The organism is Streptomyces sp. NBC_00576 (genome assembly GCF_036345175.1).
Classification (GTDB): Bacteria; Actinomycetota; Actinomycetes; order Streptomycetales; family Streptomycetaceae; genus Streptomyces.
The window spans coordinates 10280508-10392835 of sequence record NZ_CP107780.1 but is presented as its reverse complement, the minus strand read 5'-3'; the positions used below and the strand labels follow the sequence as shown (position 1 = coordinate 10392835).

At 69.2% G+C, this 112328-nt stretch carries 105 protein-coding genes and 6 pseudogenes (2 of these 111 cut by a window edge); 52 read left to right on the top strand and 59 right to left on the bottom strand.

The window, feature by feature from the left end; all coding sequences use genetic code 11:
• The 3 genes from OG734_RS45265 to OG734_RS45255 form a co-directional block, all read left to right on the top strand.
• Positions 1–352, top strand: partial view of an SPW repeat protein gene (locus OG734_RS45265; RefSeq protein WP_330293201.1) — the 3' portion only. 89 nt of this gene lie to the left of the window's left edge; 352 of the gene's 441 nt are visible here — the last part of the coding sequence; the start codon falls outside the window, past its left edge; its stop codon occupies positions 350–352.
• A 122-nt stretch (positions 353–474) separates the two neighbouring features.
• A complete protein-coding gene (locus tag OG734_RS45260; protein WP_330293200.1) occupies positions 475–759 on the top strand; it encodes a GlsB/YeaQ/YmgE family stress response membrane protein in 285 nt (94 codons plus the stop codon).
• Between the two features lie 151 nt (positions 760–910).
• The gene (locus OG734_RS45255; RefSeq protein WP_330294022.1) at positions 911–1825 is read left to right on the top strand and encodes a GNAT family N-acetyltransferase; all 915 of its coding nucleotides are present in this window, start codon (positions 911–913) and stop codon (positions 1823–1825) included.
• A gap of 67 nt (positions 1826–1892) precedes the next feature.
• On the opposite strand, the gene OG734_RS45250 is transcribed toward OG734_RS45255, so the two are convergent.
• Positions 1893–2669 (bottom strand): GNAT family N-acetyltransferase, encoded by a 777-nt coding sequence (locus tag OG734_RS45250; RefSeq protein ID WP_330293199.1) that lies wholly within the window; start codon positions 2667–2669, stop codon positions 1893–1895.
• A 193-nt stretch (positions 2670–2862) separates the two neighbouring features.
• Here OG734_RS45250 and OG734_RS45245 point away from each other — a divergent pair, with 193 nt between their 5' ends.
• A complete protein-coding gene (locus OG734_RS45245) occupies positions 2863–3354 on the top strand; it encodes a nucleoside deaminase (protein ID WP_330293198.1) in 492 nt (163 codons plus the stop codon).
• Between the two features lie 19 nt (positions 3355–3373).
• Here the strand turns inward: OG734_RS45245 and OG734_RS45240 are convergent, their stop codons facing one another.
• Positions 3374–4276 (bottom strand): GNAT family N-acetyltransferase, encoded by a 903-nt coding sequence (locus OG734_RS45240; protein WP_330293197.1) that lies wholly within the window; start codon positions 4274–4276, stop codon positions 3374–3376.
• A 187-nt stretch (positions 4277–4463) separates the two neighbouring features.
• On the opposite strand from OG734_RS45240, the gene OG734_RS45235 reads away from it, so the two are divergent.
• Positions 4464–6050, top strand: a complete 1587-nt coding sequence (locus OG734_RS45235) for an alpha/beta hydrolase (protein WP_330293196.1) — start codon at positions 4464–4466, stop codon at positions 6048–6050.
• Positions 6051–6151: 101 nt separating this feature from the next.
• Positions 6152–7249: a baeRF3 domain-containing protein gene (locus OG734_RS45230; protein WP_330293195.1), complete on the top strand. Its 1098-nt coding sequence runs from the start codon at positions 6152–6154 to the stop codon at positions 7247–7249.
• Positions 7250–7304: 55 nt separating this feature from the next.
• Here the strand turns inward: OG734_RS45230 and OG734_RS45225 are convergent, their stop codons facing one another.
• Entirely contained in the window at positions 7305–7745 is a 441-nt protein-coding gene (locus tag OG734_RS45225; RefSeq protein WP_330293194.1) for an SsgA family sporulation/cell division regulator, read from the bottom strand.
• A gap of 485 nt (positions 7746–8230) precedes the next feature.
• Here OG734_RS45225 and OG734_RS45220 point away from each other — a divergent pair, with 485 nt between their 5' ends.
• Complete coding sequence (locus OG734_RS45220; RefSeq protein WP_330293193.1) at positions 8231–9670, top strand: PP2C family protein-serine/threonine phosphatase; 1440 nt, start codon at positions 8231–8233, stop codon at positions 9668–9670.
• Between the two features lie 54 nt (positions 9671–9724).
• Here OG734_RS45220 and OG734_RS45215 read toward each other — a convergent pair whose 3' ends face one another.
• Positions 9725–11230 carry a DNA-binding protein NsdB gene (locus OG734_RS45215; protein WP_330293192.1) on the bottom strand — a complete coding sequence of 502 codons (1506 nt, stop codon included), beginning with the start codon at positions 11228–11230 and terminating at the stop codon, positions 9725–9727.
• 233 nt (positions 11231–11463) lie between these two features.
• On the opposite strand from OG734_RS45215, the gene OG734_RS45210 reads away from it, so the two are divergent.
• Together OG734_RS45210 and OG734_RS45205 are read left to right on the top strand one after the other, a co-directional pair.
• A complete protein-coding gene (locus OG734_RS45210; RefSeq protein ID WP_330293191.1) occupies positions 11464–12615 on the top strand; it encodes an aminoglycoside phosphotransferase family protein in 1152 nt (383 codons plus the stop codon).
• Between the two features lie 224 nt (positions 12616–12839).
• The gene (locus OG734_RS45205; protein WP_330293190.1) at positions 12840–14819 is read left to right on the top strand and encodes an N-acetylmuramoyl-L-alanine amidase; all 1980 of its coding nucleotides are present in this window, start codon (positions 12840–12842) and stop codon (positions 14817–14819) included.
• A 72-nt stretch (positions 14820–14891) separates the two neighbouring features.
• On the opposite strand, the gene OG734_RS45200 is transcribed toward OG734_RS45205, so the two are convergent.
• From OG734_RS45200 to OG734_RS45170, 7 genes are all read right to left on the bottom strand, one after another.
• Positions 14892–15389 (bottom strand): hypothetical protein, encoded by a 498-nt coding sequence (locus OG734_RS45200; protein WP_330293189.1) that lies wholly within the window; start codon positions 15387–15389, stop codon positions 14892–14894.
• A 65-nt stretch (positions 15390–15454) separates the two neighbouring features.
• Positions 15455–16078 (bottom strand): CGNR zinc finger domain-containing protein, encoded by a 624-nt coding sequence (locus tag OG734_RS45195; protein ID WP_330293188.1) that lies wholly within the window; start codon positions 16076–16078, stop codon positions 15455–15457.
• Between the two features lie 103 nt (positions 16079–16181).
• Complete coding sequence (locus OG734_RS45190; protein WP_055523791.1) at positions 16182–16424, bottom strand: DUF397 domain-containing protein; 243 nt, start codon at positions 16422–16424, stop codon at positions 16182–16184.
• Between the two features lie 84 nt (positions 16425–16508).
• The gene (locus OG734_RS45185) at positions 16509–17675 is read right to left on the bottom strand and encodes a thiolase domain-containing protein (RefSeq protein WP_330293187.1); all 1167 of its coding nucleotides are present in this window, start codon (positions 17673–17675) and stop codon (positions 16509–16511) included.
• Positions 17665–18723 carry a thiolase domain-containing protein gene (locus OG734_RS45180; protein ID WP_330293186.1) on the bottom strand — a complete coding sequence of 353 codons (1059 nt, stop codon included), beginning with the start codon at positions 18721–18723 and terminating at the stop codon, positions 17665–17667. Before OG734_RS45180 ends, OG734_RS45185 begins: the two co-directional genes overlap by 11 nt.
• Positions 18720–19667 carry a Zn-ribbon domain-containing OB-fold protein gene (locus tag OG734_RS45175; RefSeq protein WP_330293185.1) on the bottom strand — a complete coding sequence of 316 codons (948 nt, stop codon included), beginning with the start codon at positions 19665–19667 and terminating at the stop codon, positions 18720–18722. Before OG734_RS45175 ends, OG734_RS45180 begins: the two co-directional genes overlap by 4 nt.
• A gap of 21 nt (positions 19668–19688) precedes the next feature.
• Complete coding sequence (locus tag OG734_RS45170) at positions 19689–20489, bottom strand: crotonase/enoyl-CoA hydratase family protein (RefSeq protein WP_330293184.1); 801 nt, start codon at positions 20487–20489, stop codon at positions 19689–19691.
• A 194-nt stretch (positions 20490–20683) separates the two neighbouring features.
• On the opposite strand from OG734_RS45170, the gene OG734_RS45165 reads away from it, so the two are divergent.
• The 3 genes from OG734_RS45165 (at position 20684) to OG734_RS45155 (ending at position 25215) form a co-directional block, all read left to right on the top strand.
• Positions 20684–22303, top strand: coding sequence for an acyl-CoA synthetase (locus tag OG734_RS45165; protein WP_330293183.1), 1620 nt, complete (start codon positions 20684–20686; stop codon positions 22301–22303).
• A 176-nt stretch (positions 22304–22479) separates the two neighbouring features.
• The gene (locus tag OG734_RS45160) at positions 22480–24543 is read left to right on the top strand and encodes a sulfatase (RefSeq protein WP_330293182.1); all 2064 of its coding nucleotides are present in this window, start codon (positions 22480–22482) and stop codon (positions 24541–24543) included.
• 105 nt (positions 24544–24648) lie between these two features.
• Positions 24649–25215, top strand: coding sequence for a cysteine hydrolase family protein (locus tag OG734_RS45155; protein WP_330293181.1), 567 nt, complete (start codon positions 24649–24651; stop codon positions 25213–25215).
• Between the two features lie 3 nt (positions 25216–25218).
• Here OG734_RS45155 and OG734_RS45150 read toward each other — a convergent pair whose 3' ends face one another.
• On the bottom strand, positions 25219–26718 hold the full coding sequence (locus tag OG734_RS45150; RefSeq protein WP_330293180.1) for an acyl-CoA synthetase: 1500 nt from the start codon (positions 26716–26718) through the stop codon (positions 25219–25221).
• 112 nt (positions 26719–26830) lie between these two features.
• Here OG734_RS45150 and OG734_RS45145 point away from each other — a divergent pair, with 112 nt between their 5' ends.
• Entirely contained in the window at positions 26831–29272 is a 2442-nt protein-coding gene (locus OG734_RS45145; protein ID WP_330293179.1) for a penicillin acylase family protein, read from the top strand.
• 84 nt (positions 29273–29356) lie between these two features.
• Here the strand turns inward: OG734_RS45145 and OG734_RS45140 are convergent, their stop codons facing one another.
• Complete coding sequence (locus OG734_RS45140) at positions 29357–30907, bottom strand: acyl-CoA synthetase (RefSeq protein WP_330294021.1); 1551 nt, start codon at positions 30905–30907, stop codon at positions 29357–29359.
• A 20-nt stretch (positions 30908–30927) separates the two neighbouring features.
• A complete protein-coding gene (locus OG734_RS45135; protein ID WP_330293178.1) occupies positions 30928–32055 on the bottom strand; it encodes an NAD(P)H-dependent flavin oxidoreductase in 1128 nt (375 codons plus the stop codon).
• Positions 32056–32237: 182 nt separating this feature from the next.
• On the opposite strand from OG734_RS45135, the gene OG734_RS45130 reads away from it, so the two are divergent.
• Positions 32238–34016 carry a serine hydrolase gene (locus tag OG734_RS45130; protein ID WP_330293177.1) on the top strand — a complete coding sequence of 593 codons (1779 nt, stop codon included), beginning with the start codon at positions 32238–32240 and terminating at the stop codon, positions 34014–34016.
• A gap of 32 nt (positions 34017–34048) precedes the next feature.
• On the opposite strand, the gene OG734_RS45125 is transcribed toward OG734_RS45130, so the two are convergent.
• The 6 genes from OG734_RS45125 to OG734_RS45100 all read right to left on the bottom strand — a co-directional run bounded on the left by OG734_RS45125 (position 34049) and on the right by OG734_RS45100 (position 42623).
• Positions 34049–35644, bottom strand: coding sequence for a phytoene desaturase family protein (locus tag OG734_RS45125; RefSeq protein ID WP_330293176.1), 1596 nt, complete (start codon positions 35642–35644; stop codon positions 34049–34051).
• A 249-nt stretch (positions 35645–35893) separates the two neighbouring features.
• Entirely contained in the window at positions 35894–38128 is a 2235-nt protein-coding gene (locus OG734_RS45120; RefSeq protein WP_330293175.1) for a serine/threonine-protein kinase, read from the bottom strand.
• Between the two features lie 57 nt (positions 38129–38185).
• The gene (locus OG734_RS45115) at positions 38186–39049 is read right to left on the bottom strand and encodes an oxygenase MpaB family protein (RefSeq protein WP_330293174.1); all 864 of its coding nucleotides are present in this window, start codon (positions 39047–39049) and stop codon (positions 38186–38188) included.
• Positions 39050–39075: 26 nt separating this feature from the next.
• Positions 39076–39774 (bottom strand): TetR/AcrR family transcriptional regulator, encoded by a 699-nt coding sequence (locus OG734_RS45110; RefSeq protein ID WP_330293173.1) that lies wholly within the window; start codon positions 39772–39774, stop codon positions 39076–39078.
• 174 nt (positions 39775–39948) lie between these two features.
• A complete protein-coding gene (gene lpdA / locus OG734_RS45105) occupies positions 39949–41361 on the bottom strand; it encodes a dihydrolipoyl dehydrogenase (RefSeq protein ID WP_330293172.1) in 1413 nt (470 codons plus the stop codon).
• A gap of 101 nt (positions 41362–41462) precedes the next feature.
• Positions 41463–42623: a saccharopine dehydrogenase NADP-binding domain-containing protein gene (locus tag OG734_RS45100; protein WP_330294020.1), complete on the bottom strand. Its 1161-nt coding sequence runs from the start codon at positions 42621–42623 to the stop codon at positions 41463–41465.
• A gap of 113 nt (positions 42624–42736) precedes the next feature.
• Between OG734_RS45100 and OG734_RS45095 the strand changes: the two genes are divergently transcribed.
• The gene (locus OG734_RS45095; RefSeq protein ID WP_330293171.1) at positions 42737–43366 is read left to right on the top strand and encodes a TetR/AcrR family transcriptional regulator; all 630 of its coding nucleotides are present in this window, start codon (positions 42737–42739) and stop codon (positions 43364–43366) included.
• Positions 43367–43475: 109 nt separating this feature from the next.
• Here the strand turns inward: OG734_RS45095 and OG734_RS45090 are convergent, their stop codons facing one another.
• The 3 genes from OG734_RS45090 to OG734_RS45080 form a co-directional block, all read right to left on the bottom strand.
• Positions 43476–44534, bottom strand: coding sequence for an LLM class flavin-dependent oxidoreductase (locus tag OG734_RS45090; protein ID WP_330293170.1), 1059 nt, complete (start codon positions 44532–44534; stop codon positions 43476–43478).
• A complete protein-coding gene (locus OG734_RS45085) occupies positions 44534–45067 on the bottom strand; it encodes an SRPBCC family protein (RefSeq protein WP_330293169.1) in 534 nt (177 codons plus the stop codon). The genes OG734_RS45090 and OG734_RS45085 overlap by 1 nt, the downstream gene beginning before the upstream one ends.
• A gap of 114 nt (positions 45068–45181) precedes the next feature.
• Positions 45182–45679 carry a winged helix-turn-helix transcriptional regulator gene (locus OG734_RS45080; RefSeq protein WP_330293168.1) on the bottom strand — a complete coding sequence of 166 codons (498 nt, stop codon included), beginning with the start codon at positions 45677–45679 and terminating at the stop codon, positions 45182–45184.
• Between the two features lie 308 nt (positions 45680–45987).
• Between OG734_RS45080 and OG734_RS45075 the strand changes: the two genes are divergently transcribed.
• From OG734_RS45075 to OG734_RS45065, 3 genes are all read left to right on the top strand, one after another.
• Positions 45988–46341 (top strand): zinc-binding dehydrogenase, encoded by a 354-nt coding sequence (locus OG734_RS45075; RefSeq protein WP_330294019.1) that lies wholly within the window; start codon positions 45988–45990, stop codon positions 46339–46341.
• A 185-nt stretch (positions 46342–46526) separates the two neighbouring features.
• A complete protein-coding gene (locus tag OG734_RS45070; RefSeq protein WP_330293167.1) occupies positions 46527–47225 on the top strand; it encodes an SDR family oxidoreductase in 699 nt (232 codons plus the stop codon).
• A 126-nt stretch (positions 47226–47351) separates the two neighbouring features.
• Positions 47352–48803, top strand: coding sequence for a DHA2 family efflux MFS transporter permease subunit (locus OG734_RS45065; RefSeq protein WP_330293166.1), 1452 nt, complete (start codon positions 47352–47354; stop codon positions 48801–48803).
• Between the two features lie 167 nt (positions 48804–48970).
• Here OG734_RS45065 and OG734_RS45060 read toward each other — a convergent pair whose 3' ends face one another.
• Complete coding sequence (locus OG734_RS45060) at positions 48971–49234, bottom strand: alpha/beta fold hydrolase (protein ID WP_330293165.1); 264 nt, start codon at positions 49232–49234, stop codon at positions 48971–48973.
• Between the two features lie 54 nt (positions 49235–49288).
• Complete coding sequence (locus OG734_RS45055) at positions 49289–49798, bottom strand: winged helix-turn-helix transcriptional regulator (RefSeq protein WP_330293164.1); 510 nt, start codon at positions 49796–49798, stop codon at positions 49289–49291.
• A 100-nt stretch (positions 49799–49898) separates the two neighbouring features.
• Between OG734_RS45055 and OG734_RS45050 the strand changes: the two genes are divergently transcribed.
• Positions 49899–50912, top strand: a complete 1014-nt coding sequence (locus tag OG734_RS45050; protein WP_330293163.1) for an NADP-dependent oxidoreductase — start codon at positions 49899–49901, stop codon at positions 50910–50912.
• 467 nt (positions 50913–51379) lie between these two features.
• Here the strand turns inward: OG734_RS45050 and OG734_RS45045 are convergent, their stop codons facing one another.
• The 4 genes from OG734_RS45045 to OG734_RS45030 all read right to left on the bottom strand — a co-directional run bounded on the left by OG734_RS45045 (position 51380) and on the right by OG734_RS45030 (position 54114).
• Positions 51380–52309, bottom strand: a complete 930-nt coding sequence (locus tag OG734_RS45045; protein WP_330293162.1) for an enoyl-CoA hydratase/isomerase family protein — start codon at positions 52307–52309, stop codon at positions 51380–51382.
• A gap of 11 nt (positions 52310–52320) precedes the next feature.
• Positions 52321–53553, bottom strand: a complete 1233-nt coding sequence (locus OG734_RS45040; RefSeq protein WP_330288851.1) for an IS110 family transposase — start codon at positions 53551–53553, stop codon at positions 52321–52323.
• Between the two features lie 184 nt (positions 53554–53737).
• Complete coding sequence (locus OG734_RS45035; RefSeq protein ID WP_330293161.1) at positions 53738–53881, bottom strand: hypothetical protein; 144 nt, start codon at positions 53879–53881, stop codon at positions 53738–53740.
• Positions 53882–53955: 74 nt separating this feature from the next.
• Complete coding sequence (locus tag OG734_RS45030; RefSeq protein WP_443065043.1) at positions 53956–54114, bottom strand: hypothetical protein; 159 nt, start codon at positions 54112–54114, stop codon at positions 53956–53958.
• Between OG734_RS45030 and OG734_RS45025 the strand changes: the two genes are divergently transcribed.
• Together OG734_RS45025 and OG734_RS45020 are read left to right on the top strand one after the other, a co-directional pair.
• Positions 54100–54513 carry an alpha/beta hydrolase gene (locus OG734_RS45025; RefSeq protein WP_330293159.1) on the top strand — a complete coding sequence of 138 codons (414 nt, stop codon included), beginning with the start codon at positions 54100–54102 and terminating at the stop codon, positions 54511–54513. The genes OG734_RS45030 and OG734_RS45025 overlap by 15 nt on opposite strands.
• A 182-nt stretch (positions 54514–54695) precedes the next feature.
• Positions 54696–56585, top strand: coding sequence for an AMP-binding protein (locus tag OG734_RS45020; RefSeq protein WP_330293158.1), 1890 nt, complete (start codon positions 54696–54698; stop codon positions 56583–56585).
• Between the two features lie 339 nt (positions 56586–56924).
• On the opposite strand, the gene OG734_RS45015 is transcribed toward OG734_RS45020, so the two are convergent.
• Positions 56925–57425, bottom strand: a complete 501-nt coding sequence (locus tag OG734_RS45015; RefSeq protein WP_330293157.1) for a PaaI family thioesterase — start codon at positions 57423–57425, stop codon at positions 56925–56927.
• A 92-nt stretch (positions 57426–57517) separates the two neighbouring features.
• Between OG734_RS45015 and OG734_RS45010 the strand changes: the two genes are divergently transcribed.
• Both OG734_RS45010 and OG734_RS45005 read left to right on the top strand, forming a co-directional pair.
• Positions 57518–57985: a winged helix-turn-helix transcriptional regulator gene (locus OG734_RS45010; RefSeq protein WP_330293156.1), complete on the top strand. Its 468-nt coding sequence runs from the start codon at positions 57518–57520 to the stop codon at positions 57983–57985.
• A 134-nt stretch (positions 57986–58119) separates the two neighbouring features.
• Positions 58120–58692: a TetR/AcrR family transcriptional regulator gene (locus tag OG734_RS45005; RefSeq protein WP_330293155.1), complete on the top strand. Its 573-nt coding sequence runs from the start codon at positions 58120–58122 to the stop codon at positions 58690–58692.
• A 96-nt stretch (positions 58693–58788) separates the two neighbouring features.
• Here OG734_RS45005 and OG734_RS45000 read toward each other — a convergent pair whose 3' ends face one another.
• From OG734_RS45000 to OG734_RS44990, 3 genes and pseudogenes are all read right to left on the bottom strand, one after another.
• Positions 58789–59655: an alpha/beta fold hydrolase gene (locus tag OG734_RS45000; RefSeq protein WP_330293154.1), complete on the bottom strand. Its 867-nt coding sequence runs from the start codon at positions 59653–59655 to the stop codon at positions 58789–58791.
• Between the two features lie 459 nt (positions 59656–60114).
• Positions 60115–60243 (bottom strand): annotated as a pseudogene (locus OG734_RS44995) (N-acyl homoserine lactonase family protein); the annotation flags it as partial.
• A 130-nt stretch (positions 60244–60373) separates the two neighbouring features.
• Positions 60374–61225 carry a class I SAM-dependent methyltransferase gene (locus OG734_RS44990; protein ID WP_330293153.1) on the bottom strand — a complete coding sequence of 284 codons (852 nt, stop codon included), beginning with the start codon at positions 61223–61225 and terminating at the stop codon, positions 60374–60376.
• A 384-nt stretch (positions 61226–61609) separates the two neighbouring features.
• Here OG734_RS44990 and OG734_RS44985 point away from each other — a divergent pair, with 384 nt between their 5' ends.
• From OG734_RS44985 to OG734_RS44975, 3 genes are all read left to right on the top strand, one after another.
• A complete protein-coding gene (locus OG734_RS44985; RefSeq protein ID WP_330293152.1) occupies positions 61610–62212 on the top strand; it encodes a TetR/AcrR family transcriptional regulator in 603 nt (200 codons plus the stop codon).
• Positions 62213–62542: 330 nt separating this feature from the next.
• Entirely contained in the window at positions 62543–63547 is a 1005-nt protein-coding gene (locus OG734_RS44980) for an NADP-dependent oxidoreductase (protein WP_330293151.1), read from the top strand.
• Positions 63548–63651: 104 nt separating this feature from the next.
• Positions 63652–64521: an alpha/beta fold hydrolase gene (locus tag OG734_RS44975; protein WP_330293150.1), complete on the top strand. Its 870-nt coding sequence runs from the start codon at positions 63652–63654 to the stop codon at positions 64519–64521.
• 226 nt (positions 64522–64747) lie between these two features.
• Here the strand turns inward: OG734_RS44975 and OG734_RS44970 are convergent, their stop codons facing one another.
• Both OG734_RS44970 and OG734_RS44965 read right to left on the bottom strand, forming a co-directional pair.
• On the bottom strand, positions 64748–65098 hold the full coding sequence (locus OG734_RS44970; RefSeq protein ID WP_330294018.1) for a nuclear transport factor 2 family protein: 351 nt from the start codon (positions 65096–65098) through the stop codon (positions 64748–64750).
• Positions 65099–66055 carry an NADP-dependent oxidoreductase gene (locus OG734_RS44965; RefSeq protein ID WP_330294017.1) on the bottom strand — a complete coding sequence of 319 codons (957 nt, stop codon included), beginning with the start codon at positions 66053–66055 and terminating at the stop codon, positions 65099–65101. It lies immediately after the preceding gene.
• A gap of 230 nt (positions 66056–66285) precedes the next feature.
• Here OG734_RS44965 and OG734_RS44960 point away from each other — a divergent pair, with 230 nt between their 5' ends.
• Positions 66286–67245, top strand: a complete 960-nt coding sequence (locus OG734_RS44960; RefSeq protein ID WP_330293149.1) for a GlxA family transcriptional regulator — start codon at positions 66286–66288, stop codon at positions 67243–67245.
• A 327-nt stretch (positions 67246–67572) separates the two neighbouring features.
• Entirely contained in the window at positions 67573–67743 is a 171-nt protein-coding gene (locus OG734_RS44955; protein ID WP_330293148.1) for a hypothetical protein, read from the top strand.
• A 262-nt stretch (positions 67744–68005) separates the two neighbouring features.
• Here OG734_RS44955 and OG734_RS44950 read toward each other — a convergent pair whose 3' ends face one another.
• A complete protein-coding gene (locus OG734_RS44950) occupies positions 68006–70777 on the bottom strand; it encodes a helix-turn-helix transcriptional regulator (protein ID WP_330293147.1) in 2772 nt (923 codons plus the stop codon).
• A 456-nt stretch (positions 70778–71233) separates the two neighbouring features.
• Here OG734_RS44950 and OG734_RS44945 point away from each other — a divergent pair, with 456 nt between their 5' ends.
• Positions 71234–71980, top strand: coding sequence for a response regulator transcription factor (locus OG734_RS44945; protein ID WP_330293146.1), 747 nt, complete (start codon positions 71234–71236; stop codon positions 71978–71980).
• Positions 71981–72312: 332 nt separating this feature from the next.
• Here OG734_RS44945 and OG734_RS44940 read toward each other — a convergent pair whose 3' ends face one another.
• Complete coding sequence (locus tag OG734_RS44940) at positions 72313–72897, bottom strand: hypothetical protein (protein ID WP_330293145.1); 585 nt, start codon at positions 72895–72897, stop codon at positions 72313–72315.
• A 345-nt stretch (positions 72898–73242) separates the two neighbouring features.
• Positions 73243–73466: pseudogene (locus OG734_RS48220) on the bottom strand (transposase); the annotation flags it as partial.
• Positions 73467–73631: 165 nt separating this feature from the next.
• On the opposite strand from OG734_RS48220, the gene OG734_RS44935 reads away from it, so the two are divergent.
• The gene (locus OG734_RS44935; protein WP_330293144.1) at positions 73632–74816 is read left to right on the top strand and encodes an ISL3 family transposase; all 1185 of its coding nucleotides are present in this window, start codon (positions 73632–73634) and stop codon (positions 74814–74816) included.
• Positions 74771–75139, top strand: a complete 369-nt coding sequence (locus OG734_RS44930) for a transposase (RefSeq protein ID WP_330293143.1) — start codon at positions 74771–74773, stop codon at positions 75137–75139. Before OG734_RS44935 ends, OG734_RS44930 begins: the two co-directional genes overlap by 46 nt.
• A 432-nt stretch (positions 75140–75571) precedes the next feature.
• Here OG734_RS44930 and OG734_RS44925 read toward each other — a convergent pair whose 3' ends face one another.
• From OG734_RS44925 to OG734_RS44915, 3 genes and pseudogenes are all read right to left on the bottom strand, one after another.
• Positions 75572–76366, bottom strand: coding sequence for a class I SAM-dependent methyltransferase (locus OG734_RS44925; RefSeq protein WP_330293142.1), 795 nt, complete (start codon positions 76364–76366; stop codon positions 75572–75574).
• A 26-nt stretch (positions 76367–76392) separates the two neighbouring features.
• Positions 76393–76659: pseudogene (locus tag OG734_RS44920) on the bottom strand (ATP-binding protein); the annotation flags it as partial.
• A 43-nt stretch (positions 76660–76702) separates the two neighbouring features.
• Positions 76703–77245 (bottom strand): phosphoribosyltransferase family protein, encoded by a 543-nt coding sequence (locus OG734_RS44915; protein ID WP_330293141.1) that lies wholly within the window; start codon positions 77243–77245, stop codon positions 76703–76705.
• A gap of 274 nt (positions 77246–77519) precedes the next feature.
• Here OG734_RS44915 and OG734_RS44910 point away from each other — a divergent pair, with 274 nt between their 5' ends.
• A complete protein-coding gene (locus tag OG734_RS44910) occupies positions 77520–78029 on the top strand; it encodes a DinB family protein (RefSeq protein WP_330293140.1) in 510 nt (169 codons plus the stop codon).
• 205 nt (positions 78030–78234) lie between these two features.
• Here OG734_RS44910 and OG734_RS44905 read toward each other — a convergent pair whose 3' ends face one another.
• The 3 genes from OG734_RS44905 to OG734_RS44895 are packed head-to-tail and all read right to left on the bottom strand — an operon-like array spanning position 78235 to position 79765.
• Positions 78235–79077 carry an IS5 family transposase gene (locus OG734_RS44905; protein WP_330293139.1) on the bottom strand — a complete coding sequence of 281 codons (843 nt, stop codon included), beginning with the start codon at positions 79075–79077 and terminating at the stop codon, positions 78235–78237.
• Positions 79078–79092: 15 nt separating this feature from the next.
• Positions 79093–79383, bottom strand: coding sequence for a hypothetical protein (locus tag OG734_RS44900; RefSeq protein ID WP_443065042.1), 291 nt, complete (start codon positions 79381–79383; stop codon positions 79093–79095).
• The gene (locus OG734_RS44895; RefSeq protein WP_330293138.1) at positions 79322–79765 is read right to left on the bottom strand and encodes a hypothetical protein; all 444 of its coding nucleotides are present in this window, start codon (positions 79763–79765) and stop codon (positions 79322–79324) included. Before OG734_RS44895 ends, OG734_RS44900 begins: the two co-directional genes overlap by 62 nt.
• A gap of 687 nt (positions 79766–80452) precedes the next feature.
• Here OG734_RS44895 and OG734_RS44890 point away from each other — a divergent pair.
• On the top strand, positions 80453–81322 hold the full coding sequence (locus OG734_RS44890) for an acyl-CoA thioester hydrolase/BAAT C-terminal domain-containing protein (RefSeq protein ID WP_330293137.1): 870 nt from the start codon (positions 80453–80455) through the stop codon (positions 81320–81322).
• Positions 81323–81328: 6 nt separating this feature from the next.
• Here OG734_RS44890 and OG734_RS44885 read toward each other — a convergent pair whose 3' ends face one another.
• From OG734_RS44885 to OG734_RS44875, 3 genes are read right to left on the bottom strand one after another with little or no spacing between them, the layout of a single operon-like run.
• Positions 81329–81694: a hypothetical protein gene (locus tag OG734_RS44885; RefSeq protein WP_330293136.1), complete on the bottom strand. Its 366-nt coding sequence runs from the start codon at positions 81692–81694 to the stop codon at positions 81329–81331.
• Positions 81681–81896 (bottom strand): hypothetical protein, encoded by a 216-nt coding sequence (locus OG734_RS44880; protein WP_330294049.1) that lies wholly within the window; start codon positions 81894–81896, stop codon positions 81681–81683. Before OG734_RS44880 ends, OG734_RS44885 begins: the two co-directional genes overlap by 14 nt.
• A gap of 6 nt (positions 81897–81902) precedes the next feature.
• The gene (locus tag OG734_RS44875) at positions 81903–82238 is read right to left on the bottom strand and encodes a hypothetical protein (RefSeq protein WP_330294048.1); all 336 of its coding nucleotides are present in this window, start codon (positions 82236–82238) and stop codon (positions 81903–81905) included.
• Between OG734_RS44875 and OG734_RS44870 the strand changes: the two are divergent.
• Positions 82209–82493 (top strand): annotated as a pseudogene (locus tag OG734_RS44870) (transposase); the annotation flags it as partial. The gene OG734_RS44875 and the pseudogene OG734_RS44870 overlap by 30 nt on opposite strands.
• 653 nt (positions 82494–83146) lie before the next feature.
• Entirely contained in the window at positions 83147–83980 is an 834-nt protein-coding gene (locus OG734_RS44865; protein ID WP_330293135.1) for an enoyl-CoA hydratase/isomerase family protein, read from the top strand.
• Positions 83981–84236: 256 nt separating this feature from the next.
• Here OG734_RS44865 and OG734_RS48215 read toward each other — a convergent pair whose 3' ends face one another.
• Positions 84237–84455, bottom strand: a complete 219-nt coding sequence (locus OG734_RS48215; RefSeq protein WP_443065041.1) for a hypothetical protein — start codon at positions 84453–84455, stop codon at positions 84237–84239.
• Positions 84456–84813: 358 nt separating this feature from the next.
• On the opposite strand from OG734_RS48215, the gene OG734_RS44855 reads away from it, so the two are divergent.
• A complete protein-coding gene (locus OG734_RS44855) occupies positions 84814–85164 on the top strand; it encodes a DoxX family protein (protein WP_330293134.1) in 351 nt (116 codons plus the stop codon).
• 685 nt (positions 85165–85849) lie between these two features.
• Here the strand turns inward: OG734_RS44855 and OG734_RS44850 are convergent.
• Positions 85850–86035, bottom strand: a complete 186-nt coding sequence (locus OG734_RS44850; RefSeq protein ID WP_330293133.1) for a hypothetical protein — start codon at positions 86033–86035, stop codon at positions 85850–85852.
• A 182-nt stretch (positions 86036–86217) separates the two neighbouring features.
• On the opposite strand from OG734_RS44850, the gene OG734_RS44845 reads away from it, so the two are divergent.
• Positions 86218–87507, top strand: a complete 1290-nt coding sequence (locus OG734_RS44845; protein ID WP_330293132.1) for an MFS transporter — start codon at positions 86218–86220, stop codon at positions 87505–87507.
• Here OG734_RS44845 and istB read toward each other — a convergent pair whose 3' ends face one another.
• Both istB and OG734_RS44835 read right to left on the bottom strand, forming a co-directional pair.
• A complete protein-coding gene (gene istB / locus OG734_RS44840; protein WP_330293131.1) occupies positions 87508–88305 on the bottom strand; it encodes an IS21-like element helper ATPase IstB in 798 nt (265 codons plus the stop codon).
• A gap of 4 nt (positions 88306–88309) precedes the next feature.
• Positions 88310–89101, bottom strand: coding sequence for a Mu transposase domain-containing protein (locus OG734_RS44835; RefSeq protein ID WP_330293130.1), 792 nt, complete (start codon positions 89099–89101; stop codon positions 88310–88312).
• A 137-nt stretch (positions 89102–89238) separates the two neighbouring features.
• On the opposite strand from OG734_RS44835, the gene OG734_RS44830 reads away from it, so the two are divergent.
• The 5 genes and pseudogenes from OG734_RS44830 to OG734_RS48210 all read left to right on the top strand — a co-directional run bounded on the left by OG734_RS44830 (position 89239) and on the right by OG734_RS48210 (position 92590).
• On the top strand, positions 89239–89514 hold the full coding sequence (locus OG734_RS44830; RefSeq protein WP_330293129.1) for a DUF5372 family protein: 276 nt from the start codon (positions 89239–89241) through the stop codon (positions 89512–89514).
• A 174-nt stretch (positions 89515–89688) separates the two neighbouring features.
• On the top strand, positions 89689–90180 hold the full coding sequence (locus OG734_RS44825) for a helix-turn-helix domain-containing protein (RefSeq protein ID WP_330293128.1): 492 nt from the start codon (positions 89689–89691) through the stop codon (positions 90178–90180).
• Between the two features lie 37 nt (positions 90181–90217).
• Positions 90218–90505 carry a hypothetical protein gene (locus tag OG734_RS44820; protein WP_330293127.1) on the top strand — a complete coding sequence of 96 codons (288 nt, stop codon included), beginning with the start codon at positions 90218–90220 and terminating at the stop codon, positions 90503–90505.
• A pseudogene (locus OG734_RS44815) lies at positions 90505–90963 on the top strand (recombinase family protein); the annotation flags it as partial. The gene OG734_RS44820 and the pseudogene OG734_RS44815, both read left to right, overlap by 1 nt.
• A gap of 97 nt (positions 90964–91060) precedes the next feature.
• Positions 91061–92590 carry a recombinase family protein gene (locus OG734_RS48210; protein ID WP_443065040.1) on the top strand — a complete coding sequence of 510 codons (1530 nt, stop codon included), beginning with the start codon at positions 91061–91063 and terminating at the stop codon, positions 92588–92590.
• A gap of 54 nt (positions 92591–92644) precedes the next feature.
• Here the strand turns inward: OG734_RS48210 and istA are convergent.
• The 4 genes and pseudogenes from istA to OG734_RS44790 form a co-directional block, all read right to left on the bottom strand.
• A pseudogene (istA, locus tag OG734_RS44805) lies at positions 92645–93325 on the bottom strand (IS21 family transposase); the annotation flags it as partial.
• Positions 93326–93485: 160 nt separating this feature from the next.
• Positions 93486–93956, bottom strand: a complete 471-nt coding sequence (locus OG734_RS44800; protein ID WP_330293125.1) for an alpha/beta hydrolase — start codon at positions 93954–93956, stop codon at positions 93486–93488.
• Between the two features lie 151 nt (positions 93957–94107).
• A complete protein-coding gene (locus tag OG734_RS44795) occupies positions 94108–95169 on the bottom strand; it encodes an alkene reductase (protein WP_330293124.1) in 1062 nt (353 codons plus the stop codon).
• Positions 95170–95414: 245 nt separating this feature from the next.
• Complete coding sequence (locus tag OG734_RS44790) at positions 95415–96206, bottom strand: SDR family NAD(P)-dependent oxidoreductase (RefSeq protein WP_330293123.1); 792 nt, start codon at positions 96204–96206, stop codon at positions 95415–95417.
• Between the two features lie 548 nt (positions 96207–96754).
• Here OG734_RS44790 and OG734_RS44785 point away from each other — a divergent pair.
• The 7 genes from OG734_RS44785 to OG734_RS44755 all read left to right on the top strand — a co-directional run bounded on the left by OG734_RS44785 (position 96755) and on the right by OG734_RS44755 (position 106391).
• On the top strand, positions 96755–97321 hold the full coding sequence (locus OG734_RS44785) for a TetR/AcrR family transcriptional regulator (protein WP_330293122.1): 567 nt from the start codon (positions 96755–96757) through the stop codon (positions 97319–97321).
• 532 nt (positions 97322–97853) lie between these two features.
• Positions 97854–100334, top strand: a complete 2481-nt coding sequence (locus OG734_RS44780) for an MMPL family transporter (protein ID WP_330293121.1) — start codon at positions 97854–97856, stop codon at positions 100332–100334.
• Positions 100335–100473: 139 nt separating this feature from the next.
• On the top strand, positions 100474–101772 hold the full coding sequence (locus OG734_RS44775; protein WP_330293120.1) for a sensor histidine kinase: 1299 nt from the start codon (positions 100474–100476) through the stop codon (positions 101770–101772).
• Positions 101773–102160: 388 nt separating this feature from the next.
• On the top strand, positions 102161–103099 hold the full coding sequence (locus OG734_RS44770) for an SGNH/GDSL hydrolase family protein (protein ID WP_330293119.1): 939 nt from the start codon (positions 102161–102163) through the stop codon (positions 103097–103099).
• A 109-nt stretch (positions 103100–103208) separates the two neighbouring features.
• Positions 103209–103955 carry a response regulator transcription factor gene (locus OG734_RS44765; protein WP_330293118.1) on the top strand — a complete coding sequence of 249 codons (747 nt, stop codon included), beginning with the start codon at positions 103209–103211 and terminating at the stop codon, positions 103953–103955.
• Positions 103956–104462: 507 nt separating this feature from the next.
• Positions 104463–105668 carry a sensor histidine kinase gene (locus tag OG734_RS44760; protein WP_330293117.1) on the top strand — a complete coding sequence of 402 codons (1206 nt, stop codon included), beginning with the start codon at positions 104463–104465 and terminating at the stop codon, positions 105666–105668.
• 66 nt (positions 105669–105734) lie between these two features.
• Positions 105735–106391, top strand: coding sequence for a response regulator transcription factor (locus tag OG734_RS44755; RefSeq protein ID WP_330293116.1), 657 nt, complete (start codon positions 105735–105737; stop codon positions 106389–106391).
• On the opposite strand, the gene OG734_RS44750 is transcribed toward OG734_RS44755, so the two are convergent.
• Positions 106361–107041, bottom strand: a complete 681-nt coding sequence (locus OG734_RS44750; protein ID WP_330293115.1) for a DedA family protein — start codon at positions 107039–107041, stop codon at positions 106361–106363. The genes OG734_RS44755 and OG734_RS44750 overlap by 31 nt on opposite strands.
• Positions 107038–107763, bottom strand: coding sequence for a class I SAM-dependent methyltransferase (locus tag OG734_RS44745; RefSeq protein WP_330293114.1), 726 nt, complete (start codon positions 107761–107763; stop codon positions 107038–107040). Before OG734_RS44745 ends, OG734_RS44750 begins: the two co-directional genes overlap by 4 nt.
• A 123-nt stretch (positions 107764–107886) precedes the next feature.
• Between OG734_RS44745 and OG734_RS44740 the strand changes: the two genes are divergently transcribed.
• The 3 genes from OG734_RS44740 (at position 107887) to OG734_RS44730 (ending at position 111449) form a co-directional block, all read left to right on the top strand.
• The gene (locus OG734_RS44740; protein ID WP_443065130.1) at positions 107887–109041 is read left to right on the top strand and encodes a sensor histidine kinase; all 1155 of its coding nucleotides are present in this window, start codon (positions 107887–107889) and stop codon (positions 109039–109041) included.
• Positions 109038–109688, top strand: a complete 651-nt coding sequence (locus OG734_RS44735; protein WP_330293112.1) for a response regulator transcription factor — start codon at positions 109038–109040, stop codon at positions 109686–109688. Before OG734_RS44740 ends, OG734_RS44735 begins: the two co-directional genes overlap by 4 nt.
• 405 nt (positions 109689–110093) lie before the next feature.
• The gene (locus OG734_RS44730; RefSeq protein WP_330293111.1) at positions 110094–111449 is read left to right on the top strand and encodes a thioredoxin family protein; all 1356 of its coding nucleotides are present in this window, start codon (positions 110094–110096) and stop codon (positions 111447–111449) included.
• Between the two features lie 465 nt (positions 111450–111914).
• On the opposite strand, the gene OG734_RS44725 is transcribed toward OG734_RS44730, so the two are convergent.
• On the bottom strand, positions 111915–112298 hold the full coding sequence (locus tag OG734_RS44725) for a hypothetical protein (protein ID WP_330293110.1): 384 nt from the start codon (positions 112296–112298) through the stop codon (positions 111915–111917).
• Positions 112295–112328 carry the end of a M16 family metallopeptidase gene (locus tag OG734_RS44720; protein ID WP_330293109.1) on the bottom strand. The gene runs 1325 nt beyond the window's last position, so 34 of the gene's 1359 nt are visible here — the last part of the coding sequence; its start codon lies off the right edge, out of view — the gene reads right to left on this strand; it ends in the stop codon at positions 112295–112297. The genes OG734_RS44725 and OG734_RS44720 overlap by 4 nt, the downstream gene beginning before the upstream one ends.

Here is a 112328-nt window from a genome sequence, read left to right as displayed (position 1 = left end):
TCGCGATGTGGCGCTCGTGGACGGACCGGTGTTCCTCGTCGGTCTCTACTGCGCGGCATCCCCCTGGATCCTCCACTACACGACAAGCCAGCCTCCGCTCGTGACCCACAACCTGATCATGGGCATCGCGATCGGCCTGCTGGCCCTCGGGTTCACCAACACCCCGGAACGCATGTACGGCCTCAGCGGGGCCCTGTGCGCGATGGGCATCTGGATGATCGTCTCGCCGTGGATCGTCGGCGACAGCCCTGATGCGGGTGTCGTGCTGAACAACGTCATCATCGGCGCCCTGGCCCTGTTCCTGGGGATGTTGAGTGCGGGCGCGACAGCGCGAAGCGCCCCCAGGGCATAGGTGGAAGCGGGTCCGGTCCTTGGAGGGGACCGGACCTGTTCATTCAGGGGTGGACCAGACTGTCCCGGTCCGCAGCGGGCACTAGAAGAGGAGGTAGGCAATACCGGCGAAGAGGGGCAGAAATGACGATCTCGAGCATCATCGGCGCCATCATCATCGGCACCGTCATCGGCGTACTGGGTCGGCTCTTCGTCCCGGGGCGCCAGCGCATCGGAATCCTCTGGACGATCGCCGTGGGCATCGTGGCCGCGCTCATCGGTTCGGCGATCGCCGCCGGACTCGACCTGTCCGACACGGACGGCATCGACTGGGTCGAGTGGCTCATCCAGATCGGGCTCGCCGCCCTCGGCGTGGCCGCGCTGGACCGGGCGAAGACACCGCGGCGCAGCCACAGCAGGCGCCGGTGAGAAGGCGGGCGCGACCAGCCCCCACCGGGCCCGCGCCGGACAGTCGTGCAAGGCGTTGAAACTCCGTTGCGAGCAGTGAGCCCCGGGGCTAGCTTCGGCGGGCCCACCGCACCGTGGCCGACGACCGGCACGGTGCGGCCTCAGTACTGCCCTGTACGGCCTTCTCACCGTCACGGAGACCTCTTGCCCCCCGCACCTCACCGCACTCACCGATCCCGAACCCGGCGCGTCGAGCCGGCGGCTCGCCTGGCTGGCCGCCGGCTCGGACGGCACACCGCTCGGTTCCGCCTTCCTGCGCCTGTTCACCAGGGAGGGCCAGGAGCATCTCGCCGAGCTGGAGATCTCGGTCCATCACACGGAGCGCCGGCAGGGGGTCGGCACCCGGCTCCTGGAGGCCGCTGTCGCCGCGGCCCGGAGTGACGGACGACGGTCGGTCGTAGCACAGGCCCAGGAGGGCTCCCCCGGCGACCGTTTCCTGGCGGACCGGGGTTTTCGCGAGGTGCTGGCACTGACGTACGCCCGGCTGGTCCTGGCCGACGCGGACCTCGCGGAGATCACCCACCTCGCCGAACTCCCGTACCCCGGCTACCGGTTGACGGCCTGGGACGGCACCGTGCCGCCGGGCCTGGCCCGCAGCTATGCCGACTCGCGCCGCGCCATGGACGACATGCCCATGGAGGGCACCGACTACGGCACGGTCGTGTGGGACGTCGACCGCGTCCTGGCGGCGGCGCAGGCGGTCGCCGCGCGCGGCGACCGCCTGCACACCGTGGCCGCGCTGGACACGGCGGACGGTTCGGTCGTCGGCTTCTCCGAGCTGGTGGTGCCGGGGGACGGCCAAGGCGACGGACAGCACTACGGTACGGCGGTACTGCCCGAGCATCGCGGACGCGGACTCGGCCGCTGGATGAAGGCCGAGTCGATCCGCCGCGCCCGCGAACGCCACCCCGGGCTCACGGGGCTGCTCACCGACATCGCGAACAGCAACACACCGATGCTCGGCATCAACGACGAGCTGGGGTATGTGCCCACGCACCGGGCGGTGGAGTTCCAGCTCGGGCTGTGAGGCAGGCGCCGCCCGGCGATCCGGCCGTCGTGAGCCGGCGTCATCGTGCGTCAGGGTCGGCCGTGGGTCAGGGTTCGTACATGTACGGCGTCGTCGTGGTGAGCGGTTCGAAGCCGAGGCGTTCCAGGACGGGCCTGCTCTGGTGGGAGGCGTCGACCTGGAGGTAGCGGTAGCCGCGCTTCACGGCGTCGCGGGCGCGGTGGGCGACCAGGGCGCGGTAGATGCCCTTGCCGCGCCAGGCCTCGACGGTGCCGCCGCCCCACAGCCCGGCGAACCGGGTACCGGGTACGAGCTCCATACGGGCCGCGCTCACCGGCTCGTCGCCGGCCAGCGCCACGACGGCCGTGACCGTGTCCGGGTCGTCGGTGAGCCGGGCGAGCAGCTGGTGCCGCATCCGGGAGCTGTCGGTGCCGAATGCCTTCTCGTGCACGTCCGCCACGAGCTCGACGCCGGCCCGGTCGGTCACCGGGACGAGGCGAATGCCCTCGGGCGGCTCGGTGTCGAAGGTCAGACCGGCGACCTCGCCGATCATCAGCGTCTCCTCGGGTTCGGGCGTGAACCCCGCCGTGCGCAGTCTCTGCCCCAGGTCGATGGGGAGGTCGTGGCCGTAGAGCTTCCACTCGAACTTGCGTCCGAGGTCGCTGTAGTAGCGGATCTGCTCGGCGATCGCCTCGTCGGCCCGCTCCGCGTCGAGGTCGGACCAGACGACCCCGTTCCATCCCTGGGCGTCGGCGACCTGGCGCACCACGCCCCCCACCCGTTCGATCCGGGCGCCTGGCCCGTCGGGCTGCGCCCCTTCGCGCATGTCCCGGTCGTAAAGGGCGAGCACCCCTGCATGATCCATGTTGTTACTCCAGCACCCCGATCGGGCAAGCGCAACGGTATTGGCACCTGCGATACGTCACGTCTCGGATCATTCGCACACGTGAAGCAGTGTTCGGCACCGCAAAGGGGCCGGCCTGTCCCTGCCCAGCCCTCCCGGCCGTACCGACGTAGCCTGCACCCTGACACCGCACCGCGAGGAGACCCGGTCAGCCATGGTGAAGAGCGACGAACTGCCCTACCTGCGCCGCTGTGTGGAGCTGGCCGCCGAGGCGCTGGCGGCCGGCGACGAGCCGTTCGGTTCCGTGCTGGTGGGCGGGGAGGGCGCCGTGCTGGCGGAGGACCACAACCGAGTGGCCTCCGGCGACCGCACCCGCCACCCCGAGTTCGAGCTGGCCCGCTGGTCCGCCGCCCATCTGACTCCGGAGCAGCGGGCGGCCGCCACCGTCTACACCTCCGGCGAGCACTGCCCGATGTGCGCCGCCGCGCACGCCTGGGTGGGCCTCGGACGGATCGTGTACGTCGCCTCCTCCGAACAACTGGCCGCCTGGCTGGGCGAGTTGGGCGTACCCGCACCCCCGGTACGGACCCTGCCGGTCAATGAGGTCGCGCCCGGTGTGACAGTCGAGGGGCCGGTGCCGGAACTGGCCGCACAAGTACGCGACCTGCACCGCCGATTCCACACCACCGCACCCCAACAGGACTGACCGCTACGGGCGTTCGCCGCTACCCGAGTTCGAGCGTGGTCACCCCGAAGACCCTCGCCCGCGCGAACTCCCGCACCGGGCCCGTGTACATGCGTGCCGTCTCGAAGGACGGCGCGAAGCCGGCCGCCTCCACCATCTCGACGGCGGCCGCGTTCGTCTCGGGGACGTCGATCGCGACCTCCGTCCCCGCCGCCTCCGCGGTCAGCGCGGCGAACAGCGCCCGGGCGTCGTCGGCGGTGTCGGCGAACAGCGGGCCGATGCGGGACGCGTCCCGGCCGGGGCGGACGACTCCGTAGCCGGTGATGGCGCGGTTTTCGGGGCCGCCCCCAGAGCCGTCGGCACCGGTTTCGCGCACGACGGCCCGATGGCCGGGGCCCGTCAGCCAGTACTCCAGGAAACGGGGCCGGTCGGCGGGGGTGCAGAGGGCGTCGTAGACCGTGATCGCCGCCAGGTCCTCCTGCCGTACAGGACGCACGCGCGCCGGGGTGTGGGCGGCAGGTGCGGTTCCGGTGAACCGGACGGTGCGGTGGGCGGGCTCGAAGCCGGAGCGGCGGTAGTTGTCCTGCTGGGCGACCACTCCGTCGAGGCCGACGGTACGGGTGCCGGCGTGGGCCAGCGCGGTCTTCCAGGTGGTGAGCCCGTAGCCACGGCCGCGCAGGTCGGGGCGGACGAGATAGAAACCCAAAAAGGCGTACGTCTCCCCGTAGTTGACGACCGAGATCGCCGAGACCGGTACCCCGCCGACCCTGCCGATGAAGAAGCCCTCGGGGTCCTGGGCGAAGAACCCGGCACTGTCCGACAGCCCCGGGTTCCAGCCTTCGTCGGCCGCCCAGCCGGTGACCACGGGCCAGTCCTCGGGCGTGGCCCGGGTGACGACGAGGTCTTCGGGAGCCGGGGAGGGCGGGCCGGCGGAGGGGGTCATGGGGGCGCTCCGTTCCGTTCAGTGGGGGGATGCCGCCCCATCCGACCATGGATCCGGCAGGGGCCGCGACCGTCCGGCGCCGGTGCGCACGCGGGTCCGCCCGCCGGGAGGCGAGGTTCCAGGGGCCCGCATATCGTGTTCGAGGGCGTCGTCCCGGTCCACAGCCGGGCCCGCCCATGGAGGCATCATGCGGTCCGCGTACCCACGCCGGGCGCTCGCCTCGGCCGCGACCCTCGCCCTGCTGGGGACGGGTGCGCCGATGGTGACCTCGGCGGACGACGAGCCCGGCCTGTCCCGCTTCTACCACCAGAAGATCAAGTGGTCGGCCTGCGCCGACGAGACGGCGATGGACGACCTGCCCACGGACGACCTCCAGTGCGGCAAGGTCACCGTCCCGCTCGACTACGCGAAGCCCGGCGGTGCCACCCTCGAACTGGCGATGGCCCGCTATCGGACGACCGGGAAGTCCCGCGGCTCGGTGCTGCTCAACTTCGGCGGTCCCGGTGGCGCAGGCGTCAGTCAACTCGCCTATGACGGCAAGGACTTCATGGGCCTGACGAACGGCTACGACGTCGTCACCTTCGACCCGCGCGGCGTCGGCAGGTCCTCCCCCGTCAGCTGCGGCGAGGACACGGCCACGGACGCCGAGGTGACCGGCGACAAAGCCTGGCGCAATCCGCGTGCCGTCCTCGAACAACTGCGCAGGGCAGCCCAGGCCTGCGTACGGCACTCCGGGCCCGTCCTGCGCCACATCGGCACCGTCGACGCCTCCCGCGACCTCGACGTGATGCGCCAGGCCCTGGGCGACAAGAAGCTCAACTACTTCGGCTTCTCGTACGGCACACGACTCGGCGCGGTGTACGCGGCCCAATTCCCCAAGAAGGTGGGCCGGTTCGTCCTCGACGGCGTCGACACCCTGACCGAGTCGCTCGCCGAGCAGGGCCTCGCGGGCGCCGCCGGGCAGCAGACCGCCCTGGAGGGCTTCCTCAACTGGTGTGTGAAGGACATCGCCTGCCCGTTCGGGCAGGACGCGCGCACCGCCCGACAGCGGGTCGTCGACCTGGTCGGCTCGCTCGACGAGGACCCGGTGCCGACCGGCTTCGGTGGCCGCTTCTCCGGTCAGGACCTCGTGGGCGCCATCGGCCAGGGGCTATACAGCAACCAGATGTGGCCGGCCCTGGAGCGGGCCCTCACCACGCTGGTCGAGGACGGGGACCCACGAGGGATCATGGGGTTCGGCACCTCAGGCGTCGCTGTCCCCGTCCTCCCGCGCCAGGACCCCTCCCCCGGCTCCGACGGCGGACTCGTCGACGATGTCGAGATACCCATCGACAACCTCCCCGCCGCGCTGATGGCGATCAACTGCGCGGACGACCCCGACCGGCCCACCGCGGCCCGGATCACCAAGGATCTCGCCGCCCTGCGCGCCACCTACGAGAAGGCCTCCCCGGTGTTCGGCCGCTACCGCCTCACCGAGGTCCTGACGTGCTACGGCCGCCCCAAGGGCACGGACTTCATCCGAACGGAGGTACGGGACGTCGACGCGCCGAAGATGCTTCTGGTGGGCACGCGCGGCGACCCGGCCACGCCGTACCGCTGGACCACGGAGACGGCCGAGCGGCTGGGCTCGTCGGCTGTCGTCCTCGACAACAAGGGCGAGGGCCACACCGGGTACGCGTCCTCGAAGTGCGTGCACCGCACGGTCGACGCGTTCCTGCTGTACGGCTCCCTCCCGGCCGACGGCAGCTCCTGCGGCGCGGACGACGAGGACTGAGGCCCGCTCACGGGTGCCGGGCGGACCTCCTCGGCTCCCCGCGCCCGCTCGCCCCGACTACTCCGAATGCCTGACGCCCGAATCCGCCCTACAGTGCACATATGGAGCACGCACTCAGTCCCGCGACGCTCACCGAACTGCGGCGCCCGCGCCCCTACCCCGCGGTCTCCGTACTGACGCCGACACACCGCCGCGAACCCGACAACGCACAGGATCCGGTTCGGCTGCGCAACGCCGTGGCCGAGGCCAAGAAGCGCCTGGAGGCCGATCCGGCCGTCACCCGCGAGCGGCGCGTCGACGTCGCCGACCAGCTCGACCGGGCCCTCGCCGAGGTGGATCTCGCGCACGCCGAGGACGGTCTGGTGATCTTCGCGGCGCCCGGGGAGCACCAGGTGTGGTCCCTGGCCAGGCCGGTGCCCGAGCGGGTGGTGCTCTCGGACACCTTCCTGACCCGGAACCTGGTCTCCGCGCACGCCGCCGAACGGCCGTTCTGGGTGCTGTCGGTCGCCGCCGACCGTGTTTCGCTGTGGAACGGCGGCACGGACCGCGTCGCCGAGGAGAAAACCGGCGGCTTTCCGCTGAGCCGGAGCCTGGTGGACCCGGACGCCGAGCGTCAGGAGCGTGTCGGCGATCTGCCGAGCACCTTCCGGGACGAGCACACGCGCCGGTTCCTCCGTGACGCGGACACCGCTCTGGGCCGCGTACTGCGTACCCACCCGCGTCCGCTGTACGTGAGCGGCGAGCCGGCCGCCCTGGCCGCTCTGGCCGAGGCCGGTACCGCCACCAGGGACGCGACGCACGTCCCGCACGGCGGCCTCGGACACGCCCGCGCCGAGACGGTGTGGCAGGCCGTCCAGGGTCTGGTCGCCGACCGGCAGCGGGCGGAGGCCGACGCGGTCCGGCGGGATCTCGAAACAGCCCGTGGCCGACGGGAGTTCGCCGCCGGCGTGGACGAGGTGTGGCACAGCGCCGCCGAGGGACGCGTCCGGTTGCTCGCCGTCGAGGAGAACTACCGCGTGACGGTACGGGACGCCGACGGCGACCATCTCGTGCCCGCCGCGAGCGGAGACCTCGACGCCCGCGAGGACATCGTGGACGAGATCGTGGAGCGGTGCCTGAGCACCGGGGCGGAGGTCCGCTTCGTACCGGACGGGGCGCTCGCCGAGGCGGCGGGGATCGCCGGGGTACTGCGTTACTGACCCCTGCCCCACCGACCCCCGCGTCCCCCGGCTCCAGAGGCAGGCGCCTCCACCCTCACTGTTCCCTGCCCTCGCTCCCCGCCGAAGGGGCGCCGAGGAGGTCGGACAGGCCGCGGTCCACGGCGTCGCCGAGATCCTCTCGCCCCGCCGCCACGACGGCGAACGTACGGAGCAGAAATCGGCTCAGAGCCGGTGTGTCGAACTGGAGCAGGGCCAGGCCGTGCGGCGAGTGGAGTTCCAGGACCGTGCGCGCGGGCCCGCACGGCCAGATGTGCACATCGCCGCCCCCGGCAGGCCGCCGTACACCCTCCTCCAGCAGGCTCCGGGCGAAGGTCCAGCTCACCCCCTCGCCGTCGAGGGCGACCTCCGCCGGAAAATCGATGTGCACGGCCAGCGGATCGGTCGAGGCGTAGCGGAGCGTGGCATGGATGGGGAGCTCCTGCTCCTCCGAGGTGATCAGACGTGCACGCGCGGGCTGTTCGAGGGTGACATCCATGGCAGTCTCCGCTCCGGTTCGGGCCGACGATGTTGAGGCCGACGCGTTGTGCCGACGTGGTGTTACGACCCCGAAATGGCCTCTCCGATTACGCGGAATCCGCAGCTTTTAATGTGAGCTGCATCACTAACACGCGCGGTTTTCCGCAGGGATCGCGAACCGCTGGGCGATTCAGGGGCAACCTGACGGTGCGCCCCGGCAACACACCGCCACGCATCGCACAAAAGGTCGTCGAACACGCGCCTGAATGAGTTGCCACTCATCCCCATCGATCCGCCAAGTCGCGTACCCCACCTACGACTTGATACACCGAACGCGTACCGTTCTCGCACCAGGAGAATCGGCCGAGAAGACTGTGGCATATGCCAGAAGCACCACCGCATCGTGTGTTGCCAAATCCCTTACAGGGCGTCGCAGGCTGTGCAACAGTCGTAACCGGTCCTTCCGTCAGCCTTGGTCGTACCGTCCCCTCATCGGAGTGCGTCATGCCGCCCCATCTCTCCGCGGACCATCCAGCCGCCCAGCCGCCCGCGCGCGGCTCGGTCGACGCGCTCATCACGCAGGCCCGACAGCTCAAGGGTGACGTGGATGCCGTACGCCGGGACGCACCTGCTGACGGATCGGGCCCACAGGAACGCTGGCAGCGCGCTCTGTACGACCTGGCGCTGCATCAACTCAGCGAACTCGACGACCACTTGGCGCAGTTGCGGGACGGCCCGCAGCCCCTGCCCGAGGTTCCCGGCGGCGTCGAGGCGGCGCCCTCCGTCCGTGCCGCGCAGACCGCTCCCCGGGAGGACTCGCTCCTCAGCCGGGTCGGCAGCGCCGAGTGGAATCTCCTTACGGACAAGGCCAGTTGGTCCGGTGAGCTGTACGAGATCCTCGGCCGGGACCCCGCCGCAGACCCGCTCACCCTCGACGAGCTGCCCTCCCTGGTCCTCGACGAGGACCGGCCGAGGCTCACCGTGATGGTTACGGACTGCCTGATCGACGCCAAGCCCATCGACGGCGAGTTCCGCATCCTGCGGCCCGACGGCGACGTACGGACCGTGCACATGATGGGCGAGCCCGTGCTCGACGACGACGGCAGCACCGCCTCCATGTGGGCCGTGCTGCGGGACGTCAGCGAACTGCGCCGCAACCAGCGGACGGTGAGCGAGAGCCGGGACTCGTTGCAGCGTCACCGGCACCACGCACAGTCCGAGCGCCGGCTCGCGGTCGAGCTGCAAGAGTCTGTGCTACCGCCGTGGCGCGGCTCCCTGCGGCTCCCGCACCAGGGACCCGAGGCCCTGGATCTGGCCGCCCACTACCTCCCCTCCTCGACGAGCGCGCTGATCGGCGGCGACTGGTACGACGCCCTCGAACTGTCCGACGGCGACACCCTGTTGAGCGTCGGCGACCTCACGGGACACGGGGTGACCGTGACCTCGGGCATGGCGATGCTGCTGGGCGCACTGCGTGGCATGGCCGTGGCGGGCACCCAACCGGGTCAACTCATGTCCTGGCTCAACCAGTTACTCGACGCGTCCGTCCAGCCGGCCCTGGCCGGCGCGGTCTGCTGCCGCTACCGGCCAGAAACCCGCACCCTCACCTGGGCCCAGGCAGGACACCCCGCCCCGCTGCTGTTCCGCGACGGGACGGGGCGCGTACTGAACCCACCGGACGGCGTCCTGCTCGGCGCGACCTCCGGCGCGGTCTACGGGCAAGCCGAGGAGACCCTCGAACCCGGTGACGTCCTCCTCCTGCACACCGACGGACTGGTGCCCGGACGCCGGGAAGGCGCCGCCGCGCACCGCCTGCTCGAACTGGCCCCGCGCTTCGGCGAGGCGCGGAACGCGCAGGAATGTGTACGGGCGGTGGTGGAGGAGTTCGGCGAGACCGAGCGCGAAGGCGACGCCTGCGTACTGATCGCCAGGGTGGCCCCGTAACAGTCCTCGTAGTAACCCTCCTCGTAACGGTCAAGGTGAGGACCGGTCTGCGGCCTATACCCGCGTGGTGGTGCCGCCCCTCCCCTTCGTCTGCTTCGGCAGGGACAGCTTGATCTCCTCGCGGAGTTCGTTGATCTTCGGAAAGCTGGAGTACTCGGCAGTGAGCCGGTACATTTCGCGCAGCCGGTCCCAGGTGCGACGGGACGAGTTCGAGCCCATCGACACCAGGGCCAACCGCGCGTACCGGGCTGCCTGTTCGGGGTCGTCCGCGATGAAACAGGCGGAGGCCATGGACAGGAAGTCGAAGATCTTCGACCGCTCCCGGCCGTCGACCCTCAGTTCCAGGGCCTTCTCCGCGTAGTACTGGGCGTGCACGGCCGCGGCCGGTTCGTGCTCGGCCAGGGTGCGGTAGGCCAGGGCCTGCATGCCGTACAGGTCCTCCGCCTTGAACATCTGCATCCAGCTCGGCGGCGGCACATCTGCCTTGTCGGAGACGAAGAGGTCCTCCGCCTGACCGAGAGTGCGCCGCATCGCCTGGCCGCGCCCCATCGACGCCTGCGCCCAGGCCTCGACGGTGTACAGCATGGCCTGGGTACGTGGCAGGGTTTCCTCGCCCGAGCCGGAGTTGGCGAGCTTCATGAGGTCGAGTGCGTCGTCGGGCCGGCCCAGGTGCACCATCTGGCGGGCCGCCCGGGAGAGCGCCTCCCCGGCACGCGGCCGGTCGCCGGCCTCTCGGGCCGCGTGGGCGGCGATGACGAAGTACTTCTGGGCCGTGGGTTCCAGGCCGACGTCGTGCGACATCCAGCCGGCGAGGACGGCGAGGTTGGCGGCGACGCCCCACAGGCGCCGCTGGAGGGGTTCGGGATGTCGGTAGGCGAGCATGCCGCCCACCTCGTTGAGCTGACCCACCACCGCCTTGCGCTGGAGTCCACCGCCGCGGGCGGCGTCCCAGGCCCGGAACACCTCGACCGCGGCTTCCAGTTCCTCGATCTCCTGCCACCCGATGGGGGCGGCCTCGTATCGGTCGAAACCGGCAGGGTCAGCGGGATCCGCGTGCAGGGGGTCGTCCAGGACGGGTGCGTCGGCGGAGAGAGTCGGGTCGGTGTGCAGCCAGTCGTGCATGGCACTACTGAGTGCGGAGCCTGCGGTGAGCGCGACGCCCGCACCCACCAAGCCGCGTCGGTTGAGCATGAGGTCCATTCCCGTGAATTCGGTGAGGACCGCGGCAGTCCGTTCGGGCGCCCACGGCACGCCGTCGGGAGCTTCCGCACTCCCGGCGCCCGGCCGTTTCCCCACACGCCCGTGCCGGACCAGACCTAAGTCCTCGATGGTCACGACACGGCCGAGACGCTCGGTGAACAGGGCAGCCAGTACACGCGGCACCGGATCGCGCGGGATCTCTCCCGTGTCGATCCACCGCCGTACCCGCGAGGTGTCGGTCGCCAGCTGGGGGTGGCCCATGGCCGCCGCCTGCCGGTTGACCAGCCGCGCAAGTTCGCCTTTGGACCAGCCGGCCAGGCCGAACAGGTCAGTCAGACGAGTGTTGGGTTGTCCGCTCACGTCAAGCCCCCAGGTTCTCGGCTGAGTTGACAGTAACCGTCTGTCAGATGCCGGTCGACTATTCGCCAGGGTTCGCCAGGGTGCGCCAGATGGTGTGCCACTGGGCAACGGGTGTCAGGTAGGAAAGCGCCACCCCGACCCGGTCACCGAGGGACACTCCCCAGGGTGTACCTGGGAGGCCGGGCCGGGTAGCGCATGACCGTCGCAGGCACACGAAGGGATCTGTTTCTCCCATGTACGCAGCATCGTCCTCCGTGTCCGCCCCTCCCCGGCTGCTGCACCCTCGCCCGGGTGGCAGCGGCCCCTATCTCGACCCCTCGCGTCCGGCGGCCCCGGCCCCCGTACTCGGTGCCGGTGCCGGCCGGGCGCGACGGCTGCCGGGGATCGGCACCCAGCCGCTCAGCGGCAGACTCGACCTGTCCGGTCCCCAGGGCGCGCAGTTGCGCACGGCGATCGCGTCGGTGCACCGGATCTGCCCGGAGTTCGCCCCGGTTCAGGTGCTGCGCCGCAGCGGACGCTCCGTGCTCCTGGTCGGGACGACAGGGCGCAGCACGGCCGTCGCCAAGTGTTTACTTGACCAGTCCCCAGCCTGGGCCGAGCGGATCCGGCACGAAATAGCCGCTTACCGCTCGTTCGTCCGGCACCGCCCGCCGGTGCGGGTGCCCCGGCTGATCGCGGCGGACCCGGACAACTGCACGCTGGTCATCGAGCGGATGCCCGGCCGGGTCGCGGCCCTGCAGCGGCACCCGGCCGAGGCGCCGCCGCGTGCGGACATCAGGGCAGCGCTCAGCGCGATCTGCCGGCTCAACAGCTGGCGTCCGCCCGCGGGCACGTTCGACGCTCCGCTGGACTACGCGGCACGTATCTCCCGGTATCACGAGCTCGGTCTGCTCACCGACCGGGACATGGGCGATCTCCAGAAGCTGGTGCACGGCATCGCGCACTCGTCGGGCCGCCAGGGGATGGGCCAGTTCTGTCACGGCGACGCGCTCCTGTCCAACATCCTCCTCTCACCGGCCGGTCCAGTGCTGGTGGACTGGGAGCATGCGGGCTGGTATCTGCCGGGGTACGACCTGGCGACGCTGTGGGCGGTCCTCGGTGACGCGCCGGTGGCCCGGCGACAGATCAGCCAACTCGCGCAGTCGGCGGGACCGGCGGCCCGGGACGCCTTCCTGGTGAACCTGATGCTGGTACTGACGCGCGAGATCCGCACGTACGAGCTGGCCGTGCAGCGTTCGATGCACGAGTCGACCCCGGCGGCACCGGGACCGTCCCAGCCGGGTGCTGCGCCGTCCGGCGAGGAACAGCGGCTGCTGCTGAGGCGGCTGCACGACGACTGCCAGCTGGCCCGACGGGCCGTGCGCGCGGCGGTCGGCACTCGCTGACGGGGGACGTGGGCCCGTGATGCGCCTGGACAGCGGCGCATCGCGGGCCTTCGCCATGTGACCGCGCCCGGGTCGCCACGAAAGTTCCCGTACCCCTATTGACAAGGGAAGTCTTCGGTCTCCGGGCATGATTGACGGACCGTCGGGCTGCCGAGCCATTAGTGTGCTTACCGGCCCCGCACGCCCGCCGCTCCCCCCACGCCCGCCCGACCCCGGAGGCCGCATTGCGAGGACACGCCACCGCCCCCGCCCGCCCCACCGATCCCGGACCCAGACGCCTGCGCAGAGCCGCCGGCGCACTCGCCTCCGCGGCGCTCCTGCTGCCGCTGCTCGGTGCGGCCCCGGCCGACAGCGGCGCCTCGGCCACCCGGCTGCAGCGCGCCTTCGCCGCAGCGTCGGACCAGTACCACGTGCCGCAGAGCGTCCTGCTCGCCGTCTCCTACCTCCAGTCCCGCTGGGACACGCACGCCGGGGCGCCCAGCGTCACCGGCGGCTACGGACCGATGCACCTCACCGACGCCCGTACCGCCCTCGCCGAGGCCCCGCACCACAGCGAGGGCACGGAGGACGCGCGCGGCGACAGCGCCCGTCCGGCCCTGCACCCCACCACCAAGGTGCCGACGCAGGCCGAACTCCCGCCCCGCCTCAGGACGTTGCCGAAGGCCGCCGAGCTGACCGGCCTGCCGGCCGAGCAACTCCGCACCGACCCGGCCGCCAACGTGGCCGGCGGCGCCGCACTGCTGGTCGCCGCCCAGCGGGACCTGGCCGAGCCACTGAGCGCCGACCCGGCCAACTGGTACGGAGCGGTGGCCCGCTTCTCCGGCGCTGACGACACCGCGACGGCGGCGGCATACGCCGACGACGTGTACGACGTGCTCCGCACCGGCGAGGAGCGTACGACGGACGAGGGACAGCTGGTCGCCCTCGCCGCGCGCCCCGAACTGGCTCCCGACACCGCCCAGTTGAAGCGGACCGGGCTGCGGAAGGTGTCCGCGGCAGGCACCGAGTGCCCGGCGACGGTGTCCTGCGAGTGGATTCCGGCGCCGTACGAGGAGTTCGGCGAGGGCGACTACGGCAACCACGACCTGGGCAACCGGCCGGCCGACCAGAGCATCCGGTACATCGTCGTCCATGACACCGAGGGCGCCTGGGACGGCGTACTGAACATGGTCCAGGACCCGACCTACGTGTCGTGGAACTACACGCTGCGCTCGACGGACGGGCACATCGCGCAGCACGTCAAGGCGAAGGACGTGGCCTGGCACGCGGGGAACTGGTACGTCAACGCCAAGTCGATCGGGCTCGAGCACGAGGGGTTCCTGGCGAACCCGGACGCCTGGTACACGGAGGCGATGTACCGGGCGTCGGCCCGGCTGGTGAAGTACCTGGCGACGAAGTACGGCATCCCGCTGGACCGGCAGCACATCCTCGGCCATGACAACGTGCCGGGGCCGACCACCTCGACGGTTTCCGGGATGCACACCGACCCGGGCCCGTACTGGGACTGGCAGCACTACTTCACGCTGCTGGGCCACCCCTTCGAGCGCACGGCTCGCCTGCGAGGCGACAGCGAAGTGGTGACGATCCGGCCGGACTACGCGTCGAACCGGCCGACGTACACGGGCTGTGTCACGTCGGGCCAGGCGTGCGCGGCCCACGGGTCGAGCGAGGTGCGGCTGTACTCACAGCCGGACACCACGTCGGCGCTCGTCAAGGACATCGGAACGCACCCCTCGGGCGGCGTCTCGTCGATCGACGTCAACGACGTCGGGTCGCGCGTCTCCACCGGCCAGCAGTACGCGGTCGCGGAGCGCAGGGGTGACTGGACGGCGATCTGGTATCTGGGCCAGAAGGCCTGGTTCCAGAACCCGGCCACGAACCCGACGGCGGTGAGTGCCGTCGGCGCGGTCGTGACCCCGAAGGACGGTCTGACGGAGATCCCCGTGTACGGGAGGGCGTATCCGGAGGCCTCGGCCTATCCGGCGGGCGTGCCCGCCCAGGCGGTCTCGCCGCTGCCGTACAAGCTGCCCGCAGGCCAGAAGTACGTGGCCGGGGAGAAGGTGCCGGGCGAGTACTACTACGCCGTCACCTTCGACACGGCCTCGCACCGGGTCGTCGTCGGCAAGGATCTGTACTACGAGATCCAGTTCGGCCACCGGGTGGCGTTCGTCCGGGCGGCGGACGTACGAGTCACTCTCTCCTGACCCACCGGGCACAGGGCTGAGGGCCGGTTCCGCCGCGCGGCGGAACCGGCCCTCAGCCCTACGGACATCGCTTCAGGCGGTCTGGAAGAGCTCTGCGGGCAGCGGCTTCAGCAGGGCGTACAGGTCGTCTGTGATCGGACGGTCCCAGGCCGCGATGGTCACCAGGACGTTGTCGCTGCGGTCGAACTGCACGCAGGCGATGCGGCCCTCGGAGAGCTTGAGACGGCGCACGATCAGGAGGTTGTCACCCTGCATCACCGGGACGTCCTCGGTGCCGACGACCGTGACCTCCTCCTCGTTCTCCAGGGCCAGAAGCAGCTGGGCCACCTCGAACGGGACCTCGTCCTCGGCGACGTCACGGGCCGGGGAGCCCTCCGGCAGGTTGCCGATGACCATCGCGGGGCCGCGGCCGCCGAACAGGTCGTAGCGCAGGAACACGCCCTGGCAACTGCCGTCGGGGGCGGGCAGCAGGCCCGCGCCGAGATTGCCGGGCCAGTCGCCCGGATCCATGGCCAGGACATCGAAGTCGGGGCCGGCGGGAGTGGCGCTGCGGCGGCGGAGGAACGACATACGGCAATGGTACGTGCCCGGCCGAACCTCATGTCCCACGGGAGCCGCCCACGCACGCCGTACTGCTAGCTCGCCTGCTTGTGCCGCTCGTGGTGGCGGGCGACGCGGGCCCGGTTCCCGCAGGCGGGTTTGCACCACTCCTGCCGCGGATGTTCCTTGAGGAAGTAGCGCACGCAGCGCGGCGCGTGGCAGGCCCGCAGCCGTTCCCGGTCCGCACCGGCGAGAAAGGCGACGGCTGCCTGCGCGAGCACCGCCACGACCTCCCCCTCACCTCGTACGCCCTGATGCCGTACGACGGGTTCGGTGTCGTCGGCCCAGTCGAGCACGGGGACGGTGGGGGTACGGGCGGCTGCCGCGTTGAGCCGGCGCAGTGCCTCGGCCAGGGGCAGCAGTCGGGCCGCGTCCGCCGGGCTCGGTTCCCCGGGCCGGACGGCGCGGGCGAACAGGGTCCGCACGGCGGCACGCAGTTCCCGTACGGCATTCAGCGCTGCCTCGTCGGCGACGAAGCCGTCGGCGTCGGGCAGGGTGTCGCGGTGGGCGCGCACCCAGGTGGTGAGGCCGGCGGTCTCGGCGAGGTCGTCGGCGATGCCGCCGTCGCCGTCGTGCCGGACGGTGAGCGCGAGGTCGAGGGCGAGCCGCGTATCGCGGTTGATGTCGCTGTTGATGTCGCTGTTGATCAAGTCCCGCATAATGCTAATGCTAATCCCCGGGGCATCCATTAGCACCGCAGGGGCGGCCCTGTCGTTCGCGGGGCAGCCCCTGCCGCGGCCTTACCTCAAGGTCAATGCGGTCTCAGGTCAGGTCGAACTCCCCTTCCCGTGCCCCCGACACGAACGCGCCCCATTCCGCGGGCGTGAAAATCAGGGAAGGGCTGTGCGGGCGGCCACTGTTGCGCATCGCGATGAATCCCTCGACAAAGGCGATCTGGACATCCCCCCGCCCACTGCTGCTGGACTGCCAGTCGGCGTTGCTGAGGTCCAGCTCCGGCTTGTCCCAGCCCGCGAGCGGGTGCTCCTGGATCGTGCTCTCGGCCACGTCCGTGCTCCTCCCGGTTTCGTCGTCCGCCCGCCAGCCTAGCCATCGGTTCCTGCCGCCGACAGGCCACGTGGGAGGGACGCTTCAGGAGGTGGGCGGTTCGCTGCCGACCAGCCACATGGAAAAGAACTGGGAGCCGCCGCCGTAGGCGTGCCCGAGGACCCTGCGGGCCCCGTCCACCTGGTGTTCTCCGGCCAGCCCGCGCACCTGAAGGGCTGCTTCCGCAAAGCGGATCATGCCCGAGGCGCCGATCGGATTGGTCGACAGGACGCCGCCCGACATGTTGACGGGCAGATCCCCGTCGAGTTCGGTGACCCCTGCCTCGGTGAGCTTCCAGCCCTCGCCCTCGGCGGCGAAGCCGAGGTTCTCCAGCCACATGGGCTCGTACCAGGAGAACGGTACGTACATCTCGACGGCGTCGATGTCCCGGCGCGGGTCGGCGATCCCGGCCTGCCGGTACACGTCGGCCGCGCAGTCCTGGCCCGCCTTCGGGGACACGGCGTCCTTGCCCGCGAAGAGCGTGGGTTCGCTGCGCATCGCGCCGCCGTGCAGCCAGGCGGGCGGGCGCGGGGAGCGGGCGGCTCCGGCGCGGTCGGTGAGGACCATCGCGACGGCGCCGTCCGAGGAGGGGCAGGTCTCGGAGTAGCGGATCGGGTCCCACAGCATGGGCGAGGCCTGGACCTTCTCCAGCGTGATGTCGTGCTCGTGCAGATGCGCGTACGGGTTCTTGAGCGCGTTGCGCCGGTCCTTGTAGGCGACCAGTGAGCCGACGGTGTCGGGGGCGCCGCTGCGTCGCATGTACGCGCGGACGTGCGGGGCGAAGAAGCCGCCGGCGCCGGCCAGCAGTGGCTGCTGGAAGGGGATCGGCAGGGAGAGTCCCCACATGGCGTTCGACTCGGACTGTTTCTCGTAGGCCAGGGTGAGGACGGTGGCGTGGACACGGGACCTGACGAGGTTCGTGGCAACGAGGGCCGTGGACCCGCCGACCGAGCCGGCCGTGTGCACACGCAGCATCGGCTTGCCCACCGCACCGAGCGCGTCGGCGAGATACAGCTCGGGCATCATGACGCCCTCGAAGAAGTCGGGCGCCTTGCCGATGACTACGGCATCGATGTCGGCCCACGTCAACTCGGCGTCTGTGAGGGCTCGTTGAGCGGCCTCTCTCACCAACCCGGCCATGGACACGTCCCGGCGGGCGGCGACATGCTTGGTCTGGCCGATCCCGACGACCGCCACGGGTTCACTGGACATGACGGGGCTCCCCTTCGAGTACGGCGACCAGGTTCTGTTGGAGGCAGGGCCCGGAGGTGGCATGGGCGAGGGCCCGGTCGGACTCGCCCCGGTGGATCCGAGCGGCGGCCTCGCCGATGCGGATGAGCCCGGCAGCCATGATCGGGTTGGCGGCGAGGGCACCGCCGGACGGGTTCACATGGACGTCGTCATCCAGCTGGAGTGCATTCCTGAGGACCACCTCCTGCGAGGTGAACGGTGCGTGCAACTCGGCGGTGTCCACGGGCCGTTCGAAGACGCCGGCCTTCTCGGCGGCGAGCCTCGTCGACGGTGAGTCGGTCAGTTCGCGGACGCCGAGCGAGTGTGCCTCGATGCGGTGGTCGATGCCCCGGATCCAGGCGGGCCGCTCGCACAGTTCCCGGGCGCGTTCCCCGGCCGCGAGGATCACGGCGGCGGCCCCGTCGCCGATCGGCGGACAGTCTCCGGTACGCAGCGGATGTACGACGTAGTCCCCGTGCGGCACCGAACCCCGCAGCTGGGCATGGGAGTTGGCCTGCGCATCCGCCCGGCTCCGGGCGGCGACGGCGGCGAGCGCGGGCTCGTCGGTGTAACCCGCGTCGATGAGCGCCTGCGCCTGGAGCGCGGCGAGCGCCACGGAGTCCGGCCACAGGGGGGCCACGTAGTACGGATCGAGCTGCCGGGTCAGGACGTCCCGCACCGAGCCCGGCGAGGACTTGCCGTACGCGTAGACGAGTGCCGTGTCGGCGTCCCCCGTGAGCAGCTTGGTCCACGCCTCGTACAGCGCCCACGCCCCGTCCATCTCCACATGCGACTCGGAGATCGGCGGCCAGGCGCCCACCCCGTCGAGCGCCAGGGTGAAGGAGAAGGCGCGGCCGGCGAGGTAGTCGGAGGAGCCGGAGCAGGTGAAGCCGATGTCGCTGGTCTTCAGCCCGGTCCGGTCGAGCACCTCATGCAGCACGGGCATGAGCATCTCGACTTCGGAGAGCTCGTCACTGGTGCGCCGGTGATCGGTCTGTGCGAAGGCCACGACGGCGATCTCGCGTGTCACAACAGCTCCTTGAACGTCTCGTAGTCCGCGTCGGGTTCGCCGGTGGGCCGGTAGTGATCGGGGTAACGGCCCCCTTCCGTCCACACCGGCTCCACCCGCAGCCCTATGTGGACCTGGTCGTAGGGGATGCCGCCGATCCGGCCGTGCAGGGCGAGGTCGGCGCCGTCGAGGGCGATGTGCGCGTAGACGTAGGGCACTTCGATGTCGAGGTTGCGGGCCTTGATGTTGACGATGCAGTACGTGGTGACCGTGCCCCCGGGGCCCACCTGGACCTGCTCGGCGGTGGCGACACCGCAGGTGGGACACGCGCCCCTGGGCGGGACGTACACCTTCCGGCAGGAGGGGCAGCGCTCGCCGACGATCCGCCGCTCGGCGAGGGCGTTGATGTAGGCGGTCTGGGCGCGGCCGGGCGAGTAGGTGTAGTCGAGGCGGGCCTGGGCGACGATGCCGGTCACCATGGACTCGAACTGCCCGTCGTGGGCGCCCACTTCACCGCCGATCTCGCTGTCGTACGGTTCGAAGCAGGCGATGTCCGTGATCGCGCCGGAGCGTTCCGCCGCCCAGCGGACGCGGACGCGCATTCCGGTGTGGACGGCGTCGGGGCCGGCTGCGTCCAGGGCGTGCAGGAGGGCGGTGTCGGCGCCGTCGAGCCGGACCAGGGCCCAGGCGAAGGGCATGTCCAGGGGCTGGCCGCGGCGCGGGGCGGGGTTCCAGGCCCAGGTGGTGACGGTGCCGGTGGGGGCGACCTGCACGAGGTCGCGTATCTCGTCGGCGGTCACCGGGTCGTACTCCACGGGCGGGACGAGGGTGCGGCCGTCGGCGGTGCGCACGCCGAGGACGACCTGTTCGCGCAGGCCGGTCAGGAAGGCGCTCTGGACAGGGCCCAGGGAGCGGGTGAAGGGGAATTCGACGACCAGGGGGGCTTTGAGGACTTCGGTGGTCATCCGGGGTGCTCCTTCGCGGGATCAGGCCCGCCGGTAGACGGGTGGGCGCTTCTCGGCGAAGGCACGGGTGCCTTCCTTGGCGTCGGCGGTGTCGAAGATCGGCCAGCCCCGCTTGAGTTCGGCGGCGAGACCTTCGGTCTCGGTCAGCTCGGCGGTCTCGTAGACCGAGGCCTTGACGGCCTCGACGGCGAGCGGGCCGCAGGCGTTGATGCGCTCGGCGATCTCCAGGGCCTTGTCCAGGGCGGTGCCGTCGGGGACGACGTGTCCGATCAGGCCGATCGCGGCGGCTTCCTGGGCGCTGTACGGGCGTCCGGTGAGCAGCATCTCCAGGGCGTGGGTGCGCGGGATCTGTCGTTGGAGGCGGACCGTGGAGCCGCCGATCGGGAAGAGACCGCGTTTGACCTCGAAGAGTCCGAAGGTCGCCGATTCGCCCGCGACCCGGATGTCGGTTCCCTGGATGATCTCGGTGCCGCCGGCGACGCAGTACCCCTCGATCGCGGCGATCACGGGTTTCCGGGGGCGGTGGTGGCGCAGCATCGCCTTCCAGTGGAGATCCGGGTCGGCCTTGAGCCGGTGGCGGCACTCCTCCCCCGCCAGACCACTCCCGGCCAGGGCCTTCAGGTCCATTCCGGCGCAGAAGGCGCCCCCCGCTCCGGTGAGCACGATCGAGCGGACGGCGTCGTCCTCGTCCGCCTCGACCCAGCCGTCGTACAGCCCGACGAGCATCGGCAGCGAGAGTGCGTTCTTGGCTTCCGGCCGGTTGAGTGTGAGCACCAGCGTGGCGTTCTCACGCCGAACGGTCAGGTGTTCCGTGCCACCCATCGCCCATCTCCCCTCTGAAAGAACGAGAACAGGTGAAAGAACGAGAACAGGTTGCAGGAGCGGAGGAAGCACTTCAAGGGTTTTCTGACAGGTAGTCAGATTTCTTCGGCGCGGCCCCTTCACAGTTGCCGCGCCCTTTGCTCTGATGACGGCGAGCCGACAACCGCCAGGGATGCCCGGGGTCAGGAGGAGCGGTGGAGTACAACCTTGCCGACCTGTTCGAGTCGGTCGTGGATGTGGTGCCGCATCGTGCGGCACTCGTGTACCTCGACCATCCCGGTACGGGCGCGGAACGCCGCCTGAGCTACGCGGAGTTGGACGCCGCCGCCAACCGGGTCGCCCATCATCTGGCCGACAGCGGGATACGCCCCGGCGAGCATCTGGGCCTCCACCTCTACAACGGGGTCGAGTACCTCCAGACCGTGCTGGGCTGCCTCAAGGCGCGGATCGTTCCGGTCAACGTCAACTACCGCTATGTGGAAGAGGAGTTGGTGTACCTCTACCGGGACGCCAACCTCGCCGCCCTGGTCTTCGACACAGAGTTCACGGAGCGGGTGGCGGCGGCACAGCCCCAGGCCACGGCATTGCGGCATCTGATCCGCGTGGGCGAACCGGCCCCGGGGACAGCCGAGTTGGATGCGGTGCCCTTCGCCGAGGCCGAGGCTGCCGGGTCCCCGGCACGGGGCTTTCCGGCCCGCTCGGGCGACGATCAGTTCATCATCTACACCGGCGGCACCACCGGTATGCCCAAGGGCGTGATGTGGCGTCAGGAAGACCTGTTCTTCTCGGGGCTGGGCGGCGGCGCCCCGACCGGCGAGCCGGTCAAGTCGCCGCAGGAGCTGGCCGAGCGGGTCGCGGCCGGCGGCGAGGGGATCACCTTCTTCCCCACTCCCCCGTTGATGCACGGCACCTCGACTCTGACGGCCTTCATCGGCTTCAATTTCGGCCAACGGGTGGTGATCCACCGCAAGTTCGCCCCCGAGGACGTGCTGCGCACGATCGAGAAGGAGAAGGTCACCAGCGTGTCCCTGGTGGGCGACGCGATGCTGCGTCCACTGATCGACGCGCTCAACGGGCCCATGAAGGGCACGGACTGCTCAGCCCTGTTCAGCGTCTCGTCCTCCGGCGCGATCATGTCGGAGACGGTCCGTGCCCAGTTCCAGGCCCTCGTCCCGAACGTGATGTTGCTGAACAACTTCGGGTCGTCGGAGTCGGGCTTCAACGGTACGGCGACCGAGGACTCGGGCCCCGAACGCGGGTTCCGTATCCGCGTCAACTCCCGTACCCAGGTGGTGGATCCGGCCACGCACGAGCCGGTGCCCGTGGGCGAGGTGGGCCGGATCGCCCAGTGCGGCCACGTACCGCTCGGCTACTACAACGACCCGCGGAAGACGGCGGAGACCTTCTTCGAGAAGGACGGCGAGCGGTGGGTGCTGCTCGGCGACATGGCGACGGTCGACGAGGAGGGCGTCGTCACCGTCCTCGGGCGGGGTTCGCAGTGCATCAACACCGGCGGCGAGAAGGTGTATCCGGAGGAGGTCGAGCAGGCGCTCAAGTCCCATCCCGACGTGTACGACGCACTGGTGGCCGGGGTCCCCGACGCGAAGTGGGGCAACCATGTGGCGGCGGTGGTGCAGTTGCGGGAGGGGGCGTCGCGGCCCTCGCTGGAGGACGTCCAGTCCTACTGCCGTACGCATCTCGCCGGTTACAAGATCCCTCGGCAGCTGGTGATCGCGGAGACGATACAGCGGTCGCCCAGCGGCAAGGCGGACTACCGGTGGGCCCAGGAGGTGGCGGTCGGGGCGGACCGGTAGGCGGGAGGCCGTGACCCGTCGTTGGGCCGGCCGGGGACGACGGGCGTACTCTGTGCGCGCGGTTGACCCGGTTGTTTGAACGGAGGGTGACGCAGGGCCGTACGCGAGGTTGGCGGCCCTGCCCTGCGGGCCCGGTCCGCCGTGCCATCAGCGGCTTCGCACGGAAGGACCCACGGGTGTCGCACCTCACGCCCCCTCGTCAACTGCCGGAGACGGACGCGGACTCGCCGGACAGGACCACAGTCGAGGAGGCCTCGACCGCTTCCGCGGTGAACGACACCGAGCCCGGGGCCCCGGCGGACGAGGAGTCGGCGGACGAGGAGTCGGCCGGCGCGACGGACGAAGCGACCGAGCCGACGACGGAGGCGGAGGCGGAGGCGGAGGCGGAGGCGGAGGCGGACGAGCTGGGCGCACGCCCCACGGCGGAGGAGACGGCAGTCGGCGCAGAGGGCGGGAAGGTGCCCACCGAGGCCCTCGTCCCCCGCGTGGCTTCCGCCGACGACGAATCCGCCGACGCGGCGGCCTCCGGCTCCACCACGTCCACCGACGAACCCGCCCCGAGTAGCGCCGCCGCCTCCTCTGCGCGCCCTGGCTGGTTCGGCTGGCGCCGTCGCTTCCCCCGCGCCGCACGTGCCGTACGGGTGGGCACGAGTGTCCTGGCGGGTGTTCTGGTGCTCGGCGTGCTCCTCGTGCCCAACCGCCTCGACCGGATCACCCTCGAGTCGTTCCTCCGCCTGCCTGTCGAGGCGATCTTCCTCGCGGCTGTCCTGCTCGTACTGCCGCCGAAGGCCCGGCGGATCACGGCCGTCGTCCTGGGGGCGTTCCTCGGGCTGTCCACCGTCCTGAAGTGTCTCGACATGGGCTTCTACCAGACTCTGGCCCGGCCGTTCGACCTGGTCTTCGACTGGATTCTGCTGAGCAGCGCGGCGGACTTCCTGAAAGACTCGCTCGGTCGCTCGGGTGAGGTGCTCGCGGTGATCGGCGTGATCGTCCTGCTGATCGCCGTTCTCGTGGTGAGCGCGCTCGCCATGGTGCGGTTGGCCGACGTGATGGCCCGGCACCGCCCCGCGGCCGTGCGCAGCACGCTGGTCCTCGGCACCGCGTGGATCGTCTGCTTCACCATGGGCGTGCAGGCAGGCGGTGTAACGGTCGCCACCAAGGGCTACACCCAGTACCTCTCCAACCGTGTGCAGTACGTCCGCGACGGTCTCGGGGACGCCGAGGTCTTCAAGAAGCAGCTCACCGTCGACGCCTTCGCCGACACCCCGTCCGACCAGCTGCTGACCGGACTGCGTGGCAAGGACGTGCTGTTCACCTTCATCGAGAGCTACGGCCGGGTGGCGATCGACGATCCGGCGATGGCACCGGAGATCGACGCGACGCTCAAGGAGGGCGACGCCAGGCTCAAGTCGGCCGGCTTCGCGGCGCGCAGCGGCTGGCTCACCTCACCCGTGACGGGCGCCGGCAGCTGGCTCGCCCATTCGACGTTCCTGTCCGGTCTGTGGATCAAGAACCAGCAGCGGTACCGGACCGTGACCACCAGTGACCGCGCCACCCTCACCAGCTACTTCCAGAAGACCGGCGCCTGGCGCACGGTCGGCATCGTCCCGGGCGTACGGAAGGCCTGGCCCGAGGGCAAGTACTTCGGCCTCGACCACATCTACGACTCCACGCACCTCGGCTACCAGGGTCCGTACTTCAGCTGGACACCGGTGCCGGACCAGTTCAGCCTGGAGGCCTTCCAGAAGCTGGAACACGGAAAGAAGGACCGCGACCCGATCATGGCGGAGATCATCCTGGCCTCCAGCCACAACCCCTGGTCCCCCATCGCCCGCATGGTCGACTGGAACGACCTCGGGGACGGTTCGATCTTCAACAAGATCAAGAAAGAGGGCACGAACCCCACGGAGGTCTGGAAGAGCGCCAAGCGCGTGCGGACCGAGTACCGCAAGGCCATCCAGTACTCCCTGGACAGCCTGGTCCAGTGGGTCCAGCGCTACGGCGACGACAACACCGTCCTCGTCCTCCTCGGTGACCACCAGCCCGTCCCCACGGTCACAGGGGGCAGCACCAGCAGGGACGTGCCGGTCACGATCGTCGCCCACGACCCGAAGGTGCTGGACCGCGTCGCCGACTGGGGCTGGACGGACGGGCTCAAGCCCGCGGCCAACGCCCCGACGTGGGGCATGAACAAGTTCCGGGACCGCTTCATGACGGCGTACGGGCCACAGTCGGGGTGACATCGGACCGACGGTGGAACTGCCAGGTCAGGGGCGATTGTCAGTGGTCGGTTCTAGTGTTGGTGGCGAGATCAGCATCCGCGTCGAGGAGACGAAGAGGTTCCCATGACGACCCTGTCCGACCGCCCGAACAGCGCGCTGCTCGTCATCGACGTCCAGAACCAGGTGGTGGACGGCGCCCACGACCGCGACCAGGTGATCGCGAACATCAACACCCTCGTCGACAAGGCCCGTGCGGAGGGCGCGCCCGTGGTCTGGGTGCAGCACTCCAGCGACGAGCTGAAGGCGGGCGCCGAAGGCTGGGAGTACGTACCGGAACTGGTCCGCCGCGACACCGAGCCCCTCGTCCACAAGAAATATGGCGACTCCTTCGAGGCCACCGACCTGGAGGACGTCCTCGCCGAGCACGGGGTCGGCCGGCTGGTCGTCACGGGCGCGCAGACCGACGCCTGCGTTCGCTCCACCCTGCACGGCGGCATGGTGCGCGGGTACAACGTGACGCTCGTCGGCGATGCCCACACCACGCAGGACCTCACGAAGTACGGCGCTCCGACACCGGCCGAGGTGATCGCGCACACCAACCTCTACTGGCAGTACCAGACCGCCCCCGGGCGCACCGCAGGGACGGTCAGCGCCTCGGAGGCGACCTTCACCGCCGCCGAGGAGGGCTGACGGTCAGGAACCCGCGAAGCGGTCCCGCAGCTCCCGCTTGAGGATCTTCCCGCTCGCGTTGCGCGGCAGCTCGTCCACGAACACGACCCGCTTCGGTGCCTTGAAGTGGGCGAGCTTCTCGCGGGCGTGGGCGATGAGTTCGGCCTCCGTCACCTCGCCGCGGGAGACGACGACCGCCGTGACCGCCTCGATCCAGCGCTCGTCGGGAAGTCCGACGACGGCTGCCTCGGCTACCGCCTCGTGGGTGTAAAGGGCGTCCTCGACCTGGCGTGAGGCGATCAGCACGCCACCGGAGTTGATGACGTCCTTCACCCGGTCGACGACGGTGTAGTAGCCGTCCGCGTCCCGGACGACCAGGTCACCGGAGTGGAACCAGCCGTCGCGGAAGGCGGCGGTCGTCTCCTCGGGCTTGTCCCAGTAGCCCTCGCACAGTTGGGGAGACCGGTAGACGACTTCGCCGGGTGTGCCGTCGGGCACCTCCTCGCCGTCCTCGTCGACCACCCGCGCGTCCACGAACAGCACCGGGCGTCCACAGGAATCCAGCCGCCCCTTGTGCTCGAAGGGCCCGAGAACCATGGAGAGGGGGCCGATCTCGCTCTGGCCGAAGCAGTTGTAGAAGGCGAGTTTCGGGAGTCGCTCGCGCAGCCGCTCCAGGACCGGGACCGGCATGATCGACGCGCCGTAGTAGGCCTTGCGCAGTCCGCTCAGGTCGCGGGTCGCGAAGTCGGGGCGGCCCGCGAGGCCGATCCACACGGTCGGCGGCGCGAACAGGCTGTCCGCCCGGCCGGCCTCGACGAGGTCGAGGATCGCGTCGCCGTCCGGTGCGTCGAGGATGAGGTTCGTGGCGCCGACCGCGAGATACGGCAGCAGGAACACGTGCATCTGCGCCGAGTGGTAGAGGGGCAGCGAGTGCACGGGCCGGTCGCCGGGGCTCAGGTCGAGGGCGGCGATCGCGCTCAGGTATTCGTGCACCAGGGAGCGGTGGGTCATCATCGCGCCCTTGGGCAGCGCGGTGGTCCCGGACGTGTACAGCAGCTGCACCAGGGCCTCGGTGCGTGACTCGGGACCGTCGTAGGGCGCGGTGTCGGCCAGCCGGGCGAGCAGTGAGTCGTCGGCGTCGCGCAGCGGCAGGGTCCGTACGCCGTCGGGGAGTCGGTCGGCGAGGTCCGGGTCGGCCAGGACCAGGGTGCTGCCGGACTGGTCCACGATGTAGGCGAGGTCGTCGCCGGTCAGGTTCTGGTTGACGGGGACATGCACGAGGCCGGCGCGGGCGCAGGCGAGGAAGGCGATCAGGTAGGCGTCCGAGTTGTGGCCGTAGGCGCCGACCCTGTCGCCCGGCGCCAGGCCCTCGGCGCGCAGAACGCCCGCCGCACGGGAGACGGCCTCGTCGAGTTCCCCGTACGTCCAGACCCGCTCGCGGTACTCGACCGCCACCCGCGCCGGAACGCGCTGGGCGCTGCGCCGCAGCACCCCGTCAACCGTGCTCCCGTATTGCTGCGTCATAGTCCATGATCCTGGTTCCGTCACCGAACGAGGTCAAGCACCGGAGGGGGCCAGGAAACATACCGGTTGGTACGCTCAACCGCTCCTTCCCTCAATGACGTTGGGAGGCACGATGCGCACCCGCATAAGACGGCTTGTCGTCACGGCCGTCGCATTACTCACCGCCACGACAGCACTGCCCGCCGCCACGGCGCAGAGCAGGCCGTCACAGGCATCACAGGATTCACAGGCGTCACAGCAACATCCCTCCCACGGTGGCCTGTCCGCCGTGATCCGCTACACCGAGTACGGCATCCCGCACATCGTCGCGAAGGACTACGCGAACCTCGGCTTCGGCAGTGGCTGGGCGCAGGCCGCCGACCAGGTGTGTGTGCTCGCGGACGGTTTCGTGACCCTGCGCGGCGACCGCTCGCGCTGGTTCGGACCCGATGCCGCGACCGACTTCTCGCTCTCCGACGCCTCCGACAACCTCTCCAGCGATCTGTATTTCCGTGGAGTGCGGGACGACGGCGCGGTCGAGCGGCTGCTCGCCCAGCCCGCGCCGCAGGGCCCGAGCCGGGCCGTCAAGGACCTGATGAACGGCTGGGCGGCCGGCTACAACGCCTGGCTGAAGCAGAACCGGGTCAAGGACCCGGCCTGCGCGGGCGCCGCCTGGCTCCGGCCGGTGACGGGCCTCGACGTGGCCACCCGCGCGTACGCCCTCGCGGTGCTCGGCGGACAGGGCGGCTTCGTGGACGCGATCACCGCCGCGCAGCCCCCTGCCGCGTCCACCGCAGCCACAGCCACAGAGCCGGCTCTCCCGGACGCCTCCGCCGCCGCCAAGGGTGCGCGCGAGCTGTTCGACATCTCCGACATGGGTTCCAACGCCGTGGCGTTCAACGGCAGTACGACGGCGGGCGGCCGTGGCCTGCTGCTCGGCAACCCGCACTACCCGTGGCAGGGCGGACGCCGCTTCTGGCAGTCCCAGCAGACGATCCCGGGTGAACTGAACGTCGCGGGCGGGTCCTTGCTCGGCTCGCCGACGATCTCCATCGGGTACAACGCGAACGTGGCGTGGAGCCACACCGTCTCCACCGGTGTGCCGCTCAGCCTGCACCAGCTGAAACTGGACCCCGCCGACCCGACGACGTATCTGGTCGACGGCAAGCCGGAGCGGATGACACGCCGGTCGGTGACCGTCCCGGTGAAGGACGGCGCGCCGGTGACCCGCACCCAGTGGTGGACCCGCTACGGCCCCGTCGTCCTCTCCCCCGGCGGCGACCTCCCGTTGCCCTGGACCACGACAACGGCGTACGCGCTCAACGACCCGAACGCGGTGAACCTGCGCTTCTACGACACCTCGCTCGGCTTCAGCAAGGCGCGCGGCACTGCCGATGTCCTCAGCTCCCTCGACGGGCACCAGGGCATTCCCTGGGTGAACACCGTCGCCGCCGACTCCTCGGGGCACTCCCTGTTCGCCCAGTCGCAGGTGCTCCCCCGGATCACCAACGAGTTGGCGGCCGCCTGTTCGACGCCGCTCGGCAAGGTCACCTACCCGGCGGCGGGGGTCGCGGTCCTCGACGGCTCCCGCGCCGACTGCGCCATCGGCGACGACCCGGACGCCGTGGCGCCCGGAATCTTCGGGCCCTCACGGATGCCGACGCTGAAGGACACGCCGTATGTGGAGAATTCCAACGACAGCGCGTGGCTGACCAACCTGGACAAGCCGATCACCGGCTACGAGCGGATCTTCGGCTCGGTGCGCACAGCCGCCTCACCGCGCACTCGTGGTGCCGTCGCCGATGTGGCGGCGCTGGCCGCCAAGGGCGGGCTGACGGTCGCGGATCTCCAGCGGCAGCAGTTCGCGAACCGTTCGACGTCGGGTGCGCTGGCCGCCGCCGACGCGGCCCGAGCGTGCGCGGCACTGCCGGGTGGTACGGCAACGGGCAGTACGGGTACGGCAGTTGACGTCAGTCAGGCGTGCGGCGTGCTGGCATCCTGGGACCGCACCATGAACAGTGACAGCCGGGGTGCGCTGCTCTTCGCCCGGTTCTGGCGGCAACTGCTCGGCGCCGTGCCGTCCGCGCAGCGCTGGAAGGTGCCGTTCTCCGCGGCGGACCCGGTCGGCACCCCCAACACGCTCAACACGGACGCGCCGGGCTTCACCAGGGCCCTCGCCGACGCGGTGACGGAGCTGCGCACGGCGGGCATCCCGCTGAACGCCCGGCTCGGGGACCACCAGTACGTCGTACGGAAGGGTCAGCGCCTGCCGGTCGGCGGCGGTACCGAGTCTCTGGGCGTCTGGAACAAGATCGAGCCCGTGTGGGACACGGCGAACGGCGGCTACCGGGACAACGCGTTCGGGTCCAGCCACATCCAGGCCGTGGGCTGGGACGGCAGCCGCTGCCCGGTGGCCCGCACGCTGCTGACGTACTCCCAGTCGTCGAATCCGAACTCGCCGCACTTCGCGGACCAGACGCGGCTGTTCTCGGCCGAGAAGTGGGTCAAGGCGAGGTTCTGCGAGAAGGACATCCTGTCGTCGCCCGGGCTGCGGGTGATCCGGGTGCACGGCTGATGGGCTGACGGACGCACGGACGTCGATCCGGTGTGGTCCCCTCGCCAGGGCGGGACGGGACCACACCGCGGTTCGCACGGCCGCTCACACGGGCCGCGTACGGCCCTCCCAGTACGGGTCGCGCAACCGCCGCTTGTACAGCTTGCCGTTGGGATCGCGCGGCATCCGCTCGATGAAGTCGACGCTCTTCGGCCGCTTGTAGCCGGCGAGTTGGCGCGCGCAGTGGGCGAGGATCTCGTTGGCCAGGTCGGGCCCCGGCACCTGTCCGGGCGCTGCCTCCACGACTGCCTTGACCTCCTCGCCCCAGTCGTCGTGGGGGATACCGAAGGCGGCCGCGTCGGCGACGGCGGGATGGGCGAGCAGAGCGGCCTCGATCTCGGCGGGGTAGATGTTGACCCCGCCCGAGATGATCATGTCGATCTTGCGGTCCCGGAGGAAGAGGTAGCCGTCCTCGTCCAGGAGGCCCAGGTCGCCGACGGTGAAGAAGTCGCCGATGCGGTTCTTCCGCGTCTTGCTCTCGTCCTTGTGATAGGCGAAGCCGCCGGTGCTCATCTTCATGTAGACGGTGCCGAGTTCGCCGGGTGGCAGCCGGTTGCCGTCGTCGTCGAAGATCGCGAGTTCGCTGATCGGCCAGGCCTTGCCGACCGTGCCGGGCTTCTTCAGCCAGTCCTCGGCGGTCGCGAACGCCCCGCCGCCTTCGCTGGCCGCGTAGTACTCCTCCACGCAGTCGCCCCACCAGTCGATCATGGCCCGCTTCACATGGTCGGGGCAGGGCGCGGCGCCATGGATGGCGTGCCGCATGGACGACACGTCGTACGCGCGCCGTACCCGCTCCGGCAGCGCAAGGAGGCGGTGGAACTGGGTCGGGACCATGTGGGTGTGCGTGCACTTGTGGGCGTCGATGACGCGGAGCATCTCCTCCGGCGTCCACTTGTCCATCAGCACCAGGCGGTGCCCGATGTGCAGGGACGCGCCCGCGAACTGGAGTACGGCCGTGTGGTAGAGCGGCGAGCAGACGAGGTGCACGTTCCCGCCGAACGGCTTGACGCCGAAGATGCCGAGGAACCCCCCGAGGTACGCCTCCTCGGGCGGCTTGCCCTGCAACGGGCGCCGGATGCCGCGCGGGCGGCCCGTGGTGCCCGAGGTGTAGTTCATGACCCAGCCGAGGGTGCGGTCGTCGGGCGGCGACTCGGGCTGTCCGTCGAGGAGCCCGGCGTACGGCCGGAATCCGTCGACCTCGCCGACCGCGTACCGCTGCTGCGCCGGGAGCTGTGCCTCGTCTGCGGCGGCGCGTGCCGCGTCGGCGAACCGCTCGTGCGCGATGAGCACCTTGGCGCCGGAGTCCGCGACGATCCAGGCGATCTCGGGCCCGACGAGGTGGTGGTTGACGGGGACGAGATAGAACCCGGCCTGGGAGGCGGCCAGATACGCGACGAGGAACTCGACGCTGTTGGGCAGGACCACGGCAAAGGCGTCACCGCGTCCGAGTCCGGCGGCGCGCAGCCCGTGAACCAGTTGGTTGGTGGCGGCGTGCAGCCGTCCCGCGGTCCACTGCTCACCGCCGGGCGCGACGAGGACCATGCGCTCCGGGTCGGCGGCGGCCTGCGCCCAGAATCCGTTGGGGGTCTCGCTCACAGTCCCGCTTGCTGTCTGGCTCACGACTGGTCGCCCCTTCCGTCGGCGTTCCGTCCCGCGATCCGGTTGACTCGGTTCACAGCCTGTTCGAAGCCGCTGGTCAGGTCGTCGAAGACGGCCTGAACGCTCCGTTCACTGTTCATCCGGCCGACGATCTGACCGACCGGCGTGCCGAGGAGCGGGTCGACCTCGTACTTCTGGATGCGTGAGACGGCCTCGGCCACGAGCAGACCCTGCAGGGGCATGGGCAGGGTGCCGGGTCCGTCGGAGGAGTCCCAGGCGTCGGTCCACTCGGTGCGCAGCTGACGCGCGGGCTTGCCGGTCAGGGCGCGGGAGCGGACGGTGTCACCGGAGCCGGCCGCGAGCAGTTTCTGTGTGAGCGCGGTCGAGTGCATGTCGGCCTCGGTGGTGGTCAGCCAGAGGGACCCCAGCCAGACCCCCTGGGCGCCTAGGGCCAGCGCGGCGGCCACCTGCCGCCCGCTGCCGATACCGCCGGCGGCGAGCACCGGCAACGGATCGACCGCGTCGACGACTTCAGGGGTCAGCACCATGGAGGCGATCTCGCCGGTGTGGCCGCCCGCCTCGTAGCCCTGCGCGACGACGATGTCGATACCGCCCTCGGCGTGCTTGCGCGCATGCCGGGCGCTGCCCGCGAGAGCCGCGACGAGAACACCCTGATCATGTGCGCGGGCCACCACATCGGCGGGCGGCGAGCCCAGGGCGTTCGCCAGTAGTTTGATCGGGTAGTCGAAGGCCACGTCGAGCTGGTTACGGGCGACCTGCTCCATCCACCCGGTGATGCGCCACCCGGACGCCTCGCCCTCCGCCAGCTCGGGCACGCCGTACTTGGCCAGGGTGTCCCGGACGAACTGGCGGTGCCCCTCGGGGATCATCGCCTCGACCTCGGCCTCGGTCACCCCCTCGACCTTCCGGGCCGGCATGACGACGTCCAGCCCGTACGGCCGGCCGTCGACATGCGCCTCGATCCAGTCCAGGTCGCGCTTGAGGTCGTCCGGCGCCGTGTAGCGGACCGCACCGAGCACCCCGAAACCCCCGGCCCGGCTGATGGCCGCGGCGACGGCGGGGAACGGCGTGAAGCCGAAGACGGCGTGCTCGATTCCCAGTTTCTTGCTCAGCTCCGTCTGCATGGCCGCAGGATGCCGTAGACCTGCGGACGAGGGAAGACCTTTTCTGATACACCGTCAGATTCTTGGCCATGAACCACGTGCAGTTGACATACGGTTGACACGCGCCCCGGGTGACACGAAAGTTTCACCCCTCAGGGCAGTCCCGAAAAGTACTTTCAGTCAGTGCGATGGGAGGCTCCTCGATGACAGCGGAAGCGGCGGGCAGCGGACTGACGCGACGACAGCTGGCCAGACGCACACTGGCGTTGGGCAGCGCGCTGACCTTCGCCTCCTTTCCGGCAGGACCGGCCGAGGCCACCCCCAGGACAACAGGCGGACACCTGACCCTGCGCCCCGGCTCGCCCGAACGGGCCGGCCTCCTCCCCCGGCACCTGAACCAACTGGTCACGGACGCCGAGACGTTCCTCGCCCCCTCCCCCGAACACCCCTGGTACGCGGGCGCGGTCCTGCTCGCCGGGCGCGGCTCCACCGTGGCATTGCATCGGCCGATCGGCATGGCGGTGCGCTACGCGGCGTACGACGAGAAGACGGACACCGGGGTCGAGTTCCCGACCGCCGAGCAGATCCCGATGGCCGAGGACACGGTGTTCGACCTCGCCTCGGTCTCCAAACTGTTCACGTCGATCCTGGCCGTGCAGCAACTGGAGCGGGGCGGCCTGGAGTTGGAGGGAACGGTCGCCGCGTACCTGCCGGAGTTCGCACGATCGGGCAAACAGGATGTGACGATCCGTCAACTCCTCACGCATACCTCGGGATTCCGCGCCTGGATCCCGCTCTACAAGGCCCCGACGTACGAGAAGAAGCTCGAACTCATCTGGAACGAGGCACCCCTGAGCCCACCGGACACCAAGTACCTCTACTCGGACCTCAATCTGATCTCGCTCCAACTGGTCCTGGAGAAGATCACCGGTCTTCCACTGGACACCCAGCTCCGCGACGAGATCACCGCTCCCCTCGGCATGCACCGCACGCGCTACAACCCGCCCGCCTCCTGGAAGCCGACGATCGCCGCCACCGAGGACGCCCGCGCGCCCTGGTCCGGGCTCGACCGGGGTCTGGTGTGGGGCGAGGTGCACGACGAGAACGCGTTCAGTCTCGGCGGAGTCGCGGGCCACGCCGGTGTCTTCTCGTCGGCGTGGGACCTCGCCGTTCTCGGCCGTACGCTACTCAACGGCGGCGCGTACGGCAGGGCGCGCATCCTGTCGCCCGCCTCGGTCGAGCTGATGTTCACCGACTTCAACACGGCCTTCCCCGGGGACGAGCACGGTCTCGGCTTCGAGCTCTACCAGCACTGGTACATGGGTGCGATGGCCACACCCCGCACCGCAGGGCACACCGGGTTCACCGGCACTTCGCTCGTCCTCGACCCGACGACCGACTCGTTCCTCGTCGTCCTCGGCAACTCCGTGCATCCGGTGCGAAGTTGGCGTTCCGGCTCCGCGCCCCGGGTCGCCGCCGCGAACCACCTGGCCCGCGCGGTGCCGGTCCGCCCACGCCATGGACGTACGGCCTGGTTCTCCGGCATGGCGAGCGCGACGACGGCGACACTCGCCCTGCCGCCCCTCGCCACCACTGCCGACTCCCGCCTGCGCTGCGCCCTGTGGTGGGACACCGAGCCGCAGTCGGACGCACTGTTCCTGGAGGCCTCGGACGACGACGGTGCGACCTGGCAGCCGATCCCGTTCACGACCGCAAGCCCCGGCGGCACCCCGCAGAAGCATCCGGCGGGTTCGGTCACCGGCTGGTCGGGGCGCGTCTGGCACCGCCTCTCGGCTGCCCTTCCCGCTTCCCCTGCCCTCATCTTGCGCTGGCGGTACACGACCGACCGGCTGTACGTCGGCCGTGGAGCATACGTCGACGGCCTGACCGTACGCGGCGCCGACGGCACCGCCTTCGACGAGACGCGCCCGGCGGACGCGGCACGTATCGAGGCGGTGGGCTGGACGGCATCCGCGAACTGACCCGGGGGCCGGCGAAGGGCCCCCGCCGGTGCTCAGCCCTCGCCCGCCTCCAGCACGGCCATGGCAGCGTTGTGCCCCGGCACCCCGCTCACCCCGCCCCCGCGCACCGCACCCGCCCCGCACAGCAGGACGTTCGCGTGCCGGGTCTCCACTCCCCAGCGCCCGCTGTCCTCCTGGGCGTACGGCCAGGTCAGGTCGCGGTGGAAGATGTTGCCGCCGGGCAGGCGGAGGTCACGTTCCAGGTCGAGGGGGGTCTTCGCCTCGATGCATGGGCGCCCGTCGGCATCGGTGGCAAGGCAGTCCGCGAGGGGTTCGGCGAGGTGGGCGTCGAGCTGGGCGAGGGTGGATTTCAGCAGTTCGTCCCGTACGGCGTCGTTGTCACGCGCGAACAGTCGCGCGGGGGTGTGCAGGCCGAACAGGGTCAGCGTCTGACAGCCCTGCTCGACGAGGTCCGGGCCGAGGATCGTCGGGTCGGTGAGCGAGTGGCAGTAGATCTCCGACGGCGGCGCGGCGGGCAGTTCACCAGCTGACGCCTGGGCGTGAGCGGTGGCCAGTTGCTCGTACCCCTCGGCGATGTGGAAGGTCCCGGCGAACGCCTCGCGCGGGTCGACAGACGTGTCCTTGAGCCTCGGCAGCCGGGTGAGCAGCATGTTCACCTTGAGCTGGGCTCCCTCGGCGGGGCTCGACGGCGCGTCACCCGTCAGCGCGGCCAGTTCCTGCGGCGAGGCGTTCACCAGGACGTGCCGGGTGCCGACCGTGCCCTCCCCGTCGGCCGTCCGGTACGTCACCTCGGCGGCACGGCCGTCCGTGTCCACCCGTACGACCTCGTGGCCGGTGGCGAGCACGGCGCCCGCGTTCCGGGCGGCGCCGGCCAGCGCGTCCGTGAGGGCGCCCATGCCGCCCACGGGCACGTCCCAGGCCCCGGTGCCGCCGCCGATGACGTGGTAGAGGAAGCAGCGGTTCTGCCGCAGGGAGGGGTCGTGGGCGTCGGCGAAGGTCCCGATCAGGGCGTCCGTCAGGACCACACCGCGTACGAGGTCATCGGCGAAGTTCGCTTCGACGGCGGCGCCGATCGGCTCCTCGAAGAGGGTGCGCCAGGCGTACTCGTCGTCGACGCGGCGGCGGAGTTCGTCGCGGGTGGGCAGGGGCTCGGTCAGAGTGGGGAACACCCTTTCGGCGACGCGGCCGGTCATGCCGTAGAAACGCTGCCAGGACTCGTACTCGCCGTCCCCTCCGGTGAGGCGCGCGAAGGCCTCGCGGGTGCGGCGCCCACCGCCGCCGACGAGCAGTCCGGTGGCCCGGCCGTCCCGTTCCACGGGGGTGTACGAGGAGACGGTGCGCCCGCGCACCCGGAAGTCCAGGTCGAGATCGCGCACGATCTTCCGGGGCAGCAGGCTGACCAGGTAGGAGTAGCGCGACAGCCGGGCGTCGACCCCGGTGAACGGGCGGGTCGACACGGCGGCGCCGCCGGTGCCGGCCAGCCGTTCCAGGACCAGCACGGACTTCCCGGCGCGGGCCAGGTAGGCGGCGGCGACGAGGCCGTTGTGGCCGCCCCCGACGATCACCGTGTCGTATCGGTCCTGGCGGTCGGATCGGCCGGGTCGGGCGGGGCGCTCGGATGCGGGCATGGTTCTTCGTAACACGTGATGATCCACCCCGGCCAGAGCTGTACGGCCAAGGAGCCGCCGGGCGCTCGGGCCGGTCCGGCGGCCGGTGCCGGGAGACGCGGGCCATGGCATCCCCGACCTCAGCGGGCCCAGCGGCGGTGTCGTCGCTCGCCGACTCCTTGCTCGCTTCGCTCCGTCAGGGGACCCCGTCGACCCGCTCACGCCCCCGCATGAGACGCCGCGGCCTCCTTACCCGGCCCCGGGCACGAGCTAATGTCCGGACGCCCGCTGCTGCCGCAGTGCCGCCACCCTCCGGTACAGCTCGACGGCCTCCGCGCCGCGGCCGAGCTGCTCCAGGCAGTGGGCCTCGTCGTTGCGGCTGGCGAGGGTGTCGGGGTGGTCGGCGCCCAGCACCTGTTCGCGGGCGGTGGCGACCCGCCGGTACTCGGCCAGGGCGTCGGGCCAGCGGCCGAGCCAACCCAGGCCGACGGCCACCTCACGGCGGCTGACCAGCGTGTCCGGGTGGTCGGCGCCCAGGACCCGCTCGCGGATCACGCACACGTCGCGCGACTCGGCGAGCGCCTCCTCCCAGCGGTCGAGCCGGCCGAGGTTGACGCCGAGCCCGTGCCGGGCGCGCAGTGTCTCCGGGTGCGCGGGGCCGCCCACGCGAGTGCGGTCGTCGACCAGATCGCGGTACAGCTTGAGGGCCTCCGCGCTGCGGCCGAGCCGCCCAAGGCTGATGCCGACCTCGTAACGGGCGGCGAGCGTGTCGGGGTGATCGGGGCCGAGCGCCTCGGCGCGCGCCCCGGCGACCTCCTGGTACGTCCGCAGGGCCTCGGGCCAGCGCCCCAACTGGCCGAGCGCGTAGGCGACTTCGTACTGCGTGACCAGCGTGTCGGGATGGGCGGCGCCGAGCACCCGGGCGCGCGCGGTCGCCACCTCGCAGGCCATGCGGTACGAGTCCTCCAGGCGCCCCAGGCGGCTCAGGTTGAAGGCGAGGTTGTGGCGGCAGCGCAGGGTGTCCGGATGGTCGGGTCCCATGGTGCGCTCCCGGGCGGCCAGGACGGTCGTGTAGGCCTGGTGCGCCTCGAAGTGGCGGCCCAACTGCCCCAGGACGTACGCCATTTCCTGCCGGGCGGCCAGCGTGTCCGGGTGGTCGGCGCCGAGTACCCGCTCCCGTTCGCCGGCCACGTGGGTGTACTCGCGCAGGGCGTCGGCGGCGCGGCCGGTGCGGCTGAGGGTGAAGCCGACCTCGTAGCGGCTGGCGAGGGTCTCGGGGTGGGCGGGTCCGAGGATGTGCTCGCGTTCGGCGGCGACCGCGCGGTGCACCTCGCCCGCCTCGACCCAGCGACCGAGGCGCCCCAGGCTCAGGCCCGCGTTGTGCCGCCCGGACAGCGCGTTGAGCGCCTCGGGCGACGGGGCGGGCGGCAGCTGCGGTACGGGTTCCCCGGGGCGGCCCGCGACCGGGCGGGCGATCCAGTCGCCGGTGAGGCCGGCCGACGGGTCCGGCGGCGTGGTGCCCAGCCCGGCACCGGTCGCCTTGTGGCCGGTGGTCATGCCCCGGGTCCAGGACGGCAGCCGGGGCTCACGGGCGGCGGGCTCGGGGGGCCCGAACTGGGGCTGCGGGGTGACGACGGTCGGCACATACAGCGGCGTCGCCCGGCCCGCACTGATCCGGCGGGCCAACTCCCTTGCGTCGCGCGGGCGTTCATCCGGGAGCTTGGCGAGAAGGGCCAGGATGACCTGCTCCAGGAACTCGGGTACCTCGGAGCGGTGGCTGCGCGGCGGCTCGGGCGGGGTGTCGCGGTGTCCGATGAGCACCCCCCAGGCGTCGTCGAGATCGAACGGCGGTACCCCGGTGGACAGTTCGTACAACACACACCCGAAGGAGTACAGGTCGCTGCGCTGGTCGACCTCGCCGCCGCTGATCTGCTCCGGGGACATGTAGTGCGGGGTGCCCATCGCGATACCGGTGCCGGTGAGCCGGGAGGTGAAGCCGATGTCATGACCGAGGCGCGCTATGCCGAAGTCGCAGATCTTCACCGTACCGTCGGTCAACCGCATGATGTTCGCGGGCTTCAAGTCACGGTGGACGATGCCTTGTTGGTGGGTGTAGGCGAGGGCGGCGGCGACCTGGTCGGCGATGTCGACGACGTCCGGGACGGGCAGCGGATGATGCTTGTTGTCCTCCAGGAGCTGGCTCAGATTGCGCCCCTCCAGCAGCTCCATGACGAGATAGAGCACCCCGTCGGACTCGCCGAAGTCGTGCACGACGGTCACCCCGCGGTGCTGCAGCGCGGCGGCCACCCGCGCCTCGCGCCGAAACCGTTCCCGCAGGACACGGGTGAAGGAGTGGTCGTGGTGCGGCCCGAGCGGCTTCAGGCACTTCACGGCGACCTGCCGCCCCAGCGACTCATCGCGAGCACGCCACACTTCCCCCATGCCGCCGCGCCCGATCAGATCGATCAGCCGGTACCGGCTCTGGATCAGTCTGGTGTCCGCCATGTCCCGCTGCCGCCCCCGGTCCTGTTCGCCCTCCCCTGGCCCGTCCAGTATGGCGAGCTATCTTCCGAGTTTGTACGGCGCGGGGCGCGAGCCAGGGCCGAGCCGTGACATGGCCCGCAGGATGTGTTTGGGCGGGAGCTGCCAGCGAAGACGTGCGGGAACGCAGCGCAACAGGGTGCCGGTGGCACGCAACTGCCGGGTGACGGTGGCCGGTTCGGCTGCGGCTCTGCCGTACAGCTCGTGGGCGTACGGCGGCAGAGAGGCGTACGCCAGCTGCCCCACGCGCCGCCACACCACCTCACGCGCCGGGACGAGCAGCGGATGCGTCGGTGGACGGAGCAGGAAGTCGTCCACCTCGCGTGCCTCGGCTCCGACGGCCAGTTCGGGGCGGACCTGCTCGAAGTACGCGCGCAACTCGGCCTGGTTCGACGGTACGGCGTCGGGGTCGAGGCCCACCAGACGGGCGCTGACCAGGTGTTCGCGGATGTAGCGGTCGGCGTGGGCGTCGGTGATCGGGCAGCCGGAGCGGCGCAGGATGTGCAGATAGGAGTCGATCTCGGCGCAGTGCACCCACAGCAGCAGCCCGGGTTCGTCGACGCCGTACCGCTCCCCCGTGTCCGGGTCGACGGCGGACATCATGCGGTGGATCTTCCGCACCCGGGCGCCCGCCTTCTCGGCCGCGTCCGTGGTCCCGTAGGTCGTCGTGCCGACGAAGCTCGCGGTGCGCATCAGCCGGCCCCAGGCTTCCCTCCCGAAGTCCGAGTTCTGCGTGACCCCGCGCACCACACGCGGATGCAGCGCCTGGAAGTACAGCGCACGGACTCCGGCGACCCACATCATGGGGTCGCTGTGCAGCTGCCAGGTCACGGAGCGGGGGCCGAACAGTCCCGGGTCCGGATCACCTGCGCGAATGCCGTCCAAAAGACGCCTCCCTGACTTCAGTGACTTCAGTTGCCCTTCTCGGGCTCGGCCGCGGTGACATCGGCGGGGGTGTTGCGGAGCATCGCACGGTAGAGGGCGTCGTGTGCGGGCGAGGGGGGCAGGATGCCGCGGGCGGGCGCCTCGAGAGACTGGATGATCAGGGCGACGACACGGCGCCAGGCGTCGGGGGCGGCGGCGCCGGTGGCGTTGACGACGCCGGTGTTGGCCATGTGGATCAGTACCAGGTCGGAGGGGTCGAAGTCCTCGCGCAGCCGGCCCGTGGCCTTGGCCCGGCCGATGAGCCGCACCATGCCCTCGTACGCCTCGTTGCGGCGTTCCTCCATGGCCTTGGCGGTGGGGAAGGTCGTGGTCAGGACGTCGGCGAAGCCGTAGTCGGCCGCCTGCATCGCACAGGCGGTCTCGATGTAGCCGACGAAACCGTGCCAGGGGTCGGGGTCGTCGAGCGCGACGGCGACCGCGTCGGCGTAGGCGTCCATGCGGTCGGCGAAGACGGCGGCGACCAGCTCCTCCTTCGCTGGGAAGCGGCGGAACATGGTGGCGATGCCCACCCCTGCCTCACGGGCCACGGAGGCCATGGATGCGTTCAGCCCGTCGCGCGCGAACACCTTGCGCGCGGCGGCGATGATCCGCTCCCGGTTGCGCTCGGCGTCGCTGCGCAGCGGCTGGGCGGCGGGTTCGTCAGGGCGCTGGGCGCGAGGGGTCATACTCGCCAGTTTAGCAATCGGATTGATCTATCCAGTTCCCCTGGGAACCGTGACCACCAGCAACCGGAACACCTATCCGGTCGCCCGAGCACCTCATGACGTACGGCGACAGACCCCCTTGGCCCCTCGGGATCGCGGGACCGGTCGGGTACCAAGGGGTCCTGTCGCCGTCCACTACATGTTGATCATGTGGCCCGCGAGGCCGTGCACGGCCTCCTTGACGGCCTCACCCAGGGTGGGGTGGGCGTGGACGTTGCGGGCGACCTCGTGGACGGTGAGGTCCCACTGCTGGGCCAGGGTCAGCTCCGGCAGCAGTTCGGTGACGTCCGGGCCGATGAGATGGCCTCCGAGGAGCTCGCCGTACTTGGCGTCGCTGATCAGCTTCACGAAGCCGGTCGCGTCGCCCAGGCCATGAGCCTTGGCGTTCGCGGTGAACGGGAACTTGGCGACCTGGACGTCGAACCCCTTCTCCCGCGCCTGAGCCTCGGTGTAGCCGAAGCTGGCGATCTGGGGCTGGCAGAAAGTTGACCGCGGGATCATCACGTAGTCCAGCTCCATGGTCTCCGCACCCGCGAGCGTCTCCGCGGCGACCACGCCCATCGCCTCGGCGGCGTGCGCGAGCATCAGCTTCGCGGTGACGTCACCGATGGCGTAGATGTGCGGCACGGAGGTGCGGCAGCGGCCGTCGACGTCGATCGCGCCGCGCTCGGTGACCGTCACGCCCGTGTTCTCCAGGCCGTAACCGGTCACGTTCGGAGCGAAGCCGATCGCCTGCAGGACCTTGTCGGCCTCGAGGACCTGCTGGGCGCCGTCCGTGCCGGTGACGGTCACGCGCACCTGCGGACCGGACTCGTCGATGGACTCGACGCGGGTCGAGGTGAGTACGTCGATGCCCAACCGCCGGTACTGCTTGGCCAGTTCGGCGGAGACCTCGACGTCCTCCAGCGGCGCGACCCGATCCAGGAACTCGACGATCGTGACCTTCACACCGTAGTTGTGCAAGACGTACGCGAACTCGATGCCGATGGCGCCGGCGCCCGCGATGACGATCGACTGCGGCAGGTCCTCGGCGAGGATCTGCTCCTCGAACGTGACCACGCGCGCGCTGCGCTTGGTGCCGGGCAGCAGCTTGGGGGTGGCCCCGGCGGCGATGATGCAGTGGTCGAAGCCGATGGTGCGGGTGTTGCCGTCGTAGTCGGCCACCTGGAGTGTGTGCGGGTCGACGAACGTGCCGCGACCGCTGATTTCCGTGATCTTGTTCTTCTTCATCAGGAAGTGGACGCCCTTGACCCGCCCGTCCGCGACTTTCCGGCTACGGCGAAAGGCCTCCCCGTAGTCGAAGGAGACCTCGCCGTCGACCTTGATGCCGAAGGTCTTCGCCTCACGCGTAAAGACATGCGCCAGCTCTGCGTTGCGCAGCAGGGCCTTGGTCGGGATGCAGCCCACGTTCAGGCAGACGCCGCCCCAGTACTTCTCCTCGACGACAGCGACGCGCTTGCCCAGCTGGGCAGCCCGGATGGCGGCGACGTATCCGCCGGGGCCGGCGCCGAGTACGACGACGTCGAAGCGCTCATCCTGCTCGTCCATGGACGGTTCCTTTCCGCGAACAAAATCTGGTCATCAACTAAAACAGCGGCGCGTCCCGCCACCGCCCGATACAGAGGGCAAGGTCTATGCCCACGCGGCAATCATCGACGGCGGGCCGACGCCCCGTCGATTTCGTGTACTCCGGCCTCGGCGGCACCGAGCCTGAGGGTGTCGAGGCCCAGGGCCGCGACCGGCCCGTGAACGCCGGGCTTGAGGACGGCATCCGGCGCCGCCGCATGGACGGCGCCCCAGGCCAGGAGTGAGCCCGTCATCTCGTACGGATCCGGCCCGGTGAGGGCTGTCGTGGTCAGGGGTCGACCGTGGCCGTCCCGGGCGACGGCGATCACCAGGGAACGGCCGTCCAGGTCCGGTTCGCGGTGCGATCCGGGGAGCCGCTCGGACCATCGCGTCAACGCTGCCCGCACCTTCGCCGATCGCAGCAGGGGTGCCTGGAGCGTGGCGGCGATCTGTACCGGGCGGGTCCAGCGCCCGAGCCAGCCCAGACCCAGCTCGACGCTCTCCAACTGGCGGAAGACTTCCGGCAGGCCGAGGTGTTCCGTGCCCGGGACGGTCATGGTCGCGCGTTTCACGCCGGCGTGGCGGAAGGTGCGTATTCGCTTGGCCGCACGCTCGTCGACCAGATGGGGCGGGCTCCCGGGAGATGAGGGGCGGTAGGCGAACCCGTCCTCGGCCGCCGCGGCGACCAGCGTCTGCCTCGTTCCTCCCGTGGTCAGGGTGTAGGCGTCGCGCAGGGTGCTCCGGTAGAGCAGTTCGTCCCCGCGGCCCGAACGGGTGATGAAGTAGCCGATCTCGGCATGGCGTGCCTGCTCGCCCGCCTTGTCCACGGCCAGCGCACCGGCGAGGTTGCCCGGAACGTAGTCGTAGCCGAACGCGGGCACGAGGGTGGCTCCCCGCGCCGATGCGACGGAATCCAGCTCATGGAGGACACGGCGGGCGAAGGGTCCCTCCCCCGTGGAGTCGAAGTAGTGCGCCCCGGCCCGCGCGGCAGCCGTGACCGTGGCCATGCCGAGCTGCATGAACGGCCCGACCGTGGAGAGGAGCACGTCGCTGGGCTCCAGGAGGCGTGCGAGATCGGCCGCGGAGGTGACGTCGATCTCCGCCACCGGCAACTCCGCCTCGAAGCGGTCGGCCAGAGTCAGCATCCCGGCTCGGCTCCGCCCAGCCAGTGTCGGCTTCTCCCCCCGGGCGAGCAGTTCCCGAAGAACTCGCTGTCCGGTGTACCCGGTTGCGCCCAGCAACACGATCCTGCGCTTCTCCACGGCTCCGCCTGCCTTCCGGAGGGCATTGTCACGCGACCATCGACTGACCAGGAGTCATTCACTGACTCCAGGTCATCGAATATACGATGGTGCGCATGCGAGGGCCAAACCGACGACAGATGTATGCGGAGCAGACCCGGGCGGACCTGGTGGCGGCCGCGCGGAAGCTGTTTGTGGACAACGGGTTCGCGAAGACGTCGGTGGAGGCCATCACCGGGGCGGCGCTGGTGAGCAAGGGCACCTTTTACCACCACTTCCAGGACAAGAAAGCGATGTTCGCCGAGCTCTACACGGAGCTGATTCAGCAGGTCGGCGTCCTGGGAGACACAACGTCCGAGGCGATCCGCGCGACACCGGACCAGCCCGCCATGACCGCGGTGACCGGCCTCACGCACGCGTTCCTGCGTCGGACCATCGACGACCCCCTGCACCGTGAGCTGATGGCCCAGGCACCCTCGGTCCTGGGGGATCAGTACCGGCACATCAACGACACCGTCGCCCAGCCGCCGATCGAACGGCTGCTGGCCGTGCTGGCCGAACGCGGTGACCTGCAACCGGACGTTCCCGTCGCCACTGTCGCCCGGTTGCTGTTGGCCGGGCTGTGCGAGGGCAACCAGATCATCGCCGCGGCGGCGGATCGGGAGGATGCCCTGAACAGGACGTTCCATGCGATCACTCTGCTGATGTCGGGCCTGGCTGCCGATGGCATCAGCGCCCGCGGTTGACCTGCCCCCGGCGGCCTGATGGACGGCGTCGGCAGTTGGCTGCCCGCCCCGGCGGCCTGATGGACGGCGTCGGCAGTTGGCTGCCCGCCCCGGCGGCCATGGCCTGTCGCTACTCTGCCGCCTCGTCCTCGATGTCGCGAACCAGGTCGATGGCCCGGCCCAGGGTGGCGAGTCGGGCGTCGAGAGACTCTCCGGCGGGATAGAAGCGAACGGTGTCGACACCGGCGTCACGCCACACGCGCAGCCGCTCGCGCACCATGTCCTCGGTGCCGATCAGCGTGGTCCCGAGGACCATCTCGTCGGTGACCAGGTCGGCCGCGCCATCTCGGTCACCGGCCTGCCAGCGGGTCCGGACCTCGGCCGCCACCTCGGCCCAACCCTGGCGACTGTAGGCGTTGTTGTAGAAGTTCGTGGTCGTGGAACCCATGCCACCGAGGCTGAAGGCCAGTTCCTTCCTGCGTCCGGCCACCATCGCGCGCAGTGCGTCCTCGTCGTCCGCGAAGGCGACTTCGGCGCCCTGACAGATGTCGAGCTCGGCGCGGGTGCGACCGGCGGCGGCCAGGCCCTGGTCCAGGTGGTCGAAGTACGCCTCCTTGGCGCCCTCGGGCACGAAACTGGTGCCCAGCCAGCCGTCGGCGATCTCACCGGTCAGGTGCAGCATCTTCGGCGAAAGGGTCGCCAGGTAGACGGGGATGTCGAACTCGGCGCGCATCGACAGACGCATGGGCTTCGCCTCGCCGGGCAGCGGAATCCGGAACTCCCGCCCGGAATAGGAGATCTTCTCGCCCGAGGCGGCCTGGCGCACGATCTCGACGGTCTCGCGCATTCGTGACAGCGGCCGGGCGAAGGGCACGCCATGGAGTCCTTCGATCACCTGCGGTCCGGAAGGGCCCAGTCCGAGCAGGAAGCGCCCCTGGGAAATCTGCGACAAAGTGATCGCGGCGCGGGCGATGGCCATCGGCGTGCGGGTACCGAGCTGGATGATCCCGGATCCGAGAAGCATGCGCTCGGTCTTCGCGGCGAGATAGCCCAACGGCGAGGGCGCCTCGGAACCCCACGCCTCCGCCACCCAGCAGATGTCCAGACCGATTTTCTCCGCCTCGGTGACGTAGTCGACGATCTCCCGCCAGTCGGCTCCGGAGGCTTCGATCGTGGTCGAGGTGCGCATCAGAGGCTCGCCTCGCCCGAGGCCCCGGCACCTTCGGCCACCTTCTTGATCTCTTCGAGGGTGATCGTCATGTTGGCCTCGAACTCCCGCATACGTACGAAGACGATCTTCTGCTCCTTCTCCGGCATGCGATCGATGGCGAAGGACAGGCCCGAGCGGCCCGGCCCCATCTGCATCCACTGCCTGAGCAGAGTGCCGCCGTCCTGCGGCGCCAACGTGAACCGCCAGATCGCCGACGGGTGCTGCGGATCCTCGACCGCCCAGGCGAGCGTCCGTGACGGCTCGTACTCGACGATGTGGGACGTGGTGGCCCACTCCCCGAACGCCTCATGCTTGCTCCGGCCGATGAAGCGGGCTCCCGGAGCAGGGTCACTCCCGCCGTCCAGCCACTCGACCGACTGCAACTCGGAGCTCCAGCGCGGCATCAGCTCGATGTCGGCGACCAGGGCCCAGACCCGTGCCGGCGGGGCGGCAATCCAGGTATGGACCTCAACCGACGGCTTGTCCGCGTAGCACGCGCCCGTCCACTCCATGATCCTGCGGCCTCCCTGCCTGTAGCGATAACCCTCATCCGGGCACTGAGCAGTAAAGTTGCGTAGATAGACTTACTTGTCAAGGGAGAGCGCAGCCGCCACAGACCTCTTGGGTCAGCCCGCGAAACGCTCCCGCACATCCGGCCGCTCGGCCAGCTGCGGTGGATAGCCGGGGCCGATCCTGGCACGCGTGTTGTCCGCGGTCATCGGCTCGCCGCAGGCGGCACACACCACCTCGGCATGGGTCTCCTGGCCGCACACATCGTGGTGCATGGCCACCGGCGGACCCGCCTCACCGGCCAGCCAGCGGTCTCCCCACCGGTTCATCACCAGCAGCACGCCGTAGAAGTCGCGCCCCATGTCGGTGAGCACGTAGTCGTACCGAACCGGCTCCGTCTGGTACGGCCGCTTCTCCAGCAGCCCTTCCTCCACCAGTCGCCGCAGCCGGTCCGTCAGCGTGTTGCGGGCGATCCCCAGCGAGTCCTGGAACGCGTCGAACCGCCGGATCCCGTAGAACGCCTCACGCAGCACCAAGGGCGTCCACCAGTCACCGAGCAGATCCATGGTCCGCGCGATCGAGCAGGGCCACTGCGCAAAGGATGTCCGCCTCATGGCAGCCAGCATAGGTTCGTCCAGTCGTGAGACCCAGCAGGTACAGCGGCGACCGGTGTGCGTGATGTCTTGCGTTCCGTAAATAACGAATGAGCGCTTCAGCAAGCGGCCGAGCCGGCCGACAACAGCCGCATACCTGTGTCGCCGTCCCGCTGGACGGTCAACAAAGCGACAACAGCCGGCCGTTGAACACCTCCGCCGACAACACCGGCCTGCTGTCGCTGTCCCTCACCCATACCTGACGGGACGAGCCTCAAACTGCTGGTCGAGGAGTACGGCTACGACGCGGCGTCAACAACAAGAACGGCATCGACGTCTTCTTCGGCAACGTCGGGGGCGATCACCTGCAGGCGGCGATCGGCGCACTCAAGCTGCACGCTCGCGTCGTCCCGTGCGGGATGGTCTCCCAGCACAACGACGAGAAGGTCGTGGGGCCGCGCAACCTGCGGAACCTATTGGTGACGCGTTCGGACATCCTGTCGTTCATGTTCAGCGAGGAACTGGACATCCAGCCGGACTTCGTCCGCGAGGTCGGCGGCTGGCTCGCCGAGGGCAAGCTCCGCTACCGCGAGACGGTGCGGGAGGGCCTCGACAACACCCTGGACGCCTTCTTCGCGATGATGCGCGGCGAGAACATCGGAAAGATGATCGTCAAGCTCTGAGCCCACCTTCGCCCGGACCGTGACAGGGGCCTGCCGTGCGTACGGCAGGCCTCTTTCGCGCTCGTGGGCACGGTCGGCCCACCAGGAACGGGGACGCACTTTCCACGCTGAGCGCTTGCGCTCACGGACTCGACCCACTTAAAATTACGACCATACTTCAATGGCCTATCTCACCGGGACCCTCCATGGACCTCTCTGCCAGCACCGCCCTTGTCACCGGAGCCAATCGAGGCTTCGGCCGGGCCCTCGCCGCCGAACTGCTGAGCCGCGGCGCCACCGTCTACGCCGGCGCCCGCAACCCCGACCAGGTCGACCTGCCCGGCGCCAAGCCGATCGCGCTCGACATCACCGACCCCGCCTCCGTGGCGGCCGCCGCCAAGGCCACCGGCGATGTGACTGTCCTGGTCAACAACGCGGGGTCGTCCACCGGCGCGGACCTGCTCACCGCCGACCTGGACGACATCCGCCTGGAGATGGACACCCACTTCCTCGGCACCCTGTCGGTGACCCGCGCCTTCGCACCCCAGATCGCGGCCAACGGCGGCGGCGCGATCCTGAACATCCTGTCCGGCCTGTCCTGGGTCAGCTTCCCGGAGTTCGGTGCCTACTGCGCCGCCAAGTCCGCGGAGTGGTCGCTCACCAACGCCCTGCGCGTGCAGCTCGCCGACCGAGGCATTCGAGTGGCCGGCCTGCACGTCGGCTACATGGACACCGATATGGTCCGGGCCGTCACCTCGGCCAAGTCCGACCCCGCCGACATCGCCCGGATCGCCATCGACGGCATCGCCGCCGGCGCCTACGAGATCCTCGCGGACGACGCCGCCCGCCAGGCCCAGGCCGCACTGGCCGGAGGCGTCTCCGTGCTCTACCCGCAGCTCCCCTAAGGACAGCCGCCCGAGAATCCGCACCGAGCCGAGTCGATGCCGGTGCTCGCTGCCGCACGCCATGCCGTCGCCCGCGGCATCCACGTCCATTGATCCGTCGCCCAGTACGTCTGCGCAGGGAGCACCATGAAACAGCAACGCAAGCAACCGGCTCGGGGCGGCAGCGCCTTCTGGGCCGTGGCCATCACCAGCATGGCCGGATTCATCACCGCGCTCGACAACCTGATCGTCACCACCGCCCTCCCCTCCATCCGCGAGGACCTCGGTGGCGGGCTCGAAGACCTCGAATGGACGGTGAGCGCCTACACACTCACCTTCGCGGTCCTGCTCATGTTCGGCGCCTCCCTCGGCGACCGCTTCGGCCGCCGGAGACTGTTCGCCATCGGGCTCGGCATCTTCACGGCCGCCTCCGCCGCGGCCGCACTCGCACCGGGAATGGGTGAACTGATCGCCGCCCGTGCGGCGCAGGGCGTCGGAGCCGCGATCGTGACGCCCCTGACGCTCACCCTGCTGGCGGCCGCCGTCCCCGCCGAACGGCGCGGCGCGGCCCTGGGTGTCTGGGGCGCGGCCAGCGGCATAGCCGTCGCCACCGGACCCCTCATCGGCGGCACGCTCACCGAGCATCTCTCCTGGCAGTGGATCTTCTGGGTCAACGTCCCGCTCGGCATGGCGCTGATCCCGCTCGCCCTGCTGCGGCTGGACGAGAGCCACGGCCCGAACCCAAGCCTCGACCTCGTCGGAACAGTCCTGGCCAGCGGCGGCCTGTTCGGCATCGTCTACTCCCTGGTGCGCGGCAACGCCGACGGCTGGAGCAGCACCACGGTGCTGGGCGGCTTCTTCGCCGGTACCGCCCTGCTCGTCGGCTTCGTCCTGTACGAACTGCGCGCCAAGCACCCGATGCTGCCGATGCGCCTGTTCCGCCACCGCTCCTTCAGCGCCATCAACGCCGCCAGCCTGCTGATGTTGCTGGGCATGTTCGGGTCGATCTTCCTGCTCAGCCAGTACCTCCAGACCGTGGGCGGCTACTCACCCATGGAGGCCGGCGTGCGGATGCTGCCCTGGACCGCCATGCCCATGATCGCCGGACCACTGGCCGGAGCACTGTCCGACCGCATCGGCGGCGCTCCTGTCGTCACGGTGGGCATGGCCCTGAACGCGGTGGGCCTCGGGCTCTGGGCGCTGGCCGTCGAGCCGCAGGTGTCGTACACGCACCTGCTGCCCGCTCTGATCGTCTGCGGAATCGGCATGGGCATGTTCTTCGCGCCCAGCGCCAACCTCGTCATGAGCACCGTCCGCCCCGAGGAACAGGGCATCGCCTCCGGCGCCAACAACGCGATCCGTGAGGTCGGCGGCGCCATCGGCGTCGCGTCGCTGGCCGCGGTCTTCTCCGCCCAGGGCGGCTACGGATCCGCCTCTATGTTCGTGGACGGGCTGGTCCCTGCCCTCTGGGTCGGGGCGGGTGCGGTGGCCCTGGCCGCTGCCCTGGCCTTGCTGATGCCCTGGCAGCGCAAGGCCGACGGCCCGGCTGCCGGACTTGCCGCCGAAGATCCGACGGCCGGGGTCCCGGTCGCGACCTGAGCCCGTACAGAGGGCGCGGCCCAGCCGGTTTCGGCGGGGCCGCCCCCCGGTCTGTCCTGCCTTCCGGGTTCGGTCGCCGTGCGGTCGGTCAGCACACCCTGGTCGAGACCCTCGAACAGCGCGCCCAGGGCCGGCGCTCGACCGACTGATGAAGGGCGCCACTTCCGTCACCGTGGGGTGCTCACCTGGTTGGCTTTGCCTGCCAGGAACGGCCGCAGATGCGCCAGTAGCGCCTCTGGCTGCTCATCCGGGATGAAGTGACCGCACTCCGGGATCTCGGCAACGGTGACGTCGTTCGCGTAGGCCTGCCAGATCTCCAGCGTGGGCAGGCGGGCAGGCAGCCCTGCGGAACCCCACAGCGCCAGCACCGGCATGGTGAGACGGCGACCCTCGGCGGCGTCGATGTCATCGAGAGCCACGTCCTCGTCCATGGCCCGGTAGTCGTCGAGCCTCGCACGCAGAGCACCCGCGCGGCCGTGCTCAGCTCACTCGGCGGACCTCATACGAAAGGCGGGGCCAGGGACGCTCTCTATGTCCTCCGCGCGCACGGCGTGCCCCTGTTCGCAGCGGATCTCCGCGTCGACGTGCGCGCCGCAACCGCGGTGCCGGGTCAGTACGGCCGGGCCTTCCGGATCGGCGCGGTAGCGGTCACCCCACCGCAAAAGCCCCATCACAGCCGGGACCAGATCCACGCCCTTGGGCGTGATCACGTACTTCGGCCGGCTCCGCGAGCCCGGTTCCTTGTAGGTCTCGGTGGCCAGGATCCCTTCCTCGACGAGCATCCGAAGCCGTGCCGCGAGAAGGTTGCGAGGACAGCCGAGGACGCGTTCGAAGTCGTTGAAGCGGGATGAGCCGTACCAGACCTCGCGCAGGATCAGGATCGTCCACTTCTCGCCCACGACCTCAAGGGTCCGGGCGATCGAGCAGTTCGACATGTCCCGGTCGAGACGGGGGTCCATGCCGATGTCCTGAAGAGCTTCGGTCCTCGCATCCATGGGAGTGATTGTAACCTCACCTAAGTTTACTTTCCTATACTCAGAAAGTAGCTTCGTGACCAGCACATCAACCCGGTCGCACGCGAGAAGGGCAGCCGACATGAAGGCATTCATCGTCGAGAAGTACGGCAAGGACGGCGCGCGCGCCGCAGAGGTACCCGAGCCCACCGTCGGGGACCGTGACGTCCTGGTCAGAGTGAGCGCCGCCAGCATCAACCCGCTGGACAAAATGGTCCGCAACGGGGAGTTCAAGCAGCTCCTGAAGTACAAGCGTCCGTTCGTGCTCGGCCACGACGTGGCCGGCGTCGTGACCCGGGTCGGCTCCGCCGTACACGGCCTCGAAGTCGGCGACGAGGTCTACGCCCGTCCGCGCGACCTGCGGGTGGGAGGCTTCGCGGAGTACATCGCGATCGACGTGGACGACGTCGCACCCAAGCCCGCCTCACTCACCCTCCAGGAGGCAGCTGCGGTGCCGCTGGTGGCCCTGGCCGCCTGGCAGATCCTTGTCGACCGTGCCCATGTGCAGCCGGGCCAGAAGGTGCTCATCCACGCCGGTGCCGGTGGCCTCGGCTCGACGGTCATCCAGCTCGCCAAACACCTCGGCGCCACAGTGGCGACGACCACGGACACCAAGACCGAGAAGCTGGTCAGGAGCCTCGGCGCCGACGTCGTAGTCGACTACACCAAGGAGGACTTCTCAAAGGTGCTGTCCGGCTACGACCTGGTGCTGGACTCCCTGGGCGGGGCGAACCTCGAGAAGTCCCTGACAGTGCTGAAGCCCGGCGGCCTGGCCATCAGTGTCGTCGGCCCGCCCGACGCCGGGTTCGCCAAGCAGCTCGGCGCCCCCTCGTTCATGGGCCTGGTCATGAACACCCTCAGCCGCAAGATCCGTAAGCAGGCCAAGGCGCTGGGCGTGCGCTACCAGTTCTTCTTCATGCAGGCCAACGGCTCCCAGCTGCGCAAACTCGGTGCCCTCTACGACAGCGGGAAACTCCGCCCGGTCATCGACAGCACCTTCCCGTTCGACCAGACACTCGAGGCGATGGCGCACGTCGAGCAGGGCCGCACCAAGGCCGGCAAGGTCGTGGTCTCCATGGTGCCCGACAACGACTGAGACCGTCCCGGCCCCCGCCCCTCCCTCCGGCACGGTCACCGGAGGGGCGACGACACCGTCGGCGACCCACTGACGACATGGCCACGGAAAGCCGCCGATGCAGGCGTCTCGGTGCCATTCCACACGCCACATGTTCGCGGCACAGCGCGAGGCACGGCCCCAGACGGCCGTACAGGCTGTACCCGGCCGCGCCGAACTCCGGCAGATCGTTCCCCGCCAACGCGCGTACCAGGACGCGGCAACCTCGACGACCGTCGTGTTCTGTCGCCGTGGTCGACGGGATCGGACGCGGTACGGACGCGGCCAGACAGGCTTGCACCGACGGCGGCCCGGCTGTCGTGGACAGCATGGCCGAACGTCTGCCGCGGCAGTCTGCGGGGACCGGCGCTTCCGTCTCGTTGACCCGGCGCCCCTTCTGTACGACCGAACCCTTGCTCAAGGCGATGTCCTGCTGACGGCGGACATCCTCAGACCGGCGGCGTCCGTCCGCCGAGCGACGCCCGTTGCCAGTTGGGAGTTCGGTCCTTGTCGACCAGGGCCGCCCGGACGCCCTCCAGGAAGTCCGGCGTACGGACGGTCGTGCGCGTGAGGGCGAGTTCGGTGCCGAGGCACTCGCGCAACGTGTGCTGCCTGCCTCGGGCGAGCAGGGCGTGGGTGATCTCCAGGCTCTGCGGCGAGGCGGCCTCCAGGGCTGCCAGCGCGGACGCCGCCCAAGGGGTGTCGAGGCGGCGCAGGCGCTTCTCGATCTCGCCGAGGCTCGGCGCGCCGAACGCCCGGTCCACGTCTCCGCGTACCTCCGCCAGCCCGCTCTCGGCCACCGGGGAGTGGCCGGCAAGGCGGTTCAGCACCACGTCCACCGGGTCGTCGGGGCTGTCGGCCAGGGCATCCCCGACCGCATCGAGCCCGTCCGCGGGGACGAAGTGCGTGGCCAGCCCCGTGTACAGGGCGTCGGCTGCGTCCAGCCTGTGCCCGGTCAGTCCCAGGTACATGCCGATCGCGCCGGGCAGCCTCGGCAGGAAGTAGCTGGCTCCGACGTCCGGGAAGAACCCGATCCCGGTCTCGGGCATCGCCAGCACCGCGCGCTCGGTGACGACGCGGAAGCTGCCGTGGACGGACAGACCGAGGCCGCCGCCCATGCACAGGCCGTCGATGAGCGACACGACCGGGACGGGATACTCGGCGATCCGGGCGTTGAGCCGGTACTCGGAGGCGAAGAACCGCTCGCTGGCCTCGGCGTCCCCGGCGAGGCTGTGCTCACGGATCGTGCGGATGTCTCCACCTGCGCAGAACGCCTTCGCGCTGGTGCTGGCGATCACCACGGCGGACAACGGTATGTGCTCCCACGCGGCGAGCACACGGTCGATGGCGGCGACCATCCCTGTGGTCAGACACCCCATGTCGTTTGGTGTCAAGCTGCATGGGGTTCGGGGTGTGCGTGGTGCGACCAGGCGGTCGCTTCGTCGTAGAAGGTTCGGGTCTTGAGGCAGCCGTGGAGGATGCCGACGAGGCGGTTGCCGACCTGGCGTAGGGCGGGGTTGTAGCCGGCCTCGCGGGCGCGCTGCTTGTCGTAGTAGTGGCGGGCGCCGGGTGAGGCGCGCAGGGCGGAGAACGCCTGACGCTGGAGGGCGTCGGCGAGCCGGTTGTTGCGGATGTAGCGGGCCTGGACGGTGTGGCTCTTGCCGGAGGCGCGGGTGACGGGGCTGGTGCCGGCGTAGTTCTTGCGTGCCTTGGCGGACGCGTAGCGGGCGGGGTCGTCCCCGAACTCGGCGAGCACCCGCGCGCCGGTGATCACCCCGATGCCGGGCATCGAGAGGTAGATCTCAGCGTCCGGGTGCGCGAGAAAATGCGCCTTCACCTGCGCTTCCAGCTCGGTTATCTGCTCGTTCAGGGCGACCAGCAGCTTCGCGTGGGCGGTGGCGGTGGCCGCGTAGGCCGCGGTCACCGGCTCAGGCAGGCCGAGGTGCTGCTCGCGCATCGCGGTCTGGATCGTGGCGGCCTTGGCGCTCCGGTTGTGTCGGCGGTAGCGGGCCAGGACGACGGTGATCTGCGCGCAGGTCAGCTTCGCCGCTGCGGCGGGTGTAGGCGCCTTGATCAGTAGCTCCAGTGCGTCCGGGCTGGTCAGTTCCAGGTCCGCGTAAGCGTTCAGGGCGGCGGGAAAGTACTCGCGCAGCGTGTTGCGCAGCCGCTGGAAGGTACGGGTGCGTTCCCAGATGAGGGTCTGGTGGGCGCGGGCGACGACCTTGACGGCCTGGGCCTGTTCGCTGTCCCCGGCGACCGGCCGCAGCTGGTCGCGGTCGATGCGGACCATGTCGGCCAGCGCATGCGCGTCACCCTTGTCGCTCTTGGCGCCGGAGGTGCCGTACCGCTCCTTGAACCGCGCGGCCTGCCGGGGGTTGAGGGCGTAGACCTGGTAGCCGGAGGCGAGCAGGGCCTGTACCCAGGGGCCGCGGTCGGTCTCGATGCCGACGATCACATCGGTGGCATCGAGGTCGTCGCCGCCGTGCCTCGCGATGAGTTCGTGAAGCTTGGTGATGCCCTCCACGCCCTCGGGCAGTCTCGCGGCGGCCAGTTTGCGGCCGGTCGCGTCCTGGACCTCGACATCGTGGTGGTCCTCGGCCCAGTCGTCGCCGATGAGAATCAACTCGCCCTCCCGGTCAGGTAGTTCACTCGGGCAGCCTGCGGAAGACGCGGCACGCTCCCTAATGGATCCAGTGCTCACGCTCTGCTCGGCGGGCACGCCACCCCATCAGCGGTCTGGCCTTCCGGCCGACCGGCAGGGGCACGGTCTGACCACAGAAGTCGGATGCTTCCGGGCTTGTGAGTGCTCACCTGTCGGCGGCTACGGCACCGAGTCTCTCCGACCCGGCAGCTCCCATTAGGGCGTTGAGTGCCTTGGGCCGGTTCAGCAGGATGCGGCCGACGCCCCGGTGGACGTCGGCGAGAATCCCGACCGCACTGGGATCAGTCATGGGTCGTCATCTCGTCACCTCGTCGTCCGCGCGGATCTGGCTGCGTGGCCATCACGTTCCTCACTCGCCGGGTGTCAGGCGTAGATCTGTGCGTAGAGATCCTGGATCTCGTCCACGGTGGGTACGACGGGGTTGTTGGCCGGAGATCCGGACGCGAACGCCTGCTCGGCCATGAGGGGCGACAGGCGGAACCAGTCGTCGTTGTCGATGCCATGGGCTTGAGGTGTGGGCACCTCAAGATCCTGACACAGGGCGCGGAGCGCCTCCACGAGCTTATCGGCGGCCACGGCGTCGCTGTCACGGGCGGCGCAGGCCCACTCCTGCGACTGGTTTCCGTACCTGCGGCGTTCGTTCCCGGGTGGCTCGGGAGCATCAGCTCGCCCGAGATCAGCATCGCGAACGCCGACCTGACCGGACTGCCGCCCAGGATCGTCTACTACGGCGAGTACGAGACCCTCTCGGACGACGGCGCGCAGCTCGGACGCCGCCTCGCGGACTTCAAGGTCACCTCCGAGGTCCACTCGATGCCCGAGGGGCAGCACTCGTTCGTCCTGGGCGCGGGGCGCGTCCCCGAGGTGGACCAGGCCATCGGGCAGATGGGCCAGTGGCTCCGCAAGCACCTCGGCGCGTAAGCAGGGGCTGCACCTGAGAGCGGGTCCTGCCGACCAGGCCGCCGCACCACCGCGATGCCGGCGCCCGGTCCACGGTCTCCGGCATCCCGCTCGACCGTCCCGGCCCGCATGCGGTACTTGTGTCCGACACTGTTCCGCACGTATCAACACCACCGTCCCTTGATGTCACAAAGGAGTGCGCGATGGGAACGTACGAGGATGTCTTCCGCGCCAGTACCAAGGACCCGGAGAGCTTCTGGCTGAAGGCGGCCGAGGGCATCGACTGGGATGTCACTCCGCGACACGCCCTGGACTCCTCGGGCGCACCCTTCTATCGCTGGTTTCCCGACGGGCGGCTCAACGTCTGCTTCAACGCGCTCGACCGGCACGTCGAAGCCGGCCGCGGTGAACAGCCCGCGCTCGTCCACGACTCACCCGTGACCGGCACCCGGCGCACGTACACGTACACGCAGCTGAGGGACGAGGTGGCGGCCTTCGCCGGAGCACTCGCACAGCTCGGCGTGGGGCACGGCGACCGCGTGGTCATCTACATGCCGATGGTCCCCGAAGCCGCCGTCGCGATGCTGGCCTGCGCACGCATCGGCGCGGTCCACTCGGTCGTCTTCGGCGGGTTCGCCCCACGCGAACTCGCCCTCCGTATCGATGACGCGGCCCCCAAGGTGGTCGTCTCCGCCTCCTGCGGCATCGAGGGCAAGCGTGTCATCGCGTACAAGCCCCTGCTCGACCGGGCGATCGAACTCGCGGTCCACAAGCCGGAGAAGAGTGTGATCCTGCAACGCCCGCAGGAACAGGCGGAGTTGGGGCCCGACGATCTCGACTGGGCCGACCTGGTCGCCGTCGCACCCCCGGCCGCCTGCGTTCCCGTGCCCGCCACGGACCCCCTCTACATCCTCTACACGTCGGGAACGACCGGAAAACCCAAGGGAGTTGTGCGTGACTGCGGCGGCTACGCGGTCGCCTTGCACTGGTCGATGGGTGCCGTCTACGACGTTGGCCCGGGCGAGACAATGTTCACCGGCTCGGACGTCGGCTGGGTCGTCGGGCACTCGTACATCGTCTACGCGCCCCTGCTGGCCGGCGCCACGACGGTCCTGTACGAAGGCAAACCGGTCGGCACCCCGGACGCGGGCCAGTTCTGGCGCGTGGCCGCCGAGCACCGGGTCAAGACCATGTTCACGGCGCCCACCGCCTTCCGGGCCATCCGCAAGGAGGACCCAAAGGGAACGCTCACCGCGGAGTACGACCTGACCGGCCTGCGCCATCTCTTCCTCGCCGGCGAGCGCCTCGACCCCGAGACCTATCACTGGGCGAGCGCTCTGCTGGGCATCCCGGTGATCGACCACTGGTGGCAGACCGAGACCGGCTGGCCCATCGTCGCCAACCCCGTGGGCATCGAGACGGCCCCCCTCAAGCCCGGGTCTCCCACCCTCCCGCTGCCGGGATGGGACGTACGCGTCCTCGACGCCTCGGGCGAGCCGGTGCCCCCTGGCGTCGACGGTGCGATCGTCGTGAAGCTGCCCCTGCCCCCCGGCGCACTCCCCACTCTCTGGCAGGACGACGACCGCTACGTCGCCTCATATCTCTCCGCCTACGACGGCTACTACCTCACCGGCGACAGCGGCCACATCGACGACGACGGCTACGTCTTCGTCATGGGCCGCACCGACGACGTCATCAATGTCGCCGGACACCGGCTGTCCACCGGCAGCATGGAAGAGGCCCTGGCCGCCCATCCCGACGTGGCCGAATGCGCGGTCATCGGCGTCGCCGACGCGCTGAAGGGGCAGGTACCGCGCGGCTTCGTCGTCCTGAAGGCCGGCGTCGACCGCGAACCGGGCGAGGTCGAGGCCGAACTTGTCCAGCTCGTACGCGAACGCATCGGCGCCGTCGCCTCCCTCAAGGACGTCGCGGTCGTGGCCGCTCTGCCCAAGACCCGCTCGGGAAAGATCCTGCGCAAGACGATGCGCGGCATCGCGGACGGCCAGGACGAACCCATCCCCTCCACGGTGGACGACGCCGGCGTCATCGAGGTCCTGCGCCCTGTGCTCCGCCGTACTGGTCACACGCCGTGAAGGGTCGCCCGCCGCTCCTTGAGGCCTCGCCAACCCCGACGTCGTCGAGCGCACACGCACCGGCACGCCCCTGAACACCCCCGGCCCCGACACCTTCTACGGCGGCAGCGCAACCGCCAGCTACCCCACCCGCACTGCCGGACAAAGGGCAGCCCGGAGCCCGAGGGAACCACCGACTTCGGGCGCCTCGACACAGCTGCGGCGCACGACGGCCCGGCAACCCGAGCAATCAGGGGCCGCCACCGACGTGCGCCGCAGCAGTTTCACTTCGCACTCGGCGTTCTGCGCCGAGTGCGAAGGAGTCCGGCATCACTGCACAGGCACTGGTCGCCGCTTGCGTCAACCTTGGGAGGGCGGCGCCGGGAAGAGCATGCAGCTGCTGGTGGCGTGGGCGAGCAGGCGGTCCTTGGCGTCGACCAACTGGGCCTGGGCGAGGGCGGTTTGGCGGCCCTTGCTGACGACCGTGCCGATGGCGCGCACCGTGCCCGTCTCCACGGTGATCCGTCGCAGGAACTTCACCGTCAGATCGAGCGAGGTGTACGCCGTGCCCTGCGGGAGGACTGACTGGACTGCGCACCCCGCCGCCGAGTCGAGCAGGGTGGCGAAGATTCCGCCGTGCACGCTGCCGATCGGGTTGTAGTGCTCCTCCCCCGGCGTCAGGGAGAAGACCGCCCGCCCGGGCTCCACCTCATCCAGGGTGAAGTCCACGGAGTAGTTGATGGGCGGGCCCGGCAGTCGCCCCGCCTGCAGCTCGCGCAGGAAGTCGATACCGGCCATGCGCCCGGCGGCCTCCGCCAGGATCGCGGGATCTTCCCATTGATACGTACGTGTCCGTCCCACGGCCGAACGCCTTCCCTCTGACTTTTTCAAGTGAAGCTAGCCTCCCTGTCATCTGACTGTCAATGGCGAAGGCAGACCCTTACGATGGCGCCATGGAGTGGCTTGAGACGAGCACGGAGAACTGCCCCGTCCAGCGCACGCTCGACGTGATCGGGGAGAAATGGACACTGCTGATCCTGCGTGACGCTGTCAACGGAGTCCGCCGCTTCGACGACTTCCACCGCCACCTCGGCCTCTCGGAAGCCGTCCTCAGCAACCGCCTCCGCAAGCTGACCACGGCCGGCATCCTCAAGACCGCCCCCTACCAGGAACCCGGCAGCCGCCCCCGCAACGAATACCGCCTGACCCGAAAAGGCTGGGACCTGTGGCCGGTCCTCATGGCACTCACCCAGTGGGGCGAAACGTACGCACTCGGCCCCGAAGGGCCGGTACTGGACATCCGCCACACCGATTGCGACACCCCGGTCCGCGTCGTCGTCGAATGCTCCACCGAACACACCACCCTCACCCCCGCGGAAGTCACCGCCCGCCCGGGAACAGGCGCCCGCCCATGGACGTGAGTCAACGACCTCTCGGTCCGCACGACCACAGATCAGCAGCGAAAACACATGTCAATCATAATATTACACATGTCAGGCCATGTATTACGCTTGGATACGAGGCAACGGTCTGACGGAGCGAATGGAGGAAGCTCGTGGTGCGTTACGCCAAGGAGCACAAGCAGGTGACGCGGCAGCGCATCATCGAGAAGGCCGGCCACCGGTTCAAGCAGGACGGCATAGACGGCTCGGGCATCTCCACGCTGATGTCGGATGCAGGGCTCACCAATGGAGCCTTCTACGCCCACTTCGCCTCCAAGGACGACCTGGTCGCCCATGTCGTGGCCGACGAACTGCGCACGCAGGTCGCGAAGTACGACACCCTGCGGCCCGGCCGCGCGGGACTCGAGGACCTCATTCGCGAGTATCTGTCGCCCAAACATCGGGACCACCCCGGCCTCGGATGCCCTTCCGCCGCCCTGCTCGACGAGATCGGCCGCTGCGACGACGGGACCAAGCAGGCCTACACCGACGGCACGCGGAACGTCGTGGACGAGATCGCCGCCCGCTTGACGCCTGAGGATCCCAAGTCGGCTCGAGGTAAGGCCATCGGGCTCTTCACCATGATGGTGGGGACATTGCAACTGTCCCGCGCCCTCTCGGAGGGAAAGTTCGCCGATGAGGTCCTTGAGCAGGGAATCGAGAACGGTCTCGCATTCATGAGGTGAGGGGCCTTCAACGGGTGCTTCGAGCCGCCCGCCCAAAGGGCATCGCGGCTCTGAAGCAACGTCCTCAACCGAAGCGACGACCATCCTTCACGCGTACTACCGTTCGAGAAACTCGAGAGCAGTCTCCACGAACTGCTGGTGGAACTGGAAGATGCCACCGTGCCCGGCGTCGGGGTAGATCACCAACTCGGCGTTCGGCAGTCGTCGCGCCAGGTCGGCAGAGTTCTTCGACGGGACCATCCTGTCGGCGTCACCGTTTGCGACGAGCACGGGCTGGCGGACGACTGAGAGATCCTGTGGCTTCTCCAGGCCCCAGCGGTGAATGGCCTTGAGCTGGTTGTTGTACGCAATGGGGGACATCGCCTTGTCCCGGTCGACAGTCCGCTCCTTCAGGCGGGCCAGGAACTCCTTGCCGGCCCGACGCCCGCCCGCGGTGCGGGTGAAGAAGAGGAACTGCTTCGGGTCCTGGAAGGTGAGCAGGGCCCGGGCGGTGTCGAGGTGGGACAGCACCGTCACGTTCTTGATGCCCTCGCCACCCGCAGGACCGGTGCCGCTGAGGATCAGCTTGCGGACGAGCTGCGGGTCGGTCTGCACGATCACCTGGGCGATCATGCCGCCCATCGAGAAGCCGTGGATGTCGACGCGCTCCAGCCCGAGAGCCCGGATGAAGGTGACGGCATCCTTCGCCATCTCCTGGATGGTGCGCGGGGGCGAACCGGTGGAAGTGCCGACACCTCTGTTGTCGAACGTGATGACCCGGCGCTTGGCGGCGATGCCGTCGACGACCCGCGGGTCCCAGTTGTCCAGGACCCCGTAGAGATGGTTGAGAAAGACCACCGGGACACCGGACCGGGGACCGAGCTCACGGTAGGAGAAAGTCACTCCCCCGGCGGTGATGGTGCGGGTCTGCGCGTTCTTGTACGACGTCACGACGTCGCCTCGTACTTCCTGTGAGTCGTTCACGGTCGTGCCCTTCGGCATGGGGTTTCTGCGAGGGCGTCGACCCCTCTTCCTTGGAGGGGAAAGGCGCAGAGCAGTCACCTGCGTCCCGGCTGCGGCTGCAGTCCGCGGGGTCGACGGTCAATGGCCGCGGGCATAGGAACCCTGAGCGGTTGAGTCCCTCGGCATCATGTCGACTATTACAGTATGACCGTAATTGCATGAAGCCACAAGCCGACAAGCCGAACGAGATACAGATCCTGGCCGAAGCGCTGTGGACACGGCCTGGGACGATCGGCGCTGCGACCACGCCGCCGCTCATCTGCGCCCCCTGACCGCTTGCCGAGCCCCGAGGGCCGAATCGAGAGCGCGCGGAGGTCGCCGAAGGGTGCACGGGTAAATCCCCTGGGGCCTGTGCCATCAAGTGAATCCGGAGCTGTAGGGACACCGATGCGCCCGACTGGGAAGAAGGGGCCGTGGCGGGAAGTCGTGTGCCTGGCCGGCGAGGATCACGGTGCCGTCGCCCTGCCGAAGGACCAGAGACTGATGTCCTGGGGTGTGCCCGGGTGTCGGAATGATCCAGACGCCCGGCCAGATCTCGGTCTCGCCAGCGCTCACCGCCGCCATCTGGCACAACGACCACACCGGCCGGCCGGTCATGCCCCCGGCGGCCGGGGCGCACGAACCTGACTCCACTCACCAGGTCCCCTGGAATCAATCACCCAGGGAACCTGGAGGCGCTCTACCGGCGGACCGCCGAGATCAGTCCCCCGGGCTGCTCCTCGCGCTGCGGCGGGGTGCTGATCGGGCGGCCGTAGGCGGCAGCGCGCTCGCGCAGGGTGTGGCTGCCGGCCTCCCAGCCGTGCCCGGCCAGCCAGCCCACCGGGTCGTCGGGCATCTCCGAGACCCACATGGACGCCGCCGATCCCGGCACGGCGTCCACGCCGAAGCGCTCGATCACGCCGCGCGATCCCAACGTCAGCCCCATCCGACTGCCTGCCGCCGACTGCGCGCTGATCCGGGCCAGCAGCAGCTCCACCGCATCCTCGGGCAAATAGATCAGCAGTCCTTCGGCGATCCACACGGTCGGCATCGCCGGGTCGTGTCCTGCGGCGGCCAGCGCGCCGGGCCAGTCCTCACGCAGATCCACCGCGACGGTGACCCGCTCGCAGCGTGCGACGGCCCGCTCCTGGCGCAGCACCGAAGCCTTGAACTCCAGTGGGGCGGCGGTGTCGACCTCGAACAGCCGGGTGCCCTCGGGCCAGTCCATCCGGAAGGCTCTGCTGTCCATGCCGGCACCGAGCAGCACGACCTGCCGGACCCCGGACGCGGAGGCCTCCTGCAACAGGTCGTCGAGGAACTTCGTCCTGATGACGATGGAGAACGCCACGCCCATCCGGCGGCGTCGCGCGGCCTCGTCACCCGTCAGCGGCGGCGAGGAGGGCTCCAGGCCGCCGGCGGTGGCGAAGGCCTGTGCCAGTGGGTCGCGGAACAGCGCGTTCTCCCGCTCGCTCTCCAGCGCCCGCACCCTGGCCACCCCCACCGCCGTGGCCCACACTCCCGACGGCTGCACCCGCTCCTGCTCATCAGTCACCGCGCCAGCTTAGATGACCGATTCCAAGGGGCCTGATGAGTGGAGTCGGGTTCGTGCGCCCCGGCCGTCGGCCGCTCACTTGGTGATGGGCCGGCCGATGACCGGGTCGAACCTCAACAGTTAAATTAGCATCATAATATAAAGGGGCGGTGGGGCGTGTGCGGGCCCCCGCAACCGACCGCATGCGGCGGCACATTTCCGGCCGCCGCCGAGTCGACAACAAGACGACCCACACCAAGGGGCGTGAAGCCGCCCGACATGACACCCAACTGCCGACCGGACAGATGCCGACACCCCGGAGTCATCACATTATGTTCACAATACAATGTAGGGAGGGAGACCGCTGAGAGCGAGCAATCCCTCCGAGGAACGAAGGAGCGTGCAGTGCGATACGGGACAGAGCACAAGCAGGCGACCAGGCAGCGGATCATCAAGGCGGCCGGGCGCCGGTTCAAGCGGGACGGCATCGACAGCTCGGGCATCTCGGCGCTCATGAAGGACGCGGGGCTGACCAACGGCGCCTTCTACACCCACTTCACATCGAAGGACGACCTCGTGGCCACCGCGGTCGCCGATCAACTACACGCACAGAACGCGAACATCGTCGCGCAGGCGGCACCCGGCCGCGCCGGACTCGAGCAGATCGTGCGGTGGTACCTGTCCGCCCGGCACCGCGACAGCTCGGACGACGACTGCCCCTCCGCCGCCCTGCTCGACGAGATCCGGCGCTGCACAGACTCGACCAAGCAGGCTTACACGGACGGCGTACTGATGGTCATCGACGGCATCGCCGCCCGCCTGGCACCCGACGATCCGCTCTCGGCCCGAACCAAGTCACTCAGCGCCTACGCCATGATGGCGGGGACGCTGCAGCTCTCCCGCGCCCTCGCCGACAGGCGTCTCGCCGACGAACTCCTGGAGCAGGGCATCCACAACGCCCTCGCACTGCTGGGCGTCGAGCATGAGCACGCGAGGATCCCCAACTGAGTCACCCGTAGTACGCGCATCCACACCAGGAGGCCGCCCGGTTACCCCTGGGCGTCACACCACGCCAACCCCGAGACAGCGGGCCCACTTGCGGTCCGCCGCCTTACCTCATAACATTATGAACATACTTCAATGACTCTCACCCCCCACCCTCGCCCATCACCGAGAGCACCCAACCCTCGTCGACACCCAGGGTCGAGAGCCCCGCATCCCCCAAAACCCCTTGCATAAAAACCTAGATAGCATCACAAATCACCGCACAATAACCGGGGTAGCCCACCAGTACCAACAGCACCCCCGTTCGCCTGCGGACGAGACATGGAGACGACGATGAGGGCCTTCACGGTAGAGCGCTACGGCGACAAGGCCGGCGTGCGTGCCGGCGAAATTCCGGACCCGGAGGTGGGCGCGGACGACGTGCTGGTTTACATCCAGGCCGCGAGCATCAACCCGCTCGACCGCATGATCCGGGACGGCGAGATGAAGGCGATCCTGCCGTACAAGGTCCCCTTCGTCCTGGGCAACGACCTGGCCGGAATCGTCGTCGAAGTGGGTACAGCCGTCACGCGGTTCGCCGTGGGCGACGAGGTCTTCGCGCGGCCCGACAAGAACCGCATCGGCACCTTTGCCGAACTCATCGCGGTGCACCAGGACGACGTCGCGATCAAGCCGACCACCCTGACCATGGAGGAGGCGGCGTCCCTTCCCCTGGTCGCGCTGACCTCGTGGCAGGTACTGGTCGAACGGGCACGCATTCGGCCTGGTCAGAAGGTCCTCATCCACGCCGGTTCCGGCGGCCTGGGCACCATAGCCATCCAGCTGGCGAAGGAGTTGGGCGCGCACGTGGCGACCACCACGAGCACCGCCAACGTCGACCTGGTGAAGCGCCTGGGCGCGGACGTCGTCGTCGACTACAAGAAGCAGGCGTTCGAGACAGTGCTGCGCGACTATGACGTCGTCCTGGACTCGCTCGGCGGCGAGACGCTTCTGAAGTCCCTGGACGTGGTCAAGCCCGGCGGGAAGGTCATCAGTGTCGCGGGCCCTCCCGACGCCGCTTTGGGCAAGGAGCTGGGAGCCAATCCGGTCATCCGGCTGGTGATGTCCGCGCTGAGCTTCCGGGTCCGACGACGCGCGCGGCGCCGCAACGTGACGTACTCGTTCCTGTTCATGAAGGCCAGTGGGGACCAGCTGCGCGAGCTGACCCCGCTCATCGACGACGGCAAGATCCGACCCGTCGTCGACACCGTGTTCCCGTTCGAGTCGACCCGCGAAGCGCTGGAATACCTCGAGGCCGGGCACGCGAAGGCCGGCAAGGTCGTCATCAAGATGTCGTGAGCGAACAGTCCTGCCGGGCCGTCAAGTTCCCTCATTCAGCGCCCGAACAACACCGTCCGAGGCAGCGAAAAGCGCCCTGAAACCCGCTACAGAAGGACCTGACCATGAGTTCCCCGCGCAATTCCCCGTCCCCCTCGACGTCGTCGTACGAGAACGCGCCGACCCGCTCCGTGTCCGTTCACGGCGAGAAATTCGCCTACCGGGAACTCGGCCCCGAGGACGGCGTACCCCTGATCCTCCTGATTCACCTGGCCGGGGTCCTGGACAACTGGGACCCACGCGTCGTCGACGGACTCGCCGCGCGACGTCGGATCATCGCCTTCGACAATCGCGGGGTGGGCGGATCGAGCGGCTCCACACCGGACACGATCGAGTCGATGGCCCGCGACGCGGTGCTGTTCATCCGTGCCCTCGGATTCGACGAGGTCGATCTGTTCGGCCTGTCGATGGGCGGCTTCATCGCCCAGGTCATCGTGGCACAAGAACCGCACCTCGTTCGCAAGGTCATCCTCGCGGGCACGGGCCCCGCCGGGGGCCCCGGCATCGACAAGGTCCCCGCACTCAGCATCCAGGCCACGCTCAAGGGCGCCCTGACCCGCCAGGACCCCAAGCTCTCGCTCTTCTTCACGGAATCCGCAGACAGCCAGCGGGCCGGACGCGCCTTCCTTGAACGGCTGAAGGAGCGCACACACAACCGCGACAAAGACATCTCGCTGCCGTCGTTCCGTGCGCAGCTGAAGGCCATCAAGAAATGGGGCCGCCAGGTACCGTCAGACCTGTCGGGCATTCGCCAACCGGTCCTCGTGGCAAACGGCGAGAACGACCGGATGGTACCCAGCCAGAACACACGCGATCTGGCCGCACGCCTGCCCCGGGGCGAACTCGTTCCCCTCTACCCCGATGCTGGACACGGGGGAATCTTCCAGTGCCACGATGAATTCGTGCCAAGGGCGCTTGAATTCCTCGAGTCCTGAACGTGAGCGGCTGCCATGGGAACGAGTCCCCCACGGCGCCGAGCCAACACCCGCGCTCAGCAGCGCGATCCGCCCTCCGACAGGGTCACGCAAAGGCACCGCCCCTTCTCAGGGCGGTGCCTCGGCCATACCCAGCGGGCTCCACTACCAGGACGAGGGCTCGCGAGGCATCTCCCCGGATGAGCTCCGCGACCACCGTTCGGTGGTCGCGGCGCCTCGACGTACGTCAGAACATCGTGTTTTCGTTGGCGGAGGTCTCCGGCACGTCCTGCATGGCGTCCCGGTGCTCGACGAGCTTTCCGTCCTGGAAGCGGAAGATGTCGAAAACGGCCATCCCAGGGGTGCAGGGGACCAGGACGCCACTGGAGTGCAGCAGCAGGTCGCCCTCGGACAGGGCCCCCAACACGTTGTACTTGGCGTCCAGGAACTGCTGGCGCACGGCGGCGCCGAAGGCCTTCATGGCTTCGGGGCCGTCGGGGGCGAGTGGGTTGTGCTGGATGAAGTCCGGCCGCACATGGCTGTCGATGGCGGTCGTGTCGCCCCCGTCGAACACGGTCCTGAGGGCTTGGGCGGCGATCTACGCCTTCACTGTCCCTTCCACGGTCAGCACGATCTTGCCGGTGGTGCGGCCGGTCTCGCCCAGGGCGTGGGCCTTGGCGGCCTCGGCGAGCGGGAACGTCGCCTCGATGTGGGCGCGCAGGGCTCCGGTTTCGACGAGGTCGGCGATGGCCTGCATGCCGGCGCGGTCGGCCTCGACGAGGAGGGACTCGTAGCGGATGCCCCGCGCGGCGATGTCGGCCAGTTCGGCGGGGTCGATGGGGAACGGAAGGATCGAGACGAGGGTGCCGCCCGGGCGCAGGACGGCGAGGGAGCGGGCGCGGGCGGCGGTGTCCCGCGAGATCGAGTCGAGGACCACGTCGATGTCCTTGGCGGCCTCGGTGAAGTCGACCGAGTGGTAGTCGATGGCCTCGTCCACTCCGATCGAACGCAGGAAGTCGTGCTTGGCGGCACTGGCGGTGCCGATGACGTACGCGCCACGGGACTTGGCGATCTGGACGGCGAGATGGCCGACGCCGCCGGCGGCCGCGTGGATGAAGACGCGCTGCCCGGGCTGGATGTCGGCGGTGTCGACGAGTGCCTGGTAGGCGGTCAGGGCGGCGAGAGGGAGGGCGCCGGCCTGGACGTGGTCGATATCGGCGGGCTTGTGGACGAAGGCGCGGGCGGGAGCGGTCACGTACTCGGCGTGGGCGCCGACCCCGTGGGGGTAGGGCAGCATGCCGAAGACCTCGTCGCCCGGCTTGAACAGGGTGACGCCGGTGCCGACGGCCTCGACGACTCCGGAGACGTCCCAGCCCAGGATGAGGGGCAGGCCGTTGGCGGTCATGGGCTGGGCGCGGTTCCACCAGTCGGTCGGGTTGACGCCGGCCGCGCGGACGGCGATCAGGATCTCACTCAACCCCGGCTCGGGCCGGGGCAGTTCGACCTCCTTGAGCACCTCGGGGGAACCGTGGACGTCCTGGCGGATGGCACGCATCGTAGCGGTACTGGGATTCGTCATGCGTCCAGCCTCGCCGCTTGCCACTCCCCAGCACCATGGCTTGAATGCCAACTTTCAACGGGATCCTGCCATGACGCAGGTAGTCGATCCAGTGTCGGCCACACCCACTCTCGCCGCGTTCGGCGACTGCCGTCATATGTCGAGCGTGGCTACCGCCGCCACACGCTACAGTTGGCACGAATGTCAACTCTCGACGGGATCACGCCATGACACACCTTCACCGAGTCGTCGTTCTGGCCATCGACGGGGTGTACCCCTTCGAACTCGGCATGCCCAGCCGGGTCTTCGGAGCCGCAGGCGGGCGCTACGAGGTCCTCACCTGTACCGTCGACGGCCGCCCGGTACGCACCAACTCGGACTTCTCGATCACCGTCGAGCACGGCCCGGAGGCACTGCGCGCCGCCGACACCGTAGTCATCCCACCCTTCGCCTCCACCGCCGTGACCCGGGAAGTGCCGCAAGCCCTGACCCAGGCACTCACGTCCATGGCTGCGGGCAGCCGCCTCGTATCCATCTGCACCGGCGCCTTCGTTCTCGCCGCAGCGGGCCTCCTCGACGGTCGGCCGGCCACCACACACTGGATGACCGCGGACCTCTTCCGCGAATGGTTCCCTCAGGTCGCACTCGATCCGGACGCCCTGTTCATCGACGACGGGGACATCCTGACCTCAGCAGGCGCCGCCTCCGGGATCGACGTCTGCCTGCATCTCATCCGCAAGGACCACGGCAACGAAGTCGCCAACCAGGTGGCCCGCATGTGCATCGTCCCTCCATGGCGCGACGGAGGGCAGGCGCAGTACATCCAGCATCCGGCACCCGAAACCACCGCCACCGGAACGGCCACCGCCCGCCAGTGGGCCCTGGAGAACCTCCACGAGCCGATGGCCCTGGCGGACCTCGCCGAGCACTCCCACATGAGCCTGCGTACCTTCGCCCGCCGCTTCACCGAAGAGACGGGCATGAGCCCGGGACGCTGGCTGATCCAGCAGCGCGTCGACCGTGCGCGGCACCTCCTGGAAACCACCGATCTGCCCGTGGACGAGATCGCCGGCCAAGTCGGCTTCGCCGGCGGCACATCGCTGCGGGAACACCTGCATGCCGCCATCGGCGTCTCCCCGCTCGCCTACCGGCGCACCTTCCGAGGCGCCCTGTCCCCCACGCGCTGAGCACTCCTCAGCCACCCGCCAGAACCACTTGTCATCACCGAATCCCCCGCATTAAATTTCGATCATACGTTAAAGAATTGAGCAGGCCGAGAGGGCGACTGCTCGGCCGGTGGCGCTCGTGACGGATGCGTCCTCATGCTCGCCGAGGCAGCCCTCCCCAGCTCGTCACGGCGGATTGATCAACATCCGACGACCACTCAACCGTCGACAAGGCAATCGTCGCGGGGGTGTTCGGCAAGGAGAACCGCAGGCCAACAAGGCGGTCGGCTGCCACTGCCGGAACAGACCACAGCTCTCAGACCCGCCGGCAAGAAGGAGAAGCACGTCATGTGTACCTATCTGGCAGACAAGGCCGAGGACTTGTCCGTGGAAGGCGCTTCCGCAACGTTCACCTACCGACGGATGGGTCCACGGGGCGGCGTCCCCCTGGTCCTGGTGAACCGCTTCCGCGGGGAAAAGGCCTTCACGACCGAGGTGGCCAACTTCCTCGCCGCCTGAGGCAGGTGGCCGACCTCTGACATGGGATCAGGCAGCACTTCATGACGACCCTGCGAGGTGCCGCCTGATCCGAGCGGCGCTCGTCACCGCCAGGCGTCCCAGGGCCGGGAGCCGATACTGACCCCGGAGCGCCTCATGATGCTCGCCCACGCCCTTGTCGCCTTCACGAGCTGCCCAACCCGAGGGACCATGACGGAGATCATCCCTACGGTAGGAATCCGGGCATCGGCGAGCCACCCGGGCAGCCCCGGGATACCGCCGGTCACCCCATCAAACGCAGCCCGCTGTCGAAGTCGACGCGCGAGAGGTCGGCGCGCGAGACGATACCGAGCTTGGGGAACACGTTGGCCAGGTGATGACCCACCGTACGAGGACTGATCAGCAGCTGAGCCCCGATCTCCCGGTTGGTAAGCCCCTGCGCGGCCAGCCGTACGACTCTCAACTCCTGCGCCGTGAGGGTGGCTGAGGTGTCCCGGGCCGGTGCGGAGTCCCGGCGCGGTTGCTGCCCGGTCAGCTCCTGTTCGGCCCGGGTGCGGGCGAGCAGGGGCGCCGCGCCGAGTCGCTGGAAGGATTCCGCGGCTTCGGCCAGCTGTGTCCGGGCGTCGGTACGACGGCGGGACCGCCGCAGCCACTCGCCGTACAGCAGGCGCGTGCGGGCGTAGTTGAAGGGCCGCGACGCGGCTCCGGGGACTTCCAGCGCAAGCCGGAACTGCTTCTCCGCATCCGCCCCCGACGCCAGCAGGGCATGGACCATGTGCGTCGCGGAGATCGCCCACGCCGCGTTCGTCCGCTCGGCCCACCGCCGCAGCAACCGCGCCTGTTCCTCGGCCGTCGCCCGCTGCCCGGCCTGAACCGCGGCCTCGGCGGTGTCCGGCGCGGCGAGCACCGCGACGGTGGCGTTCGCCGCGTGGTGCCCGTGCTCGCTCAGCCGGACCAAACGGTCCAGCGCCTCCTCTGCCCGGCCGGCGAAGAGTGCCGACATGCCGAGGTTCCACTCCGCGCCGGCGCTGAAGACGCGCACCCCACGCGGCACCCATACCTCGATGAACCGGGCGGCGAAGTCCGCGACGGTCTCCTCATCGCCTCGCGCGGCTGCCAGCCATCCGAGACCGGCGCTGCACTGCGCCGCCAAGTGCTCGTCACCGGTTCCCTCGGCCACTTGGAGCCCCTCAACGGCGTTAGCCGTGGCCGAGGTCCAGGAGCCTTGCGCGATGTCGAGCGCCACGGTCTGGGCCAGCGCCTGGGTCAGGGCGGTGACCTGGTCCGTGTGCCGCAGCGTGTCGGTCTCACGGCGGAGCGCCTCCTGCAGGGCGGACTCGATGCCCCAGGCCACCGCCAGCGGTGCCGGTGGCATCAGGAGCCAGGAACTGCCGCTGAGCCGGGTGAGGATGTCGGCGTCGGGGGCCACGATCTGGTCGCGGTCATCGGCGCCGCGCCCCCGTTCCTCCGTCCACCATTCGCGCAGCAACGGCAGCAGATCGGCATTCGGGAAGTTCCCTTGCGGGAGCCGCCGCTCCAGCCGCTGGAGCGCCTCGCGCTGCAGGGCGTCATGACTGGCCGCCCATGCCGCCCGCAGCGCCATGCTGCCGAGCCTGAACGCCTGCCCGGGATCGGCCACCCGTTCCATGTCCCGGGTCAGCTGACGGCAGGCGGTTTCCAGATCGCCGTGCGCGAACTCGATCAGCCCGCGCAACCCCTCGCTGAGATCCGCGACCGTGGATGCGGAGGAAAGCCCTTCGGCCCGCTCCAGCATTCCCCGCGCCACGTCGACGTGGCCTGCCTCCCAGGCTGCCTTAGCTCCGTGAGCCAGTCGTCTGGCCGCGTCGTCCGTAGAGGGGGAAAGCTTCGCCGCACGCCGCAAGGCCCGGGCCGCCGTGGCACAGCCACCGCGCGCCCAGGACCGGTGGGCCGACTCTTCGAGCAGCCGGGCCACCTCCTCGTCGAGTCGGCCCACTGCTTCCGAAGCCGCGGCGAGGTGCCAGGGACGCAGCTCGTCGGCGTTCTCACCGGTCAGTACGGAGGCGAGCACATGATGAACGGCCTGGCGGTTCGCGGGCGGCGCCTCCTCATAGACGACCGCCTCCATCAACTGGTGGCGGAAGCAGATCCGCCCGTCCGAGCGCACGGTGAGCAGGCCCGAGTGCAGCGCCTCGTCCCACGCGAGTGCGTCGAGGCCGAGCACAAGTCCGGCCTGGAACAAGGTGTTTCGATCGCTACGGTCGTCGGCGGCGGCGAGAAGGAGCGCGGTGCGGGCAGGCGCGGACAACCTCTCGATCCGGGCGCGAAAGGCACGGCGCAGGCGTGGCCCGACGGCGATCTGCTCATCGGCAAGACGGTGTGTCGAGATGTCGCCGGGCCCCACGGACGTGGGCAGCTCCTGGAGCGCGAGGGGATTTCCGGCTGCCGCGCGGATCGTACGGCGGATCACCGCCTCGTCCGCGTGCGGAGCGACGGCACGGGCAAGGAGCCGGGCGTCCTCGTCGCCCAACTCCCGGACCTCCATGGCCGCCAGTTTCTCCCAGGGGCCCTCGACAGGATCGTCGTGTCCGGTGAGGAGCATGACCACAGGCTCGTTGCGCAGCCGGCGCGCGACGAAGGCCAGGCACCGTGCGGATGGCTCATCCAGCCATTGGGCGTCGTCGGCGACGATGAGCACCGGCCGTTCCCTGGCCAGCTCGCCGACGAGGGTCAGTACGGCCACACCGATCAGAAACCGGTCCGCCACGTCGCTGCTCATCCCGAGCGCCCCGTTCAGGGCCTTGGCCTGCGGCTCGGGGAGCGTACTGATCCGGTCCGTCACCGGCCACAGCAATTCGTGCAGCGCGGCGAACGTCAGCCCCGACTCCAGGCGAGTGCCCCCACATCGCAAGACAGTGAAGTCCGCAGCCGCGGACTCGGCCGTGTATTCCAGCAGGGCCGTCTTTCCGATGCCGGGGTCACCCCACAACACCATTGTTGCCCCGTCGCCCTGCCGAGCACCGTCAAGGATCCGGTCAAGGGCTGCCTGCTCCTGGCGCCGTCCGTATAGGTCCATTTGCTTGAAAGATTAAGGGGCTGCTGTCGCCCCGAGCCACTCCCGATACCCGCGTTCAACCAGATTTGACAGTTCCATGACCGATACGGTGACGGATCCACTGCCATCCCCTCATCAGTAGCGTCGGAACCGTGATCAGCGGTTTCGCGAAACTGCGCTACGCCGTCGGCCAGCCCACCGGAGGCATCAGCACGCTCCGCCATGCCCTTCCCGCCCGGGACTCCACCGGCCGGCCGACCGTCGACCGTGAAGCAACCACCGAGAGCTCAAAGCAACGGAAGCAAAGAGAAGTACGCCGCCCCCGTACACCGCGGCGCACGCCATCATCACTCCGGGCCTCAACGCGGTAGACGCCGAGGAGAGGAGTCGCCGCAGGCCCCAACTCCCGCGGCGACTGGACCGTCCGTGCCCTTCTCGTCCCCACCGCTCCCCACCACCCCCACACGGAGACTTGGCATGACCACCGTTCTCATCGTCGACGACCACGCCCTGCAGCGCTTCGGCTTCCGGATGCTTCTGGAACAGCACCCCGATCTGACCGTGGTGGGCGAGGCCGCCCACGGAGCCGAAGCGGTCCGCAAAGCCGCCGAACTGCGCCCCGACGTCGTGCTCATGGACGTACGAATGCCCGGCATGGACGGCATCGAGGCCACCCGCCGCATCGTCGAGTCCGGAGGCCACTCCCACGTCCTGGTCCTGACCACCTTCGACATCGACGAGCACGCGTACGACGCCCTGCGCGCCGGTGCCAGGGGGTTTCTGCTGAAGGACGCGCTGCCCGACGCACTCGTCGCCGGTATCCGGTCCGTGGCCGCCGGGGGCGTGGTCATCGCCCCCGGCCTGACTCGCGAGCTCACCGACGTCTTCTCCAACCGGCAGCCCGGCCGCGCCCCCGGCCAAAAGCGGCAGCTCGCCGTCCTGCCCCAGCGCGAACGCGAATCCCTGACCCAGCGCGAGCGCGAGGTACTGACCGCCATTGCCTCCGGCTGGAGCAACCTCGAGATCGGCGAGCGGTTGTCGTTGGCCGAATCCACCGTGAAGACCCACGTCAGCCACATCCTCGCCAAGATCGGCGCCCGCGACCGCGTCCAGGCCGTGATCTTCGCCTACGACACCGGACTGGTCAGACCGGCACGACCAGCACCGCCGCGCGCAGTGAGGGCCGGCCGCAGAGGTCCTGAGGTTCTGCCTGCAGCCGGCTGAGGTCCAGTCACGCGGGCATCCGCACTCAGCCTGCCGCCGACGAGGGCGGACCTCACCAGCTGTTCGGCCGCGACATCGCCCAGCAACTGTACGAACTGGTGGACCGGGTCGATGGCAACCCCGCAGTCCGTGCTGTCCTCTCCACAGGAGCGCATCCCGAGCGGTTGATCAGCCATGCCGACGTCCGCTGGCTGCAAGAAGGCGGCGCCGCAGGCCCCTCGGTCGGCAGACGCGGCCTGCGGCCTCCCTCAGGGCGGCATTCCGCCCGGCGCCCAGCCGTCGCGCCCGACCGACACCCGCACCTCGGCGAGGGCGACGCTGTCGGACGGTTTTCACAGCGCCGGTACCGGGAAGAGCAGGGACACTTTGGCGCCCGTTTCCCGTGCCGGCGCCGGGCTCATGGCCCGCACCGTGGTCCGGGTCCGGCCACCGGCGAAGACGAACACACGCAGCACCAGGAATCGTCCGACACCGGCGAGCCCGGCGGCGGTGAGGTAGACGACCTGCTCGTAGAGCACCCCGGCCGACGGCTGCACAAGGTGCAGGACGAGCACCGCGGTGGAGGTCACCGCGTAGGCGGCCGTGGCCGACCCCGCGGACTGCCAGTGCTGGCGCCATCCGGCATGCCCTGCCCCGAAGGTGAAGCGTGCGTGGAGCTCCGTACTGAGGAGAGTCGAGGCGACGGTGACCAGAGCATTCGCCACAGCCCAGGGCATCAGTCCGGCGAGCCCGGCCACGGCCGTGCTGGACGCGACCCCGACACCACCGCCGAACAGGACGAACCGGGCGAAGGAGGCGAGTGGACCGGGGGCCGGCGGGTTCCGTCGCACCGCGCCCCTAGCGGTGTCCGTCCGTTCCGCTCCCCGCGCCTCGTCCGCCGCCCCCGGCGTCGTCTTCGGCAGGACCAGCGACTTCATGGGAAGTCCCTTTCGGCTGAGAGAGTGGCTGTGCCTCTTTGGCCAGCGGGTTCGCAGGACGCTGGGCTCGCGTGCTCCCCGAGCTTTTACCTTACGACCATACGACAATAAGCAGGGGGTCGACCTGGGGGCAAGAGTCTGACCAGTTTAGAATTATGACCGTACTCACAAAAGTGGCGGGGGAAGCAGGCTCCCCACGGCGCACGCGCCCGATGCAAGGACCGCTCTCCAACCGTGAGGCCACCGACCCGGGTGGCCCGTGGCTTCCCGACCATGCCCCTCCGTGCAACCCGCACCGGCACGGGAACAGGGCTGTCGCCAAACCGCAAGGACTCGAGTGGCGCAGAGGAAGCGGCGGTCGAAGACCTGCCGTTCGTCGTGGAGTTCGGCCAGGACCGCAGCGGGGAGTCGGTCGAGGGCGGCGAGGTTGGGAAGACCTGGACGACGTCGGCCCGGCGTTTGGCCTCGCGGTTCAGCCGTGCCAGGGGGATGGTGGATCAGATCTTCTTTCAGTGCACGGGCGGGAAGTCCACGAACGCGGTGATATCTGTCGCGGCGTCCAGCAGCTGGCTTCGTAACCGAGAGCGGGGTTCTGGCACACATTCCGTGAGGACGATCGCGGCGTCCTGCCACGGTGATGTCGCGTCATCTGGGACCGTGGTGCGGTGTGATGACCCCATAGCGGGGCTGTTTCCGCACTTCAGCACAGTTCTGGTGGAGCGGGTGTTCACAGAGTGCAGTGTGGTGCACATCGTGCGAGAACCCTCGTTGGCACCGTTTCGTGCCCGGACTGTGAGCGTCCGTCGGCTCGTGTGCACAGCTGCTACGAGCGTCGGCTTGCCGACACCGCGGTCAGCGACCAGCCCGTGCTGATAAAGCTGACCGTACGGCGTTTGTACTGCAACAACGTCCTGTGTGGGCGCCGTACGTTCGTCGAGCAGGTCGCGGGACTGACGTTCCGGTACGGGAGACGAACGCCTGCTTCGCGCCGGGTCCTGGAAGCCGTGGCCGTCGCGCTCGCCGGCCGGGCGGGAGCCCGGCTGGCCGTAGCACTCCATAGTGCGGTCAGCCGAACGACGCTGCTGCGACTGCTCATGGCGCTTCCTGATCCCTACTGGGAAGCGCCCAAGGTGCTCGGGGTCGATGACTTCGCCACTCGCCGCGGGCAGCATTACGGGACCGTGCTCATCGACTGCGAGACCCGCAAACCGCTCGCCCTGCTGGCCGGACGGGACGCGGGGACGCTGGCCACATGGCTGCGTGAGCATCCCGGGATCGAGGTGATCTGCCGGGATCATGCCTGCTCCTACGCTGAAGGAGCCCGTATCGGGGCCCCGCAGGCAGTGCAGGTCGCTGACCGCTTTCACCTGTGGCAGAACCTCGGCACCGCGGTGGAGCAATGTGTGCGCCGGCACACCGGTTGTCTGCGGCCACCCGGCGCTGGCTCGGGTGACCTGGCGGACATTGAATCACCGTCCGCCAAGGAGATGTCGCCGATCGAAGCCCGTATCCGTGAACGTCACGCCATCGTCCACGCGCTCCTCCACCAGGGCCATGGCATCCGGGAGATCGCCCGCGAGTTACACATGGGTGGGAACACCGTCCGCCGGTGCGCCCGCGCGGCAACCCCTGAGGAGTTACTCGGCGGTCGGCGGCAGCCCCGGCCCAGCCAGCTAGACCCCTACAAGTCCCACCTGGACAAACGCTGGGCAGAAGGATTCACCAACGCGATCCAGCTCCATTCCGAGCTCCAGGACCTCGGCTGCCGCGGCAGCTACCAGATCATCAGCACTACCTGCGGCCACGGCGCCGACGCCGTATCCGCGTCGTCGGGCCCGCGCCGCCAGGGGTCCGACAAGTCACCGGTTGGATCATGCGTCACCCCGACCGGCTCTCGGAGAGTGAGGGCAAACAGCTGACCGAAGTCACTACCCGTTGCCCAGACCTCGCGGCGGCCCACCGTCTCGTCCGCAGCTTCGCTGCCATCCTCACCACCCGCACCGGCCAACATCTGAAGGACTGGGTTGTCAGCACGCGAGCCGAGGAACTTCCCGGCCTCCACTCTTTCGCCACCGGCCTGGAGAAGGACTGGGACGCCGTCGTCCAGGGCCTCACGACTCACTGGAACTCCGGTCCCGTCGAAGGCCGGGTCAACCACATCAAGATGGTCAAGCGCCAGATGTTCGGCCGCGCCAAGCTCCCGCTCCTCCGTAAATGGGTACTTCTCACCGCCGCCCGATGACTGTCCTACTCAGGCAGGACGAAGCCGTCGGAGTACGTAGTCCGACGGCCAGCAGAGGGCTCGAACAACCACGTTTGTGACGACGAAGTACCCCGGGCTCACCCAACCGTCCTCTTTGCTCACTATGCCCGGACCGTCCTCGCGGTAGTAACGACGCAACATGCGGCGGCGCATAGGAGTCCCAGATACGAAGAGGACTGGAGCGGCAGCGACTGCACCGACCGTCACGGCGAGCCGGACGGCCTGGACCCTGACGACGTTCTCTATCCGCATCGCTCCAGTCTGCCCAACAGAAGAGACTCGTCCACCGCTCTCACGGAATGTGTGCCAGAACCGAGAGCGGACATCACATGTCGGCGAGTTTGGGGCAGCACTTGTCGATCACAGAGCCCTGAAATGTCGATGAGAACTGACACCGCTGAGGGGCGATCCCTAGCTCGGCTTCCATGCAGTGAGTTGGAAGAGCCGGGCAGTGTGCATGTAGGGCGGTCGGGCGGTGGTGGCGAGTTCGAGGCGTTCGAGGTCTGCGTAGAAGTCCGGTTCGTGCTTGCGTGCGTCGTCGGTGATGTAGTCGCAGAAGCTGCGGATGCCGTAGTGGGCGATGTCTCGGCATCCGAGCTTCCGCAGTGTGGGGATGATCTCTTCGGCTGTGTGGAGTGTCAGCGCGGAGTTGAACATCTGCGTCCGAGCCTGATCGGTGTCGAGTGCGGCGAGCGCGGCCGCGGGGTCCATCTCCCGGACGGCGATGTTCAAGGGCGCCGAATGCCGGTTGATCGCCATGACGGAGACCAGACCCCCGGCCTTCAGCGGGGAGAGTGCCGAGGCGAGAGTGCCTGGGACGTCGTCCATGTATTGCAGGAGGTTATGGCAGAGCACGACATCGAATTCCCCGTCGGCGAGGTCGCGGGGCAGATCGGTCGCGTCGGCCTTAACGCAGCTGATCAGCTCGGTCACACCGTCTGCCATCGCTCGACCGGTGGCTGCCGCGAGCATGGCGGGCGCGTAGTCAACGATGGTGACATGGTGCCCGCGGGCCGCAAGACGGATGGCGTCTCCGCCGTCGCCGCCAGCGAGGTCGAGTATCCTCAGCGATTGGCCGCCCAGGTCGTCGAGGTGACGGAGCAGGTTTGCCTCAGCGATCGAGTAGCGCAGTCGGCCCCAGGGGGCGTCCTGCCACTCCTGCCAGGTGGTCATCGCGGTGTTGAACTTCTCAGGAGCTTCAGACATCTGGCGACGATAGCGGCCTGACGTCCTCAGCCGGCGTTGCGTTGTGCGGCGGCCCGGGCCTGGGTGAGGGCCAGGCGGTAGGAGTCGGTGCCGGTCTGGATGAGGTTGCCGCCGAAGGTGAGGCGGTCGACAATGGCCGCGCAGAGCTGGGGATCGGTGAAGGTCTTGGTCCAGCCGCTGAAACTCTCGTTCGAGGCTATGGCGACGCTGTTCTTCTCCTCACGCTCCGTCAGAATCTGGAACAGCGGCTCAGCGCCCCTGCGGTCCAGCTCCATATAGCCCAACTCGTCGACCTATGCGGATATCCGCATAGGTCGACCTATGCCGAGACCGCGACTATGCCGAAGGGTCGCAGGACGGCAGCTCACGTGCGGCGAGAAGTCCATGGACGGTTCCGAGTCCGCGTCTGGACTCTTCAGCGAGTTGATCAACGATGACGCTGCAACCGACCCAGGTCGCGCCGCAATCCTCAACCATGCCTTTGACGGTGACAGCCTGGTTTCCGGTCTCAATCCAGTCGTCGACCAGGACGACTCGGTCGCCCGGCCCCAGGGATGGCCGCTGGAGCCTCAGCGTGTGGCGAAGGCTCCGGTAGTCCGGGGCTGTCAGGCGTGTGACCTTGTCTCCCGGGAAAAGGTCGTCACCTTTCCTGACCGGGACAAACCCGACACCGAGCTCAACGGCTGCAGCGGCGCCCAGAAGGAACCCCCGGGACTCGATCCCGCAGATTGCGGTGACCTGCTCGTCTCGAAACGGGTCAACCAGGCCACGGACCACGGCTGCCAGCGCCTTGGCGTCGCGGAAGATCGCCCAAACGTCCGCGTGGCCGTTGATCCATCGGAAGTGCTCGAGTGCGAGACCGCGGGCGGTTGTGACCATGAACGGGAGTGTTCAGGTCGCCGCCGTGGAGGGCAAATCAATTGTTGGACCCCAAGCGTCTTGGCATAGTCACAGGCGGTCGAGGAACGTGAGGACGGGCCTTGACCTTTGGCCGGAGTGGTTGGCGCGTGTCCGTTCTTGGCTTGTCGCCGCCGAGGTTGCAGTCGTGGAGGTCGCTGCCGTGCCCTTGCTCTAGCTGGGTGCGGTTGGCCTGCGGCCTCAACGCATCTGGGGGTCTCCCGGGTCGAGCCCATTGGGCCTATGGTTTGCGTTCATGATCATCCCACAGTCGACAGATCCCTCCGTCTTCCACGCAGCACTCCGCGAACAGTTCGAGGCCTTCCTCTATGAGCATCGATCCGCTCTCAACGACAGCTTGAATGGGTTGACCGAAGAACAGGCGCGTCGGTCATTGGTCACGTCCAAGACCACGTTGCTGGGCCTTGTCAAGCACGCCACGTTTGTCGAGAAGGTCTGGTTCGACGAGGCGATCACATGCCGATCTCGCACCGAGATCGGCATTCCCGACTCGCCGGACGAGTCGTTCGACCTCGACGACGGCGACACCATCGCCTCCGTCCAGCGCGCCTACCAGCAGGCTTGCACGGCGTCCCGTCAGGCCGCCGCAGAGCTGTCGCTGGACGAGCTCGTACGGGGGAACCGCCGGGGTCCGCTGCCGCTGCGTTGGGTTTACCTCCATGTGCTGCGCGAACTGGCCCAGCACTGCGGGCACGCGGACATCCTCCGGGAGCAGATCCTCAACAGCACGACGCGCCGCGGCTAGTGCAGTCCGGCCGAGTACACGCGGCCAGGGCACGTCGAGCTGGCAGTGGTGGACGAGATCGCGACCTGGCTGGCGCAAGGGTAGGCGGCCGAAGGTCAGGGCAGGTCAAGGCTTCCCTCCAGAGGAGCTACGCCCGGCTCCGTTTGAGCCCACTCCCGCCGAGCGCTTCTCGCGCGCGGCTTGGAGCTGGTGTGATGGTGGTCCATCACGGGCGGCGACGGGGGCGGTCCTCCCAGCGGTGAGTGGTCCACGCTCGGCGGATCAGGCTGCGCACGGTGATGATGGTGTCGGCGAGGTCGAAGAAGGCATTGATGACGGTGGCTCGGCGTTCGTAGCAGCGGGCGAGTCGGTGGAAGGCGTTCTGCCAGGCGTGGGTCCGTTCGACGTGCCACCTCTGGCTTGCCTGGATGGGCGCCTTCTCGCCCTTGTGCGCGATGCGGCCGTGCAGGCCGCGTTCGTCGAGCAGGGTGCGGGTCTTGTCCGAGTCGTAGCCGGCGTCCAGGTGCACGGTGATGTCGTCGGGCAGCGGTCCCAGGTCGTCCAGGCGGTCCAGGGTCGGGGCGAGTAGCGGGGAGTCGTGGCGGTTCGCTCCGGCCAGCACGCGGCCCAGCGGGATTCCGTAACCATCCGTCATGCCCGAGCGTTTCAGGCCCTGTTTGCCGCGATCAACCGGTGAGCGCCCTGCGACCTCTCCGCCGCCGGGGGCTTTGGTGATGGAGCCGTCGACGGCGATCTGGTCGAGGACGAGGCCGACGATCCGGTCGTAGGACTCCAGCGCGATCTGCTTGAGTTTGGCGAAGACGCCGAGCCGGATCCACTCATCGCGACGGTTGCGGATCGTGGTGGCCGAGCAGGTTGTGTCGGCGATCGCCTGGTAGGAGCAGCCGAATCGCAGGAGCTGCAGCATCTTGTCGAAGACGATCCGGTCGCTGATGCGTGGTCGGTGGCAGCCCAGCGGATGTGTCGGCGCGTAGGTCGATCGCTCAGGCAACAGGGCGGCGAATTCGCCCCAGAGTGGTTCGGTCAGCCATGATGGAAGTACAGGCACAGGTCTCCCCGGTGATCACAGAGCGTCGCAACTCCATGATCGCCAAGACCTGTGCCTGCTTTGCCACCTGGGTACCACCACCGTGCCTACCTGCGCGGCCTCTAAGGCGTCCCATTCCTCCTCGGTGGGCGTCCGACACTCATCGCTCGGTCGGGTGGCCCTGCGACGGGCGATGAAGGCGCGATGGGCCTCGATCGCCTCGGCCGGGTAGATCGCCTTGTAACCCATCGTCGTATCAAGACTCTTATGCCCGCAGATCAGTTGAGCGATGTGCGGCGGCAGGCCGTTCATGATGGCGTCGGTCACGAAAGTCCTGCGGAAGTCGTGCGGGGAGAAGACGAGCGGTTCGCCGCCGCTGCCCCTTCGGGATGACGTCTTCCAACTCCAGCTGGTAGAGCCGCAACCAGACGAACGCGTCGGTCGAGGCGGGGAGTTCCTGGACCTCGCCGGTGCCCTTGCGGACCACGCTGATCAGCTGACGGCCCGGGTCGGCCCCGCCCTGCCACGCCGTGAGAAGTTCACTGGCGCGGGCCCCGGTGGAGACGTCGAAGGCCACCAGGGCCCGGTCCCGGTGCGAGGGCAGCTGCGCGAAGATCTCGTTGAACTCATCGTCCGGCACACTGCGGGGAACCCGCTGCGGCAACCTCGGCCGGTAGAGGCCGACGCGCTCGTTGCGGTGCGGTTCCATCGGGTTCCGGTGAGCGTGCGCTCGTCGTCCCCGCCGTGAGCGGTCCAGCGGGAACGGGTTGAGGACCGGGCCGGTGCCGGCATCACGGTGGTCGTAGAAGGTTCGCAGGACCGTCTCGCTGTGCGTACGGACCGACGGCGCGTACGGCCCTTCCGCCCGGAACCCACTGGCCGACCGCGTCGGGGTGCCGCCAGTGAGGGCGCGACGGCTGACCTGCGACCTGCAGCCAGCGGGAGAACTCCCTTGCCTCGATGCGGCCGGCCCGGTCCCACGACACCTCGGCACCTCGGCACCTCGACAGCCCAGAGGAGGCGGAACCAGCGCAGTAGATCCATCCCGTAGGAACGAGCCGTCGTCGCCGGCCGTCCCGCCGCCTGCAGGTCCCGTAGGAAAGCAGCAGCCCCTTCGACAGGTGCCCCAGGCGCGTCGACGAGCCGATAGGGCTCCCACACGACAGGCGAGTAGTTCAGTCACGGGTAGTGCGAACGGAACGCGGTCCACCGCTCGTTCTCCACCCGCGCCCTCGACAGGCCCAGCACCCGCGCAACCGCGGCCCGCAGGTTTGTCGTAGCGCACCTCGCCGCAAGGGACACCTCTAATATGCGGGTCTCGATGTCAAGCCTTCGGTTGTATTTGAGCAGCTGCCAAGACACCCTTTGACAACGACGCGTCGAACTGAGGGAGCCCGTGGAGGTTGTTGAGCGGGAGTTCAACCATCCCTGGGAAGGCGTCCTGGCCGCTCCTGCCCAGGGCAGTGTCGTCGGTGTACTGGTCCTTGCCGGTTCCAGCGGACGCATCGACCGCGAGAGAGCACGCATCCTCGCTCAGCAGGGCATCGCGGCTCTGTCCATCCGTTGGTTCGGCGGGCCAGGGCAGTCCCCGGGAATTTGTGAGATCCCCTTGGAGACCTTCACCGCTGCGGTCGACTTCCTCACAGCGAGCGGGGCACGACGCATCGGCATCCTCGGTGTCTCCAAAGGGGCTGAAGCAGCTCTGCTCACAGCCGTGCACGACCCTCGCGTGGACGTTGTCGTCGCGCTGTCACCCACGTCGCGAGTCTGGTGCAATGTGGGCCCGGGCCACGATGGAGAACAGCGCCCGTATCGCTCGTCCTGGACCTGGCGGGGAATGCCCCTGCCGTTTGTCCCGCTGGATGACTCCTGGACCCCGGTCAACCCGGGCAACGGTCCGGCCGCCATCCGCGGATGGTACGAACTCAGCGAGGAGAGCTTCGCTCATCTGGTCCCTCCGGCAGAGATCCCCGTCGACAGGGCCCGGGCCGACCTGATACTCGTCGCCGGCGGCGACGACGCGATGTGGCCTTCTCTCCGCTTCGCCGAACAATTGGCACAACGCCGACGCTCAGCCGGGACCACCGCGCATCTGATCGCTCGCCACGATGCCGGCCACCGACCACGCTTTCCCGGCGAGAGCCCGGCGTCAGCGTCCCCGCACTTCCTGTATGGGGGCACGCCCGAAGCTGACGCGCTCCTGGGAGAGGCAGCGTGGCCGCACATCCTCGACAGGCTCGGCAGCACGGCACCCCTCAGATTCTGACGCTTGTCAGGAGGCTTCTCCGTCGAGTCGGCTGAGGAGTCCGTCGAAGATCTGCTCCCGAGCCACCTGGCCCTTGGCCGCCGCGTCGTCCCGCTGGCGTTCGGGAGTGGGCCGGAACTCGATCGTGGTGACGAAGAAAGTGCAGGATCCGCAGATCGACTCGAAGTGGCAGTCCATCTCGACGGGGCGAGCGCAGTAGCCGTTGCCGAGCATCCGGCGGTGCATCTCCCGGTGGAGCTTGGCCATCTCCGTTCTCTCGGCCTCGGCGGGTAGCTGGCGCGTGGCGTCGTAGAGCGCCTCCACCTTCTCCGAGACTGCGAAGTACTGGTTCGCGACAGTCCGGTCGGCGATCCGGGCGTCAAGACGTGTCATGGACAGTGACCTGTGGCCAAGTAGTGCCGCGATGGCCTCCCCCCCGGCCGAGTCCGGCCTGCTGGGCGGCCTTGCGGACCGCGGCTCCGATGCGGGAGGCGTTGACCGGGCGGCCATGGTCGGTGAACAGCAGGTTCGAGCGCAGGCCCTCGGGCCGGTGCAGCAGCCAGTCGTCCACCAGCGTCTTGAGCTGCGGGTGCAAAGGAACCTAGCGGTCGGTGGGCATCTTGCCGACCGGGACACGGAGCCAGTAGGCGGAGCCGATCTGCACGACCGCGTCGATGGTGAGGCCGAACATCTCGCCGCGGCGCATCCCAGTGCGGGCAAGGATCTCGATGGCCAGCCAGGCGAACGGATCGGGATCCTTGCGGGCGGCGGCCAGCAGCTTGGCGGCCGCCGCGTCGTCGAGGAAGCGCGGCAGCGGCTCGTCCGCGATCAGGAAGTCGCTGTCGAACACCAGCTGGCGGGACGGCTGGCCGGCGGCGTCCCACTCGTCCAGGCGGCGGAAAGGTTCGTCCTGGTCTGGGACAATCTCAACACGCACGTCAGCCGCACCATGCGGCAGCTGATCGACGCACGATTATGGCTGACCGTCTACCAGTTGCCGCCGTATGCACCCGAGTTCAATCCGGTCGAGGGCGTCTGGTCGCACCTGAAACGGTCCCTGGCCAACCTCACCAAACACAGCCTCGACCAGCTCACCACGCTGGTGAAGACCCGGCTCAAACGGATGCAGTACCGACCCCACCTCATCAACGGCCTCATCGCCAAGACCGGCCTCGACTTCCAACCGCCGTAACCTCAGCCATTGAAGATCTCTAGCTGTGACTGGTGGGCAGATCAGTCGTGATGCGGTCATGGGTGGGGACCTTTGCCGGACCCTGGAGCGTCTCTCGGCCCTGTCGGGCGACAGTCTCATGCCAGCCTGCGCGGACGGGCGTTGGAAACGGCGACTCACGTTCGAGGCTCGCGCGCAGGGTGCCAGGGCGGGAGAACGCACGGCCGTAGATGTCGACCGCTACAGGTGTCAGTCCGTGACGGTTAGAGGCCACCACCGCTACCTCCGTTCAACCAGATTTGGAAGTTCCATGACCGATACGGTGACGGATCCGTTTTCCTCGCTTCCTCCGTAGCGTCGGGCGTGATCAGTGCAGGAGAAGGACATGGCGACGGCGATCCGGGGTCGGGAGCGTCGGCAGGACAGTGGCTCAGCTCGTTGTGCCAGACGCCGCGATCGCCGCGGCGGCCCTCGGCAAGCAGCGCTGCGCACCCATACCGGCCGGCTGACCCACTCGTCCGTCAAGCTGCGGGGCCTCGAAGCAACAGCAAGGAGAAGCACGACATGACCACGCGTCTGCCAGACCTGGTTCTGGGCGTCTCCTCTGCCGGTTCAGGGCAACCCGACGAACACGCCTCCCTGACAAATCGTCAGGATCACCCTTGGAGCGAACGATGACGCAACCCAGCACGATCAGCGTGGAGCGGCTGACACCAGGAATCCGCAAGATCACATTCTCGAATCCACCGGTCAATCTCATCGTCGGGGAGACCGTGTCCCGACTGGTCGAGGTCGTCACGGAGCTGAGCGAGGATCCGCAGGTTCACGTTGCCGTCTTCACCAGCAGTACACCCGGCTACTTCTTCAATCACTTCGATCTCGGCCGGGCTGCCGACTTCATGCCGCCCGATCCGGAGGCGACGCCGACGTGGATCGATCTCGTGATACGGCTGTCCACAGCTCCGTTCATCAGCATCGCGTCCATCCGCGGACGGACCAGGGGCGGCGGGGACGAACTGGCCCTGGCCTGCGATCTGCGCTACGCCAGCCGCGAGCACGCGGTGTTCGGCCAGCCCGAGGTCGGCGGCGGGATCCTTCCCGGCGGCGGGGGCACAGAACACCTGCCCCGACTCATCGGACGGGATCGGGCACTCGAAGCCATCCTCAGCAGCAATGACTACGACGCCGACACGGCAGAACGCTACGGATGGGTGACCCGCACCGTCGCCGACGCCGAACTGGACGGCTTCGTGGACGGTATGGCAACCCGGCTGGCGTCATTCGACAAGGCGGCGCTGGCAGCCGCCAAGGCTCAGGTCAACCGGGCGACGCTCCCGCCCGATGCCGACCTACGAGCGGCCTACACGCAATTCCTGCGCTCCATGACCTGGCCAGGGGCCCAGGCATTCCTGCCCCAGTTCGAGAAGCTCGCTGGCGAAACGGGTCCCGAAGAGCTGGAACTCCGCTTGGGCCACTACCTCGGCATCGCACATCAGGAGAGCCGGTGAACACCGACTGCGAAGACCCGTTCGCGACCAGCGGATGACGCCTCCGGGATCACCTCCAGCGCCACGAGCACAACGGCGTCTATCTGTTCGACACCGACGACCGACGGGCGGCCGGGCCGAGGCTCGTCGACCGCACGGACCGTCCGGCCACTCAGCAAGTCCCGTAGCCATGTACGGACCGTGTCCCCGCCGATACGCGGAGGTGCCTGGTGACCGTCATGAAGGACGCCGGCCTGACCAACGGCACCTTCTACGCCTACTTCGCGTCCAAGGACGAACGCATCGCCACCGCGGTCGCCGACCAGGTGCGTACCACCGACCGACGGCCCTCGGAGGAGTCCTCCATGAGCATCACCAGCCGCCCCGAGGCTGGCCCGAGTACGACACCGAACAGCGCCTCACCCAGCTCATCGACACCGAACCCCGCGTCACGCCCTACCCGGCCGAAACCACCCGCCGCATCTGGGCGGACCACAGCTTCAACTCCCTTCCGCTACACCCGGTCTGACCATCCGCCGACGCGAGAGCGAGGCCTGGCCGACTCCGCCCTTCAGCCGACGGCTCTCCGACCAAGGTTCCGGCGCGGGGCCTGTTCGCCTTGCCGGTGAAACCGCCACCACCACAACGCCCGTTTCTTGACTGGTGGGAACAGCTGCGGCCGCTCCCACTCGGCATCACCAGGATCACCAGGATCACCTCGCCCATGCCCATGCCCATGCCCATGCCCACAGCCATGCCCCGTGCATGAGGCAGCCAAATGACCGGCGGCTCATCGCTTGCCGCCTTGTATTCCTGGACCGATCGACGGTCCCCTTCTCCCTCCGGAGCTCTCCGTGTTCATCGCCTATGCCGTCCTCGCTGTCGTGCTGTCCCTGCTGCTGGTCTTCTCGGCCGTTCCCGACATCACCCGCGACCCGAAGATCACAGAGGGGCTCAAGGCGCTCGGGGTGCCCGACAGTTGGTTCTTGCCACTCGGGCTGGTCAAGATCGCGGGCGCTCTGGGGCTGCTCGCTGGCATCGCCTACCGACCGTTGGGCATCGCGGCGGCGATCGGTGTCGTCCTGTACTTCCTGGGCGCCGTGATCACGCACATCCGTGGAGGCGACAAGAAGGGAAGCGTCACCCCGGCCGCCATCATGCTCCTTGCCGTGGCGCCGCTGGTACTGGGGTTCGCGACGCTCTGATCGTGCTCCACGTTCGCGATCAGACCAGCTCACGATCAGGGCGGCGTGGGAGGCAGGAACAGGGGGCGATGCGGTCGTAACTGAACGCACAGTGGAACAGGGGCAGGAAGGCTGGCTGGTGGTGGCCGCGATGTCGACGGGGAGGATCGCCGACGGGACTGTGACCTTGGCGCCGGCCGCCCGCAACACTGAACGGCGGAGCGTCGGGTGAATACGTCCTCGACGGCTGTGGCGACCTCGGTGTCGAACGGACGCGCCGGATCCTCGGCAGGGACGGCGACCCGAGAGTACGGCGAGCTTGGTCGCGCGCGGCGGTGTGTGCGACCAAGCTCAAGCCTCTGTCGTGGTCGGCCGGTCCGACCGTCGACTGCCGGACCGGGAGGAGGTCGCGGGCGTCGTGGACCTGCGCGCTGCCGCAGACCATGTCGGCGTCCGTCCACTGTCCCGATCCGGCAGGGGCGCGGATCTTGCAACTGCCGAGCCGGACCGCTCGGTCAGATCTTCGCCTTTCGCGGACCCAGGCGCCGATCCGGGCGATGGCGGCGTCGGTCTCCGGAACCCGGCCGGCACCGTAGACGTACGAGTGCTGGCCTCCTGGGACCACCACGGTCGTCGTGTCGACTCCGGCGTCCTTGACGCGGGCGGCGAACTCCTCGTCCTCGCCGGCCAGGACCTCGTACGTGCCTCAGGAGACGAGAGGCGGGGGCAGACCGCTCAGGTCCGCCCGGTTCAGATTGATCCGGGTGTCCGTGAACTCGATGTCCGTGCCGCCGATCCAGGCATCCCGGAAGAACTCCAGCAGTTCCTTGCTGAGAATCTGTCCGTGTCGGCGTTGGTCTCGATGGTCTCGTTGGCGATTTCGAGGTCGCACCAGGGGGAGATTGGTTTCGTAAGCGAGAGCGGGCAACGCTTATCGCTGGCTTTGGGCAGCACTTAACGATCAGAGCGCTCGGAAACATTGATGAGAGCCGACAACACTGGCGCATGTCTGCCGTCGTTGGGTGACCTGTTCCGCCATCGTCTGCCGGTGATCTTCGCTGATACGGTCCGATCATGCCGCGCCTGGTCGAAGTCCCTGGGTACGTACGTTTCTTGACCGCTTCGGCTGTGTCTGCGTTCGGTTCTCAGGTCACGGGCCTGGCCTTGCAGATCCTTACCGCCGTGGCGTTGAGCGCATCTGCCACGGAGGTCGGCATCGTCAATGCCGCCCGGTGGGTTCCGTATCTGCTCTTCGGGCTCATAGCCGGGGTCCTGGTGGACCGGTGGCGGCGCAAGCCGATGATGGTCGCCACGGACCTCGCAAGGGCAGTCCTGCTCTGTGCGATACCGGTGCTCTATGCGCTGGATCGGCTCAGCATCCCCGCGCTGTGCATGTTCGTCTTCGTGTTCGGGGTGCTGTCTTTGCTGTTCGAGGCGGCCAACCAGTCGTATGTGCCACAGCTCGTCCCAAAGGAGCTGCTCAACGCGGGATACGCCCGTGTGCAACAGGCCGGTGCAGTGGCCGGCTCGACCGGCCCTCTGTTCGCCGGGGTACTGATCAAAGTCATGGGAGCGCCGCTTGCCGTGCTGGTGGACGCCCTCTCCTATCTGATGTCCGGCTTGCTCCTCGCTTCGGTGAAGGCGCCCGACCCCGTCCCTGATCGAGGCGCACGGCGCAGCCTGGGCAGCGAGCTGCGTGAGGGGGTGGCATGGGTCTACCGGCATCGCACGTTGTCGTCCATCGCCCTGACCTCGCACGCGATGCTCCTCTTCAACAGCATGGTGAGCACGGTCTTCGTGGTCTTCGCCCTGCAGAGCCTCAAGATCGGGGAATTCGGTCTGGGGGTCACCTATGCCTGCGCGAGTGTCGGCGTGATACTCGGCGGTGCGCTCTCCGGGCGCGTGGCCAGAAGACTGGACGTCGGCGCCACTCTGATTGCCTTCCGCCTGCTCGCCGCCGTCGGCTGGCTGCCTTTGGTCCTGGCCGAGCGTGGACCGTGGGCGCTTGTCTCCGTGTCGCTCGGCTTCTTCCTCGTGTCCCTGGCCATCGGCGTCGAAAGCCCGGTGGAGATGAGCTATCGCCAGGCGGTGACACCCGATCGGCTGCGCGGGCGGATGAACGCGACGATCCGCTCGATGAACTGGGGAATGGTAGCGGTGGGTGCACCACTGGGCGGAGTACTCGCCGATCAGGTCAGCTATCGCTTCGCCCTGTGGGTCGGACTGTCCGGAGCAGTCGTCCAGGCACTCGTGCTGGCGTTTTCTCCCACACGGAGGGCCCGTACTGCCGACGAACTCGATCCCTCAACAGCTGACCTGACACGGCATGGCGCAGAGGCTGCTGCCGGGGAGAGCAAGGACTGATCAGCTCTCGGTGTCTTTTCGGGCCTGGGCGGCCCTGGTGCTGGCGAGGCGGTAGGAGTCGCTGCCGGTCTCGATGATGTTCCCGCCGAAGGTCAGGCAGTCGACGATGGCCGCACAGAGCCGCGGATCGGTGAAGGTCTTCGTCCACCCGCCGAACGACTCGTTCGAGGCGATGGCGACGCTGTTCTTCTCCTCCCGCTCGGTTAGAACCTGGAACAGCAACTCCGCGCCGCGGCGATCCAGTTCCATGTAGCCGAGCTCGTCGATCGCGAGGAGGTCGACGCGGCCGTAGCGGGCGATGGTCTTGGTCAGTACCTTCTCGTCCGCGGCCTCGACCAGTTCGTTGACCAGTTTGGTGGCGAGTGTGTAGCGGACCCGGTAGCCGGCCATGGCGGCTTCGGTGCCAAGGGCGATGAGCAGGTGGGACTTGCCGGTGCCGGAGTCGCCGATCAAGCAGAGAGGCAGGCCCTTCTTGACCCAGTCGCAGGTGGCCAGCGTGTGGATGACGGCCGGGTCGATGTGCGGGTTGGCCTCGAAATCGAAGCTCCGCAGGGACTTCTCCCGCGGGAAGGCGGCAGCTTTGATCCGCCGTTCGGAGCGCCGGCGGGCCCGGTCGTCGCACTCGGCCATCAGCAGCTCTGCGAGGAACCCGCGATACGACATCTGGTCCCGGGCGGCGGCTTCGGCCAGGTCGGGGAACTGGGCGCGGATGGTGGGCAGCCGCAGCATGCGGCATGCCTGGTCGACGGCGGCGTCGGCGGCCTGTTCGGTCAGCCCGCGGTGGCGTTGGAACGTCACGGCGTCACTCTCCCTGAATCGCGGGGCGGTCGGCCGGCTGCCTGGTTTTCAGCAACTGGTCGTAGGCCGCAACCGAAGGCGGCGGCCGGGTGTCGGGCGGCAGGTGGGCCAGCCACCGCTGGGTCAAAAACGTCACCGTCGCCCGGTCCGACCGGGCGGAGACGGGTGGCTCGTCCACGTCGTCGGCCTCGGCTGCCTTCCTCGCCTCCAGCGCGACCGCATCCGCAGTCAACGCGCCGGCCCGCAGGGCGGCGGCGAGTCCGGCGACCAGGTACTCGAGGGTGAGGTGGCGGCCCAGCAGCAGGACCTCGATCAGAGCCCGGGTGCCGTCCCGGTCTCCGTGGGCCTTGCAGGCCGCGGCCCACCAGGCGTCATGGACCGGGGTGAACTTGCCCGCGGACTTCGCCTGTTCCAGGGCGGTCGCGCCCGGGAAGGCGCCGGGCTTCTTGACCAGGGCCTCCAGGTAGTGGTCCAGCACGAGGCGGGCCTGACCTTTGGCGATGAGGCGCTCATGCCGGGCTACTTCCTTCTGCCCGTCGTAGACCACCAGCTCGGACGCGTGCAGCATGACCCGCACCGTCCGGCCGATCAGCCGCACCGGCACCGAGTAGCGGTTGGTGCGGACACTGACCTGGCTGAAGCGGTCCACCCGCAGACTGAACAGCCGCCCCGTCTCGAACGGTTCGCCCGGCAACGGGTGCAGCAACGACCGTTCGACAGCAAAGTACTCGCTCACCGGCCGCGGCCTGGAGCCGATCCGGCGCCGTTCGTCGGCCGCGTCCCACTGCTCGATCAACGCGTTCAGCTCGGCCAGGGAGGCGACCTCCGGGACAGGGACCAGGTGATTTCTGCGGAACCAGCCGATCTGCCCCTCAACCCCGCCTTTATCCCGAGTCGTCGAATGCTCCAGAACCGCATGGTGCGGAGCGACTTGTGACGGTTACGCACCCGTTCCATCCGTGGCATGGGCGGTCGTACGAGTTCGTCGTGCGGCGCAAGAACTGGGGCGAGGACCGCGTGTACTTCCGCGACGAGGCGGGAGAGGTGCTGTCCGCGCCGACGGGGTGGACCGATGCGGGCGGCGAGGACCCCTTCGTCATTCTCGCCGCCGGCCGCAGCCCGTTCCGCACCGAGGATCTGCTGGCACTGGCCGACTTGATCGACCACCTGGACGGCCGCAGCGGCGGTGCCCAGGAGATGACGCCGTGAACGCCTTGGGATTCACGCCGCAGTGGTGGGCGCGCGTCCCGCGCACGGTGCTCGAGACAGCGCACGCCATGCCAACTGGCCTGCACAGATACGTGATCCGGTGCCTCTGCGCGCTCTTGGCCGTGAGGGGCCGCGACGCAATCCTTGAGGCAGCACGTGAACGAGGGAGGCGGCATGGCCGACAACGCGACGAGCGACCCGAAAGAGGCCGCGCTGCGGGCGACGCGGACGCTGAATCCGCGGCCGGAGGCCGTGGTCGATGCGGTGTTCATTGCCTCGCCGTTCTGCGATCCGCGGGATCTGGTGCAGGTGAAGTACGAGATGGTGCGCCGGGTACGGGTGGACAAGGTGCCCGCGGCCCGGGCGGTGCGGGAGTTCGGGTTCTCCCGGCAGGTCTACTACGACGCCGCGGCCGCGCTCGACGCGGGCGGTCCGGCCGCCCTGGTGCCGGGCAAACCGGGTCCGAAAGGGCCACGGAAACTCACCGATGCGGTCATGGAGTACATCGAGATGCGGCTGGTCGCCGAGCCGTCCCTGCGCTCCAGGGACCTGGCCGATGCCGTCGCCGTCGAGTACGGCCTCAGCGTCCATCCGCGCTCCATCGAGCGGGCGCTGGCCCGTCGCGAGATCTCACGCACCCAGGAGTCACCCAAAAGCCGCAACTGACAGCCCCGCTGGAGCGAATTCCCCGGAGCCGGACGCGGTGGCGGCCCGCTATGAGGAACTGCGGACAGCGGTCGCCAACGGCACGGGTGAGGGCTGGCGGCTGGGCCGGGGTGTCCTCGCGGCCAAGGGCATGGCCGCCTGGGCGGCGGCCTGGCGGTCCCTGCCCAGGCCGCCGGCCCGGCCCGTCCCCGGGCGGCAGCCGCCGCCCGGCCGCTCGGGCGACAGCGACGAACTCGTACGGGTCCTGGCCGCGATGGCCCTGGCCCATCTCCATCCACCCCCCGAACCAGCAGGCCCCAACACACCATTCCCCGAAGGGAGTTGATGTCACTCATGGACACGACGGCCGCGGCGGGCAAGGTGACCCGCGAACATCTGCAGCGTGACGCCTACCTCACTGTCCGGCAGTCCACCCTCAAACAGGTGATCAACAACACCGAATCCACCGCCCGGCAATACGCCCTTCGCGGCCGGGCAGTCGCGCTGGGCTGGGACCACTCCCAGATCATCGTCATCGACACCGACCAGGGACAGTCCGGCGCCTCCGCCCAGGGCCGGGACGGCTTCCAGCGGCTGGTCGCCGAGGTCGGCATGGGACACGCCGGGATCGTGCTGGGCCTGGAGGTGAGCCGCCTCGCCCGCAACAACACCGACTGGCACCGGCTCCTGGAGATCTGCGCGTTGGCCGGCACCCTGATCCTCGACGAGGACGGCCTCTACGACCCCGGGAACTTCAACGACAGGCTCCTGCTCGGCCTCAAAGGCACCATGTCGGAAGCGGAACTGCACCTGCTCAAGGCCCGTCTGCGGGGCGGGTCACTGTCCAGGGCGAGGCGCGGTGAACTGGTCCAGCCGCTGCCCGTCGGCCTCCTCTACGATCATGTCGAGCGGGTGGTCCGTCCTCGACCCGGATGCCTCGGTCCAGCAGTCCATCCGGCATCTGCTGGCCACGTTCGCCGCCACCGGCTCCGCCTACGCATGCGTCAAGGCGTTCGCCGACGAGGCACTGAAGTTCCCCCGCCGGATCCGCACAGGACCCAACAAGGGCGAGCTGACCTGGGGCATCCTGCAGCACCACCGGGTCCTGCAGGTCCTGCACAACCCGCGCTATGCCGGCGCGTTCTGCTACGGACGTCACGCACATTCCCGAGGCCCGGGCGGCAAGACCACCACTCGCGTCCTGCCCCGCGACCAGTGGACCGTGCTGATCACCGACGCCCACCCGGGCTATCTGACCTGGGCCGAGTTCGAGGCCAACCAGGCCCGGCTCGCCGAACTCGCCGCCGCCCACGGCACCGACCGCAAAGCCTCCCCGCCCCGCGAGGGCGCCGCGCTGCTTCAGGGCGTGGTCTCCTGCGGCAAGTGCGGCCGCCGCATGACCGTCCGCTACCAGCACTACAAAGGCACCGGGAAACCCATCTACCTCTGCCAGTTCGAAGGGATCCGCAACGCGGTCCCGATCTGCCAGACCATGGTCGGCGACCAGATCGACGCCGCCGTCGGCGAGCTGCTGCTGGCCACCCTCACCCCACTCACTCTGGAGGTCGCCCTGCGGGTCAGCGACGAGCTGGCCGACCGCGCCGAGGAAGCCGACCGGCTCCGCGCCGCCTGCGTCGAACGCGCTCGCTATCGCGCCGACCTCGCCCGCCGCCGCTACCTGGCCGTCGACCCCGCCAACCGGCTGGTCGCCGACACCCTGGAGGCCGACTGGAACGATGCCCTGCGCGAACTCGCCGAGACCACCGAGGAGTACGACCGGGCGAAGAACACCGCCATCGGCCCGCTCTCACCCGAAACCCGCGCCAGGATCACCGCGCTGGCCGCCGACTTCCCCCGGCTCTGGAACGACCCGGCCACCCCGATGCGGGAACGCAAACGCATACTCCGACTCCTCGTCACCGACGTCACCCTCACCAAGACCGACCACATCGCCGTCGGCGTCGTCCTGCGCGGCGGACAGCACCACCACCTCACCCTGCCCCGCCCGCAAACCGCCTGGGAACTGCGGCAGACCGACCCGGCCGTCATCACCGCGCTCGACGAACTCCTCGACGAGCACACCGACGCCCAAAGCGCCGCCATCCTCAACGAACGCGGCCTGCCCAGCGGCATGGGCCAACCGTTCACCCGCGGCATGATCGTCCACCTGCGCAACGCCTACCACCTACGCAGCCACCGCCAACGCCTGCTCGACGCGGGCCTGCTGACCGTCTCCGAACTCGCCCGCCACCTCGGCATCCACTTCCAGACCGTCAAGCACTGGCGCCGCGACGGCATCATCACCGGCGTCCTGGCCAACGACAAGGGCGAGTACCTCTACCCCCTGCCCGGCCCCGGCCTGGTCCGGCCCGTCATCGGCCGGCCCCGCCAAAGCGCCCTGGACCCCGAACACTCCGCAACGACCCGATGAGGTGCAGTGTGATGACAGAGGTTTCTCATGGGCACCCTCGATGCCGGGCAGGCAGTACGCGGCCTCGATGGCGTAATGCGAGCGGAACGCGGTCCATCGCTCGTTCTCCGCCCTCGCGCGCGAGCCCAGCACCCGGGCGACCGCGGCCTTGAGGTTGTCGTAGCGGACCTTGCCCGTCGGGACGCCGCCCAGCACGCTGAGAGCGTGGACGTGGCCCTCCAGGAACGCCTCCTGGCCGCAGGAGGCGAAGACGCGGTGCACCGCCTTGCCCGAGTAGCACAGCCGCATCGCGAACAGGTAGCAGGTGACCAGCTCTCCGGCCAGGCGTACCTTCATGTCCCCGAAGTCGACCTCCGCCTCCGCCCCGGGCCGGTAGGTCTGCGGAATGAACGCGTTCACCGGTCCGCGGCCCGCCTCAACCTTGATCTGTGGACGCCTCTCGGCGACATAGGCCCGGACCATCGGATAGGTCACCCCCTGCGCCGCGTGCTCGTCGACCAGCCGGTCGAAGATCCGCTTGACGGTGTGCCGCTGCTTGCGCGGGGCGTCCAGGTCAACCCGCAGCATCTGGTCGATCAACGGCTTGTACGCATCCAGCCGTGTTCCCCGGGGCCGCGGTCTCTTCCGGGGCTCCGGCCACACCGACTCCAACGCCGCTTTGACCGTGCGGAATCCGACACCGTGCTCGCGCATCAAAGCCCGGTGGGACATCCCCGCCCTGGCATCACGGCGGATCGCCGCGTACAGATCAACCTAGGACTTCGGTGGTGCCATCGCACCCTCATCCCACAGAGCACCCCCAGGCTCCCACCGCAAGCCCCCTGGTGTTGCCAGAACTCAACAACACTGCCCTCCGGGAAAACCGGGCGTTCCCCGCTCTGAGCAACAAGCGGTGTCAGCTCCCCCCACGTACAAAACCAGGAGATCGACACGATGGCTCCGGGCAGGGGCTGCTTCGGTCGCGGAGACGAAGCGCCAGGGCGACGGCGATGAACCCGCCGATCGAGTGGCCGATCGTGATGATGTTTCCGGGCTCATACCCTTCGGAGAGCAGCCAGTTGAAGGCCGCTTCCGCGTCGTCGACCTGAGCCGGGTACTTGTGTTCCGGCGCCCGCCGGAAGTCCAGGACCAGTACCGGGGCCCCGGCGGCCTTGGCGATATGGCCCGCGAGCTTCCGGTCGACGTGTGCCGACGCCAGCACGGAGCCCCCGGCGTGAGTGTGCAGGAGGACGTAGTCGGTGTTGGCGTCGACGGGTTCGCACCAGATTCCCAGCACGCCACCCGCGTCCACCTCCCGGTAGGTGACGCCTTCCGGCTCCCGGGCCGCGAGATGGACCTGCTCCGCCTGGATGCGCGCCGCATCCACCTCGGACGGGGGCTCCGCCCCTGCGGCCAGCCATTTCGGCGAACGCGGTCGCTTCCGGGCTCAGTTCAACAGCAGCGTGCTCAGACACGTGGTATCTCGACGGGGCCATTGGGGCATACCGGTCCGCCAGGACCGGTATCGCCAGGGTTTGTCAGGCGGTGTGGGTGGGGTAGTCGGTGTAGCCGGTTGCGCCGCCGCCGTAGAAGGTGTCGGGGTCGGGGGTGTTCAGGGGTGTGCCGGTGCGTATGCGCTCGACGAGGTCGGGGTTGGCGAGGGCCATGGTGCCGACGGTGATGACGTCGGCCAGGCCGTTTTCGACGTCCTTGGCGCGAGTGGGGATGTCGGTGCCGGCCCGGTTGAGGATCAGTGTGGTGGGCCAGAGCTTGCGGAGGGTGTGCAGGAGTTCGTCGTCGCCGCCGTGGGCGATGTGGAGGTAGGCGAGGTTGAGGGGGGCGAGGGCGCGTACGAGGGCGGGGTAGAGCTCGTGGGTGTCGCTCTCGGCGATGTCGTTGAAGGGGTTGGCGGGGGAGATCCGGAGGCCGGTGCGGCTGGCGCCGATCTCGTCGGCCACGGCGGTGGCGACCTCGACGGCGAAACGGATGCGGTTGTCGAGGGAGCCGCCGTAACTGTCGGTGCGCTGGTTGGTGTTGGTGGCGAGGAACTGGTGCAGGAGGTAGCCGTTGGCTCCGTGTATCTCGACGCCGTCGGCGCCGGCCGCGATGGCGGCTGCGGCGGCGCGGCGGAAGTCGTCGACCGTGGCAGCGATCTCCTCGGTGGACAGTTCGCGCGGTACCGGCATCTCCTGGAGGCCGGACGCGGTGAACATGGCGCCCGCCGGCTGGACCGGGGAAGGGGCGACCGGCTGCCGGTGGTGTGGGGTGTTGTCGGGGTGGGACATCCGTCCGGCGTGCATGAGCTGGATGACGATGCGTCCGTCGGCCTTGTGTACGGCGTCGGTGACCTCGCGCCAGCCGGCGATGTGTTCCTCGGTGTAGATGCCCGGGGTGAGCGGGTAGCCCTGGCCGTCGGCGGACGGCTGGGTGCCCTCGGTGATGATGAGGGCGTGTGAGGCGCGCTGGGCGTAGTACTCGGCGTTCAGCTCGTTCGGCGCGCCGTTCGGGGTGGACCGGTTCCGGGTCAGGGGAGCCATGGCCACCCGGTGCGGCAGGGGGATCTCTCCGGCGACGGTCGGGTTCCACAGGGCGTTGAGCATGGGGGATCCTCAGTTCAAGGGTGAGTGGGGTCTGCGGGGTGGCGGGCTGCCGCGGGTACCGCGTAGCAGCCCCCATGTCCACCGCCAGTTGCAGTGCCTGGCCCGGGCTGTTTGTACGGGCGAGCGGAGGAGGCCGAGCGTGCCGGTCCTCCCCCACGCCGGAGGACGCCTCTGCCGTGTGTGGCACCGGCCACCAGCCGTACCGTCGTCGCAAAGGGGCTCCGGCACCAGAATCGGAACTGCGGTCAGCCGCGGTAGCGATCGGCCGGAACCCGCCGCGACAGGTTCGGGACGAGTGCCTGACGCGCCTTCTCGAACGACTCCCAGTCGCTGATCTCCGGCAGCGACAAGATGGTGACGAGCTCCCCGGCGTCGAGGCCGGCGAACGCTGCGTCGACGGCGTCGTCCACGTTCATGACGATCTCGTCGGGAAACGTCGCGAGGTCGACGCCGGAGCCGTCCCAGAGGTCCGTGCGGACAGCGCCCGGCAGCACGGCCTGCACGGTGACAGGGCTCTCGGCGAGTTCCTGCTGCAGGGCCTGGGTGAACGTCAGCACGTAGCTCTTGGTGCCGCTGTAGACGGCGCTGACGGGCAGGATGTTGAGAGCCATGGCAGAGGATATGTTCACCACGGTGCCGTGCCCGCGGGCCGTCAGCCCCGGCAGGACCGCGATGGTCAGCCTGGTCAGCGCTGTCACATTGAGGTTGATCAGCGCCTCGTAGGCCGCGGGGTCGGAGGCAGTCAGCGGCGTGAGCAGCGCACCGCCGGCATTGTTGATCAGTACCTCGATGCTCTCGTCAGTTCGCAGACGCTCCTCGACGACGGAGATCTGCGCCGCATCGGTGAGGTCGGCGGTGACGACGTCCACCGCGCGGCCCGTGCGGCTGCGGATGTCCGACGCCAGCGTCTCCAGCCGCGCAGCGTTCCGCGCCACCAGGATCAGGTCGTAGCCCCGGTCGGCAAGCCGCTGCGCGTAGGCGGAACCCAGGCCGGCGGACGCGCCGGTGACGACAGCGGTCTTGTTCTGCGTGGTCATGGGATGGATCTCATTTCTGGTCTGCCGGGTGGGCGGATGAGTGGGCGAGTGGGCGGCCAAAGCGTCGACCTCGCTTTAGATTACGATAGATATCTAAAGCCGTCCAGTCAACAGCTCTTCGCCACCGTCAGCCACCACCCGCGACCGGAGGCTGCTCGACGCACCCCCGGGCTACAGGGTCGGCGGCCGATCAGGTTCGGATGGAGCCTCGTCAGGCCACGCGAGGGCGGGCAGTGCGGCCTCCGGCTCGACAGCCCCTCGACTTGCCGCACACAGGCTCTGGCGCACAGAGAGGGGCCCACTTGTCGCCAAAGGTGATGAGCGGGCCTCGTCAGCAGCTATCCATGAAATGCGCATCGACGTCTTCTCGCAGCCGCACCTCCGAACAGAGGCCAGAAGCAGCTTCCGGTGCGGATGCGGGCCCACCAGCCGGCCCATGAGTCCCACCTTGCGACAGGAAGAAAGAGCCGTGCGGAGCGCTGCGGCAGGCGGCCCGACACTTCGCATATGATAGATGCACTTTACTATCTAACGTGGGCAGGTGACTGATGAGTCGCGTTTCGCAAGCACAAGCGCTCGAGAACCGAAAGCGCGCGGTCGCCGCAGCCTCCCAGCTCTTCCGGGAGCGCGGCGTGAACGGCATCAGCGTCGCCGATCTGATGAAGTCCATCGGGCTGACGACGGGCGGCTTCTACAAGCAGTTCCCCTCCAAGGAGGCCCTGATCACCGAGGCGGCTCAAGCCGCTTTCGGGGACCTCGACGTACTCCTGGCGGGGTTCGACACGACCCACGGCGATCACGACACCGCGCGCGGCGCCCTAGTCGACTTCTACCTGTCGGCCGAGCACCGTGACCAGCCCGGCACCGGTTGTCCCACCGCGGGATTCGCAGGGGACATGGCTCGCGAACCCACAGCCGGGGAGGTACGCGAAACGTACGCAGCCGGAGTCGAGGAATTCGCCTCGTGGCTGTCTACCGACGCCAACGACGGCCTTCCCATGGTGGCGACCCTGGTCGGTGCGATCCTGCTTGCCCGGGCCACGGCGGGCACGGAGCTGTCGGAGAAGATCCTGGAGTCGACCCACAACGCCCTGACTGCACCACACGGGCCGTGACCCGGAATCCTCAACACGAGCTATGTGGCCGGGGACCAACACCGTTCAGAAGGTCGTCGCTCGCGGTCACCCGGCGCAAGGGCAGCCGGAACGGCCCGCTACGGAAAGGTGTCTCCAAGAGCGGTGCCTCGTGGTGTTGCCGCCACCATCCGTCAGCCCGGTCCACATACGCCGCGTCACGCCCGGCGAGTTTGCCGCGCGGGATGCTGCGGGTGAGAAAGCGGAAGGCGAACTCCGTCGGATCGTCGAGCGTACGGACGTAGCGGCCGGGGCGTCCACGGCCACGTCGGCGAAGTTGGCGGCGAAGTGACCGGTCCCCGCTCCTCGGTGATCGGGTCGAGCAGCTGGGTGGCGATGTCCAGAAGCCGACGGGCTTTGAGGAGGACAGGGCGTAGTACTGCGGTACTAACGGGCTCCGGCTGATTCGGTTCCGCGGTACGTGATGGTCGCCCGGTACCGCTCCTAGGTTGAGATCGCGGGTCAGTCAGGCCCGGCTCGCCCAATGATCTCTTCTCCTGGTGGGAGTAATTCCGTGGCCACCTTCCTCTATCGGCTCGGCCGACTGTCGTTTCGGCGACGACGCATCATCGTGATGCTGTGGGTCGCCGTCCTGGCCGCCATCGGCATCGGCGCCATGAGTGCGCCCGGCACCTCCGCCGGGGCTCTGAGCGTTCCGGGCACGCAATCGCAGCGGGCGATCGACCTGCTGCAGAAGGAGTTCCCGCAGGCCTCCGCCGACGGCGCCACCGCGCGTGTGGTGTTCGAGGCGCCCAGCGGGCAGAAGCTCACCTCCGCCGCCAACAAGGCCGAGGTCGAGGCCCTGGTGGCGAAGCTGGAGAAGTCGCCGCAGGTGTCGGGCGTCACCGACCCCTTCACCAGCGGCCTGGTCAGCAAGTCCGGCAGCATCGCCTACACCCAGGTGTCCTACAAGGTCGCCCAGGCCGACGTCAGCGGCGCGGCCCACACCGTCCAGACCGAGGTCGTCGCCCAGGGCGAGAAGGCCGGCCTGAAAGTGAGCCTGGGCGGCAACGCCGTCAAGGACAAGGCCACGAGCAAGGCGGCCGAGCTGATCGGCGTAGGGGTCGCCGCCGTCGTCCTGGTGATCACCTTCGGCTCGATGATCGCGGCCGGACTTCCCCTGCTCACCGCGATCCTCGGGGTGGCCGCGGCCGTCCTGTCGGTCACGCTCGCCACGCATTTCTTCGACCTGGCCTCGTCCTCCACGACCCTGGCACTGATGCTGGGCCTGGCCGTCGCCATCGACTACGCCCTGTTCATCGTCTCCCGCTACCGCAACGAGATCCGCGACGGCCATGAACCCGAGGAAGCATGCGGACGTGCCCTGGGCACCGCCGGCTCGGCGGTCGTCTTCGCCGGCCTGACCGTGATCGTCGCGCTGAGCGGCCTGAGCGTCATCGGCATCGGCATGCTCACCTCCATGGGCCTGGCCTCCGCCTTCGCCGTCGCCGTCGCCGTGATCATCGCGCTGACCTTGCTGCCCGCAGTCCTCGGCTTCGCCGGTATGCGGATCATGAAGGGCACGCTGCTCACCCGCCGTATGAAGGCGCTGGAGCGCGGCGAGGGCGAGTCGATGGGCGTGCGCTGGGCGAAGTTCGTCACCCGCAACCCGGTCAAGGTGCTCGCGGTCTCGGTGGCCGGCCTGGCCCTGCTGGCCATCCCCGCGATGTCCCTGGAGATGGCCCTGAACGACGACTCCGGAAAGCCCCCCGGCACCACCCAGCGCATCGCCTACGACACCCTCAGCAAGGGCTTCGGGCCGGGCTTCAACGGACCGCTCACCGTGGTCGTCGACGCCCGGAACAGCGACGATCCCAAGGCAGCCGCCCAGGACGCGTACACCATGCTGAGCAAGCTGGACGATGTCGCGGCCGTCCGTCCCCCCTCCTTCAACCAGGCCGGCGACGTGGCCCTGCTCGGCGCCGTCCCCAGGAGCGCCCCGACCAGTGAGGCCACCAAGGACCTCGTGGGCGAGATCCGCGCCCACGGCACCGCCCTGCACCAGGAGTCCGGCGCCGACCTGATGGTCACCGGCCTGACCGCCGTCAACATCGACGTCAGCACCAAGCTCTCCGACGCCCTCATCCCCTACCTGGCCATCGTCGTCGGCCTGGCCCTGATCCTGCTCCTACTGGTCTTCCGGTCGATCGTCATCCCGCTCAAGGCCGCCCTGGGCTTCCTGCTCAGCGTGGTCTCGACCCTCGGGGTCCTGGTCGCGGTCTTCCAGTGGGGCTGGCTCAAGGACGTCTTCGGCGTCGACCAGACCGGACCCATCGTCAGCCTGCTGCCCATCCTGCTGATCGGCGTCGTGTTCGGACTCGCCATGGACTACGAGGTCTTCCTCGTCTCCCGTATGCGGGAGGAGTACGTCCACGGCGCCGAACCCACCCAGGCCATAGTCGAGGGATTCCGGCACAGCGGCCGGGTGGTCACCGCCGCCGCGGTCATCATGGTCTCCGTCTTCTCCGGATTCCTCCTCGACGACGCCGCTCTGATCAAGTCGATCGGCCTGGGGCTCGCCGCCGCCGTGTTCATCGACGCCTTCGTCGTCCGGATGACCGTCGTCCCGGCGGTGATGGCCCTGCTCGGCCACCGCTCCTGGGCCCTGCCGCAGTGGCTGGACCGGATCCTGCCCGACGTGGACGTCGAGGGCGAGAAACTGCGCCACGCGCTCGAAGCCGAGCAGGAAGCCGAGCAGACGGACTCCGCGCCTGAACCCGTGCCCGTGCCCGCCGGGGTCGCCGCCGGGGTCGCCGCCGGGGTCCACGCGGGCTCGGACGGGCACAGCGTCCCCCACGCCTTCACCGGCGTCCGCGCTTCCGACGACACGGCCGCGCCGGCACCTGCCCAGCAGGCCCCCGGGAAGACACGAGGACTGTCCAGGCTCAAGCAGCGCCTCGCGCGGGGCGGCGACACCACCGTCCCCGCCGACACGACGGAGTCGGAGACACCGGTCCGCAGGAAGCTGCTGAAGAACCCGATCCGCAGGAGTTGACGAGAGCGAGCCGCAGCACCAGCTACCCGCACGGCTCCTGACGTGACGGCCGACTCTCCCCGGCCGTATCCCCTGCCCCGCCCGTCGGCCCGATCCCCCGGGGCCGACGGGCGGCCCGACATTGCGAAGGGCCTCCCCCGTGACCGCACCGAGCGCCCCCGCTCCCGGACCACGCCCGGACGAGCGCCAGTTCCTTCAGGCCCTGACGAGCGATCCCGAGCAGCGGGTGATCGTGTCGGTCATCTCCCGGCTCGCCTCGTGGCGGCGGGCCGACCGGGCCCGGCCCTGGGCCCGTCGGTGGGGGATCCCGGTGTTCTGCTTCGCGGTCGGCAGCGACGCCTACACCAATCCCCACAACGTGAGCGACCCCCAGCTGCCGATCATCCTCGCCTTCTGCATCCCGCTGCTGTGGCGGGAACGACGCCCCATGCTGGTCTTCGCCCTCACCACGGCCGTTTCCATTGTGTCTCTTCCTCTGGGCGTGCTGACCGGCGCCGAGTTCGCCAGGGTGGTCGCCCTCTTCAATGTCGGCCGTCACTGCACGCCGCGCCAGCTGGCCGTCGCCACCGGCGTCACCCTCGTGCAACTCGTCGCATGGGCCTACTTCTTCTGGCGCGGCCAACAGCTGGAGTACGTCACGCGTCCGGAGCCCGTGACATTGATGGTGATGGTCGCCGTAGTGGCGTTCGCGGCACTGGGTCTGCTCCTGCGGCTGGCCTACGCCTACATCGACGCCCTGAAGAAGCAACGCGACCAGCAGGCCCGTCTCGCCACCGCGCAGGAACGCGCCCGCGTCTCCCGCGAGATGCACGACATCCTCGGCCACACCCTCGCCGTCATCGTCAGCCTCGCCGACGGCGCCGCGGCCCTCGCCGAGACCAAGCCCGAACGCGGCGCCCAGACCCTCCGCATCATCGGCGCCAGCGGCCGCGACGCCCTGGCCGAACTGCGCCGCCTGCTCGCCGTCATCGGCGACGACAACGACCGGCCGCACGATGCCCCGCTCGCCCCGCAGCCCGGCCTCGCCGACCTCGACGCCCTGCTCGACCGGGTCCGCGCCGCCGGCCCCGCCGTAGCCCTGCACGCGCACGGCGACCTCACCAGCCTGGCCCCAGGACTCCAGTTGTCCGCCTACCGCATCATCCAGGAGGCCCTGACCAACACCGTCAAGTACGCCGCCTCCGACACCTCGGTCCACGTCTCCATCGCAGCCGACCCCGGAACCGTACGCATCACCGTGGAGGACACCGGGCCGGCGCGCACCCATGCACACCGTGGCGGGACGGGCAGTGGCCGGGGCCTGGTCGGTATGCGTGAGCGCGCCACCCTGTACCGGGGCGAGGTCACCGCCGGCCGCAACCCGCACGGCGGCTGGACCGTCCATGCCCTCCTCATCCCCAACGCGCCTGCCAACTCCTTGCAGAAACGCCCCGTTTGACACTGTCTTCATGGCCGAACGCCAAGCCCTGCCCCGGCTTGGCGTTTCGGCCTGCCGCCCGGTCAGGACCGGCGCGAGCGCCACGCCACGACGCCGACCCGGCCGGCCTTGACGCACCTCCACCCCGAGTCGGCGTGCCTTCCTACCGCGGTACTACTCGGCACTGCCGCAATCGGTCCCGCGGTGCCGACGACAAGCGCGTTTCCCCGCCTAGTTTGACAACAGGTTCGCAAATGCCCTCGTCCCCGCCGTGATCCGGGCAAGCCTTCCACCTCCCCAGCCGGTCCTGCCGGTCCCGTTCCGGGCACCGCCGCCCATCGCCCGCAGTCACCTGCGCCGCGGTGCCCACCCAGCAGTTGGTCATCTGTGACGACGACAGGAGAAACCCATGGGAGCGTATGCACGCACAGGTCTGGCCGGGATCGTGAGCTGCGGTGTTCTGCTCACCGCCGTTCTCATCGGACGGCCGGACGGCGACCACGGAAGTTCCGCCGGGGCCGAGCGACCGCAGCCGGGGCCCTACGTCGCTCTCGGCGACTCCTACACCTCCGGCCCGAAGATCCCCCGACAGTCCGGAACCCCGGCCGGATGCGACCGCTCCGACCACAACTATCCCGCGGTCGTGGCACACCAACTCGGCGTCAAGGCTGCCGACTTCCGTGACGTCAGCTGTAGCGGCGCCACCATCACCGACCTCACCGCGCCGCAGAAGACGTCCAACGGCACCAACGCCGCCCAGCTTTCGGCCCTCTCGACGCGAACGCGGCTGGTCACCCTCGGCATCGGCGGCAACGACATCGGGTTCGGCTCGACGGTCACGAAGTGCGTCACGATGGGAGCGGTGTACCGCGCGACCGGCGGCGGCCGCCTCTTCTCCGACACGGCGCCCTGCAAGAAGCAGTACGTCGCCGGCGACACCGACGAAGTGGCACAGAAGATCCAGGCGACCGGCCGACAGCTTTCCGCTGCGCTGGCCGAGATCGAACGGCGTGCGCCGAAGGCCCGCGTCTACGTCGTCGGCTATCCGGCGATCCTGCCCGCCGAAGCCAAAGGCTGCGGCAGGGAGTTGCCCCTCGCACCCGGTGACGCGACCTACCTGCACGACAAGGAGAAGCAGCTCAACACCATGCTGCGCGGGCAGGCTGAAGCCGCCGGAGCGACGTACGTCGACACCTACTCCCCGTCCGTCGGCCACGACGCCTGCTCCGCGGAGAAAACCCGCTGGATAGAACCCCTCCAGCCCAGCAGCCCGGCCGCCGCCGTCCACCCGAACGCGCACGGCGAGAAAGGCATGGCCGACGCCGTACTCCGTGCGATCGGCACCTGAACGCCCGTAGGAGACAGGAACTTCCAGCCTCCGAAGACCGGCCTGTTCGACCTGCCCCGTCCCACCGCGCTCGTCGCCGGCATCGCCCCCACAGGAAGAACCCGGCAACATGCCCACCGTTCTCATCGTCAACGAACAGAAGCTGCAACGCCTCGGCTACCGCCTCCTGCTGGACTCCGAGCCAGACCTGAGGCCGGTCGGCGAGGCGGCCTGCGGTGCCGAAGCGGTCCGCATGACCACCGCGCTCCGCCCGGACGTCGTCCTCATGCACATCCTCGAACCCACCACGGACTCGATCGACACCGTGCGCCGCATCGCGCGCGACAGCCGGCTCCACTCTCACGTTCTGGTGCTCGCCCCTGTCGAACTCGACGAATACGCCTGGGCCGCACTTCGGGCAGGCGCTGACGCACTGCTTCCGGAAAACACCGCCCCGCACGAGCTCACCGCCGCCATCCGCGCGGTCGCGGCCGGCGGCGCCGTCATCCCGCCGAACCTCACCCGTCGGCTCATCGACATCGTCCGACGACGGTCACCCGCCTCCACGCCCCCTCCAGCACAGCGACTCGGCACACTCACCCAACGTGAACGACAGGTGCTTGGCGCCCTGGCCTCCGGCTGGAGCACCACCGAGATCGCCGAACACCTGTCCATCGCCCCGACCACCGTCAAGTCCTACGCCTGCCGGATCCGCGCCAAGATCGGCGCCCACAGTCGCGTCCAGGCCGTTGCCTTCGCCTACGAGTCGGGCCTGATCGCACCGCACACCACTCGCTCGGCGCTCCCCCCGCCCGACCGCGCTCGCACCGACCCCGCAACCCAGACCGTGGACCGCCAGGCCCTGTCGCAGCCGTGAGGAGGACGAACTCTCGTACCCCAGTACTAGTCGGCGCCGCGACATTCCCTCCCGCGGTGCCGTGGCATCGGTCGAATCCGCTCCTAGTTTGTAGCCCGGGACCGGTCAGGCCCGTCCAGGCAATGACGTCTTTCCCGGCGGGAGCAACTGCGTGGCCATCGTTCTGCACCGACTCGAGCCGGTCGGCGTTTCACCCACCACCACTGGTGACATCCGGCTCCGGCGGCGCGGGCAGGGGCGCGGGCGGTGACCAGGCGAGAACGGCCGCGGACCCCGAACCGTTGTCAGCCGTACGATCGCAAAAGAGCGGTCGGCCCCGGTCGGCGTTCTCTCCCAGTCGCCGCCCGTCCGTCCATTCCCCCGGGACCGGCGAGCGGCTCGCCTGCACCGCGAAGGGCACAGACCTTGACCCCCACGACCCCACAGGATTCCCGGCCCGGTCGACACCTCCCCGAGCGGCCCGGGCTGCCCGAGGCACTGACGACCGACGATGAGCAGCGTGTGATCGTGTCCATCATCGCTCGGCTGTCTTCCTGGGCGTGGGCGGACCGGACCCATCCCTGGGTCCGGCGGTGGGGCGTCCCGCTGTTCTGCGCCTCCCTGGGCATGCCGTCCGTCCTCGCCTCCGCCGGCGGATCCGGAGTCGCCGAGGAGCTGGCCCTCACCGTCGCCCTGACCGCGCCGCTGCTGTGGCGGGAGCGCAGGCCCATGCTGGTCTTCGCGGTCACCTCTGCCACCGCTGTGCTGACGGCCTACACAGGGGCCCTTCACGGTGCCAACGCCAGCGGCGACGTCGCACGCCTCGTGGCCCTGTTCAACGTGGGCCGCTTCGCCGCCCCCGGCCAACTGCTCATCGCCCTGGCCGTCTCCCTGGCGCAGCTCGTCGCCTGGGCCGCCGGGCTGTGGGGCGACACTCAGACGGAGTACGCCACCCGCCCGGAACCTCTCATCCTGCTGGGGATGGTGACGGTGACGGCCATCGCCGGCCTCGGCCTCGCCGCCCGCCTGGTGAACGTCGTCATCGCCGCCCTGCAGAAGGAGAAGGACCAGCAGGCCCGCCTCGCTGTCGCCCAGGAACGCGCCCGCGTCTCGAAGGAGATGCACGACATCCTGGGGCACACTCTCGCCGTCATCGTCGGCCTCGCCGACGGCGCCGCCGGCCTGACCGAGGCAAAGCCCCAGCGCGGTGCCGAGATCCTACGGATCATCGCTGACAGCGGCCGCGGCGCCCTCGCCGAACTGCGTCGACTCCTCGCCGTCATCGGCGACGACAACGACCGGCCGCACGAGGCCCCGCTCGCTCCGCAACCCGGCGTCGCCGACCTCGGCCCGCTGATCGAACGCGTCCGCGCCGCCGGTCCCAGCGTCACCCTCAGCACCGACGGCGACCCCAGCGCGCTGGCCCCCGGCCTCCAGCTCGCCGTCTATCGCATCATCCAGGAAGCTCTCACCAACACCCTCAAGTACGCCGCCGCCGACACCTCCAGCAGCGTCCGGGTGACCGTGGGGGCCGGCACGGTCCACGTCGACGTCGAGGACACCGGCCCTCTCCGCGCACCCCGCTCCCGAAGGCAGAGCACCGGAAACGGCCGCGGCCTGATCGGCATGCGCGAACGAGCGGCCATCTACCAGGGCCAGGTAACCGCCGGACCCAACCGTGAAGGCGGCTGGAGCGTCCACGCCCGTCTCCTGATCACCCCGCCCTCCCCCTAGCTCTCCGCTCCTCTCCCCATGAGCAGGGAGGTAGCCCCATCCTCGACCAGAACGGAACCCCCGCACATGACCACCGTGCTCATCGTCGACGACCAGGCCCTGCAACGCCTCGGCTTCAGCATGCTCCTGGAACAGCACCCCGACCTCACTCTCATCGGTGAAGCCACCCACGGCGCCGAAGCCGTCCGCAAGGCCGCCGAGTTGAAGCCCGATGTCGTCCTCATGGACGTCCGCATGCCCGGCATGGACGGCATCGAGGCCACCAGACGCATCATCAAGTCCGGCGGCCGCTCCCGCATCCTGGTCCTGACCACCTTCGACCTCGACGAATACGCCTACGACGCCCTGCGCGCCGGAGCGTCCGGGTTCCTGCTCAAAGACGCCATGCCCGACGAACTCGTGGCGGGCATCCGCGCGGTGGCCGCCGGAGACGCCGTCATCTCGCCCGGGCTGACCCGCAAGCTCATCGACGCGTTCGGCAGCCGTCTGCCGGGCCACACGCCCGAACAGCAACGGCAGCTGGCCCGCCTCACCAACCGCGAACGCGAAGTACTCACCGCTATCGCCACCGGCTGGAGCAACACCGAGATCGCCGACCGCCTCTCCCTCGCCGAGTCCACCGTCAAGTCACACGTGAGCAGCATCCTCACCAAGATCGGGGTCCGGGACCGGGTCCAGGCCGTGATCTTCGCCTACGACGCCGGCCTCGTCAGGCCTGCCTGAACATGGCCGGAGGACTTCGTGGCGGGCTCGGACGCCGGTTCCTGGGTCGGAGGAGACGGGCGGCGCCTTCTTCGCCACAGCAGCGAGCCACCGATCGCCAGCAGAGCGACCAGGGCGAGGGCAGGGCCGCCCAGCGTGAGAACGCGCTGGAGAGAGGTCGCGGCGGCGTATCCGACACCCGCTTCCGCGGCGGCCCACACACAAGCGGCGACGACGCTGTACGGAGCGATACGCCGGTAGGGCAGGCGGGTGGCGCCCGCGGAGTGCGGGGCGAGGGTGCGCACCACCGGCAGGAAGCGGGCCACGAAGACCGCTCGGCCACCGTGGCGCGTCATCAGCGTCTCGGCCCGGCCCCACGCGGCATCCGGAACGCGACGGCCCATCTGGCCGCCGCGCAGCCGGTCACCGAGGTACCTGCCGGTGCGGTGGGCGAGGAAGTCACCCGCCACCACGGCGCCGGCTGCGGCTGCGACGACGAGGAGAAGGTTGACCTGACCCGTGCGGGCCAGGGCGCCGGCGGTCAGGAGCAGGGTCAGCGTTGGGACGAAAGCACCGATCAGAAGGACCGACTCGGCCAGGACAGCGGCGGCCACCACCGTGTACGCCGCGGCCGGCGAGAGGTGGCCGAGGATGTCGGAGAGCGCGTTCACCGACTCGCCCCGTGCGACCGCGGCTCGACCAGGTCCGCGGAGACGAGGGGTCGCTGCAGATGCCAGACGTAGGCGGGGGGAAGGTTGGCCCAGACCGTCCAGCGGCCCGTGGCGTAGGTGCGCTGGTAGGTGGCCATGATCTCGTCCACAGCGGCGTGGCGGCGGGCTTCCGCTCGCGATGCCGTCAGGGCACGGGCCCTGCGGGTGCCGAGGTAGGCGAAGTAGGTCAGCGTGCCGCCGGGGTGGAGGAGTTCCATGTAGCGGGCCATGATGCGCTCGACCTGCGCGGGCGTGAAGTTGGTCAGGGGCAGCCCGGAGACGATGACGTCGTACCGCTGGTCGGTGTCGAGCTGCTCGACGTAGGTCTGATGCACGTTCACCTGCGCAGAGGTGGCTGTCAGGTGCGGGTGCGTGGTGACGAGACCGCGCAGTCTCTCGGCGAAACGCGGGTTGGCCTCGACGATGTCCAGGTGGCTGCCCCGGGACAGCTGGGGTATCAGGGCCCGGGTGACCGGGCCGGTGCCGGCGCCGGCTTCCAGGACTGCCAGCGGGTGGGGCGCCTGGGCCCGTACGGGTTCGGTGAGCACATGGGCCAGGGCCTTGCCGCTGGGGGCTACGGCACCCGTGGTGCGCAGATCACGGGCGGCTTCGATCAGGAACATCAAGCCTTCGGCGTTGCGCTGCGCCAGGACACGGTCGTGGGAGGTGGTCCGGTCGTTCATGGAATCGACGCTAGAATCCCGCTCCCGACATGGGATCCGTCGTTCGGCGACGCTGTCCCCCTACGAAAGTAGGGGGTGGACAGCATCGATCGTCAGATGGAACTGCGCACCGGTCTGCCTAGGATGACCCAGGTGAGCAGCAGAGAAAGCCGCAGATGGGCGGCCTCCGGGCGTGCGTCGCTCGTGGTGTTGTGCGTGCTGGCCGCCGTGCTCAACGACGTGGCGGTCCAGGGGCGCTACCTGGCCGCCGTCATAGCCACAGCGCTGGTGTGCGGAGCGGCCCTGCTCGTGCCCCGGCTGCGATGGCCCGCTGCACCGTTGCTGGTCACCGTGGCCACGGCATGGTGGGGATCGTTGCTGTTGCCCATGCTGGCAGTCGCCCTGTACGACCTGGCGGTGGACCGCCGGGCGCGGATGGCGGTGGGCTGTGGTGTCGCCGCGCTGGGCGCCAACCTGTTCAGCTACCGGGCCACCTCCCTGTGGACGGGCCAGTCCTACGCGTCCACGGTGGTCCTGCCGGTTCTGGCCGTGCTCGTCGGGCTGTGGCTGGGCAGTCGGCGCCGCCTGCTCCTGGCGCTGGCAGCCGACGTCGAGCACCTGAGCGTCGAGGCGCAGCTGCGCGAGGAGGCGGCCCGCATCGCGGAACGGGCACGTATCGCCGCCGAGATGCACGACGTACTGGCCCACCGCCTGAGCCTGATCGCCCTGCACACCGGTGTCCTGGCCACCAAGAGCGACACACTGCCCGCACCGGTCGCCGAACGCCTCGGACTGCTGCGCACGACGTCCGTCGAGGCACTCACAGATCTGCGCGACGTTCTCGGTGTGTTGCGCGACCCCGACGCCACGCCAACCAGCGCCGCCCTCACGCCGATGATGAGGGAAGTAGGCGAACTGGCCGACGAGGCCCGCGCCGCCGGCCAGCACATCGAACTGACCACCGACGGCCTTCCCGAGCAGGCTCCCACCACCCACCGTCTGGCCGTGTACCGCATCGTCCAGGAAGCGCTGACCAATGCCCGCAAGCACGCCGACGGTGCTCCGGTGACCGTACGCATCGACTACGGGCCGCCCGCCACCCTCGTCGAGGTCACCAACCCCCCTGGCACTCCCCGCACGGACACCGTCGGCAGCGGCTACGGACTCATCGGCCTGCGCGAACGCGTCACCGCCCTCGGCGGACACCTCAACTCCGGACCGGCCGGCGCGGGCGCCTGGCGGCTGGCCGCACGCATCCCCCACCCCGCCGGCATCGAACAGAACGGCACCCGCACATGATCCGCACCATGATCGTCGATGACGACGCCCTGGTCCGCCTCGGCCTGGCCGACCTCCTGGACGGCGACCCCGGCATCGAGGTCGTCGCCCAGGCCCCCGACGGCCTGAAGGCCATCGAACTGGCCACCGCCCACCGCATCGACGTCGCCCTCGTCGACGTACGCATGCCCCGCATGGACGGCATCACCGCCACCGCTCGCCTGCGAGCCCTCCCCCACCCGCCGAAGGTGATCATCCTGACCACCTTCGACCTCGACGAGTACGTCTACAACGCCCTCGCCGCCGGAGCCGACGGCTTCCTGCTCAAGGACACCGACCCCGCCGAAATACTGCGCGCCGTCCACCTGGTGGCCTCCGGCTCGGCCATGCTCCACCCCACCGCGGCCCGCCGCCTCATCGACCGCTACCACGCGGCCAACCAGCCCGAAGCAACCGCCGCCAAAGCCCGGCTGGACCGGCTCACACCCCGCGAACGCGACGTACTCACCCTGCTCGCCCACGGCGACACCAACGCCGACATCGCCACCCGCCTCGCCATGCGCGAGAGCACCGTCAAGGCACATGTCAGCCGTGTCCTGACCACGCTGGAAGTCACCAACCGCGTCCAGGCCGCCCTGCTGGCCCGCGACGCGGGACTCACAGGCTGACGAGCGGACTCCGGGATCGCGGAAGGCGAGGTCCGACAGCCTCGACGCGGGTGCCGAGGCTGTCGATCCGCCCCTACTCCTCGCAGCCCCGAGTGCCTGCTGTTCCACCATCTGCCACGCCGACCCCCGACTTTCGTAGGGGGGTGCCATCACACAACGGCCGATCCAACAGCAGGCATACGTTCCTAGCGTCGGCATCGTGAACATTCGCATCTCGTCGTCAGCCGCAATACCGTGCCGCCCCGTTTGCCGCGCGCCCACACCTGGCGAGGAAGCCCACGCGGGTGGGTGTCCACCCGCCGCACGAAGAGGACCTGGGCACCGGCCGTCAGTCGGCCTGCCGCTGAACGAGCGTCCCTGATCCGCAAAGGGCTCCCTCGTCACCAAGGAACCTAAGGATGCACCTTGCCCCTCGTCACCACCGTCACCGAGCACGAGCTCGACGACACACTCAATGCCTCGCCGGTTCCGGTAGTGCTGTACGTCTACGCCGACTGGTGCGGGCCCTGCAAGACCCTGGGGCCGATCGTGGAGGACATCTCCGCCGAACTCGGCGACAGGTTGCGCGTACTGAAGATCGACTACGACCAGGCCGAGCAGGCCCGGAGGAAGTACGCCATCGACGCCGTCCCGACGCTTCTTGTGACAGTCGGCGGTGCGCCGGTCGCGAGGATCCTCGGCGGCATGGAGAAGGACGAACTGCTCGCCCAGCTCCGCCCGCTGCTCGGTATGCCCTCGGCCGGCGAGGACACACCGGCGAGTCCTCGGGAAACCGGGGTCGCCGACCCGACACCTGAGGGCTGGAAGGCCCGCGGCCCCCGCCTGCTCACCTTCCCCGACACCTTGCCGGGGAGAATCGGCGTGTTTCCGAGCTGGACCCCCGACCCGAAACTGGTTGGCCCCGCACACGGCACCATCGAGGTGCCCGCCGATCGGATCGTGTGGCTCCTCCTCAACCAGACCGGGGCAGATCCCATGGACCTGCGGTTCCTGCGGCAGCTCCCGGCCCACGGCATAGACCGGCTGACGATCCGGGCCTCGGCCGTCACAGGGTCCGGGCTGGCCGATGTCGCACACCTGACCGATCTGAGCAGACTCACCGTTCAGGTGAAGCATCTGTCCCAACCCGCGTCGTACTCCGGCCAGTTGGCAGATCTCCGGCAGGTCGACGAGCTCAGGCTGGACATGCCGGAAGCCAACGACAGGATGATCACCGACGTGGCGGGCCTGCCCCGGCTACGCGAGCTGTACCTCTGCTCGGAGGCTGTCACCGACGCCGGCGTTGCCCAACTCGCCCGCGCCAGGGTCCTGCGCAGCCTGTACCTGGACGCGCACCTGGCCACCGATGCGGCGCTGGCCGAGCTTGCCGACGCGAACCTTCCCGAACTCACCGATCTCGGAATTTGCCTGCCCGATACGACGGACGCCGGCCTCACCCACCTGGCCACGCTCACCCGGCTCCGGTCGCTGACCGTCACCGCGCCGAAGGTCACCTCCGCGGGCCTGCGACTCCTGGCACGGATGCAGCACCTGACCTCTCTCCACCTGTACAACACGCCCGTCGACGACGGCCTTCTGGATGCCCTTGGGGCGCTCTCCGGCCTCACCTCCCTGAGCATCGTGCACCACACCGAGGAGGTCGCCTCTCAGGTCAGCGATGTCGCCTGGCTACGGCTCCGCAGCGCGGCGCCGGCCATCACGATCAACGGTGTCTGGCTGGCACCGCAGGCAGTGCAGCACATCCTGGACACCGCCGTCTGACCTGTCCCGATTGTTGTCAGGTGCTGCCGCCGGCGGCAGAAGAACGAATCGCGAGTGCATTCCGCCCAACCAGGTCACCGGAAGGTGTGAACATGACGACTTCCCCTGCCCCGATCCTTGGCACAGTCGGACCGGGCGAAGCCCCCATGGCCGACGTAGTGCCCATCAGAAGCCGCGCCGAGGAAAAGGCGCCGTGCCGGCACATCCAGCCGTGGCGGACTCGGGGGCGGCTGGCATGCGTGTCCGACTTCGACTGCGATCCGGACAAGCTCTGCGTCGACGGCGAATGCATCTGACCCGGCCACACAGGCCTGCGCGCGCCGGGCAGCGCTCGCCGCACAGGCCCGACCGTTGCTTACGCCCTGATGCTTCCCGGCTGCCGCTCGGCACCCAGGGGAGATGCGCGCTGGTCGCGGCATCCGGCAGGCGGTGCCGGCAACCGGATGCCGCAGCACTGCGAGCTGCTCACTCCTGGCCCGGGACTCCGTCCGGGGCCTTGACCGCGGCTCTCAGCCGCAGCGACCCCGGAGCTTCGCAGATAACCTTGTTGCAGGCCTGCACGGCGAGGATGAGTGCGACATCCGGGTCCGTCGTGGACAGCTCAGCCTCCACCTCGAAGCGTCCGGACAACAGGCCGTCGGCGGCCTGCGGGAATCGGACCTTCTCGAGCTCGTGGCCGCGTTCGCCGTCAACGGTGAGTGCTACCGGCTTCCCCTCGGACGAACCAGGACCGTACACGTGCCATCCGGGGTCGACCGAGACGTCGACCGTAACCCGGACCCGGGCGGGCGCCGTGCGGACAGCTCGCAGGGTGGCCTGCACGTGGTCCGAGCCGCGCGGACTCGTCATACGGAGATCACCTTGGCTTCACGGCCTGTG

What these genes read in the sequence shown, in the direction of transcription:
- OG734_RS45260 (WP_330293200.1), top strand. Translation starts at nt 475, where the DNA reads ATGACGATCTCGAGCATCATCGGCGCCATCATCATCGGCACCGTCATC.
- OG734_RS45250 (WP_330293199.1), bottom strand. Translation starts at nt 2,669, where the DNA reads ATGGATCATGCAGGGGTGCTCGCCCTTTACGACCGGGACATGCGCGAA.
- OG734_RS45245 (WP_330293198.1), top strand. Translation starts at nt 2,863, where the DNA reads ATGGTGAAGAGCGACGAACTGCCCTACCTGCGCCGCTGTGTGGAGCTG.
- OG734_RS45240 (WP_330293197.1), bottom strand. Translation starts at nt 4,276, where the DNA reads ATGACCCCCTCCGCCGGCCCGCCCTCCCCGGCTCCCGAAGACCTCGTC.
- OG734_RS45235 (WP_330293196.1), top strand. Translation starts at nt 4,464, where the DNA reads ATGCGGTCCGCGTACCCACGCCGGGCGCTCGCCTCGGCCGCGACCCTC.
- OG734_RS45230 (WP_330293195.1), top strand. Translation starts at nt 6,152, where the DNA reads ATGGAGCACGCACTCAGTCCCGCGACGCTCACCGAACTGCGGCGCCCG.
- OG734_RS45225 (WP_330293194.1), bottom strand. Translation starts at nt 7,745, where the DNA reads ATGGATGTCACCCTCGAACAGCCCGCGCGTGCACGTCTGATCACCTCG.
- OG734_RS45220 (WP_330293193.1), top strand. Translation starts at nt 8,231, where the DNA reads ATGCCGCCCCATCTCTCCGCGGACCATCCAGCCGCCCAGCCGCCCGCG.
- OG734_RS45210 (WP_330293191.1), top strand. Translation starts at nt 11,464, where the DNA reads ATGTACGCAGCATCGTCCTCCGTGTCCGCCCCTCCCCGGCTGCTGCAC.
- OG734_RS45200 (WP_330293189.1), bottom strand. Translation starts at nt 15,389, where the DNA reads ATGTCGTTCCTCCGCCGCCGCAGCGCCACTCCCGCCGGCCCCGACTTC.
- OG734_RS45195 (WP_330293188.1), bottom strand. Translation starts at nt 16,078, where the DNA reads ATGCGGGACTTGATCAACAGCGACATCAACAGCGACATCAACCGCGAT.
- OG734_RS45185 (WP_330293187.1), bottom strand. Translation starts at nt 17,675, where the DNA reads ATGTCCAGTGAACCCGTGGCGGTCGTCGGGATCGGCCAGACCAAGCAT.
- OG734_RS45175 (WP_330293185.1), bottom strand. Translation starts at nt 19,667, where the DNA reads ATGACCACCGAAGTCCTCAAAGCCCCCCTGGTCGTCGAATTCCCCTTC.
- OG734_RS45170 (WP_330293184.1), bottom strand. Translation starts at nt 20,489, where the DNA reads ATGGGTGGCACGGAACACCTGACCGTTCGGCGTGAGAACGCCACGCTG.
- OG734_RS45155 (WP_330293181.1), top strand. Translation starts at nt 24,649, where the DNA reads ATGACGACCCTGTCCGACCGCCCGAACAGCGCGCTGCTCGTCATCGAC.
- OG734_RS45150 (WP_330293180.1), bottom strand. Translation starts at nt 26,718, where the DNA reads ATGACGCAGCAATACGGGAGCACGGTTGACGGGGTGCTGCGGCGCAGC.
- OG734_RS45145 (WP_330293179.1), top strand. Translation starts at nt 26,831, where the DNA reads ATGCGCACCCGCATAAGACGGCTTGTCGTCACGGCCGTCGCATTACTC.
- OG734_RS45135 (WP_330293178.1), bottom strand. Translation starts at nt 32,055, where the DNA reads ATGCAGACGGAGCTGAGCAAGAAACTGGGAATCGAGCACGCCGTCTTC.
- OG734_RS45130 (WP_330293177.1), top strand. Translation starts at nt 32,238, where the DNA reads ATGACAGCGGAAGCGGCGGGCAGCGGACTGACGCGACGACAGCTGGCC.
- OG734_RS45125 (WP_330293176.1), bottom strand. Translation starts at nt 35,644, where the DNA reads ATGCCCGCATCCGAGCGCCCCGCCCGACCCGGCCGATCCGACCGCCAG.
- OG734_RS45120 (WP_330293175.1), bottom strand. Translation starts at nt 38,128, where the DNA reads ATGGCGGACACCAGACTGATCCAGAGCCGGTACCGGCTGATCGATCTG.
- OG734_RS45110 (WP_330293173.1), bottom strand. Translation starts at nt 39,774, where the DNA reads ATGACCCCTCGCGCCCAGCGCCCTGACGAACCCGCCGCCCAGCCGCTG.
- lpdA (WP_330293172.1), bottom strand. Translation starts at nt 41,361, where the DNA reads ATGGACGAGCAGGATGAGCGCTTCGACGTCGTCGTACTCGGCGCCGGC.
- OG734_RS45095 (WP_330293171.1), top strand. Translation starts at nt 42,737, where the DNA reads ATGCGAGGGCCAAACCGACGACAGATGTATGCGGAGCAGACCCGGGCG.
- OG734_RS45090 (WP_330293170.1), bottom strand. Translation starts at nt 44,534, where the DNA reads ATGCGCACCTCGACCACGATCGAAGCCTCCGGAGCCGACTGGCGGGAG.
- OG734_RS45085 (WP_330293169.1), bottom strand. Translation starts at nt 45,067, where the DNA reads ATGGAGTGGACGGGCGCGTGCTACGCGGACAAGCCGTCGGTTGAGGTC.
- OG734_RS45080 (WP_330293168.1), bottom strand. Translation starts at nt 45,679, where the DNA reads ATGAGGCGGACATCCTTTGCGCAGTGGCCCTGCTCGATCGCGCGGACC.
- OG734_RS45070 (WP_330293167.1), top strand. Translation starts at nt 46,527, where the DNA reads ATGGACCTCTCTGCCAGCACCGCCCTTGTCACCGGAGCCAATCGAGGC.
- OG734_RS45065 (WP_330293166.1), top strand. Translation starts at nt 47,352, where the DNA reads ATGAAACAGCAACGCAAGCAACCGGCTCGGGGCGGCAGCGCCTTCTGG.
- OG734_RS45060 (WP_330293165.1), bottom strand. Translation starts at nt 49,234, where the DNA reads ATGGACGAGGACGTGGCTCTCGATGACATCGACGCCGCCGAGGGTCGC.
- OG734_RS45055 (WP_330293164.1), bottom strand. Translation starts at nt 49,798, where the DNA reads ATGGATGCGAGGACCGAAGCTCTTCAGGACATCGGCATGGACCCCCGT.
- OG734_RS45050 (WP_330293163.1), top strand. Translation starts at nt 49,899, where the DNA reads ATGAAGGCATTCATCGTCGAGAAGTACGGCAAGGACGGCGCGCGCGCC.
- OG734_RS45045 (WP_330293162.1), bottom strand. Translation starts at nt 52,309, where the DNA reads ATGGGGTGTCTGACCACAGGGATGGTCGCCGCCATCGACCGTGTGCTC.
- OG734_RS45035 (WP_330293161.1), bottom strand. Translation starts at nt 53,881, where the DNA reads ATGACTGATCCCAGTGCGGTCGGGATTCTCGCCGACGTCCACCGGGGC.
- OG734_RS45020 (WP_330293158.1), top strand. Translation starts at nt 54,696, where the DNA reads ATGGGAACGTACGAGGATGTCTTCCGCGCCAGTACCAAGGACCCGGAG.
- OG734_RS45010 (WP_330293156.1), top strand. Translation starts at nt 57,518, where the DNA reads ATGGAGTGGCTTGAGACGAGCACGGAGAACTGCCCCGTCCAGCGCACG.
- OG734_RS44980 (WP_330293151.1), top strand. Translation starts at nt 62,543, where the DNA reads ATGAGGGCCTTCACGGTAGAGCGCTACGGCGACAAGGCCGGCGTGCGT.
- OG734_RS44975 (WP_330293150.1), top strand. Translation starts at nt 63,652, where the DNA reads ATGAGTTCCCCGCGCAATTCCCCGTCCCCCTCGACGTCGTCGTACGAG.
- OG734_RS44965 (WP_330294017.1), bottom strand. Translation starts at nt 66,055, where the DNA reads ATGCGTGCCATCCGCCAGGACGTCCACGGTTCCCCCGAGGTGCTCAAG.
- OG734_RS44960 (WP_330293149.1), top strand. Translation starts at nt 66,286, where the DNA reads ATGACACACCTTCACCGAGTCGTCGTTCTGGCCATCGACGGGGTGTAC.
- OG734_RS44955 (WP_330293148.1), top strand. Translation starts at nt 67,573, where the DNA reads ATGTGTACCTATCTGGCAGACAAGGCCGAGGACTTGTCCGTGGAAGGC.
- OG734_RS44950 (WP_330293147.1), bottom strand. Translation starts at nt 70,777, where the DNA reads ATGGACCTATACGGACGGCGCCAGGAGCAGGCAGCCCTTGACCGGATC.
- OG734_RS44945 (WP_330293146.1), top strand. Translation starts at nt 71,234, where the DNA reads ATGACCACCGTTCTCATCGTCGACGACCACGCCCTGCAGCGCTTCGGC.
- OG734_RS44940 (WP_330293145.1), bottom strand. Translation starts at nt 72,897, where the DNA reads ATGAAGTCGCTGGTCCTGCCGAAGACGACGCCGGGGGCGGCGGACGAG.
- OG734_RS44930 (WP_330293143.1), top strand. Translation starts at nt 74,771, where the DNA reads ATGCGTCACCCCGACCGGCTCTCGGAGAGTGAGGGCAAACAGCTGACC.
- OG734_RS44925 (WP_330293142.1), bottom strand. Translation starts at nt 76,366, where the DNA reads ATGTCTGAAGCTCCTGAGAAGTTCAACACCGCGATGACCACCTGGCAG.
- OG734_RS44915 (WP_330293141.1), bottom strand. Translation starts at nt 77,245, where the DNA reads ATGGTCACAACCGCCCGCGGTCTCGCACTCGAGCACTTCCGATGGATC.
- OG734_RS44910 (WP_330293140.1), top strand. Translation starts at nt 77,520, where the DNA reads ATGATCATCCCACAGTCGACAGATCCCTCCGTCTTCCACGCAGCACTC.
- OG734_RS44895 (WP_330293138.1), bottom strand. Translation starts at nt 79,765, where the DNA reads ATGGAACCGCACCGCAACGAGCGCGTCGGCCTCTACCGGCCGAGGTTG.
- OG734_RS44885 (WP_330293136.1), bottom strand. Translation starts at nt 81,694, where the DNA reads ATGACACGTCTTGACGCCCGGATCGCCGACCGGACTGTCGCGAACCAG.
- OG734_RS44865 (WP_330293135.1), top strand. Translation starts at nt 83,147, where the DNA reads ATGACGCAACCCAGCACGATCAGCGTGGAGCGGCTGACACCAGGAATC.
- OG734_RS44845 (WP_330293132.1), top strand. Translation starts at nt 86,218, where the DNA reads ATGCCGCGCCTGGTCGAAGTCCCTGGGTACGTACGTTTCTTGACCGCT.
- OG734_RS44825 (WP_330293128.1), top strand. Translation starts at nt 89,689, where the DNA reads ATGGCCGACAACGCGACGAGCGACCCGAAAGAGGCCGCGCTGCGGGCG.
- OG734_RS48210 (WP_443065040.1), top strand. Translation starts at nt 91,061, where the DNA reads ATGTCGAGCGGGTGGTCCGTCCTCGACCCGGATGCCTCGGTCCAGCAG.
- OG734_RS44795 (WP_330293124.1), bottom strand. Translation starts at nt 95,169, where the DNA reads ATGCTCAACGCCCTGTGGAACCCGACCGTCGCCGGAGAGATCCCCCTG.
- OG734_RS44790 (WP_330293123.1), bottom strand. Translation starts at nt 96,206, where the DNA reads ATGACCACGCAGAACAAGACCGCTGTCGTCACCGGCGCGTCCGCCGGC.
- OG734_RS44785 (WP_330293122.1), top strand. Translation starts at nt 96,755, where the DNA reads ATGAGTCGCGTTTCGCAAGCACAAGCGCTCGAGAACCGAAAGCGCGCG.
- OG734_RS44770 (WP_330293119.1), top strand. Translation starts at nt 102,161, where the DNA reads ATGGGAGCGTATGCACGCACAGGTCTGGCCGGGATCGTGAGCTGCGGT.
- OG734_RS44765 (WP_330293118.1), top strand. Translation starts at nt 103,209, where the DNA reads ATGCCCACCGTTCTCATCGTCAACGAACAGAAGCTGCAACGCCTCGGC.
- OG734_RS44755 (WP_330293116.1), top strand. Translation starts at nt 105,735, where the DNA reads ATGACCACCGTGCTCATCGTCGACGACCAGGCCCTGCAACGCCTCGGC.
- OG734_RS44745 (WP_330293114.1), bottom strand. Translation starts at nt 107,763, where the DNA reads ATGAACGACCGGACCACCTCCCACGACCGTGTCCTGGCGCAGCGCAAC.
- OG734_RS44740 (WP_443065130.1), top strand. Translation starts at nt 107,887, where the DNA reads ATGACCCAGGTGAGCAGCAGAGAAAGCCGCAGATGGGCGGCCTCCGGG.
- OG734_RS44735 (WP_330293112.1), top strand. Translation starts at nt 109,038, where the DNA reads ATGATCCGCACCATGATCGTCGATGACGACGCCCTGGTCCGCCTCGGC.
- OG734_RS44725 (WP_330293110.1), bottom strand. Translation starts at nt 112,298, where the DNA reads ATGACGAGTCCGCGCGGCTCGGACCACGTGCAGGCCACCCTGCGAGCT.